General features: G+C 60.7%; 107 protein-coding genes, 4 tRNA genes, 2 pseudogenes and 1 riboswitch (1 of these 114 only partly in view). Of the genes and pseudogenes, 67 read left to right on the top strand and 46 right to left on the bottom strand.

The genetic code is table 11. From position 1 onward, the window contains the following. Positions 1-170 precede the first annotated feature (170 nt). Positions 171-1,961 (top strand): aspartate--tRNA ligase, encoded by a 1,791-nt coding sequence (aspS, locus tag RCCGE510_RS01115; RefSeq protein WP_007626331.1) that lies wholly within the window; start codon positions 171-173, stop codon positions 1,959-1,961. A gap of 107 nt (positions 1,962-2,068) precedes the next feature. On the opposite strand, the gene RCCGE510_RS01110 is transcribed toward aspS, so the two are convergent. After that, positions 2,069-3,238: a serine hydrolase domain-containing protein gene (locus tag RCCGE510_RS01110; RefSeq protein WP_007626330.1), complete on the bottom strand. Its 1,170-nt coding sequence runs from the start codon at positions 3,236-3,238 to the stop codon at positions 2,069-2,071. A 66-nt stretch (positions 3,239-3,304) separates the two neighbouring features. Between RCCGE510_RS01110 and RCCGE510_RS01105 the strand changes: the two genes are divergently transcribed. Then, on the top strand, positions 3,305-3,946 hold the full coding sequence (locus RCCGE510_RS01105) for a TetR/AcrR family transcriptional regulator (protein WP_007626329.1): 642 nt from the start codon (positions 3,305-3,307) through the stop codon (positions 3,944-3,946). 58 nt (positions 3,947-4,004) lie between these two features. Here the strand turns inward: RCCGE510_RS01105 and RCCGE510_RS01100 are convergent, their stop codons facing one another. Next, the gene (locus RCCGE510_RS01100) at positions 4,005-5,192 is read right to left on the bottom strand and encodes a hypothetical protein (RefSeq protein ID WP_007626328.1); all 1,188 of its coding nucleotides are present in this window, start codon (positions 5,190-5,192) and stop codon (positions 4,005-4,007) included. Positions 5,193-5,427: 235 nt separating this feature from the next. Between RCCGE510_RS01100 and parC the strand changes: the two genes are divergently transcribed. Together parC and RCCGE510_RS01090 are read left to right on the top strand one after the other, a co-directional pair. Beyond that, on the top strand, positions 5,428-7,683 hold the full coding sequence (parC, locus tag RCCGE510_RS01095; protein ID WP_007626327.1) for a DNA topoisomerase IV subunit A: 2,256 nt from the start codon (positions 5,428-5,430) through the stop codon (positions 7,681-7,683). Positions 7,684-7,892: 209 nt separating this feature from the next. After that, a complete protein-coding gene (locus RCCGE510_RS01090; protein ID WP_007626325.1) occupies positions 7,893-8,351 on the top strand; it encodes an SRPBCC domain-containing protein in 459 nt (152 codons plus the stop codon). Here RCCGE510_RS01090 and RCCGE510_RS01085 read toward each other — a convergent pair. Genes RCCGE510_RS01085 through RCCGE510_RS01075 form a run of 3 tightly spaced genes read right to left on the bottom strand, consistent with a single transcriptional unit; the run spans position 8,341 to position 9,896 of the window. After that, positions 8,341-8,730 carry a type II toxin-antitoxin system death-on-curing family toxin gene (locus RCCGE510_RS01085; protein ID WP_007626324.1) on the bottom strand — a complete coding sequence of 130 codons (390 nt, stop codon included), beginning with the start codon at positions 8,728-8,730 and terminating at the stop codon, positions 8,341-8,343. The two genes, RCCGE510_RS01090 and RCCGE510_RS01085, sit on opposite strands and share 11 nt — an antisense overlap. Beyond that, positions 8,730-8,951 carry an AbrB/MazE/SpoVT family DNA-binding domain-containing protein gene (locus RCCGE510_RS01080; protein ID WP_007626323.1) on the bottom strand — a complete coding sequence of 74 codons (222 nt, stop codon included), beginning with the start codon at positions 8,949-8,951 and terminating at the stop codon, positions 8,730-8,732. The genes RCCGE510_RS01085 and RCCGE510_RS01080 overlap by 1 nt, the downstream gene beginning before the upstream one ends. Positions 8,952-9,011: 60 nt before the next feature. After that, positions 9,012-9,896 (bottom strand): DMT family transporter, encoded by an 885-nt coding sequence (locus RCCGE510_RS01075; RefSeq protein WP_007626322.1) that lies wholly within the window; start codon positions 9,894-9,896, stop codon positions 9,012-9,014. 53 nt (positions 9,897-9,949) lie between these two features. Here RCCGE510_RS01075 and RCCGE510_RS36045 point away from each other — a divergent pair, with 53 nt between their 5' ends. Then, positions 9,950-10,156, top strand: a complete 207-nt coding sequence (locus RCCGE510_RS36045; RefSeq protein WP_007626321.1) for a hypothetical protein — start codon at positions 9,950-9,952, stop codon at positions 10,154-10,156. Positions 10,157-10,168: 12 nt separating this feature from the next. Here the strand turns inward: RCCGE510_RS36045 and RCCGE510_RS01065 are convergent, their stop codons facing one another. From RCCGE510_RS01065 to hemB, 3 genes are all read right to left on the bottom strand, one after another. Next, complete coding sequence (locus tag RCCGE510_RS01065) at positions 10,169-10,945, bottom strand: arginyltransferase (protein WP_007626320.1); 777 nt, start codon at positions 10,943-10,945, stop codon at positions 10,169-10,171. 205 nt (positions 10,946-11,150) lie between these two features. Further along, complete coding sequence (locus tag RCCGE510_RS01060; RefSeq protein ID WP_007626319.1) at positions 11,151-11,609, bottom strand: RDD family protein; 459 nt, start codon at positions 11,607-11,609, stop codon at positions 11,151-11,153. Between the two features lie 181 nt (positions 11,610-11,790). Then, a complete protein-coding gene (gene hemB, locus RCCGE510_RS01055) occupies positions 11,791-12,804 on the bottom strand; it encodes a porphobilinogen synthase (protein ID WP_007626318.1) in 1,014 nt (337 codons plus the stop codon). A gap of 228 nt (positions 12,805-13,032) precedes the next feature. Here hemB and RCCGE510_RS01050 point away from each other — a divergent pair, with 228 nt between their 5' ends. The 7 genes from RCCGE510_RS01050 (at position 13,033) to RCCGE510_RS01020 (ending at position 19,773) form a co-directional block, all read left to right on the top strand. Further along, positions 13,033-13,470 carry a DUF6163 family protein gene (locus RCCGE510_RS01050; RefSeq protein ID WP_037077477.1) on the top strand — a complete coding sequence of 146 codons (438 nt, stop codon included), beginning with the start codon at positions 13,033-13,035 and terminating at the stop codon, positions 13,468-13,470. A gap of 128 nt (positions 13,471-13,598) precedes the next feature. Then, complete coding sequence (locus tag RCCGE510_RS01045) at positions 13,599-14,114, top strand: MarR family winged helix-turn-helix transcriptional regulator (RefSeq protein ID WP_007626316.1); 516 nt, start codon at positions 13,599-13,601, stop codon at positions 14,112-14,114. Positions 14,115-14,555: 441 nt separating this feature from the next. Beyond that, the gene (locus RCCGE510_RS01040; protein ID WP_007626315.1) at positions 14,556-15,857 is read left to right on the top strand and encodes a L,D-transpeptidase family protein; all 1,302 of its coding nucleotides are present in this window, start codon (positions 14,556-14,558) and stop codon (positions 15,855-15,857) included. A gap of 215 nt (positions 15,858-16,072) precedes the next feature. Continuing rightward, positions 16,073-17,371, top strand: coding sequence for a serine hydroxymethyltransferase (glyA, locus tag RCCGE510_RS01035; protein WP_007626314.1), 1,299 nt, complete (start codon positions 16,073-16,075; stop codon positions 17,369-17,371). A 9-nt stretch (positions 17,372-17,380) separates the two neighbouring features. Further along, positions 17,381-17,857, top strand: coding sequence for a transcriptional regulator NrdR (nrdR, locus tag RCCGE510_RS01030; protein WP_003547190.1), 477 nt, complete (start codon positions 17,381-17,383; stop codon positions 17,855-17,857). A 3-nt stretch (positions 17,858-17,860) separates the two neighbouring features. Continuing rightward, complete coding sequence (gene ribD, locus RCCGE510_RS01025) at positions 17,861-19,162, top strand: bifunctional diaminohydroxyphosphoribosylaminopyrimidine deaminase/5-amino-6-(5-phosphoribosylamino)uracil reductase RibD (protein WP_007626307.1); 1,302 nt, start codon at positions 17,861-17,863, stop codon at positions 19,160-19,162. Further along, the gene (locus RCCGE510_RS01020; protein WP_007626305.1) at positions 19,162-19,773 is read left to right on the top strand and encodes a riboflavin synthase; all 612 of its coding nucleotides are present in this window, start codon (positions 19,162-19,164) and stop codon (positions 19,771-19,773) included. The genes ribD and RCCGE510_RS01020 overlap by 1 nt, the downstream gene beginning before the upstream one ends. 46 nt (positions 19,774-19,819) lie before the next feature. Here RCCGE510_RS01020 and rfbA read toward each other — a convergent pair whose 3' ends face one another. From rfbA to RCCGE510_RS00995, 5 genes and pseudogenes are all read right to left on the bottom strand, one after another. Beyond that, on the bottom strand, positions 19,820-20,689 hold the full coding sequence (rfbA, locus tag RCCGE510_RS01015) for a glucose-1-phosphate thymidylyltransferase RfbA (protein WP_007626303.1): 870 nt from the start codon (positions 20,687-20,689) through the stop codon (positions 19,820-19,822). A 10-nt stretch (positions 20,690-20,699) separates the two neighbouring features. Continuing rightward, positions 20,700-21,587, bottom strand: a complete 888-nt coding sequence (gene rfbD, locus RCCGE510_RS01010) for a dTDP-4-dehydrorhamnose reductase (RefSeq protein WP_007626301.1) — start codon at positions 21,585-21,587, stop codon at positions 20,700-20,702. A 2-nt stretch (positions 21,588-21,589) separates the two neighbouring features. Then, a complete protein-coding gene (rfbB, locus tag RCCGE510_RS01005) occupies positions 21,590-22,645 on the bottom strand; it encodes a dTDP-glucose 4,6-dehydratase (RefSeq protein ID WP_007626298.1) in 1,056 nt (351 codons plus the stop codon). Between the two features lie 6 nt (positions 22,646-22,651). Beyond that, complete coding sequence (rfbC, locus tag RCCGE510_RS01000) at positions 22,652-23,230, bottom strand: dTDP-4-dehydrorhamnose 3,5-epimerase (RefSeq protein ID WP_007626296.1); 579 nt, start codon at positions 23,228-23,230, stop codon at positions 22,652-22,654. After that, a pseudogene (locus RCCGE510_RS00995) lies at positions 23,220-25,231 on the bottom strand (glycosyltransferase family 1 protein). Before RCCGE510_RS00995 ends, rfbC begins: the two are co-directional and overlap by 11 nt. Positions 25,232-25,428: 197 nt before the next feature. Between RCCGE510_RS00995 and RCCGE510_RS00990 the strand changes: the two are divergent. Continuing rightward, positions 25,429-26,538 carry a DegT/DnrJ/EryC1/StrS family aminotransferase gene (locus tag RCCGE510_RS00990; RefSeq protein WP_007626291.1) on the top strand — a complete coding sequence of 370 codons (1,110 nt, stop codon included), beginning with the start codon at positions 25,429-25,431 and terminating at the stop codon, positions 26,536-26,538. Positions 26,539-26,721: 183 nt separating this feature from the next. Here the strand turns inward: RCCGE510_RS00990 and RCCGE510_RS00985 are convergent, their stop codons facing one another. The 3 genes from RCCGE510_RS00985 to RCCGE510_RS00975 all read right to left on the bottom strand — a co-directional run bounded on the left by RCCGE510_RS00985 (position 26,722) and on the right by RCCGE510_RS00975 (position 28,288). After that, positions 26,722-27,237, bottom strand: a complete 516-nt coding sequence (locus RCCGE510_RS00985) for a GNAT family N-acetyltransferase (RefSeq protein WP_007626289.1) — start codon at positions 27,235-27,237, stop codon at positions 26,722-26,724. A 9-nt stretch (positions 27,238-27,246) separates the two neighbouring features. After that, the gene (locus tag RCCGE510_RS00980) at positions 27,247-27,765 is read right to left on the bottom strand and encodes a cupin domain-containing protein (RefSeq protein ID WP_007626287.1); all 519 of its coding nucleotides are present in this window, start codon (positions 27,763-27,765) and stop codon (positions 27,247-27,249) included. Between the two features lie 163 nt (positions 27,766-27,928). Beyond that, entirely contained in the window at positions 27,929-28,288 is a 360-nt protein-coding gene (locus RCCGE510_RS00975) for a hypothetical protein (protein ID WP_007626285.1), read from the bottom strand. 133 nt (positions 28,289-28,421) lie between these two features. Between RCCGE510_RS00975 and RCCGE510_RS34620 the strand changes: the two genes are divergently transcribed. From RCCGE510_RS34620 to RCCGE510_RS00960, 4 genes are all read left to right on the top strand, one after another. Beyond that, a complete protein-coding gene (locus RCCGE510_RS34620) occupies positions 28,422-28,631 on the top strand; it encodes a hypothetical protein (RefSeq protein WP_157179858.1) in 210 nt (69 codons plus the stop codon). Between the two features lie 3 nt (positions 28,632-28,634). Continuing rightward, positions 28,635-29,090: a 6,7-dimethyl-8-ribityllumazine synthase gene (gene ribH, locus RCCGE510_RS00970; protein ID WP_007626283.1), complete on the top strand. Its 456-nt coding sequence runs from the start codon at positions 28,635-28,637 to the stop codon at positions 29,088-29,090. 3 nt (positions 29,091-29,093) lie between these two features. Next, entirely contained in the window at positions 29,094-29,576 is a 483-nt protein-coding gene (nusB, locus tag RCCGE510_RS00965; RefSeq protein WP_007626281.1) for a transcription antitermination factor NusB, read from the top strand. Between the two features lie 199 nt (positions 29,577-29,775). Beyond that, positions 29,776-31,914 (top strand): sodium-translocating pyrophosphatase, encoded by a 2,139-nt coding sequence (locus RCCGE510_RS00960; RefSeq protein ID WP_037077433.1) that lies wholly within the window; start codon positions 29,776-29,778, stop codon positions 31,912-31,914. Positions 31,915-32,042: 128 nt separating this feature from the next. Here the strand turns inward: RCCGE510_RS00960 and RCCGE510_RS00955 are convergent, their stop codons facing one another. Beyond that, positions 32,043-32,576 (bottom strand): outer membrane protein assembly factor BamE, encoded by a 534-nt coding sequence (locus RCCGE510_RS00955; protein WP_007626276.1) that lies wholly within the window; start codon positions 32,574-32,576, stop codon positions 32,043-32,045. 189 nt (positions 32,577-32,765) lie between these two features. Here RCCGE510_RS00955 and RCCGE510_RS00950 point away from each other — a divergent pair, with 189 nt between their 5' ends. The 6 genes from RCCGE510_RS00950 (at position 32,766) to RCCGE510_RS00925 (ending at position 37,192) form a co-directional block, all read left to right on the top strand. After that, positions 32,766-33,356 (top strand): ubiquinol-cytochrome C chaperone family protein, encoded by a 591-nt coding sequence (locus RCCGE510_RS00950; RefSeq protein WP_081525663.1) that lies wholly within the window; start codon positions 32,766-32,768, stop codon positions 33,354-33,356. An 11-nt stretch (positions 33,357-33,367) separates the two neighbouring features. Then, complete coding sequence (locus RCCGE510_RS00945) at positions 33,368-33,922, top strand: DUF177 domain-containing protein (protein ID WP_007626274.1); 555 nt, start codon at positions 33,368-33,370, stop codon at positions 33,920-33,922. Positions 33,923-34,020: 98 nt separating this feature from the next. Next, the gene (gene plsX, locus RCCGE510_RS00940) at positions 34,021-35,067 is read left to right on the top strand and encodes a phosphate acyltransferase PlsX (RefSeq protein WP_007626273.1); all 1,047 of its coding nucleotides are present in this window, start codon (positions 34,021-34,023) and stop codon (positions 35,065-35,067) included. Positions 35,068-35,087: 20 nt separating this feature from the next. Next, the gene (locus tag RCCGE510_RS00935; protein ID WP_007626271.1) at positions 35,088-36,059 is read left to right on the top strand and encodes a beta-ketoacyl-ACP synthase III; all 972 of its coding nucleotides are present in this window, start codon (positions 35,088-35,090) and stop codon (positions 36,057-36,059) included. Positions 36,060-36,164: 105 nt separating this feature from the next. Beyond that, on the top strand, positions 36,165-36,503 hold the full coding sequence (locus RCCGE510_RS00930) for an integration host factor subunit alpha (RefSeq protein ID WP_003574027.1): 339 nt from the start codon (positions 36,165-36,167) through the stop codon (positions 36,501-36,503). Positions 36,504-36,652: 149 nt separating this feature from the next. Further along, complete coding sequence (locus tag RCCGE510_RS00925) at positions 36,653-37,192, top strand: MerR family transcriptional regulator (RefSeq protein ID WP_037077431.1); 540 nt, start codon at positions 36,653-36,655, stop codon at positions 37,190-37,192. A 157-nt stretch (positions 37,193-37,349) separates the two neighbouring features. Here the strand turns inward: RCCGE510_RS00925 and RCCGE510_RS00920 are convergent, their stop codons facing one another. Next, on the bottom strand, positions 37,350-37,697 hold the full coding sequence (locus tag RCCGE510_RS00920; protein WP_007626268.1) for a response regulator: 348 nt from the start codon (positions 37,695-37,697) through the stop codon (positions 37,350-37,352). 268 nt (positions 37,698-37,965) lie between these two features. Between RCCGE510_RS00920 and RCCGE510_RS00915 the strand changes: the two genes are divergently transcribed. Beyond that, complete coding sequence (locus RCCGE510_RS00915) at positions 37,966-39,609, top strand: response regulator (protein ID WP_007626267.1); 1,644 nt, start codon at positions 37,966-37,968, stop codon at positions 39,607-39,609. 151 nt (positions 39,610-39,760) lie between these two features. Here RCCGE510_RS00915 and RCCGE510_RS00910 read toward each other — a convergent pair whose 3' ends face one another. Continuing rightward, positions 39,761-40,075: a DUF1236 domain-containing protein gene (locus RCCGE510_RS00910; protein ID WP_007626266.1), complete on the bottom strand. Its 315-nt coding sequence runs from the start codon at positions 40,073-40,075 to the stop codon at positions 39,761-39,763. A gap of 322 nt (positions 40,076-40,397) precedes the next feature. Here RCCGE510_RS00910 and bcsN point away from each other — a divergent pair, with 322 nt between their 5' ends. From bcsN to RCCGE510_RS00875, 7 genes are all read left to right on the top strand, one after another. Then, complete coding sequence (bcsN, locus tag RCCGE510_RS00905; protein WP_007626265.1) at positions 40,398-41,387, top strand: cellulose biosynthesis protein BcsN; 990 nt, start codon at positions 40,398-40,400, stop codon at positions 41,385-41,387. Positions 41,388-41,553: 166 nt separating this feature from the next. Then, positions 41,554-43,746: a UDP-forming cellulose synthase catalytic subunit gene (gene bcsA, locus RCCGE510_RS00900; protein ID WP_007626264.1), complete on the top strand. Its 2,193-nt coding sequence runs from the start codon at positions 41,554-41,556 to the stop codon at positions 43,744-43,746. After that, positions 43,743-46,220: a cellulose biosynthesis cyclic di-GMP-binding regulatory protein BcsB gene (locus RCCGE510_RS00895; protein ID WP_007626263.1), complete on the top strand. Its 2,478-nt coding sequence runs from the start codon at positions 43,743-43,745 to the stop codon at positions 46,218-46,220. The genes bcsA and RCCGE510_RS00895 overlap by 4 nt, the downstream gene beginning before the upstream one ends. Continuing rightward, complete coding sequence (locus RCCGE510_RS00890; RefSeq protein WP_007626261.1) at positions 46,217-47,260, top strand: glycosyl hydrolase family 8; 1,044 nt, start codon at positions 46,217-46,219, stop codon at positions 47,258-47,260. Before RCCGE510_RS00895 ends, RCCGE510_RS00890 begins: the two co-directional genes overlap by 4 nt. Then, complete coding sequence (locus tag RCCGE510_RS00885) at positions 47,257-49,665, top strand: cellulose synthase (protein ID WP_037077428.1); 2,409 nt, start codon at positions 47,257-47,259, stop codon at positions 49,663-49,665. Before RCCGE510_RS00890 ends, RCCGE510_RS00885 begins: the two co-directional genes overlap by 4 nt. Positions 49,666-49,742: 77 nt before the next feature. Further along, positions 49,743-50,411 carry an HAD family hydrolase gene (locus RCCGE510_RS00880; protein ID WP_037077475.1) on the top strand — a complete coding sequence of 223 codons (669 nt, stop codon included), beginning with the start codon at positions 49,743-49,745 and terminating at the stop codon, positions 50,409-50,411. 98 nt (positions 50,412-50,509) lie between these two features. Continuing rightward, positions 50,510-50,586: transfer RNA gene (locus RCCGE510_RS00875), tRNA-Pro, on the top strand. Positions 50,587-50,771: 185 nt separating this feature from the next. On the opposite strand, the gene RCCGE510_RS00870 is transcribed toward RCCGE510_RS00875, so the two are convergent. After that, complete coding sequence (locus tag RCCGE510_RS00870) at positions 50,772-51,404, bottom strand: methyltransferase domain-containing protein (protein ID WP_007626255.1); 633 nt, start codon at positions 51,402-51,404, stop codon at positions 50,772-50,774. Positions 51,405-51,962: 558 nt separating this feature from the next. Here RCCGE510_RS00870 and RCCGE510_RS00865 point away from each other — a divergent pair. Then, complete coding sequence (locus RCCGE510_RS00865; RefSeq protein ID WP_037077425.1) at positions 51,963-52,181, top strand: hypothetical protein; 219 nt, start codon at positions 51,963-51,965, stop codon at positions 52,179-52,181. 2 nt (positions 52,182-52,183) lie between these two features. Here RCCGE510_RS00865 and RCCGE510_RS00860 read toward each other — a convergent pair whose 3' ends face one another. Further along, the gene (locus tag RCCGE510_RS00860) at positions 52,184-52,417 is read right to left on the bottom strand and encodes a DUF982 domain-containing protein (protein ID WP_007626253.1); all 234 of its coding nucleotides are present in this window, start codon (positions 52,415-52,417) and stop codon (positions 52,184-52,186) included. Positions 52,418-52,641: 224 nt separating this feature from the next. Here RCCGE510_RS00860 and RCCGE510_RS00855 point away from each other — a divergent pair, with 224 nt between their 5' ends. Next, positions 52,642-52,854, top strand: a complete 213-nt coding sequence (locus RCCGE510_RS00855) for a hypothetical protein (protein WP_007626252.1) — start codon at positions 52,642-52,644, stop codon at positions 52,852-52,854. A 3-nt stretch (positions 52,855-52,857) separates the two neighbouring features. Here the strand turns inward: RCCGE510_RS00855 and RCCGE510_RS35060 are convergent, their stop codons facing one another. The 3 genes from RCCGE510_RS35060 to RCCGE510_RS00840 form a co-directional block, all read right to left on the bottom strand. Further along, the gene (locus tag RCCGE510_RS35060; RefSeq protein WP_007626251.1) at positions 52,858-53,007 is read right to left on the bottom strand and encodes a hypothetical protein; all 150 of its coding nucleotides are present in this window, start codon (positions 53,005-53,007) and stop codon (positions 52,858-52,860) included. A 170-nt stretch (positions 53,008-53,177) separates the two neighbouring features. Further along, entirely contained in the window at positions 53,178-53,471 is a 294-nt protein-coding gene (locus RCCGE510_RS00845) for a helix-turn-helix domain-containing protein (RefSeq protein WP_007626248.1), read from the bottom strand. 58 nt (positions 53,472-53,529) lie between these two features. Next, on the bottom strand, positions 53,530-54,702 hold the full coding sequence (locus RCCGE510_RS00840) for an ROK family transcriptional regulator (protein WP_037077474.1): 1,173 nt from the start codon (positions 54,700-54,702) through the stop codon (positions 53,530-53,532). 197 nt (positions 54,703-54,899) lie between these two features. On the opposite strand from RCCGE510_RS00840, the gene RCCGE510_RS35055 reads away from it, so the two are divergent. After that, positions 54,900-56,657 carry a hypothetical protein gene (locus RCCGE510_RS35055; protein WP_007626246.1) on the top strand — a complete coding sequence of 586 codons (1,758 nt, stop codon included), beginning with the start codon at positions 54,900-54,902 and terminating at the stop codon, positions 56,655-56,657. A gap of 20 nt (positions 56,658-56,677) precedes the next feature. On the opposite strand, the gene RCCGE510_RS00830 is transcribed toward RCCGE510_RS35055, so the two are convergent. Continuing rightward, positions 56,678-57,292, bottom strand: coding sequence for a GNAT family N-acetyltransferase (locus RCCGE510_RS00830; RefSeq protein WP_007626245.1), 615 nt, complete (start codon positions 57,290-57,292; stop codon positions 56,678-56,680). A gap of 174 nt (positions 57,293-57,466) precedes the next feature. Between RCCGE510_RS00830 and RCCGE510_RS00825 the strand changes: the two genes are divergently transcribed. The 3 genes from RCCGE510_RS00825 to RCCGE510_RS00815 all read left to right on the top strand — a co-directional run bounded on the left by RCCGE510_RS00825 (position 57,467) and on the right by RCCGE510_RS00815 (position 60,678). Beyond that, entirely contained in the window at positions 57,467-58,801 is a 1,335-nt protein-coding gene (locus RCCGE510_RS00825) for an extracellular solute-binding protein (protein ID WP_007626243.1), read from the top strand. A 153-nt stretch (positions 58,802-58,954) separates the two neighbouring features. Further along, positions 58,955-59,848, top strand: coding sequence for a sugar ABC transporter permease (locus RCCGE510_RS00820; protein ID WP_007626241.1), 894 nt, complete (start codon positions 58,955-58,957; stop codon positions 59,846-59,848). After that, a complete protein-coding gene (locus tag RCCGE510_RS00815) occupies positions 59,848-60,678 on the top strand; it encodes a carbohydrate ABC transporter permease (RefSeq protein ID WP_007626239.1) in 831 nt (276 codons plus the stop codon). Before RCCGE510_RS00820 ends, RCCGE510_RS00815 begins: the two co-directional genes overlap by 1 nt. Positions 60,679-60,696: 18 nt before the next feature. Here the strand turns inward: RCCGE510_RS00815 and RCCGE510_RS00810 are convergent, their stop codons facing one another. Genes RCCGE510_RS00810 through RCCGE510_RS00795 form a run of 4 tightly spaced genes read right to left on the bottom strand, consistent with a single transcriptional unit; the run spans position 60,697 to position 65,296 of the window. Continuing rightward, positions 60,697-61,929: an O-antigen ligase family protein gene (locus RCCGE510_RS00810; RefSeq protein ID WP_007626237.1), complete on the bottom strand. Its 1,233-nt coding sequence runs from the start codon at positions 61,927-61,929 to the stop codon at positions 60,697-60,699. After that, complete coding sequence (locus tag RCCGE510_RS00805) at positions 61,926-63,491, bottom strand: undecaprenyl-phosphate glucose phosphotransferase (protein ID WP_007626235.1); 1,566 nt, start codon at positions 63,489-63,491, stop codon at positions 61,926-61,928. Before RCCGE510_RS00805 ends, RCCGE510_RS00810 begins: the two co-directional genes overlap by 4 nt. Positions 63,492-63,547: 56 nt before the next feature. Beyond that, positions 63,548-64,717 (bottom strand): glycosyltransferase family 4 protein, encoded by a 1,170-nt coding sequence (locus RCCGE510_RS00800; RefSeq protein ID WP_007626234.1) that lies wholly within the window; start codon positions 64,715-64,717, stop codon positions 63,548-63,550. Between the two features lie 3 nt (positions 64,718-64,720). Further along, entirely contained in the window at positions 64,721-65,296 is a 576-nt protein-coding gene (locus RCCGE510_RS00795; RefSeq protein WP_007626233.1) for a polysaccharide biosynthesis/export family protein, read from the bottom strand. Between the two features lie 190 nt (positions 65,297-65,486). Between RCCGE510_RS00795 and RCCGE510_RS00790 the strand changes: the two genes are divergently transcribed. Next, on the top strand, positions 65,487-67,652 hold the full coding sequence (locus tag RCCGE510_RS00790; RefSeq protein WP_007626232.1) for a Wzz/FepE/Etk N-terminal domain-containing protein: 2,166 nt from the start codon (positions 65,487-65,489) through the stop codon (positions 67,650-67,652). 166 nt (positions 67,653-67,818) lie between these two features. On the opposite strand, the gene RCCGE510_RS00785 is transcribed toward RCCGE510_RS00790, so the two are convergent. Both RCCGE510_RS00785 and RCCGE510_RS00780 read right to left on the bottom strand, forming a co-directional pair. Then, positions 67,819-69,060 carry a GNAT family N-acetyltransferase gene (locus tag RCCGE510_RS00785; protein ID WP_007626231.1) on the bottom strand — a complete coding sequence of 414 codons (1,242 nt, stop codon included), beginning with the start codon at positions 69,058-69,060 and terminating at the stop codon, positions 67,819-67,821. Between the two features lie 118 nt (positions 69,061-69,178). Further along, positions 69,179-69,388, bottom strand: coding sequence for a DUF2842 domain-containing protein (locus RCCGE510_RS00780; RefSeq protein ID WP_003578517.1), 210 nt, complete (start codon positions 69,386-69,388; stop codon positions 69,179-69,181). 116 nt (positions 69,389-69,504) lie between these two features. Between RCCGE510_RS00780 and RCCGE510_RS00775 the strand changes: the two genes are divergently transcribed. Further along, a complete protein-coding gene (locus RCCGE510_RS00775; RefSeq protein WP_007626230.1) occupies positions 69,505-70,608 on the top strand; it encodes a COX15/CtaA family protein in 1,104 nt (367 codons plus the stop codon). 44 nt (positions 70,609-70,652) lie between these two features. Here the strand turns inward: RCCGE510_RS00775 and RCCGE510_RS00770 are convergent, their stop codons facing one another. The 4 genes from RCCGE510_RS00770 to cml form a co-directional block, all read right to left on the bottom strand. Then, complete coding sequence (locus RCCGE510_RS00770; protein WP_007626228.1) at positions 70,653-71,444, bottom strand: sulfite exporter TauE/SafE family protein; 792 nt, start codon at positions 71,442-71,444, stop codon at positions 70,653-70,655. Positions 71,445-71,448: 4 nt separating this feature from the next. Beyond that, complete coding sequence (gene argC, locus RCCGE510_RS00765; RefSeq protein WP_007626227.1) at positions 71,449-72,381, bottom strand: N-acetyl-gamma-glutamyl-phosphate reductase; 933 nt, start codon at positions 72,379-72,381, stop codon at positions 71,449-71,451. Between the two features lie 58 nt (positions 72,382-72,439). Next, positions 72,440-73,402: an agmatinase gene (gene speB / locus RCCGE510_RS00760; RefSeq protein WP_007626226.1), complete on the bottom strand. Its 963-nt coding sequence runs from the start codon at positions 73,400-73,402 to the stop codon at positions 72,440-72,442. Positions 73,403-73,630: 228 nt separating this feature from the next. Then, complete coding sequence (gene cml / locus RCCGE510_RS00755; RefSeq protein ID WP_007626225.1) at positions 73,631-74,815, bottom strand: CmlA/FloR family chloramphenicol efflux MFS transporter; 1,185 nt, start codon at positions 74,813-74,815, stop codon at positions 73,631-73,633. Between the two features lie 381 nt (positions 74,816-75,196). On the opposite strand from cml, the gene RCCGE510_RS00750 reads away from it, so the two are divergent. After that, positions 75,197-77,167, top strand: a complete 1,971-nt coding sequence (locus RCCGE510_RS00750) for an acyltransferase family protein (protein WP_007626223.1) — start codon at positions 75,197-75,199, stop codon at positions 77,165-77,167. 223 nt (positions 77,168-77,390) lie between these two features. Here RCCGE510_RS00750 and rpsI read toward each other — a convergent pair whose 3' ends face one another. The 3 genes from rpsI to RCCGE510_RS00735 all read right to left on the bottom strand — a co-directional run bounded on the left by rpsI (position 77,391) and on the right by RCCGE510_RS00735 (position 79,516). Next, entirely contained in the window at positions 77,391-77,858 is a 468-nt protein-coding gene (gene rpsI / locus RCCGE510_RS00745) for a 30S ribosomal protein S9 (RefSeq protein ID WP_007626222.1), read from the bottom strand. A gap of 2 nt (positions 77,859-77,860) precedes the next feature. Beyond that, the gene (gene rplM / locus RCCGE510_RS00740; protein WP_003573970.1) at positions 77,861-78,325 is read right to left on the bottom strand and encodes a 50S ribosomal protein L13; all 465 of its coding nucleotides are present in this window, start codon (positions 78,323-78,325) and stop codon (positions 77,861-77,863) included. Between the two features lie 291 nt (positions 78,326-78,616). Then, entirely contained in the window at positions 78,617-79,516 is a 900-nt protein-coding gene (locus RCCGE510_RS00735; RefSeq protein ID WP_007626221.1) for a LysR family transcriptional regulator, read from the bottom strand. Between the two features lie 73 nt (positions 79,517-79,589). On the opposite strand from RCCGE510_RS00735, the gene RCCGE510_RS00730 reads away from it, so the two are divergent. Both RCCGE510_RS00730 and RCCGE510_RS00725 read left to right on the top strand, forming a co-directional pair. Beyond that, positions 79,590-79,820 carry a DUF1127 domain-containing protein gene (locus tag RCCGE510_RS00730; protein WP_007626220.1) on the top strand — a complete coding sequence of 77 codons (231 nt, stop codon included), beginning with the start codon at positions 79,590-79,592 and terminating at the stop codon, positions 79,818-79,820. Between the two features lie 97 nt (positions 79,821-79,917). Further along, positions 79,918-80,742 carry an enoyl-CoA hydratase gene (locus RCCGE510_RS00725; protein WP_007626219.1) on the top strand — a complete coding sequence of 275 codons (825 nt, stop codon included), beginning with the start codon at positions 79,918-79,920 and terminating at the stop codon, positions 80,740-80,742. Here the strand turns inward: RCCGE510_RS00725 and RCCGE510_RS00720 are convergent, their stop codons facing one another. Both RCCGE510_RS00720 and RCCGE510_RS00715 read right to left on the bottom strand, forming a co-directional pair. Continuing rightward, positions 80,743-81,579, bottom strand: a complete 837-nt coding sequence (locus tag RCCGE510_RS00720) for an EamA family transporter (RefSeq protein WP_007626218.1) — start codon at positions 81,577-81,579, stop codon at positions 80,743-80,745. Positions 81,580-82,053: 474 nt separating this feature from the next. After that, complete coding sequence (locus RCCGE510_RS00715; protein WP_007626217.1) at positions 82,054-82,377, bottom strand: hypothetical protein; 324 nt, start codon at positions 82,375-82,377, stop codon at positions 82,054-82,056. 179 nt (positions 82,378-82,556) lie between these two features. Here RCCGE510_RS00715 and RCCGE510_RS00710 point away from each other — a divergent pair, with 179 nt between their 5' ends. The 5 genes and pseudogenes from RCCGE510_RS00710 to RCCGE510_RS00690 form a co-directional block, all read left to right on the top strand. Continuing rightward, positions 82,557-82,985: a CoA-binding protein gene (locus tag RCCGE510_RS00710; RefSeq protein WP_007626216.1), complete on the top strand. Its 429-nt coding sequence runs from the start codon at positions 82,557-82,559 to the stop codon at positions 82,983-82,985. Positions 82,986-83,103: 118 nt separating this feature from the next. Then, a complete protein-coding gene (locus RCCGE510_RS00705) occupies positions 83,104-84,387 on the top strand; it encodes an O-acetylhomoserine aminocarboxypropyltransferase (RefSeq protein WP_007626215.1) in 1,284 nt (427 codons plus the stop codon). Positions 84,388-84,409: 22 nt separating this feature from the next. Then, positions 84,410-84,754, top strand: a complete 345-nt coding sequence (locus RCCGE510_RS00700; RefSeq protein WP_007626214.1) for a cupin domain-containing protein — start codon at positions 84,410-84,412, stop codon at positions 84,752-84,754. Positions 84,755-84,990: 236 nt separating this feature from the next. Beyond that, the gene (locus RCCGE510_RS00695) at positions 84,991-87,120 is read left to right on the top strand and encodes a bifunctional diguanylate cyclase/phosphodiesterase (protein ID WP_007626213.1); all 2,130 of its coding nucleotides are present in this window, start codon (positions 84,991-84,993) and stop codon (positions 87,118-87,120) included. A 20-nt stretch (positions 87,121-87,140) separates the two neighbouring features. Then, a pseudogene (locus RCCGE510_RS00690) lies at positions 87,141-87,323 on the top strand (phosphate ABC transporter ATP-binding protein); the annotation flags it as partial. Positions 87,324-87,443: 120 nt separating this feature from the next. On the opposite strand, the gene RCCGE510_RS00685 reads toward RCCGE510_RS00690, so the two are convergent. Continuing rightward, on the bottom strand, positions 87,444-88,688 hold the full coding sequence (locus RCCGE510_RS00685) for a cytochrome P450 (protein WP_007626211.1): 1,245 nt from the start codon (positions 88,686-88,688) through the stop codon (positions 87,444-87,446). Between the two features lie 149 nt (positions 88,689-88,837). Further along, positions 88,838-90,091: a GGDEF domain-containing protein gene (locus RCCGE510_RS00680; RefSeq protein WP_007626210.1), complete on the bottom strand. Its 1,254-nt coding sequence runs from the start codon at positions 90,089-90,091 to the stop codon at positions 88,838-88,840. 404 nt (positions 90,092-90,495) lie between these two features. Between RCCGE510_RS00680 and clpP the strand changes: the two genes are divergently transcribed. The 5 genes from clpP to RCCGE510_RS00655 all read left to right on the top strand — a co-directional run bounded on the left by clpP (position 90,496) and on the right by RCCGE510_RS00655 (position 97,423). Next, complete coding sequence (gene clpP, locus RCCGE510_RS00675) at positions 90,496-91,125, top strand: ATP-dependent Clp endopeptidase proteolytic subunit ClpP (RefSeq protein ID WP_007626207.1); 630 nt, start codon at positions 90,496-90,498, stop codon at positions 91,123-91,125. A gap of 302 nt (positions 91,126-91,427) precedes the next feature. After that, positions 91,428-92,705: an ATP-dependent Clp protease ATP-binding subunit ClpX gene (gene clpX / locus RCCGE510_RS00670; RefSeq protein ID WP_007626206.1), complete on the top strand. Its 1,278-nt coding sequence runs from the start codon at positions 91,428-91,430 to the stop codon at positions 92,703-92,705. A 419-nt stretch (positions 92,706-93,124) separates the two neighbouring features. Then, a complete protein-coding gene (gene lon / locus RCCGE510_RS00665; protein ID WP_007626205.1) occupies positions 93,125-95,542 on the top strand; it encodes an endopeptidase La in 2,418 nt (805 codons plus the stop codon). Positions 95,543-95,747: 205 nt separating this feature from the next. Continuing rightward, positions 95,748-96,023 carry a DNA-binding protein HupB gene (gene hupB / locus RCCGE510_RS00660; RefSeq protein ID WP_003573937.1) on the top strand — a complete coding sequence of 92 codons (276 nt, stop codon included), beginning with the start codon at positions 95,748-95,750 and terminating at the stop codon, positions 96,021-96,023. A 151-nt stretch (positions 96,024-96,174) separates the two neighbouring features. Then, positions 96,175-96,327: riboswitch (FMN riboswitch) on the top strand. A 196-nt stretch (positions 96,328-96,523) separates the two neighbouring features. Next, positions 96,524-97,423, top strand: a complete 900-nt coding sequence (locus tag RCCGE510_RS00655) for a DMT family transporter (protein WP_007626204.1) — start codon at positions 96,524-96,526, stop codon at positions 97,421-97,423. A 26-nt stretch (positions 97,424-97,449) separates the two neighbouring features. On the opposite strand, the gene RCCGE510_RS00650 is transcribed toward RCCGE510_RS00655, so the two are convergent. Next, positions 97,450-98,436, bottom strand: a complete 987-nt coding sequence (locus tag RCCGE510_RS00650; protein WP_007626203.1) for an aldo/keto reductase — start codon at positions 98,434-98,436, stop codon at positions 97,450-97,452. A 229-nt stretch (positions 98,437-98,665) separates the two neighbouring features. Between RCCGE510_RS00650 and RCCGE510_RS00645 the strand changes: the two genes are divergently transcribed. After that, complete coding sequence (locus tag RCCGE510_RS00645; RefSeq protein ID WP_081525662.1) at positions 98,666-99,088, top strand: cupin domain-containing protein; 423 nt, start codon at positions 98,666-98,668, stop codon at positions 99,086-99,088. Between the two features lie 6 nt (positions 99,089-99,094). On the opposite strand, the gene RCCGE510_RS00640 is transcribed toward RCCGE510_RS00645, so the two are convergent. Next, a complete protein-coding gene (locus RCCGE510_RS00640) occupies positions 99,095-99,700 on the bottom strand; it encodes a class I SAM-dependent methyltransferase (RefSeq protein WP_007626200.1) in 606 nt (201 codons plus the stop codon). Between the two features lie 163 nt (positions 99,701-99,863). On the opposite strand from RCCGE510_RS00640, the gene RCCGE510_RS00635 reads away from it, so the two are divergent. Together RCCGE510_RS00635 and RCCGE510_RS00630 are read left to right on the top strand one after the other, a co-directional pair. Then, on the top strand, positions 99,864-100,223 hold the full coding sequence (locus RCCGE510_RS00635) for a hypothetical protein (protein WP_007626198.1): 360 nt from the start codon (positions 99,864-99,866) through the stop codon (positions 100,221-100,223). Positions 100,224-100,441: 218 nt separating this feature from the next. Then, complete coding sequence (locus RCCGE510_RS00630) at positions 100,442-100,990, top strand: glutathione peroxidase (protein WP_007626196.1); 549 nt, start codon at positions 100,442-100,444, stop codon at positions 100,988-100,990. Positions 100,991-101,390: 400 nt separating this feature from the next. On the opposite strand, the gene RCCGE510_RS36040 is transcribed toward RCCGE510_RS00630, so the two are convergent. Beyond that, positions 101,391-101,603: a hypothetical protein gene (locus RCCGE510_RS36040; protein ID WP_081525661.1), complete on the bottom strand. Its 213-nt coding sequence runs from the start codon at positions 101,601-101,603 to the stop codon at positions 101,391-101,393. A 293-nt stretch (positions 101,604-101,896) separates the two neighbouring features. Further along, a tRNA-Val gene (locus RCCGE510_RS00625) sits at positions 101,897-101,972 on the bottom strand. Between the two features lie 402 nt (positions 101,973-102,374). Between RCCGE510_RS00625 and RCCGE510_RS00620 the strand changes: the two genes are divergently transcribed. From RCCGE510_RS00620 to nuoG, 12 genes are all read left to right on the top strand, one after another. After that, positions 102,375-102,451 (top strand) — tRNA-Asp (locus RCCGE510_RS00620). A gap of 83 nt (positions 102,452-102,534) precedes the next feature. Continuing rightward, positions 102,535-102,611 (top strand) — tRNA-Asp (locus RCCGE510_RS00615). A gap of 247 nt (positions 102,612-102,858) precedes the next feature. Continuing rightward, on the top strand, positions 102,859-103,224 hold the full coding sequence (locus RCCGE510_RS00610; RefSeq protein WP_007626195.1) for an NADH-quinone oxidoreductase subunit A: 366 nt from the start codon (positions 102,859-102,861) through the stop codon (positions 103,222-103,224). Continuing rightward, complete coding sequence (locus RCCGE510_RS00605) at positions 103,215-103,799, top strand: NADH-quinone oxidoreductase subunit B (RefSeq protein ID WP_003578567.1); 585 nt, start codon at positions 103,215-103,217, stop codon at positions 103,797-103,799. Before RCCGE510_RS00610 ends, RCCGE510_RS00605 begins: the two co-directional genes overlap by 10 nt. Positions 103,800-103,818: 19 nt before the next feature. Then, complete coding sequence (locus RCCGE510_RS00600) at positions 103,819-104,421, top strand: NADH-quinone oxidoreductase subunit C (RefSeq protein ID WP_007626194.1); 603 nt, start codon at positions 103,819-103,821, stop codon at positions 104,419-104,421. A gap of 27 nt (positions 104,422-104,448) precedes the next feature. Next, positions 104,449-104,832 carry a four helix bundle protein gene (locus RCCGE510_RS00595; RefSeq protein ID WP_346426499.1) on the top strand — a complete coding sequence of 128 codons (384 nt, stop codon included), beginning with the start codon at positions 104,449-104,451 and terminating at the stop codon, positions 104,830-104,832. 76 nt (positions 104,833-104,908) lie between these two features. Further along, positions 104,909-106,099, top strand: coding sequence for an NADH-quinone oxidoreductase subunit D (locus tag RCCGE510_RS00590; protein ID WP_007626192.1), 1,191 nt, complete (start codon positions 104,909-104,911; stop codon positions 106,097-106,099). Then, positions 106,099-106,371, top strand: coding sequence for a hypothetical protein (locus tag RCCGE510_RS00585; RefSeq protein WP_007626190.1), 273 nt, complete (start codon positions 106,099-106,101; stop codon positions 106,369-106,371). The genes RCCGE510_RS00590 and RCCGE510_RS00585 overlap by 1 nt, the downstream gene beginning before the upstream one ends. Positions 106,372-106,387: 16 nt before the next feature. Beyond that, positions 106,388-107,557, top strand: a complete 1,170-nt coding sequence (locus tag RCCGE510_RS00580; protein WP_007626189.1) for an NADH-quinone oxidoreductase subunit E — start codon at positions 106,388-106,390, stop codon at positions 107,555-107,557. Between the two features lie 11 nt (positions 107,558-107,568). Beyond that, the gene (nuoF, locus tag RCCGE510_RS00575; protein WP_007626188.1) at positions 107,569-108,873 is read left to right on the top strand and encodes an NADH-quinone oxidoreductase subunit NuoF; all 1,305 of its coding nucleotides are present in this window, start codon (positions 107,569-107,571) and stop codon (positions 108,871-108,873) included. Between the two features lie 2 nt (positions 108,874-108,875). Further along, positions 108,876-109,589 carry a 5' DNA nuclease gene (locus tag RCCGE510_RS00570; protein ID WP_007626187.1) on the top strand — a complete coding sequence of 238 codons (714 nt, stop codon included), beginning with the start codon at positions 108,876-108,878 and terminating at the stop codon, positions 109,587-109,589. Positions 109,590-109,812: 223 nt separating this feature from the next. Next, a protein-coding gene (gene nuoG, locus RCCGE510_RS00565) for an NADH-quinone oxidoreductase subunit NuoG (protein ID WP_007626186.1) crosses the window boundary here: on the top strand, positions 109,813-111,624 show its 5' portion. The gene runs 270 nt beyond the window's last position; the window shows 1,812 of its 2,082 coding nt (coding positions 1-1,812); it begins with the start codon at positions 109,813-109,815; its stop codon lies beyond the right edge, outside the window.

The following is a 111,624-nucleotide window of genomic DNA, read 5'->3' as shown; positions in this document are numbered from 1 at the left end:
CATACGGGTCGCGTCCTCGCCATAAACGCGTGCCAAACGCGCGGGTGGCACGCGCCAAGCCTTGACAAATCGGAGCGTCCATGCGCTTTTCCGCCCGATTTTCTTGTCGGCGCTTGAGGGGTCTTGGAGCCCTTGCTGCCGTCTTAAGCCACATGCCAGGAATTGAGATCATGCATCGCTATCGCAGCCACACATGCGCCGCCCTCCGCAAGACAGATGTCGGCTCGACCGTCCGCATCTCCGGCTGGGTCCACCGCGTTCGCGACCATGGCGGCGTCCTGTTCATCGACCTTCGCGACCATTACGGCATCACCCAGGTTGTCGCCGATCCTGATAGCCCGGCCTTCAAAATGGCGGAGACCGTGCGCGGCGAGTGGGTGATCCGCATCGACGGCCTCGTCAAGGCCCGCACCGACGACACCGTCAACAAAACAATGGCGACCGGCGAGATTGAGCTTTACGCCCAGGAGATCGAAGTGCTCTCCGCCGCCAAGGAACTGCCGCTGCCAGTCTTCGGCGAGCCGGATTATCCCGAAGACGTCCGCCTCAAGTACCGCTTTCTCGATCTTCGCCGCGAAACGCTGCATAAGAACATCGTCAAGCGCACCCAGGTCATTTCGGCGATGCGCCGAGAAATGGGCAATGTCGGCTTCACAGAATATACGACGCCGATCTTGACGGCCTCCTCGCCGGAAGGCGCACGCGACTTCCTCGTGCCCTCGCGCATCCATCCCGGCACCTTCTACGCCCTGCCGCAGGCGCCGCAGCAGTATAAGCAACTGCTGATGGTGGCGGGCTTCGACCGTTACTTCCAGATCGCACCCTGCTTCCGCGACGAAGACCCGCGTGCCGACCGCCTGCCGGGCGAATTCTACCAGCTCGACCTCGAAATGAGCTTCGTCACCCAGGAGGACGTCTGGGACACGATGGGTCCGCTGATGACCAGCGTCTTCGAGGAGTTCGCGGAAGGCAAGCCGGTCACCAAGGAATGGCCGCGCATCCCCTATGGCGAGGCGATCCGCAAATATGGTTCGGACAAGCCGGACCTGCGCAACCCGATCGTCATGGAAGCCGTGACCGAGCATTTCGCCGGCTCCGGCTTCAAGGTTTTCGCCGGCATGATTGCCTCGAACCCAAAGGTTCAGATCTGGGCGATCCCGGCCAAGACAGGCGGCTCGCGCGCCTTCTGCGACCGCATGAACGCCTGGGCGCAGAGCCAGGGCCAGCCTGGCCTCGGATATATCTTCTGGCGCAGCGAGAACGACAAGCTCGAAGGTGCCGGCCCGCTTGCCAAGAATATCGGCGAGGAGCGGACCGACGCGATCCGCACCCAGCTCGGTCTCGGCGATGGCGACGCCTGCTTCTTCGTCGCCGGCGAACCGGAAAAATTCTACAAGTTTGCCGGCGAGGCGCGCACCAAGGCCGGCGAAGAACTGAACCTCGTCGACCGTGACCGCTTCGAACTGTGCTGGATCGTCGACTTCCCCTTCTTCGAGTGGAGCGAGGAAGACAAGAAGGTCGATTTCGCCCACAACCCGTTCTCGATGCCGCAGGGCGGTCTCGAAGCACTGCAGAACCAGGATCCGTTGACGATCAAGGCTTTCCAGTATGACGCCGTCTGCAACGGCTTCGAAATCGCCTCGGGCTCGATTCGTAACCAGTCGCCGGAAACCATGGTCGCTGCCTTCGAGAAAGTCGGTCTTAGCCAGCAGGATGTCGAAGATCGTTTCGGCGGCCTCTACCGCGCCTTCCAGTACGGCGCGCCGCCGCATGGTGGTGCTGCCTTCGGTATCGACCGCGTTGTCATGCTGCTCGTTGGCGCGAAGAACCTGCGCGAGATCTCGCTGTTCCCGATGAACCAGCAGGCCCAGGATCTGCTGATGGGCGCGCCGAGCCCGGCAGCGCCGACACAGCTGCGTGAACTCGCGATCCGGCCGATCCCCCCGGTCAAGAAGGACTGAGGATCGTCTGATCCCCAATGCAAAGGCCCGGCGACCGCTGAACTGCCCCGAAGGTTGCTGTCCAACTTTCGAGGGGCAGTTCAAATCGTCGGGCTTTTTGCTGTCGTTCACAATGCGGCGTAGATCGCCTCGCGTAGATCGACCGTGAACTTGCCCCACATGCCCTCCAGCGTCGTGTTCGTCAGCGCAACGACGGTCAGGCCGTTGACCGGGTCGATGAACCAGCTATGACCATAGACGCCGCCCCATTTCAGCGTGCCCTTGGGGAAGGGCACGCCCGCCTCGGCCGGATCGGTGATGACAGACCAGCCGAAGCCAAAGCCGGAGCCGGGTTCGTGGTGCTGGCGGTACCCGCCGGCCTGATCCGTCATCATCATCCGCACGGTTTCGTTAGAGAGCAGCGGTCCACCACCCCTGCGGATGGTTTCGAGCACGGCAAGGACGTCAGCCGCCGTTCCCGCCATGCCCCCGCCGCCGGAATGATAGGAGGAGGGGTCGAAAATACGGTTCGGCGCGAAACGGATGGGACCCATCTGCGACATCACCAGCGCATTCTCGCCCATCAGCGCCGGTTCCGGTGACGCGTCCATATACGCGGCCGCCAGCCGGCTGCGGTCACGAACCGAAAAAGCGGTATCGGCGAGTCCAAGCGGTCTCGTCACCAGTTCGGCAACGGCCTCCTCCAACGCCACGCCGGTTTCCGCCTCGATGACGCCGCCGAGAACATCCATGGCAAGGGAATATTGCCAGTCGCTGCCTGGCGTAAAACGCAGCGGCACGCTGGCGATCCGCCGCAGATTTTCGGCGAGTGGCAGTCCCGGTTGATCGAGGCCGTCGGAAATGCCGGCGCTGATATAGGGACCACCATCCTCTTCGGAGAAGCTATAGCCGAGACCGGATGTATGGGTCAGCAGGTGGCGGAGGCGAATGGTGGCTTCGCTGCCGTCGGGCAACTTTGGCCGGAACTCCGGCAGCCATCGGGTCACCGGGTCGTCGAGCCCGATTCTCGCCTGCTCGACGAGCCGCATCGCGGCGATGGTGACGATCGGCTTGGTGATGGAGGCAAGCCTGAAAATCATGTCCTCGCGCATCGCCAGACGGTTTTCGCGATCGGCGAGGCCGGCTGCGCGGCGATGAATGATCTCTCCGTCGCGGGCGACGAGCACGACTGTCCCGACCAGCCGCTTTTCGTCGAGCGCGCTGGCTATTGCCGTATCGACGGCTGCGCCGAGGGATGAACGCCTGTTGGCTTCTGCTTTTTCGAGGGGAAGACTCATCAGATTAAACCTTCTATAATCACAATGACCGTTCCTGAATATAGCACGCCGCCCCGAATTTCTAGAGTGATCATTGTGAAAAATAATGCCGACGTCAAAAATCCTCCCGCCCGCCGCCGCGGCCGCCCGCCGGCTTTCGACCGAGAGACAGTTCTATCGGCCGCCCGAGAGACCTTCTGGGCGCGCGGATACGAGGGCGCCTCGATCGCCGATCTCACTGCCGCCATGGGCATTACGCCGCAAAGCCTTTATGCCGCCTTCAGCTCGAAGGCCGATCTCTATCGCGAGGCGTTGCAGCAGTACCGAGGGCTGGGCGCCAACACTTTTTCGGCGCTTGCCGAGCCGATCGACACCGTCTCCGCCTTCGAGCGCATATTGCGAGGCTCGGCCGCGATTTTTTCGGCGCCGGAGCATCCGAAAGGCTGCATGATTTCGACGGCGGTACTGAACTGCGCCAGCGAGAACGACGCCGTTGCCAATCATGTTGCGGCACTGCGCCGGCAGTCGCTGAATGGCTTCGCCGCCAGGATCGAGCGCGGCATCCGTGAGGGCGATATCAAGGCCGGGACCAACGCCGGCGCTCTGGCGCGATTCCTAGCTGCTATCGTCCAGGGGATGTCGGTGCAGGCGAGGGACGGAGCGTCCCATGAGGAATTACTCGATATCGCAGCCCTCGCTATCGCCGAGGTCGCCCGCCACCGTGCCTGAAAATGAAAAAGGCCCGGCAGCGGAAACTGCCGGGCCCTTCAACAATGAAACCAGTCGATCAGTCGTTGGCCGAAACCTTGACGCCGAGCACTTGCGGCAGCGTGTTCGGAGCGCCCATGGCAGCACCGACGATCGTCGGGAACGGCACCGGCTTTTCCGGAGCGGCCTTGACGGTCAAGCTCTTCGGATCGTCGAGGAAGGTGTTGACCGCTGCCGAAACGGCATTCTGCAATTCCGGGATGTTGAGCTGCGCCAGCATGATCGGCGTCATCGCCTTCAGCGAATCCGCCATCTGCTTGCCCGACATGTTCTGCTGCGAGCCAGCATAATCCAGCGCGCGCTTGGTGATCGAGGCGTCTTCGAAACGCACCTGCGCGGCTTCGAAGGACAGCTGCTGCATCAGGCCGAGCATGGCGAGGCCCAGCGCCTGCTGCGACTGGTCCTTGTCCGCACCAGCTTCGGATTCCTTCATCGCATCCTGCATCGATTTCATGAAGGCCATCGTGTAGCCCGAGATCTTGAAGCCGAGGTTCAGCTTGCCGACGTTGGTGAAGTCGAAGGCGAATTCCGAGACGTCGATCGTGCCGGGGCCGAGTTCCCAGGCGCCCTTCATGGTGATGTCGCCCTGGACGTGCTGCAGGGCGAGCTTCTCGATCGCGTCCTTGCTCTGCGCATCCTCGGTTTTGGTGAGATCGGCCTTCATGCTTTTGAAGGCGCCGTCGAAATCGAAGCCGGATTCGTCTTCGCGCAGCGTCAGGTTCATGTTGGTTTCGAGCAGCGAGAACACTTCCGCCCCGTCCTTGACCACCTTCACGGGGCCGGTATGGGCGGTTTCATAGAGCATCATCGTGTCGAGCGTGTCGCCGCCCGGCGTTGCCGGCACGGAGATGCCGCCGAGCGTCAGCTCCTGCGCCGTGACGGTCACGCCGTCTTGCGTTTTGTTGATATCGGGGAAGGCCGCTTCTTCGATGTAATAGCCGCCATCTTCGTCTTCTTCGACGCCGGAAAGGGTGATTTCGCCGATCGGCAGGCTTTCGCCGCCGGTCGGCTTGACGGTGACATTCTTCAACGTCACGGTCGTGCCGTCGATATCGACGGCCTCAGCCGCAATCGTCCCGCCCTGGGCGGCATAGGCGGCATTGATCTTCTTCAAGAGATCGGTGCCATCGAGAGCGAATGCCGAGCCGGCGAGCGAGAAAATGGCGGCGCCCGACAGCATCAGCCGCGTTGTCCGGTAAAAGTTCATGGGGTGATTCCTCTGGTGGCGTGATGGCGGTTGGAAATCTGCAGTTACGCTACTACGGATTGGGCCTGCTTTATATTTGCGGACTTCTAAATTTCCGTTGAAAGGAACGGCAAACGAAGTTCAAATTGCGGCGGAACGTTTGTCTCATCCTTTGATGTCGGTGCCAAGACTTCATCCACAGCTGCTATGCCCCGGATTCCTTGCCCGCCAGCCTCTTCTGGGCTAGTCAGGACCTATGGGACAAGAGATTTTACCGCCTTCCGGCGGAGACGACGATCACATCCAACCGGTCGACCTCAAGGCGGCGCTCGAGCAGCGTTATCTCGCCTATGCGCTGTCGACCATCATGCACCGCGCTTTGCCTGACGTGCGCGACGGGCTGAAGCCCGTTCACCGCCGCATCGTCTATGCGATGAACGAGATGGGGCTCAGGCCGACTTCGGCCTTCAGGAAATGCGCCAAGATCGTCGGCGAGGTGATGGGTAACTACCATCCGCACGGCGACCAGTCGATCTACGACGCGCTTGCCCGTCTCGCCCAGGATTTCTCGCAGCGCTACACGCTGGTCAACGGCCAGGGCAATTTCGGCAATATCGATGGCGACAGCCCCGCCGCCATGCGTTACACCGAATCGAAGATGACGGCGGTTTCCGAACTGCTGCTCGAAGGCATCGATCAGGATGCCGTCGATTTCCGCGACACCTATGATGAGTCGAATTCCGAGCCGGTCGTCCTGCCCGGCGCCTTCCCGAACCTGCTCGCCAACGGCTCCTCCGGCATCGCCGTCGGCATGGCGACCTCGATCCCGTCGCACAATGCCCACGAGCTTTGCGACGCCGCCCTGCATCTGATCAAACATCCCGATGCGACCGTCGAAAAGCTCGTCGAATTCATTCCCGGCCCGGATTTCCCCACAGGCGGCATCATCATCGACAGCCGCGACAGCATCATCGAGAGCTATCGCACCGGCCGCGGCGGTTTCCGCGTGCGGGCAAAATGGCAGACTGAAGATCTCGGCCGTGGCGGCTACCAGATCATCATCACCGAAATTCCCTTCCAGGTGCAGAAATCGCGGCTGATCGAGAAGATCGCCGAGCTGCTGATCGCCCGCAAGCTGCCGCTGCTGGAAGATATCCGCGACGAATCGGCCGAGGACATCCGCGTTGTCCTGGTGCCGAAGACCCGTAGCGTCGATCCGACGATCCTGATGGAATCGATGTTCAAGCTGACCGAGCTCGAAAACCGCTTCCCACTCAACATGAACGTGCTGTCCATGGGCCGCATCCCGCGGGTCATGGCGCTGAACGAAGTGCTGAAGGAGTGGCTGGATCACCGCCGCGAGGTCCTGCAGCGCCGCTCGCGCTTCCGCCTGGCGGCGATCGAAAGGCGCCTGGAAATCCTCAGCGGCCTTCTGATCGCCTATCTCAACATCGACGAGGTGATCAAGATCATCCGCGAGGAGGATGAGCCGAAGCCGGTGATGATGGCGCGCTGGGATCTCAGCGAGATTCAGGTCGAAGCGATCCTCAACATGCGGCTGCGCGCCTTGCGCAAGCTCGAAGAGTTCGAAATCCGCAAGGAATTCGACGAACTCACCAAGGAAAAAGGTGAGATCGAGGCGCTGCTCGCCTCCGACGACAAGCAATGGCAGACGGTCGCCTGGGAAATCGGCGAAGTGAAGAAGAAATTTGCCAAGGCGACCGAGGTCGGTCGCCGCCGCACCCAGTTTGCCGATGCGCCCGAAGCCGACGAGGAAGCAATCCAGCAGGCGATGATCGAGAAGGAACCGATTACCGTCGTCATTTCCGAAAAGGGCTGGATCCGCGCGCTGAAGGGCCATATCGCCGATACGGCGACGCTGACCTTCAAGGAGGGCGACGGCTTGAAGCTGGCCTTCCCGGCGCAGACGACGGACAAGATCCTGATCGTCACCACAGGCGGCAAGGCCTTTACGCTCGGCGGCGACAAGCTGCCTGGCGGTCGCGGTCACGGCGAGCCGCTGCGCATCATCATCGACATGGACAACGACCAGGCGGTGCTGACGGCTTTCGTCCACGATCCCTCGCGCAAACAGCTGATCGTCTCGACGGCCGGCAACGGCTTCATCGTTCCGGAGGCCGAACTGGTCGCCAATACCCGCAAGGGCAAGCAGATCATGAATGTCGCGCTGCCCGAGGAAACCCAGCTGCTCGTGCCCGTTGGTGGCGATCATGTCGCCGTCGTCGGCGAAAACCGCAAGCTGCTGGTCTTCCCCTTGGCGCAGGTGCCGGAAATGTCGCGCGGCAAGGGCGTGCGTCTGCAGCGCTACAAGGATGGCGGCATTTCCGACGTCCGCTGCTTTGCGATCGCAAACGGTCTCGTCTGGGAAGACAGCGCCGGCCGCACCTTCACGAAGAACAAGGATGAGCTTGCCGAGTGGCTGTCCGACCGCGCCACCGCCGGCCGCACTGTGCCGAAGGGTTTTCCGCGCAGCGGTAAATTTGCCGGCTGAGGCGAGACGCCTTGCCGTAACGCTTTGATTTACTGTCTAATTCTTTAGATCGGTACCGATTAGAGGAATTATATTTCTGTGCCTTGCTCTTGGCGGGCGTGGCAAATCCTCTATCTAATTCCTGTCAGCAAAAATAGGATAAGGCCGGTTTTCGCAGGCGGGCGAAATGGCACTGGAGAAGTGCGCGCGCCCTTACCGGAGGAAAATCGATGCCCGCCAGCACCATCAAAGTGCATGTGAGCCACACCTACAGGGTGCCGCCCTCTGTGGTGTACGACGCCTGGCTCAACCCTGAAATCGCCCGCCGCTTCCTGTTTGCCACCGACGACGGTCATGTCATCCGCGCCGATATCGATCCGCATGTCGGCGGTCGTTTCTTCGTCGTCGACCGCCGCCCCACAGGCGACGCCTTTCACCAGGGCGTCTTCCTGGAGCTGAAGCGTCCACAACGCATGGTCTTCAGCTTCTCCGTCGAAGAGCATGATCATAATTGCGACCGCGTCGAAATCAACATCGAGCCTCTCGGCGGCGGCAGCCGTCTGACGCTGACCCACGAAATGTGCGCCGAATGGGCCGAACACGAGGAGAAGACCCGGCGCGGCTGGGCACACGTGGTCGCAGGGCTTGGCAGGGAGCTGGAACAGCAGCAGATGAAGGCTACGGGTTGAGCGGGACGCTGAAGTCGCGAAGGAAGCGCGTCGCCCCTTCTTCATCGATCTCGCCGGCGGCGACGGCAAGCACGAAGGCGTAGAGATTGGCATCGGTCGTTTCGATCTCGTAGCCGTTTTCGAGCAGGAAAACACCTGCGGTTACGATCGCGATCCGCTTGTTGCCGTCGACGAAGGCGTGGTTACGGGCAAGGCCGAAAAGATTGGCGGCGGCGAGTTCGATGACGTCGTCGCAGCCATAATGCGCCTTGTGCATCGGCCGGCCGAGAGCAGACTCCAGCGCGCCTTCGTCACGCAATCCAGCAAGTCCGCCAAAGCGATCGATCTGCATTTTCTGCAGGCTCTCCACCAAGGGCCTCGTCAGGAATTTGAAGGCCATTATTCGGCGAGTTTTTTCAAAGCGACCTTATACTTGTCCATGAAGTATCGTGCGGTCTCGAGCTGACGCGACAAATCCTCGTCAGTCGGCTTCAAAGTGATGCCGCCGTTTTCAACCTGCATTTCCAGTGAATCACCGGTTTTCAATCCAAGCCGGTCGAGGACCTCCTTGGAGATGATAATTCCCTCGGAATTGCCGATCTTCCGGATTGTCACGTTCATTTCTTCATCCTCTGGTGTGGTAACGGAGTTATAACATGAGGGATGGGCAGGCGACAACGCCTATTCCGCCAACCGCCTGATGCTTCTTCCCCACACCATCCAGGAACAATGCCCGGCGATAGCCGACGTCAGGATGCCGCCACCGACGAGTGTCATCGTCGCCGGCGTTTCCGAAAAGATCAGCCAGACCCAGATCGGGGCGAGCACGGTTTCGAGCAGGTAGAACATGCCGACTTCAGGGGCGGAGAGGTAGCGCGGCCCGGTCGCAAGGCACCAGAAGGCGACGGGCATCACGATGGCGCCATTGAAGAGGATCCAGCCGGGATGGGCGATGGAAAGCCCTGAGGGCAGAGCTTGCGCGAGACCGAGCGCAGCCGGCAGGATGGCGGCAAGCAGTGGCACGAAGCCCATTTCCCGGCGCGAGGCCCGGCCGATTGTGATGGCTGCGGCAAGAATAAGCGCGCTGAGAAGCGCCATGGCGTCGCCGAAAAAATGGCCGCTGGAAAGCCCTTCATGCACGATCAGCCCGACGCCGAAGATCATGAACAGCATGGCGATCAGCGTTGCGGCTTGCGGCTTCTCCTTGAGGAAAGACCAGGAAAGAAGCGCCCCGAACATCGGGTTGAAGGCGACGATGAAGACGACATTGGCTGTGGTCGTGTTGAAGATGGCGAGCACGAAAGTGTGGGACGAAAGGCCGTAGAGCAGACCGGCGAGCAGGCCGGCTCGCCCCGGAACGAGGACCGGCCAATTGCCCGAGGCAACACGGATTGCGCCAAGGATGACGAGCGTGGCGAGAACCGTGGCCGCGCTTCGCGTTCCCAGGACCGACCAAATGTCGCCATCGCCAAGGCGGACGAGCGGAATATCCATGGAAAGCGCCAGACCGCCGATCGCCGTCAGCAGCAGGCCGTTCCGATGATCGGAAAGAGCGGTGGGGAACATCTAGAGCCTTTCCTGGTCAGATTGAATCATTCTGTTGGCTTAAACGGAGTCGGATGGTCGACCGGCTGGCGCGCGTCGTAGCCAAGCGCTACGGCCAAGCCGGCCGGTCGATCAGACGGCCCGTTTCAGCCAACCCGAAGGGCCGGGACATCTTTCCGCCAGGATCAGAGGCGATCGGCTCGGACGTACCAAGGGGTATGCCCATCGCCAATCGCCTCTGCCCTGACGAAAACCTGCTCCGGCAGAATGCTTCAATCTAACCAGGAAAGGCTCTAGTCGTGGGTGCTCTCGGGCATGGATGCGGGATCGAAACGTTCCCAGCCGCGCGGCGTCAGATGTTCCTGCGGCTGGAAGCGTGTCTTGTAGTCCATTTTTCGCGATCCTTGAACCCAATAGCCGAGATAGACATGCGGCAGGCCGAGCGCCTTCGTGCGCCGGACGTGGTCGAGAATCATGAAGGTGCCGAGCGACCGCCGCTCGAGATCGGGATTGAAATAGGAATAGACCATCGATAGCCCGTCGCTCATCGTGTCGGTCAGCGCGGCGCCAAGCAGCTCGCCCTTCGGCCGCTGCTCCAGTCCGGAGCCTTCTTCACGCCGGCGATATTCGACGATTCGCGTGTTCACATGCGTGTCCTCGACCATTATCGCATAGTCGAGCACGGTCATGTCGGACATGCCGCCCTGCTGGTGGCGATAATCGAGATAGCGCCGGAAAAGCGAATATTGCTCGCTGGAAGGCTGGGCGCTAAATTCGGTGGCGATGACGTCGGAGTTGGCGGCAAGCACCCGCTTCATCGATTTCGTCGGCTCGAATTCCTGGGCGAGAATGCGCACGGAAACGCAGGCGCGACAGGATTCGCAGGCTGGGCGGTAGGCGATGTTCTGCGAGCGGCGGAAACCGCCCTGCGTCAGGATGTCGTTCATCTCGGCGGCGCGCGGGCCGACCAGATGGGTGAACACTTTACGCTCCATCTCATGCGGCAGATACGGACACGCAGCCGGAGCCGTCAGATAAAACTGCGGGGATGGCGTTGTCTGCGTATTCATCTGTCGCGGAAATTTCCTTGTCGAGGCCGTACCGTTTCTTGACAGCATGACCTAAGAATAAAAAACGTCAACAGCGGGACGGTTCTCGCCGTCCATATCGGTCTTCTAATTTTAGATATGGAGCGTTGGCGCCCCCGGGCAAAGAGAAAGCGGAGACTTTATTTCGTCTCCGCTTAATGGTTCGGCCGTGATCTCGGTCCAAGGCTCAGGCGGTGCGGACCGTTGCCGTGCCGACCAGCAGGTCGTGGATGAGACGGCTGCGTTCAGTAAACAGGCCGGCAAGCAGGATGAGCGGCGTCAGCACCGAGTTGAGGATCCAGAACAGCGCCAGATGCACGATTGCCGTCAGGAAATCCATTGGCCGACCGTCGACGCGCACGATGGCTATCCCCATCGCGCGCATACCGAGCGAGGCCTGGCTCCGCCCGCCGACAGTCAGGCCGAAGTAGATGCCGGCGACGATGACGAAGAGGGCAGGGTAGAGCAGGAAGCCGAGCCCGAGCGTCACGATCGACAGGAAGAACAGCACGATCGCTGCGGGGATGCACAGTAGCAGCACGATCAGATAGTCGAGGATGAAGGCGAAGACACGGCGGCTCAACACGCCGCTATAGGCGCGCCAGTCCTCCGGTGCGGCATAAAGCGGATTGGGGTTGTAGCTCATCTCAATCTCCTGCGGAAAACCGATGCCGCAGATATGGTGTCAGCCGGGCGAAATACAATATTTTCTGCCTAGATGCGGATGTTTCAGGCCGGTCCGGCCTGAAACATCCGCATCTAAATCGAAGAAATAGAGCATGATGTCGCCCGAAAACCGCATACACTTTTCGGCATCATGCTCGCAATCACCGTTTGCTGAGGATTTTCGCCACCTCGACCGCGAAATAGGTGAGAATGCCGTCGCATCCGGCCCGCTTGAACGACAGCAGCGTTTCGAGCATCGCCCGCTCGCCATCGATCCAGCCGTTCATCGCCGCCGCCTTGATCTGGCTATACTCGCCAGAGACCTGGTAGGCGAAGGTCGGCAGGCCGAAGGCCTCCTTCATCCGCCAGCAGATGTCGAGATAGGGCAGGCCGGGCTTGACCATCAGCATGTCGGCGCCTTCCTCGACGTCGAGGGCCGCGTCGCGGATCGCCTCGGTGCCGTTGGCCGGGTCGATATAATAGGTCTTCTTGTCGCCTTTCAGCAGCCCGCCCGTCGAGATCGCCTCGCGATAGGGGCCGTAGAAGGCGGAGGCGAATTTCGTTGCATAGCTCATGATCCCGACGCTCTGGTGGCCGGCGGCATCGAGCGCCATGCGGATTGCGCCGATACGTCCGTCCATCATCTCCGATGGCGCAATAATGTCGGCCCCGGCATCCGCCTGCATCACCGCGGCCCGCGCCACCTGATCGACCGTCTCGTCGTTGACGATCTCGCCGTCTCTCAAGATTCCGTCATGGCCATGGCTGGTGAAGGGGTCGAGCGCGACGTCGGTGATGACGCCGATATTGGGCACCGCCTTCTTGATCGCCGCCGTCGCCTGATTGATCAGATTGTTGGCTTCGAGGCTGTTCGAGCCGGTCTCGTCGCGCAGTTCCATTTCGATATTCGGAAAGGTGGCGAGCGCCGGAATGCCGAGGCCGGCCGCTTCGCGCGCCGCTTCGACGGCTTTGTCGATGCTCATGCGGTTGACGCCCGGCATGGCCGCGATCGGATCGACGATGCCGGAACCCGGCACGATGAAGATCGGCCAGATCAGGTCGTCGACCGTCAGCCGGTTTTCCTGCACCAGCCGGCGCGTCCAGTCTGCCTTGCGGTTGCGCCGCATGCGGCGATGGCCGGTGATGTCGTCGACGAGATGCGTCCTGTCCTGCATGATATCTGCCCCCTGGGCCATTCCATTTATCGGAGCGCTCATTATCATGGCGCCTTGAAAATCCAAACCGGGCGATTGGCCGCGGCGGAAAAACCTTGGCGCATAATGCCGAAATCAAAGTCGATTTTCGGCATTACGCGCGCACTCGATATGATAGAGCGTCGTTTGCGCGTCGTCAGACGCGTGGCGTTCTTTAAGAAGATGCAACCCCAAACCGATGTCTGCGCTATGGAAACCGATTCCCCGACGATACCGAAACGCACACTGGCGGATATCCTCTTCATTCTCTTCCTGAGACTGGTTGCCGTATCCTGCTTCTGGTTCGGCCTGCAATATTGGGCGATGCTCGTCGGCTATTCGCTGGTCGGCGCCGGCCGCTTCGATCTTTTGAGCCTGCCATGGAAGGTGGCGAGCACCAGTCTGGCCGTACTTTTTCCCGTCGCCTCCCTCGGCCTCTGGCTCACCGTCTCCTGGGGGCCGGTCATCTGGGTGCTGGCCGCCGGCGGGCAAATCCTGATGTATGGCCTGCTGCCGGATATTTTCGGCCCCAACAAGCTGATCATCCTGCTGCATGTCATTGTCGCCGTGGTTTACTGGATTTTCCGCCTGCTGCTCTGGCTGGAAAAGCGCCGCTATCGCCGCGAGGTAAGTGTTGATTTACCCTGAGACAACGTGGGGTTACCGGTAAGGCTCCGTTAAGCCTGCGGTTTAAGTCGAATTTTATATGTATTCGATAGGGTCTCACTCAAGGCGGGAAGAAAACACACCGCCAACCAAACAGTGAGGCAGTTAATATGAACACGAAAATCAAGCCGCAGGCGGTATCGAACTTCCGTGACCAGCAGGACCAGGGCATCCGTGATCTTTACATGGAATCCCTTCATCTTGTTGAACGTCTTCACCGCCGTCTTCTCGACGTCATCAAGGACGAGTTCGACCGTCAGGGTCGCAGCGACGTCAACGCCATCCAGGCGCTGCTCCTTTTCAACATCGGCAATTCCGAGCTGACCGCCGGCGAGCTGCGCTCGCGTGGCTACTATCTCGGCTCCAACGTTTCCTACAACGTCAAGAAGCTGGTCGACCTCGGTTTCATCAACCACCAGCGCTCGCGCATCGACCGTCGCTCGGTCCGCATCAGCCTGACCGAAACCGGCCAGGACATCGCCGAAACGGTGGGCAAGCTCTACGAACGCCACATCACCTCGATTGACAAGGTCGGCGGCATCGGCACCGACGAGTTCACCCAGATGAACAAGCTGCTCCAGCGTCTGGACCGCTTCTGGAACGACAGCATCATGTATCGCCTCTAAGACCCCTGACCTCCTTCAGGGTTGCAGAAAACCGGACGTGTCCCTGCGCGTCCGGTTTTGCCGTTTGCTCTCGCGTGGCATCTTTGCAACGCAAAGGCGGGCAGGCATTATCGCGGTATTCAAGCCGTCTTTTAGCCGTTATTAACCGGCACGGTTTAGCCCGTCATATGGTTCGTTATGTCGAGTTTCCGGTAGCCGGATTGTCGGTCTTCCGGCCCGTCAACACGAATTGGCCATATTGGTGTGGCAGCGGAAGGCTTAACAACCGGCGCTTTCAATGGACCAATCAGACGTTCAGGCTGTCGCATCGCAATCTTGTGATGGGCAAGCGGAAAGTTTTGATGTGCCGGGACAACAAATGCACGGAGATCTGCGTTAAAGCGCAGTGATATCTCAAAGAGCCGCGGCTTCTCTTTATCGCCGCATTCAGTGGTTGGGACTATGTCGAAGAAAAACGGAATTGAAGCTCTCTCGCGCCGCGCTTTCCTGGCGTCCGCGGCAACGATTGGCGCCGGCGCGATTGCCGCGCCGGCCTTCGCGCAATCGGCGCTTGATACGCTGATCAATGCACCGCGCCGCGGCAACTGGGACGACCAGTTCGACGCCAAGGCGGCTTCGCGCACCGCAAGCGCCGTCGTTTCCAATACGCCGATCCTCGGCCCCCAATCGGTCGCCAGCGCCCAGCAGGCGGTCATGCAGTATCAGCAGATCGCCGCTGCCGGCGGCTGGCCGGAGGTCAATCCCGGTGACCAGAAGCTGCAGCTCGGCGTCAGCCATCCCGCAGTCCAGGCGCTGCGTCAGCGCCTGGCGATCACCGGCGACCTGCCACGCGAGGCCGGCATGTCGAGTGCCTTCGACTCCTATGTCGACGGCGCCGTCAAGCGCTTCCAGGCCCGCCACGGCCTGCCGTCCGATGGTGTGCTCGGCGAATTCACGCTGAAGGCGATGAACATCCCTGCCGATGTCCGCCTGCAGCAGCTGAACACCAACATCATCCGCTTGCAGACGTTCCCCGAGGATCTCGGCCGCCGCCACGTGATGGTCAACATCCCGGCTGCCTATGTCGAGGCAGTCGAAGACGGCAGTGTCGCGACGCGCCACACCGCGGTTGTCGGACGTCTCAGCCGTCCGACGCATCTCGTCAATTCGAAGATCTACGAGGTCATCCTCAACCCCTACTGGACCTCGCCGCGCTCGATCGTCGAGAAGGACATCATGCCGCTGATGCGCAAGGATCCGACCTATCTCGAAAAGAACGCCATCCGCCTGATCGACGGCAAGGGCAACGAAGTTGCCCCCGAGACCATCGACTGGAACGGCGAGGCGCCGAACCTGATGTTCCGCCAGGACCCCGGCAAGACCAACGCTATGGCCTCGACGAAGATCAATTTCTACAACAAGAACGGCGAGTACATGCACGACACGCCGCAGCAGGGCCTATTCAACAAGCTGATGCGCTTCGAATCCTCTGGCTGCGTCCGCGTCCAGAACGTGCGCGACTTGTCGAACTGGCTCTTGCGCGAGACCCCCGGCTGGAACCGCCAGCAGATGGAGCAGGTGATCGCAACCGGCGTCAACACGCCGGTCAAACTCGCCACGGAAGTTCCGGTCTATTTCGTCTATATCTCCGCCTGGGGCATGCCCGACGGCGTCGTCCAGTTCCGCGACGACATCTACCAGATGGACGGCAACGCCGAGCTGGCGCTCGATACGACGGCCGGCATGGAGCAGCCGGTCCAGTAAGCGGCCGCCGCTTTATTGGGTTTTCAAACCGCGCCTCCCGGCGCGGTTTTTTTATGCCGAGCCGGGCGGTCCATAGCGCGGTCGCCAGGCGTCCGCAAAGAGCGGTCACAAAAAGGCCGGAGCGCGCGGTTTGCTCAGCAAATGTCGTTCTTCGTATTGCCCTTGCCACAGCGGAAGGCTAATACCTCAGCGCATTCCAGTTGAGGAGCCCGCCGATGACCAATGCTTCCACCGAATCCTTCTTCAATCGCTCGCTTGCGGACGTCGATCCCGAGATTTTCGGTGCGATCGGAAAGGAACTCGGTCGCCAACGGCACGAGATTGAACTGATCGCTTCCGAGAACATCGTCTCCCGCGCCGTGCTGGAAGCTCAGGGCTCCATCATGACCAACAAATATGCCGAGGGTTATCCCGGCAAGCGTTATTACGGCGGCTGCCAGTTCGTCGATATCGCCGAGGAGCTGGCGATCGAGCGCGCCAAGAAGCTGTTCGGCGTCAATTTCGCCAACGTCCAGCCGAATTCCGGCTCGCAGATGAACCAGGCCGTGTTCCTGGCGCTGCTCCAGCCTGGCGATACGTTTATGGGTCTCGACCTGAATTCGGGCGGCCACCTCACCCATGGTTCGCCGGTCAATATGTCCGGCAAGTGGTTCAACGTCGTCTCGTACGGCGTGCGCGAAGGTGACAACCTGCTCGACATGGATGAAGTCGAGCGCAAGGCCAAGGAAACCAAGCCGAAGCTGATCATCGCCGGCGGCACCGCCTATTCCCGCATCTGGGACTGGAAGCGTTTCCGCGAGATCGCCGACTCGGTCGGCGCCTATCTGATGGTCGACATGGCCCACATCGCCGGCCTCGTTGCCGGCGGCCAGCATCCGTCGCCGTTCCCGCATTGCCACGTCGCCACGACGACGACCCACAAGTCGCTGCGCGGCCCGCGCGGCGGCGTGATCCTCACCAATGAAGAGGATCTGGCCAAGAAGTTCAATTCGGCCGTCTTCCCCGGTCTGCAGGGTGGTCCGCTGATGCACATCATCGCCGCCAAGGCCGTCGCCTTCGGCGAAGCGCTGCAGCCGGAGTTCAAGGACTACGCCGCCCAGGTCGTCAAGAACGCCAAGGCGCTGGCTGAAACGCTGATCGCGGGTGGTCTCGACGTCGTCTCCGGCGGCACCGACAACCATTTGATGCTGGTCGACCTGCGCAAGAAGAACGCCACCGGCAAACGCGCCGAGGCAGCTCTCGGCCGCGCCTACGTCACCTGCAACAAGAACGGCATTCCCTTCGACCCGGAAAAGCCCTTCGTCACCTCGGGCGTGCGCCTCGGCGCCCCGGCCGGCACGACGCGCGGGTTCAAGGAAGCCGAATTCCGCGAAATCGGCAATCTGATCGTCGAGGTTCTCGACGGCCTGAAGGTCGCCAATTCCGATGAAGGCAATGCCGCCGTCGAAGCAGCCGTGCGCGGCAAGGTGGTCAACCTCACAGACCGCTTCCCAATGTATGATTACATGGGATAAGGAGTAGCGATGCGCTGCCCCTATTGCGGTTCGGAAGATACCCAGGTCAAGGATTCGCGCCCGGCGGAGGACAACACGTCCATCCGCCGGCGGCGTATCTGTCCGGATTGCGGCGGCCGCTTCACCACCTTCGAGCGCGTGCAACTGCGCGAGCTGATGGTCATCAAGAAGACCGGCCGCAAAGTACCCTTCGACCGCGACAAGCTGGTGCGCTCCTTCGAAGTGGCGCTGCGCAAGCGCCCCGTCGAGCGCGATCGCATCGAGCGGGCCGTTTCCGGCATCGTCCGCCGGCTGGAAAGCTCCGGCGAGACCGAGATCTCCTCCGAGCAGATCGGCCTGCAGGTGCTTGAAGCCATGAAGAGCCTCGACGATGTCGGCTTCGTGCGCTACGCCTCGGTCTATCGGGATTTCTCTCTTGCCGAGGATTTCGAAAAGGTCATTTCCGAAATCAACGCCAAGATCGCCCGCGACCCGCTGGACAGGTGAGCCATGAGCGTCACGCCGAATGACGAAGGTTTCATGGCGGCGGCGATCCGCCTGTCGCGCCGGCATCTCGGCCGCACCGCCACCAACCCCTCCGTCGGCTGCCTGATCGTCAGGGACGGCGTCGTCGTCGGCCAGGCGGTTACCGCTGTCGGCGGCCGTCCGCATGCCGAGACGCAGGCGCTCGCCGAGGCTGGCGCGCTCGCTCGCGGCGCCACCGCCTATGTGACGCTCGAACCCTGCTCGCATCACGGCAAGACGCCGCCCTGTGCCGAGGCGCTGATTTCCTATGGCGTTGTTCGCGTCGTCATCAGCGTCACCGATCCCGATCCGCGTGTCTCCGGCCGGGGCATTGCCATGCTGCGCGAAGCGGGCATTGAGGTGGATGCCGGCGTGCTGGAGGCCGAGGGCCAACGTTCGCTGGCCGGTTATCTCACGCGCCAGACGAAGAACCGGCCTTATGTGACTCTCAAGCTTGCCGTTTCCGCTGACGGCATGATCGGCCGTCAGGGGGCGGGGCAGGTGGCGATCACCGGCCCGGAAGCCCGCGCTGAGGTGCAGGCGCTGCGCGCCGAAATCGACGCGATCCTCGTCGGCATCGGAACTGCGCTATCGGATGATCCGCTGCTGACGGTGCGGACACCAGGCCTTGAAGCGCAGTCCCCCATCCGCATCGTGCTCGATCCGTCGCTGGTCTTGCCGCTGACGAGCAAGCTGGTTGCGACCGCGCGGGAGGTGCCGGTGATCGTGGTGGCGAGCGAGGAAGTGTCGCCTTTAGCGGCGGATGCCGAGGGATTACCCCCCTCTGTCCTGCCGGACATCTCCCCCACAAGGGGGGAGATCGGCCAGAGGCGGGATCCGAATTCCCAAGATGACTCGTCGTCACGATTAACGGCAGATGGAGGGCAGGGAGCTAGCCGCCAGCCGATCTCCCCACCTGGGGGGGAGATGCCCGGCAAGGCAGAGGGGGGTAACTTGCTCGCCCACGCTGAATCTCGGCGCACCGCACTCGAAGCCGCCGGCGTCGAAATCCTCTACTGCAATCCTTATCATCCGGAAATCCTGCTGCCGGCTTTGGCAGCACGCGGTATTTCCTCGCTTCTGGTCGAGGGCGGTGCCAAGACGGCGCGACTTTTTCTCGAAGCCGGCCTCGTCGACCGCATCCAGCTTTACCAGGCGCCTGTCGTCATCGGCGAGGGTGGTATTGAATCGCCGCTTGAAGCAACCGACATACCATCGGGTTTTGCCCATGCGGGCACGCAGATGTTCGGCGCAGATCGCCTGGACGAATACGAAAGAGGGCTTTGATGTTTACCGGAATAGTCACCGATGTCGGCACGGTCGAATCCGTTTCCCCGTTGAGGGAAGGCATCCGGCTGCGGGTCGCGACCGCCTATGATCCGACGACGATCGACATGGGCGCCTCGATCTCCCATGCCGGCATCTGCTTGACCGTTACCGCACTTCCGGCCGAGGGCAGCAACGGCCGCTGGTTCGAGGTCGAAGCCTGGGAAGAGGCGCTGCGGCTGACGACAATCGGCACCTGGCGGGAAGGCAGCCGCATCAATCTCGAACGGTCGCTGAAGATCGGCGATGAACTCGGCGGCCACATCGTTTCCGGCCATGTCGACGGCAAGGCGGAAATCCTCTCGGTGACATCGGAGGGCGACGCCACCCGTTATCGCCTGCGGGCGCCCGAACATCTGGCGAAATTCGTCGCCCCCAAGGGCTCGATCGCCCTCGACGGCACCTCGCTGACCGTCAATGCGGTCGACGGCACCGATTTTGACGTCCTGCTCATCCGCCACACGCTCGAAGTGACGACGTGGGGCGAGCGCAAGGCCGGCGATTTCGTCAATTTCGAAGTCGACACCATGGCCCGTTACGCAGCCAGGCTGGCTGAATTCCCGAGCGCCTGAATCGAAAATCTGTACCGGTTTCGTGGGTGCGCACCGGCCGGAGTGCTCACCAATCCGGGGACAGCTTCCTCAGATACTGGCCGTAGGCGCTCTTGCCGAGCGTCTCCGCGAGCTTGGCGAGGTCGTCCTGCGATATGTAACCCATGCGCCAGGCGACTTCTTCGGGGCAGGCGATCTTGAAGCCCTGGCGTTTCTCCAGCGTGCTGACGAAAGCTGCTGCATCGTGCAGACTATCAGGCGTGCCGGTGTCGAGCCAGGCATAGCCCCGGCCCATCAGCTCCACAAAAAGCTGGCCACGCTCGAGATAGGTGCGGTTGAGATCGGTAATCTCCAATTCGCCGCGCGGTGACGGCTTCAGGTTGGCGGCGATATCGACCACCTGCTGATCGTAGAAATAGAGGCCGGTCACCGCCCAGTTCGATTTCGGGGCCTTCGGTTTCTCCTCGATCGATAGCGCATTCATTTTTTCGTCAAAGCCGACAACGCCATAGCGTTCCGGATCGGTGACGTGATAGGCGAAGACCGTCGCGCCTTCCCGCCGACTCGTCCCGGATTTCATGATTTCCGGTAGTCCGTGCCCGTAGAAGATGTTGTCGCCGAGAACGAGTGCCGAGCTGTCGCCGTGCACGAAGTCGGCGCCGATGATGAAGGCCTGGGCGAGGCCGTCCGGACTCGCCTGTACGGCATAGGTCAGCGAAATTCCCCATTGCGAGCCGTCGCCGAGAAGGCGCTTGAAGGCTTCGACGTCGTGAGGCGTGGTGATGATCAGCAACTCCCTGATGCCGGCAAGCATGAGCGTCGTAAGCGGATAGTAGATCATCGGCTTGTCGTAGACCGGCATCAACTGTTTCGAGACGGCCTGCGTAATCGGATGCAGACGCGTGCCTGTGCCGCCGGCGAGAATAATGCCCTTCATGCCCATCTCCTTAAAGACCCCTATTCAAAAGGTCTTGCATGACAATCGTCATAGACTGCTTCCATTCCGGGAGCCGGATTCCATATGTCCTGGCTAGCTTGTCGCCATTGAGACGTGAATTGGCGGGACGCCTCGCCGGTGTCGGATAGTCCGCCGTCGGGATGCGCTCGACGCCGACGGTTCTCCCGCCGGATTTGGAAAGCTTCGCGAATATCTCTTCCGCGAAATCAGCCCAGCTTGCTTCGCCGCTGCCGGTCAGGTGAAAAGTACCGCGGAGCGATGGCGCAGGGTCTGCTACGATACGGGTTGCGATTGCAAGAATCGCGTCGGCTATGTCGAGTGCCGAAGTCGGGCATCCTGTCTGATCGGCGACAACGCGAAGATGATCGCGCGTCTCGGACAGCCGCAGCATCGTTTTCAGGAAATTGGTGCCAAAGGGCGAATAGACCCAGGCGGTGCGCAAGATGACGTGGTTCGGGTTCGCCGCCGCGACGGCCGTCTCCCCCGCGAGCTTCGAACGCCCATAGACGGAGACCGGCGCCGTCGCATCCTCTTCGGAATACGCGGAGGCCTTGTCGCCGCTGAAGACGTAGTCGGTCGAAATGTGGATGACCGGCACCCCGATCCGCGCGCAAGCCTCGGCAACCGCCCCGGCACCTGCCGCGTTAACGGAAAAAGCAAGCTCGGCGTCGCTCTCGGCCTTGTCGACCGCCGTATAGGCGGCGGCCGAGACGATGACATCCGGGCGCAGAGCTGAGAAGGCGGCTACGATACTTTCGGGATTCGCGAGGTCCATTTCCGGGCGCCCAACCGCGCTGATTTCGACGCCGGTTTCGGCGCCACGTCTCAGCAGCGACTGAACGACTTGACCCTGTTTGCCGGTGACGGCGATGCGCATCTCTATCGTTCCTTGAAAACGCCGAGGCGTTCGCCGGAGTAGACGTTTTCGCTCAGCGGCCTCCACCACCATTCGTTTTCCAAGTACCAGTGCACGGTCTTCTCGATGCCGGTTTCGAAGGTCTCTTGCGCCTTCCAGCCGAGTTCGCTTTCGAGTTTCGAGGCATCGATCGCATAGCGTGCGTCGTGCCCGGGGCGGTCCGTGACGTTGGTGATCAGACGTGCATGCGGTGCCTTGTCACCGCAGACGCCGTCAAGAATAGCACAGATGCGATGAACGACATCGATGTTCCTGCGCTCATTGCGGCCGCCCACATTGTATTTTTCGCCGGGGCGCCCTCTGGATGCGATCGTGAAGAGCGCGCGGGCGTGGTCTTCGACATACAGCCAGTCGCGGACATTCGCGCCATTGCCGTAAACCGGGAGAGGCTTGCCCTCCAGTGCGTTCAGGATCATCAGCGGTATGAGTTTTTCGGGGAAATGGAACGGGCCGTAATTGTTGGAGCAGTTGGATACGACGACGGGCAGGCCGTAGGTGCGGTGCCAGGCGATCGCCAGATGGTCGCTCGCCGCCTTGGAGGCGGAGTAGGGCGAGGACGGATCGTAAGGCGTCGTCTCCTCGAAGAGACCCTCGTCGCCAAGCGAGCCGTAGACCTCGTCCGTTGAGACATGCAGAAAGCGGAAGGCACTCTTGCGGCGAGCGTCAAGCCCATCCCAATAGTGCCGTGCGGCATCCAGCAGGCTGAATGTGCCGACGATATTGGTCTGAATGAAATCGGCCGCGCCCGAGATCGAGCGGTCGACATGGCTCTCTGCCGCCAGATGCATGACGAGATCAGGGCGGAAGGACGCAAATGCTTCCTGCATCCTGGTGTGGTCGCAGATGTCGGCGCGCAGGAATTGATAGTTGGGCGCCGATTCGACGGATTTCAGCGACGCCAGATTGCCGGCGTAGGTCAGCGTGTCGACATTCAGCACCTCGGCGCCAATCTCGCTGACGAGATGGCGCACCAATGCCGATCCGATAAAGCCCGCTCCGCCCGTGACCAGTATGCGCATCGTAAATCAATCCTGGGGTTGCTGTGCTGAATAGGAAAAATGACTTGGCAGATCGGCGAGCCGCGGCAGCGTCTTGTCTTTGTCGGACGATACCATGCCTCCCTCATCGAAAGGCCAGCGAATGCCGATCGCCGGATCGTTCCACGCGATGCCCCGATCATGTTGCGGGCTGTAGGGTGCGGTCACCTTGTAGCTGATGACGCTGTTCGGCTCAATCGTTGCGAATCCGTGTGCGAAACCGGCCGGTATCCAGAGCTGCTTGCCGGTGTCCGGCGAGAGCTCTTGAGAGAGCCATTTGCCGAAGCTCGGTGATCCCTTGCGGATATCGACGACCACATCCATGATCCGGCCGGCAAGGCACCGTACCAGCTTGCCCTGCGCGAACGGCGGGATCTGGAAATGCAGCCCCCGGACAGTGCCGGCCTGCGCCGAAAGCGACTCATTGTCCTGGATGAACGTGACGTCGGCCACATTTTCCCGGAACCAGGCATCCTTGAATACCTCGGAAAAGTAGCCGCGGTGATCGCCGAAGCGTGGCGGTGTGATTGCAACGATGCCCTCGATGGCCGCGGTCTCAATGCGCATGGCTTACCTTTTCTGCGGCCTTCATCAGGCGCCAGCCTTCATGACGCTCATCAGCATCTCCGCCTGCGAGCGGCTCCGCATGGCATCAAGGCCTGCCGCAGCAATGGCATCGCGCTCGTCGGCATCTGCGATCAGCTTGTAGCAGCGCTCGATCATGTCTTCATAGGGCTCAATCGCCAAGCCGCCGATGAAGGGCTGGAGGTCCGGATCGCGGCTGTCGCCTTCCGTCAGCACGCAGACGCGATTGGCGAGCAGATAGGAAATGCGCACGATCTCGAAGACGCCGCTCGCATAATGATGGATGTTGATGATGATCTTGGCGCGGGCAATCGCTGCATCGCGTTCCGCACCATAGATGTTGAACAGATGCGCGACCTTCAGTCCGCCGTCCTTTAGCGTCTTCAGGATATGGTGGCGGCGTTCGTTCATCGAGCCGTAGAAGAGCACGTCGATATCCTTGACGGGGGCGTGCTGAATCTGGCTCAGGCAACGGCTGTAACCGATCTCGAGCACACCGGCGTGATCAATCCCCTTGGCGGCGAGGTTTGCACGGTTGCGCGGGCTGTAGTCGAGCACCGGCATCGCTCTCAGGATCGACACATAGCGTGAATTGATCCAGGTGCTTTCTTCAGACACCTGCTCGAGGTTGATCAGAACGCTGTCCTTCGGCAGATGACCGAGGACTTCGGGGGCCAGAAGATTGCCGCCGTAGATGATCGGCGCGCGGTCGGCAAATGCGTTCATGTCGCGGACGATCAGGGCCGAGCCGCCGAGTTCCTCGAAGGCGCCCTGCAGGCCGAGCGCGACTTCGTCGAAGGCGTGGCTGTGATTGTAGTTTTCGGGAGTCACGATCCAGATGCAATGACGGTCCTTGTGTGCCTGCCATCCGCCGGCAAAGGGCTGCAATGCGCTGCGGAGCGGCTGCTCGATTTTCGGCGCAGCTGGTAGAGCGGGCCTTTCTGTCCATACCGGCTGCTGCGGTACCGGCGAGGCGCCTGAAGCCTGCGGAGCATAAGCGCGCATCAATTCGCGATCGCCGATAAATTGGCCGCGCGGCATCCAGCCGGGCGGATCATCAGCTCCCCAGATCAGATGCGGCTGCTTGATGAGCGGCTGGCGGCCTTGCTGCCATGAGTTCAGGAGAGCCTCGTCACGGCTCCGCAGAAAGGCTTCCTTGGCGGCGAAGAGGCCATGCAGCATTCGGCCCAGGCGGACGCCGAACTTCCATTCGAAATCGGTAAGGGTCGGCACGAAGGCGGCGATCTTCAATCCGGAGGCGGTAGCCTGCTGGACATAAAGCCCGAGCAGACGCTCGATCACGAAGGGGCGCATCTTGGCGTTGGCATCGCGTGAATAGTGAGCCGTGCCGGCATAGGCGGTGCCCGCCGCCGTGCCGGCGCGCGCTTGGTTTTCCAGCGATTCGAGAATGCGTTCGCAAAAGGCGAAATACCCGGACCAGAATTTCCGGTTGCCGCAGAAATAGTTGCAGAACATGAAGGCAGTCTTGTCCTGCGGCGGCGCGATCGGATAGCCGAGCTCCTGGATATGCAGAAAGATGGGCTCCATGCCGGGGTGACCGCCAAGCAGCGAATGTTCCCAGACGTTGCTGTAGATAGCCGCGTGGCCGATCAACGGATTGTAAAGATAGGCGTCCGCACCTTCCGCCCGGGCCTTTGCCGCTTCCGTGACAAAGGAGGGAAAGCTCGTCACCGACTTCATCTCGAATTTGCTCGAAAGCAGTCCCCAGAACACGTCGTCGCCGAGGCCGATCGCCTCGTGATGCTGATGCAGGGTGCGGAAGAGCTCATATTCGCGGGTCGTCGCCTGCGTATTGAACGAGATGTCGAACGGCATGGCCGCCGCGTCGAGCTGGCTGCGCTGCGACGGATCGAGATAAGGCTGATAGATAATGACGGATCCAGTGCCGGCAGCCTTCTCCGTGAGAAGCGCCAGATCAGGAAGGTCGGCCGGTAGAGCGGAAATGGGCTGATTGATCGTCAAGGTATCGTCCTTCGCGGATGGCTGCCGTCTTCGTGATTCACGAAATGGCATTCGGGCCGGTTTGGGCGTCGACTATTGGACGTGAAGCTTGCGCCACACTGTTGGCAAGAATTTCGCTGGTCAGCCTGGGAACAGATTAAGCCGTGATGTTCGCACCAGGCCCAACTGCGTGATAGTGCCCAACTCTGGACGGCGTCATGAAAAACGAAAAGATCTATGTAACGAAGCCCAGCCTGCCGCCGCTCGAGGAATTCATTCCTTCGCTGGAAGCGATCTGGAACAATCGCATCCTGACCAATGGCGGGCCATTCCACGAGCAACTGGAGCAGGAACTCTGCAACCATCTCGGCGTGAAGCACATCAGCCTCTTTTCAAACGCCACCGTTGCGCTGCTCACGGCGCTTCAGGCGCTCCGCGTCACGGGCGAAGTCATCACCACGCCCTATTCCTTCGTGGCCACTTCACATTCGCTTCTCTGGAACGGCTTGAAGCCCGTCTTCGTCGACATCGACCCGGTGACGCTCAATCTCGATCCAGCGAAAATCGAGGCGGCGATCACGCAGCAGACGACGGCGATCATGCCGGTGCATTGCTACGGCCACCCTTGCGACGTCGATGCGATCCAGAAGATCGCCGATCTCTACAATCTCAAGGTCATCTATGATGCCGCCCATGCCTTCGGCGTGGAAGACGAACGGGGAAGCGTTCTCAATCACGGCGACCTTTCCATCCTGAGCTTCCATGCGACGAAGGTTTTCAACACATTCGAAGGCGGGGCCATCATCTGCCCGGACGTCAAGACGAAGACCCGCATCGACCAGCTGAAGAACTTCGGTTACGTCGATGAAGTGACCGTGGTGGCGCCAGGCACCAACGGCAAGATGAGCGAGTTCAACGCTGCGCTCGGCCTGTTGCAGCTGAAATATATCAACTTCGCACTCGAAAGGCGTGAGCTCATCGACGCTGCATACCGCGAGCGGCTCCACGGCGTTGCGGGCATAGAATGCCTGGACCGTTCCCGCGAGACCGTCTCCAACTTCTCTTATTTCCCGATCCTCGTACGCCCTGGCTATCCCATTTCACGCGATGGGCTCTATGAGCTGCTGAAGGAAAACAGCATTCATCCGCGCCGCTATTTCTATCCGCTGATTTCAAGCTTCTCGATGTACCGCAGCCTGCCTTCCTCGCAGCCCTCGAATCTGCCGGTCGCAACCGAAGCCGCACTACAGGTGCTCTGCCTTCCCATCTATCCGGACATGGAGCTGGAGATCGTCGACAAGGTCTGCGCTCTGATCGAGTCGGCGTAAAAATAACGGTATTCCGACTGTCATTTCGTACCGCAGATCGAAAGTATCTGCGGTGTGAGATCGTGTACCAATAGGCCGGCTAGAGCATGATGCCGAAGAGTGTAAGCGGTTTTCGGGCGACATCCTGTTCTAGATCGCTTCATTTGTCAGCATGGTGCGCCACGCTGCCCCTTGACGGATTCCCTACCGCGAAAACTGAATGATCTCGCCGTTATACTGCGTGCGCGTGGTCTCGCGAAAACCGAGTTTGGTCGCCACCCTGAGCGAAGCCTGGTTCTCGGGACTGATAATACAGCTCATCGGTTTTCCGGGGAAATAACTCTCCGCCCAGCCGATCAGCGCGGTCAGCGCCTCGGTGGCATAACCGCGGCCATGCGCCGAGGGCATCAGCGCCCAGCCGATCTCCATCGTCCCCTCGATCGACGGCGTCATCTCCCGGCGCGATTCCATGAAGCCCGCTTCGCCGATGAACCGGCCGCTCGCCTTTTCGATGATTGCAAGGAAGCCGAAGCCCATATGGTGCCACATGCCGGCGAGGCGCAGCATGCGGCTCCAGCTCTGCTCGCGCGTCGACGGCACAGCGCTGATAAAACGAACGACGTCTTCGTCCGCCCATAGTGCTGCATGCGCCTCGAAATCGTCGAGGCGGTGAGGGCGGAGCGTCAGTCGCTCCGTTTCGAGGGTCGGAATGTCGGTCATATCGGTCTTTCAAGCGCCGGGTTCGCCGTCCCAATAGTCGAGATCGCCTTCCGGCCGTCCGATATAACGGAAGCGCCCGGGTTTGCAATCGTCGCTGATGGTCTTGGCCCTGTTCGTCTTGGCAAGAAACTTTCCGGAATCGGGATATTCGACGATCTCGGTCTTTGCCATCGTCGAAATGCCGAGATAGACGAGTGGTGCCGTGCCGGTGTTGATGATCTGGTGCGCCGTCTCCGGCCCACCGGCCGGCGCGCCGAGCACGTCGCCCGCCTTGATCGCATGGCGCTCGCCGCCGAAACGGTATTCGCCGGCGCCTGCGATCACATAAAAAAGCTCGTCTTCGACATGATGATTGTGAAATGGGCAGCCCGATTTGCCCGGCGGCACTTCGTTGTAGCTGACGCCGAGACCGGCCAAGCCGAGAAGCGTGCCGAACGAGGTATCGACGCTTTCATAGAGCTCGCCCTGTTTCCAATGGTCGAGCTTGAGATCGGCGGTATTGATCACCACCTTCGATTCCCTAGTCATGATGTCCTCCTGTTGCAGGGAGAGAAGCCATCATCGCAGCGAAAAATTCAATGCCTATCTGGGCCTATCTGGCCTATCTGGGAAATCCCCGGCATGGGCGGAGAGGAGACCGCCGCCCATGCTTTGCGCGCCGCGCACCGATGGGACGCGATGCGCTGAACCGTCAGCGGACGTAGAAGGTCAAGCTTCCGTCGGCTGCCTGTTCGGCATTGACGATGTTGCGGACATCGACGCCTTCATTGTTAAGTCGATGGGCAAGCGACCTGTTGGCGTCGATCGAGGCCTGGATGCCGTGAACGGCCTGGCCGGAACGTTCCGGCGCTGAGCGCGGACCGGTGGTTTCGTCGTCGAGGTTGCGCCAGTTACGGACTTGCTCGACGTTGAAATCATTGCCGTGGAAGGTCCTGAGTGTCTGCTCGATACCCTGGGCGGTGTTCATCCCAAGGCTTTCGGCCCGGCTGACGCCGGCAAATGCGAGGGAGGAGAGGGCGGCGGCGATGGTGATGGTGACAACGCGGTTCATGGTAGTATCCTTTTCATCTGCTTTGACGGTCGACTGTCGTTGCAGGGGATCGTCTGCATCACGACATGGAATTGGCGTTGTCCCCTTCGCGATTCAATGGGTTAACTCACTGAAAATCCATTAAGAATTGTTCATGAACACGGCCTTTGAAATGCCGTTTTCCAGGCATCCGGAAAAGCTGGTTTCAACGGCTTGCCCAGCTATGCAGGCATGGCGCGGCTATCCCTTTGCTGATATTTCAATTTTGGCGTTGCGGCATCGGGCGAAATTGCTTGCCATTCCGGCAAAGGCATGTTTTGACCGCGGCCTGCCGAGTGGAAAACGACCCACAAAACGAAGGTGAACCATGCCGAGAGACACCGCTACCCATATTTTGATCGTTGAAGCCCGCTTTTACGACGACATGGCCGATGCCCTGCTCGAGGGCGCCACCTTCGCATTGGAGCAGGCCGGCGCGACCTTCGAGGTCGTCACGGTTCCCGGCGCACTGGAAATTCCAGCGGCGATTGCCATGTCGCTCGATGGAGACGACAATGGTGGAACGCATTATGACGGCTATGTCGCGCTTGGCATGGTCATCCGCGGCGAGACCTATCACTTCGATATCGTGTCGAATGAATCCTCGCGCGCTTTGATGGATCTGACGGTTAGCGAGTCCCTTGCCATCGGCAATGGCATTCTGACCGTCGAAAACGACGAACAGGCATGGGCGCGCGCGCGCCGCTCGGATAAAGACAAGGGCGGATTTGCCGCTCGCGCAGCTCTGACCATGATCGAGCTGAAGCAGAAACTGGGTGCATAACGAATGAACGACGACAAGACGGAACGGCCGGTCAAGACTGCAAATCAGCGGGGCGCTGCCCGCCTTGCTGCCGTTCAGGCGCTTTACCAGATGGATGTCGGCGGCACCGGCGTCCTGGAAATCGTCGCCGAATACGAGGCGCACCGTCTCGGCCAGGAAATCGACGGCGCGACCTATCTGAAGGCCGATGCCGGCTGGTTCCGTTCGATCGTCTCCGGCGTCGTGCGCGATCAGACCCGTCTTGATCCGCTGATTGCTGCAGCCCTGCAGGATGATTGGGCGTTGTCGCGCCTCGACAGCACCGTGCGCGCCATCCTGCGCGCCGGCGTCTTCGAGATCACCGACCGCAAGGACGTTCCGGTGGCGGTCATCGTCACCGAATATGTCGAGATCGCCCAGGCCTTCTTCGATGACGACGAGCCGAAGCTCGTCAACGCCGTGCTCGACCGCATCGCAAAGCAGGTCCGCGGCGAGGCGAAGAAATAACCCGTTAGCCGCCAAACAATCTCCCGCGTCTTTCTTTGAACTGCAACGGTTTTTCGCCTGTTGCGGTCTTGACGCCACGTGATCGACCAAGCAATCTCCGCACCGCTTAGCTGTGGCATTTCTGTGGAGAGGAAAGGCGATTCGGCGGCGTTTTTGCCGGAGAAGGAGTGATCTCCGGCCTATGGGAGGAAAGAGCGAAATGACCATTCTTTTATGCGTAATTGCATGCGGTCTGCTCTCGGTGGTCTATGCCGCCTGGGCAACCCGGTCGGTGCTTGCCGCCGATCAGGGCAACAGCCGTATGCAGGAGATCGCGGGCTATATCCGCGAAGGCGCTCAAGCCTATCTGACGCGCCAATACAGAACCATTGCCCTTGTTGGCGTTGTCGTTTTCATCGCAGCCTGGCTGCTTCTTTCCGCTGCGGCCGCCATCGGCTTCCTGATCGGCGCTGTGCTTTCCGGGGCTGCCGGCTTCATCGGCATGCACGTCTCCGTCCGCGCCAATGTGCGCACCGCCCAGGCCGCTTCCGCGAGCCTTTCGGCCGGCCTTGACATCGCCTTCAAGTCGGGTGCGATCACCGGCATGCTGGTGGCTGGCCTCGCACTGCTCGGCGTCTCCATCTACTATACCATTTTGACCTTCGGCCTCGGCCATGAGAGCGGCTCGCGCGAAGTCGTCGATGCGCTGGTGGCGCTCGGCTTCGGAGCTTCGTTGATCTCGATCTTCGCCCGTCTCGGTGGCGGCATCTTCACCAAGGGCGCCGATGTCGGCGGCGACCTCGTCGGCAAGGTGGAAGCCGGCATTCCCGAAGACGATCCGCGCAACCCGGCAACGATTGCCGATAACGTCGGCGACAACGTCGGCGACTGCGCCGGCATGGCCGCCGACCTTTTCGAGACCTATGCGGTTTCCGTCGTCGCCACCATGGTCCTCGCTTCGATCTTCTTTGCCGGAGCGCCGATCCTCCAGTCTGCGATGATCTATCCGCTGGCGATCTGCGGTGCTTGCATCATCACCTCGATCATCGGCACCTTCTTCGTCAAGCTCGGCTCGAACGGCTCGATCATGGGCGCTCTTTACAAGGGTCTCATCGTCACCGGCCTGCTGTCGATCGTCGGTCTCGGCGCCGCCACCTCGCTGACGGTCGGCTGGGGCTCGCTCGGCACGGTCGGCGGTGTCGACATTTCAGGCGCGCACCTCTTCTTCTGCGGCATCGTCGGCCTCGTCGTCACCGCGTTGATCGTGGTGATCACCGAGTATTATACCGGCACCGGCAAGCGTCCTGTCGTCTCTATCGCCCAGGCCTCGGTCACCGGTCACGGCACCAATGTCATCCAGGGCCTGGCAGTCTCGCTGGAATCGACGGCACTGCCGGCGATTGTCATCGTTGGCGGCATTCTCGCCACCTACCAGCTCGGCGGCCTTTTCGGCACCGGCATTGCGGTCACCGCGATGCTGGGCATTGCCGGGATGATCGTCGCCCTCGACGCGTTCGGACCGGTGACGGACAATGCCGGCGGTATCGCCGAAATGGCGCATCTGCCGCCGGAAGTGCGCAAATCCACGGATGCGCTCGATGCTGTCGGCAATACGACCAAAGCCGTCACTAAGGGTTACGCCATCGGTTCCGCCGGTCTCGGCGCACTGGTTCTCTTCGCAGCCTACTCCTACGACCTCAAATATTTTGCGGCGAATGGCGACAAGTTCCCTTATTTCGCCGGCATAGGCGAAATTTCCTTCGATCTTTCCAACCCCTATGTGGTGGCGGGATTGATCTTCGGCGGTCTCGTTCCCTACCTCTTCGGCGGCATCGCAATGACCGCCGTCGGCCGTGCGGCCGGCGCGATCGTCGAGGAAGTCCGCCGTCAGTTCAAGGAAAAGCCGGGCATCATGCAGGGCACGGAAAAGCCGGATTACGGCAGGGCCGTCGACCTTCTGACCAAGGCCGCCATCCGCGAGATGATCGTGCCGTCGCTGTTGCCGGTGCTGGCGCCGATCGTCGTCTATTTCGGCGTTCTTCTGATCTCCGGCTCCAAGGCCTCGGCCTTTGCTGCGCTCGGCGCATCGCTGCTTGGCGTCATTATCAACGGCCTCTTCGTTGCCATCTCGATGACATCGGGCGGCGGCGCCTGGGACAATGCCAAGAAGAGCTTCGAGGATGGTTTCGTCGACAAGGACGGCGTGCGTCACATGAAGGGCTCGGATGCGCACAAGGCCTCGGTCACTGGCGATACCGTCGGCGATCCCTACAAGGATACCGCCGGCCCGGCCGTCAACCCGGCGATCAAGATCACCAACATCGTCGCGCTGCTGCTGCTCGCCGTTCTCGCCGGTTGAGCCATCACGCCCAGGCACCGCGGTTCTCCGCGGCGCCTGCCACGTGGAAACACGCTGTAACACCTTGAATATGCAGTAAAAAACCCGCCGGAGCTGCTCCGGCGGGTTTTCGTATCAGGCGTATTCGATCAGCGCAGGCTGCTTGGGTTCTGCGGCGTGCCGCCGGCGCCGCCGCCGAACAAGCTGCGGGCCGCGCTCGCGGCGCTGCCGCCGGAGAGCATCTGCTGCAGGAAGGTGAGTTCCTTGCCGCCGGTCGGCGTGACGCGTCCGATCGTGTCGAACACCTTGCCGTCCTGCAGGGCATAGTTGGCGCGGCGGCTGACGACGCCGTCCTTGTCGAAATAGACCGCCAGAACGCTCTGATCGACGACCTTCAGCTTCTGGAAGGCGACCGCACGCGTGCGGCGCTGCGAAATGTAATAGAAGACTTCGCCGTCGAAGGTTGCCGTCGTCGACGGGGTGCCGAGCGAAAGCAGCACCTGCTCGCGGCTCGAGCCTTCCGGAACGAGGTTCAGCGACTGCTGATCGGCGACGTATCCGCCATTGAGCACGGTGCTGGTCTGGCAACCGGAAAGAGCGGTGGTGGAGGCGATTATGAAGGCAATGGCCGCACTGCTGAAGAATTTCACGTCAGACTTGAAATACCGTTTCTTCAACGACATCTACTCCCTTGAGTATCGATAGCAGCCATTTTGGGCCTTGCACGCTTTACCTCCTGCAAAACCATTGTGGCCATTCCGGGTCAAATGTCCCGAATTCGCTTCGGCTGACGCATCGAAGGCATCGTCCCGAAACTGGCCACGATCGGCATTGCAATTCGCGCCTGCTTCGGTAAACCAGCTTTCGAAATCATGCAACAAGGCCAGAGGCCAGCCGGCGTGAAGAATGAGGCATTTCCGGAAAAAACAATGATCTTCGGGCTCTTCCGTAGGAAAAACAACAATCAGGCAATCGTCGACAGGCAATATGCGACGCTGACGGCGGCCGCGCGCATGCCTGAGATTTATCAGTGGCTCAATGTGCCGGACACGGTCATGGGCCGTTTCGAGATGCTGTCGATCGCGATGATTCTGTTTTTTCGTCGCACGCGTGCTTCAGCCACCAGCGGCCAGGAGATCGCCCAGGAGATCGTCGACGCTTTCTTCCAGGATATCGACTATTCGATCCGCGAACTCGGTATCGGCGACAACAGCGTGCCGAAGCGCATGAAGAAGCTCGCCGGCATGTTTTATGGCCGCCTCGAAGCCTATTCGAAGGCGATGGACACAGGCAATGCCGAGGCGCTCGCTGTCGCACTCACGCGCAATATATATCCGGAAAGCTCGGCGCCGGCCGATATGTCCGGCCTCGCCGGGTGGATGATCGCCGCGGAAGCACATTTGTCCGCCGTTGCCGAAGAGGAGATCGCCACCGGTTCAGCAACGCTCCCACCGGTCGCTTGAAGGAGGAAACGATGAAGAACAATCGGGACGATGTTCCCTTCTCCTATCACGTCAAGGTCGGCCATATCTCGGCCAACCCCGTCGAAGTCCACGTCGAAGCAGACGCCAACGAACTGAAGGCGCTTGCCGAGACCTGGAACATCGTCTCGGTCGACAATCTCAGCGCCGATCTGCAGATTGCCCGCTGGAAGCGCGACGGCGTGCGCATCAAGGGCCGTGTGAAGGCCAAGCTCGTCCAGTCCTGCGTCGTAACGCTTGAACCGGTCGAATCCGCCCTCGACGAGAGCTTCGATCAGATCTTCGTGCCGGAGGGCTCCAAGCTTGCCCGCCAGGCCGGTAATGACGCCGGCGAGATGTTGCTCGATCCGGACGGCCCTGATCTGCCCGAGACCTTTGTCGGCGATACGATCGATGCCGGCGAGGTGGTTGCCGAATTCGCAGCTCTGGCGATCGATCCCTATCCGCGCAAGAAGGACGTCGAATTCGACGGCCATATCGAGGATAGCGGCGAGGACGACAAAAAGCCCTCGGCTTTCGCTGCCCTCAAGGATTGGAAAAAGGACTGAAGCGTCTCTGGCATTTGACATAATTCAGTTGTAAGCGACGCCAAAACCGGTATTTTGGCCGAAATTTCGCCCTCGGCGAAAAGAAGGATCAGGGACGCGTGATCAGAATATCTCTCGACCTCATGGGTGGCGACTTTGGTCCCCAGGTTGTCATCCCCGGCGCCGCCAAGGCGTTGGATCGGCATCCGGATATTTCCTTCGTTTTCTACGGTCTCAAGGAACAATGCGATCCGGTTCTCGCCAAGTTTCCGAAGCTTAAGGAAAAGTCGCTTTTTCACGATTGCGAGCTTGCCGTCAGCATGGAGGAGAAGCCGAGCCAGGCGCTGCGCCGCGGCCGCTATATCTCCACCATGTGGCGCTCGATCGAGGCGGTGAAGACGGGGGAGGCCGATGTTGCGGTCTCAGCCGGCAATACCGGGGCGCTGATGGCGATGGCGAAGTTCTGTCTGCGCACCATGGCCAATATCGAGCGCCCGGCGATTGCCGCAATCTGGCCGACGCTTAAAGGTGAGAGCATCGTGCTCGATGTCGGTGCGACGATCGGCGCCGATGCCCAGCAGTTGATGGATTTTGCCCTGATGGGCGGCGCCATGGCGCGTGCGCTCTTCGAGGTCGAACGTCCGACGGTCGGCCTTCTGAACGTCGGCGTCGAGGAGATGAAAGGCCAGGAAGAGGTCAAGGAAGCCGGTCGGCTGCTGCGCGAGGCGAACATCGATTCGCTTGAATATTCCGGCTTCGTCGAGGGCAACGACCTTGGCAAGGGCACGGTCGACGTCGTCGTCACCGAAGGGTTTTCCGGCAATATCGCTTTGAAGACCGCCGAAGGCACCGCCAAGCAGATCGGTGAATATCTGCGTGCCGCCATGTCGCGCACGCTGCTCGCCCGCATTGGCTACCTCTTCGCCAAAAGCGCCTTCGACATGCTCCGCGAGAAGCTCGATCCGAGCAAGGTCAATGGCGGCGTGTTTCTCGGCCTGAACGGCATAGTCATCAAGAGCCATGGCGGGGCGAATGCCGAAGGCATCGCAGCCGCCATCGAAGTCGGCTACGACATGGCCAAGAACGGCCTCAATCAGAAAATAGAAAACGATCTTAAGAAATATCATGCCAAGCGGCTGCCCCCCATGGGCCCGGAAGCTGCATGAGCAATGGGGTTCAATCGACGATGATCCGTTCAGTGGTTCGCGGGTTCGGAGCCGCACTTCCGAAGCGCGTGATGACCAATGGTGACATGGAGGCGATCGTCGACACATCCGACGAATGGATCGTCCAGCGTACCGGCATCCGGCAGCGTTATCTCGCCGGCGATGACGAGACGACTGCGTCGCTCGGTGAGGCCGCGGCGCGTGCAGCCCTTGCCAATGGCGGCCTGACGCCGGATGATATCGATCTCATCATCTGTGCCACCTCGACGCCGGATAACACCTTTCCGGCAACCTCGGTCAACATCCAGAACCGCCTCGGCATGAGCCACGGCTTCGCCTTCGACGTCCAGGCGGTCTGCACCGGTTTCGTCTATGCGGTCACCACAGCGGATGCTTATATCCGCGGCGGGCTGGCAAAGCGTGTTCTCGTCATCGGCGCCGAAACCTTTTCGCGCATTCTCGACTGGAACGACCGCACCACCTGCGTGCTGTTCGGCGACGGTGCCGGCGCGATCGTGCTCGAAGCGACCGAGGGCGAGGGCACTATTGCCGATCGCGGCGTGCTGACCGCGCATCTGCGCTCGGACGGCTCGCACAAGGAAAAGCTGTATGTCGATGGCGGACCTTCGACGACGGGCACCGTCGGCAAGCTGCGCATGGAAGGCCGCGAGGTCTTCAAATATGCCGTCGGCATGATCACCGATGTCATTCAGGCGGCTTTCGATTCGACCGGAACGACCGCCGAGGACCTCGACTGGCTGGTGCCGCACCAGGCCAATCGGCGCATCATCGACGGTTCGGCCAAGAAGCTGAATATCGATGCGGCGAAGGTCGTCATCACGGTCGATCTGCACGGCAATACCTCGGCGGCCTCGATCCCGCTCGCACTTGCGACCGCTGCCGGCGACGGCCGCATCAAGAAGGGCGACCTGGTGATGCTCGAGGCGATGGGCGGCGGCTTCACTTGGGGTGCCGTTCTGCTGCGCTGGTAGGCATGAATCCTAAAAAACTGGCGGCGAACAAGAGCTTGACCGTAAGGCGCAAGACAAATACTCTTCATGCGATTTCACAAAATATTTGTAGTGGGCGGGGAAACCATGACCGGAAAAACAGTGACGCGAGCAGACCTGGCGGAATCCGTTTTCCGAAAGGTCGGGCTTTCCCGGACCGAATCTGCGGAACTTGTGGAAACTGTCATCGACGAAGTTTGCAACGCCATCGTGCGTGGTGAAACCGTCAAGCTTTCCTCCTTCGCCACCTTCCAGGTGCGCGACAAGAACGAGCGGATCGGCCGCAACCCGAAGACTGGCGAGGAGGTTCCGATTTCCCCGCGTCGGGTGATGACCTTCAAGGCGTCGAACGTGCTGAAGACGCGCATCCTCAAGGCGCATGTGTCTCGCAAGGTCAAGCTGAAGCCGCAGAATCCGGCCTCCTGATCATCTGCTTCCCGTTTTAAAACAGCATTTTTTCTCTCCGCACTGTCCTGCGTTGTGCGCAACGTCGACACATGACTTGAATTGTCGGCGCCAAACCGTTGAAATATGATGAGTCGCCGTAGGATCGAGCCGCGAGGTCGCGTAGCAGTATGACGTTGGACAAGAGCCCCGATGCCTTTCGCACCATCAGCGAAGTCGCAGACGATCTTGATCTGCCGCAGCATGTGCTGCGCTTCTGGGAGACGCGTTTTCCCCAGATAAAGCCGATGAAGCGCGGCGGTGGCCGTCGTTACTACCGGCCCGAGGATGTGGATCTCCTCAAGGGCATCCGGCATTTGCTCTATGATCATGGCTATACGATCAAGGGCGTGCAGAAGCTTTTGAAGACCAACGGCAACAAGTTCGTCATTTCAGTCGGCCACGGCGATCTCGCCAGCGTCGAGGCGCTTGCGTCGGGCGTGCAGGAGGCGAGTGCCGGCGAACCGCGCGTCGGCATGGCCGACGAAGACCAGATTGTCGGCCGCGCCAAGGCGCCGATTACCCGTCGGTTCTTCAATTTTGTGGCGGGCGACGACGAGCAGGAAGTCTCGATCGGCAAATCGAGCATCGGCAAGGAAGACAGGGCATTGCTGCAGGAGGCGCTTTACGACCTGCTGGAATGCAAGCGCCTGCTCGATCAGGTACGCTGACCAGAAAAGAACTTTCTGTTTTTATGCATGTCTTTATCCCGGACTACCGCCCACGGGCGACATGCATTCGAGCATGTCTCCGCGGTTTTGCGATAAGACATGCGCAAAAACAACGACCTAAAGCGTGATAAGCGAATCTGAAAGATCGCGACACGCTTCAGGCTTCGGTAAGCCGCTTCATCGCCTGTTCGAGTTCGCTGAGCTGGAAGGGTTTTTGCAGCACGGGCAATGTGCTTGGGCTGCTGCCAGCAGGGGCGGTGCCATACCCCGTCGCGTAGACATAGGGTTTGCCGCGTTCGTCGAGCAGTTTTGCAACCGGCAGCGAACTCTGCCCCGCGAGCGAGACATCGAGAATTGCAGCGTCGAACTCCGTCTCCCTGGCTGTTGCCAGCGCCCGTTCCAGATCGGGCGCGCTGGCGCAAACCCGGTAGCCGAGATCGGCGAGCATATCCTCAAGCAGCATGGCAATCAGCGCGTCGTCTTCGACGATAAATATGTCTTTCATGTTCCCATCCACCCATTCCCCTTGCTGGGCATGGAAATATGTGGACCCCTTGCACGGCTCGTCAAGGTGTCATGCCCGGCAGTGCGAGAAACAACATATTGCCGGGTGAAATTCGATGTGTAAAAGCTGGGATGCCGTTTGCGCAACGGCTCCTGCATAATTCCTTAAATCCGAATCGATTCAAAGATAAAATCATGCAGAAAATGAAAGAGTTAGAGCCTCCGTTGCGCATCTGAGTGACGCGCGGCGCTGTAAGAAGGGATCTGGAATGGATTTGCTGAGTGCCACGGATTGGCTGCGTCATAGGCCGGGTTATACATATCCGCTGGCCGTTGCCTTCGTTGGCCTGACGTTTCTTCTGAGGCTTGTCGCCAGCGACTATCTCTCTGGCTTCCCCTTCTTGAGCTTCCTCCCGGCGATATTGCTGGCGAGTTTCATCGGCGGTGCCGGGCCGGGCTTCGTCGCGGCCATTCTCGCCGCTTTCATCGTCCAGCAGTTTTTCGTCGAACCGCACGATATCTTCTGGCCGGTCAGCGCCGGCCAATGGGTCGGTCTCTCAACCTATCTCGTCAATGCGGCGATCATCGTCGGCCTGATGGAGATGATCATCGTCGCGCATGGCCGGCAGAGCCACCTCCGCAGTGAACTCAACAGTTTCAACACACGCCTCGAACACACGGTGGTCCAGCGTACCGCCGAACTCAGGCACGAGATGGAAGAGAACGCCGCCGCTCAGGCGCAGGTGCGTCAGTTGCAGAAGATGGAGACGATCGGTCAACTGACAGGCGGGGTCGCCCATGATTTTAACAACATGCTGGCGATCATCATCGGCAATCTCGATCTCGCCCAGCGGCGTTTGACCGGACATGAGGATCCCCGCCTGCTGAATTCCATCCAGAATGCCAAAGATGGCGCCCAGAGGGCGGCGGTACTGACGGCGCGGCTTCTTGCGTTCTCGCGCCAGCAGCCGCTCGCCCCTGAAGTAATCGACCTCAACAAGCTGGTGGGCGGCATGTCGGAACTGCTGCGGCGTACACTCGGCGAGCAGATCCGGATCGAGACCGTGCTTGCCGGCGGCCTCTGGCCGAGTTTTGCCGATCTGAGTCAGCTTGAGAACGCTATCCTGAACCTTGCCGTCAACGGTCGCGACGCCATGCCTGGCGGCGGACATCTGACGATCGAGACCGCCAATACCGAACTCGACGAGCGATATTCCCGCATGCATTCGGAGGTCGAGGCTGGCCAATATGTGATGATCAGCATGACCGACACCGGGACTGGCATGTCGCCTGATGTGATCGAGCGGGCATTCGACCCGTTCTACACCACCAAGGGACCCGGCAAGGGCACCGGTCTCGGCCTCAGTCAGGTTTACGGCTATATCAAGCAGAGCGGCGGCCACATCAAGATCTATTCGGAGATAGACAGGGGCACGACGGTGAAGATCTATCTTCCGCGTCATGTCGGGGCGACTGACGCGCGGTTGAGTGCGGCCGGCGCCCAGCCTATCCCCCAGGGCAGCGTCAACGATACGATCCTGGTGGTGGAGGATGATGAGAACGTCCGCACCATGACCGCGGAAAGCCTGCATGAACTCGGTTACACCGTGTTGCAGGCGGCAAGCGGGATGGAAGCGCTTCTAGTTCTGGAAGAAAATCGGGAAGTCGATCTGGTTTTTACCGATATCGTCATGCCGCAAATGACCGGACGCCAGCTCGCCGATATCGTGCAGGAAAAATGGCCGGCGATTCGCATCCTCTACACGACGGGCTATACCCGCAATGCCATCGTCCACAACGGGGTGCTCGATCACGGCGTCTCCCTGCTCGCCAAGCCATTCAGCCTCGAGCAACTCGCCCACAAGATCCGCGAACTCTTGAATGCGCCGGCAAGGGAAGACGGTCGGACGTGAGGCCGTTAGAGCATGATGCCGAAGAGTGAGAGCGGTTTCTCATGACGTCATGCTCTAACTCTTCGATTTGGAACAGGATATGGATTTTAGGCCGATCAGGCCTAAAATCATCTTGTTCTCGGCGGCCGCCCGTCCACTATTTCCAGATCGTTTATTCGAGGACCTGGATCACGCGGTGCGTCTTCGGCTCGACGATGACGCGCCGCTCATTGACGACGGTATAGCCGTAGCCGTCCATATCCGGCACGGTGTGTACCTCGACGGTATCGGGCAGCGTCGCGCCGACGGCGATATCGCCTTCATAGACGACGGATGGCGTGTTTTGCTCCATCACATAGGTGCGCACCTCGCCGGGCAACACGACGGAGCCGGTCGGGGCGGGATCGGTGACGATGACGGTGCTCTGCGCGAAGGCGGCGGAGCTGATGGTCAGCATGGCGGCCGCGGCCAGCATGATCTTGCGCATGGGATGTTCTCCTTGTTCAACCTGAGACATCAACGCAACGCCGGCCATGCGGCATAGTTCCCGTCCGGCCCTCGCCAGTGCGTAAGACAGAATCTCGGCAATTCAGTTGTTGCTAAATCAATTTATGCACCATACGGTTGAGCTGTTCGAATCACGTTCAGCGCGAGTTCGTTCTGTGGCACCGGCGGCGGGTTCTTTACTCTTCGTTAACCATGTTGGCGATTTATACCCTGTGAACGGCCGGTTGGTCGTTGATTCGAAGGTCCGTCGCGTTTCGGTTTGCGAATGGATATCTGGAAAGACGATTGCGGCGGCTCGAGACATGCGTTTGTGGAAGACGATATCGCTGGTGGCTGTGACGGGCATAATGGCCGGCTGCACGTCGACGGGCGGTGTGCGCCAGCCCTCTGGACCGGAGACCGTGGCGCCTGAAAAGGCGCTGGTCCTGCCGCCGCCGGGCGGCCCATCGATCGTCAGCGTCGTCGAGCGCAAGCGTGGCAACGGCGTCGAGCAGACGATCTCGCTGTTTACCTCATCCTCCGTGCCTGGGCAGAACTTCCTGAAGGTCCAGTTTTTCGGCGCTTCCGGGGTCAACCCGGGCACCGGCAATGCCGGCTTCAGCATGATCAACGAGAGCGGCATCAGCCGCGAGGTGGCCCGCTCGGCCCCCGGCGTGCCGATGGCGACGTCGGCGACCTTCCTGCAGAACGCCTATGGCCCATTCGGTTATGCCTCCGGCAGCAGCCGCAGCGGCGACAGTTGCATCTATGCCTGGCAGCAGATCCGCTCGAGCGCGGCCGCCAATACCCAGGCCCGCAATTTTGGCATGATCCAGCTGCGCCTCCGTCTCTGCGATGCCAACGCCAGTGAACGCCAGCTGCTCGGCATCGTCTACGGCTACACCATCTCAGGCACGTTCGACGGGGTGATCTGGAATCCTTACGGCAATCCACCGCCGGCCGATGTTGCGCTCGGACGCACCGGCGCGCCGATTTATCCCGACGAGGGCGGCTATCGCGCCAGCCCGATGCCGATCGGCTACGAACCGGCGCCTGCCATTGTCAGCCGGCCGCGTGCAGGTCCGGCCCGCAGAGCTTCCGCCCCGCAACCGGTACAGGGTGCGGCACCGGTGCCTGCGCCCATCGGCCCGCGCGTGCCGCTGCCCGGCGATGCGCCGCAGGCGGGCATAACGCCGGATGCGGCAGCCGCGCCGGTCGAACAAGCTGGACAATCTGTAAGGGCGATCGGCGTCACCGTGCCTTCGCCCGATTGCATAGGCGACGCGGCCATGACGGCCGCCTGCCGGAGATAGATCATGATGCCGAAAAGTGTGAGCGGTTTTCGGACGACATCATGCTCTAACGTTTTAATTTAGAACAGGATTCAGATTTTAGGCCAGACCTAAAATCATCCTGTTCCAGGGAGCATGCCCGGGGCGCCGGAGGGCGCGTCGGTTGAGCAGTTTCGAAGGAACGTCGATGCGCAAAGCCCGCAGTGTCATCATATGGGCCGTGGTTTCCCTCTGCATGATCGTGCTGATCACGCTGCCGGTCAACTTGCAGACCCAGCTGATCACCAGCATCACTGTCGTGACGGTCATGGCGCTGATCAAGATTTTGAAGGGTGAGGGGACCTGGCGCCTGGTGGCGCTCGCCTTTGGCACGTCGATCGTGCTGCGCTATGTCTACTGGCGCACCACCAATACGCTGCCGCCTGTCAATCAGCCTGCGAATTTCATTCCCGGCCTGCTGCTCTATCTTGCCGAAATGTACAGCGTCGCCATGCTGGCGCTCAGCCTGTTCATCGTCGCGACGCCGCTGCCGCCGCGCCCCTCGCGTGCCGCCAATCCCGGGCGTTTGCCGCATGTCGATGTCTTCGTGCCGTCCTACAACGAGGATGCCGGGCTTCTCGGAAACACGCTGGCTGCCGCCAAGGCCATGGATTATCCGGCCGAGAAGCTGCATGTCTGGCTGCTCGACGACGGCGGCACCCTGCAGAAGCGCAATTCCGGCAAGCTGCTCGAAGCACAGGCTGCAGCTGCCCGCCATATCGAGCTGAAGAAGCTCTGCGAGGACCTCGACGTCAGCTATCTCACGCGCGACCGAAACGAACACGCCAAGGCCGGCAATCTCAATAACGGCATGAAACACTCGACCGGCGAACTCATCGCCGTCTTCGATGCCGACCACGCGCCGGCCCGCGATTTCCTGCTCGAGACCGTCGGCTACTTCGAAGACGATCCGAAGCTCTTCCTCGTCCAGACCCCGCACTTCTTCATCAATCCCGATCCGCTGGAGCGTAACCTGCGCACCTTCGACAAGATGCCGAGCGAGAACGAAATGTTCTACGGCATCATCCAGCGCGGCCTCGATAAATGGAACGCCGCCTTCTTCTGCGGCTCGGCCGCGGTTCTGAGCCGCAGGGCGCTCGACTCTCAGAATGGCTTTTCCGGCATCAGCATCACCGAAGATTGCGAGACGGCCTTAGCGCTCCACGGCGCCGGCTGGAACAGCATCTATGTCGACAAGCCGCTGATCGCCGGTCTGCAGCCGGCCACCTTCGCAAGCTTCATCGGCCAGCGCAGCCGCTGGGCGCAGGGCATGATGCAGATCCTGCGCTTCCGCTTCCCGTTGCTGAAGCGCGGCCTGTCGATCCCGCAACGCCTCTGCTACATGTCCTCCACGCTTTTCTGGCTCTTCCCGTTCCCGCGGACGATCTTCCTGTTTGCGCCGCTCTTCTACCTGTTCTTCGATCTGGAAATCTTCACCGCCTCCGGCGGCGAGTTCCTAGCCTATACGCTTGCCTATATGCTCGTGAATCTGATGATGCAGAACTACCTCTACGGGTCGTTCCGCTGGCCATGGATTTCGGAGCTCTACGAATACGTCCAGACCGTGCATCTGCTGCCGGCCGTCATCTCCGTCATGCTCAATCCGAGGAAGCCGACCTTCAAGGTCACCGCCAAGGACGAATCGATCGCCGTCAGCCGCCTGTCGGAGATCAGCCGTCCGTTCTTCGTCATCTTTGCGGTGCAGATCGTCGCGCTCATCATTACCGTCTACAGGATCTATGCCGAGCCCTATAAGGCCGACGTCACGCTCGTCGTCGGCGGCTGGAACGTCATCAACCTGATCATGGCCGGCTGCGCGCTCGGTGTCGTGTCGGAGCGCGGCGAGCGCGCCCTATCCCGCCGCGTCCGCGTCAACCGTCGCTGCGAATTCGGCGCCAACGGCAAATGGTATACCGCCTCGATCGAGGACGTCTCCGTCCACGGCGCAAGGCTTCATATCTTCAACAAGAATCTCGACGAGATGCTGGTCGGTGCCGTCGGCGAAATCCGCTTCCGGCCCTATAGCGGCGCGGATCTGGAGACCCTGCCGCTGATCGTCCGCAATATCGAGCCGTCGGGTGACATCAGCAATGTCGGCTGCCAGTACGTGCCGAAAAGCGCCCTCGATCATCGCCTGATCGCCGACCTGATGTTTGCCAATTCCGGCCAGTGGACCGAGTTTCAGGCCTCGCGCCGCCGCAATCCGGGCCTGATCCGCGGCACCATCTGGTTCCTCGGCCTGTCGTTCTACCAGACGAGCCGCGGCCTCGTTTATTTCTTCCGCAGCATGCGGCCGGAGCGGGAAGCCCAGCAGCAGGCGGCAAAGGTCAACGCAGGATGAGAAGGATCGTCGCCGCCTCGCTTTTCCTGCTGAATGCCTCCGCCTTCGCCCAGGCGCAGACGGCACCCTTCGACATGTCCGGCGAGCGGCCGCCCGGTGCCTCCGTTACCCCGAGATTGACACCCCCGACCCAGCCGACAACGACCCAGCCGGCAATGACCGCGCCGGTTCCCGTCACGCCCACGGTTTCCGTACCACCAGCACCCGCAACCCAGGCTGCTCCTGCGCCTGCACCCGTTCCTCCGGCGATCTCCGTTCCGTCGCAGCCGACGGTGCCGGCGCCCCAGCCGGCCGCGGCGGGAAATGCCGCTTCGTCTCCGCGTTCCGGCGATGTCCGTCGCTATGTCGTACCCTTTTCGAAACTCGGCCTCGGCGGCGAATACGACCGGCGGTCGTGGACCGTCTATCTGACGCCGGAACAGGCGGCCGCCAAGGCGAGCTTCAGCTTCGCCTACCAGAATTCGATCGTCGTTGCCCCTGAGGCCTCGGCGCTGACGATCTATCTCAACAACCGCCCGATCGGCCAGCAGCGCATCGGTTCGGCGGACGGCTCGTCGACCGTCACTTTCGAGGTTCCGCCAGGTCTGCTGCAGCCGGGCGCCAATCTCGTCACTTTCGAAGCCGCTCAGCGTCACCGCACCGATTGCAGCATCCAGTCCACCTATGAATTGTGGTCGAATATCGATCCGGCCGGAACCTATCTGAGCTTTGCCCGCAGCGATGCTGCAGAGCCGGCGAGCGCCGACGCGATCCGCGCAATCGGTGTCGATGGCGCCGGCAAGACCGAGTTCGACATCGTCGTCCCGGCTTTGGAGCAGCCGGGAACCACCAAGCCGCTGCTGCGGCTGGCGCAGGGCCTCTCGGTGTTGAGCAGCATGCCGAACCAGATCTTTGCCTTCAGCACCGCTTCGCTTCCTGCCGGCAGGCCCGGCAAGCTCAGCGTGCTCGTCGGCACCGCGGCGGAACTGCGGCCGCTCTTTCCCGGCCTGCCGCCCGGCGCCGAAAGTGCGGCACTCGCTGCCTTCGTCACCGATCCTCGCAGCGGCTCGCCGGTGCTTCTGATCAGCGGTCCATCCTGGCAGGCAGTCTCCTCGGCGATCGATACCATCGTCTCGCCGACGGACAGGTCCGCGGATGTCCGCCGCGACGCGCTGACCACCGAGCGCTGGAGCGCTCCGAACGCGCCGCTGGTTTTTTCCGATACGAACATTGCCTTGTCTCAGCTCGGCGTGAAGACCACCGAATTCTCCGGCCGGCGGTTGCGGACCAGCTTCAATATCGCTGTGCCGGCTGACTTTTATGCCAATGCCTATGGCGAGGCGAAGGTGCTGCTCGACGCCGCCTATACCGATAACGTGCTGCCCGGCAGCCACATCGATATCTACGTCAATGACAACATCGCCTCCACCGTGCCGATCACCACGACCACCGGCGGCATTCTGCGTCATCTACCGATCCGCGTGACGATGCGGCACTTCAAGCCCGGTCTCAATTCGGTGGCGATCGAGGCGATTCTGATGACCAAGGACGATGCGGCTTGCGCGCCGGGCGCCACCGCTGCTGCAAATCCCCGCTTTGCCCTGTTCGATACCTCCGAGCTGCACATTCCGGATTTTGCCCGCGTCGGGCAGCGGCCGAATCTGGCCGCCATGGCCGGCACCGCCTATCCCTATGGCCGGGCTACGGAGCCGACGCCGCTGTTTATCGACCGCATCGATGCCGACACGCTTTCGGCCGCCGCTACCCTGCTTGGCCAGATGGCGATCACCGCCGGCCATCCGATCCCTGTCGAAAACGTCGCCTCACCGAATACGATCGGCGATCGCGATGCCATCTTCATCGGCTCCATCTCGCAGATGCCGGCAACCGCGCTGTCGCAGACCAATATCGCAACGGCTAGCCAAGCTTCCTGGCGTCCCGTGACGGACGCGCAGACGGGCGTCGTCGACACCGGTACTGCCTTCGAGGAGTGGAATTCCAAGGTCAGCGGCGGTCTCCTGCACAACCAAATTACGGCCTTTCGCGAGTGGCTGTCGCGCAATTTTGACATCTCCCGCAATTCGCTGCAGTTCGTGCCCGGCGCCGAGGAGACCTTTACGCCGCCAAACGTCGCGACGCTGCTGGTTGCGCAAGGCTCCAGCCCCGCGGGAGCGGGCTCTTGGACCGTGGTGACGGCGCCGTCGGCGAAAGATTTGCGCGAGGGGCTCGAGGTTCTGACCGCGCAGCTGAACTGGCCGCAGATATCGGGCCACATCACCACCTATTCGAACAAGACGGGTAAGATCGACGCGCTGCCCGTCACCCGTTTCGATTTCGTGCCGTCCATGCCCTGGTCGATCGCTAACTACCGCCTGATCGCCGCCAACTGGTTATCGACGAATATCCTCTCCTACGCCTTCCTGCTGGTCGTCTTCCTGCTGTTGATCGGCCTCACGACGTCGACGATGCTCAAAAGATTGGGTCGGTCGAAATGAGGCGATGGCGCGCGCTCCTGCTGGCAGCAACCGTCGCGCTCGCACCGAGCCCGCCCGTCGTCGCGCAGCAGGCGATGATCAATGCCGGCGCATGGTCGGCCTACAAGGCGAAGTTTCTCGATCCGACCGGCCGCATCGTCGATAACGGCAATGGCAATATCAGCCACAGCGAAGGGCAGGGCTATGGCCTGCTGCTCGCTTACCTTTCGGCAAATCCCGCCGATTTCGAGCAGATCTGGTATTTTACCCGCACCGAGCTGCTGCTGCGCGACGATGGCCTTGCCGTCTGGAAATGGGATCCGAACGTCAAGCCGCACGTGTCCGACACCAACAATGCCACGGACGGCGACATGCTGATCGCTTATGCGCTGGCGCTGGCCGGCACGGCGTGGAAACGCAACGACTATATTCTCGCTGCCTCCCGCATGGCACAGGCGCTGCTTGCTGAAACCGTCGCCAGCTCGGACGGCCGCATCTTGTTGCTGCCAGGGACCGAAGGTTTTACTGGCAGCGACCGTGAGGACGGTCCCGTCGTCAACCCGTCCTACTGGATTTACGAGGCAATCCCGGTGATGGCGGCACTCGCTCCGTCGGATGCCTGGAAAAAACTGTCAGACGACGGCGTGGCATTGTTGAACAGAATGCAGTTCGGCCCGCGCAAACTTCCCGCCGAATGGGTGAGTCTGCACGATAAGCCGCGGCCGGCAGAGGGGTTCGACGCCGAATTCTCATATAACGCCATCCGCATTCCGCTCTATCTCGCGCGTGGCGGCATCACTGACAAGGCTCTGCTCACCCGCCTGCAAGAGGGGATGTCGCAAGACGGCATTCCCGCCACGATCGATCTGACCACCGGCCGGCCGAAGACCGTGTTGTCTGACCCCGGTTATCGAATTGTTAACGATGTTGTGGCCTGTGTTGTCGATGGGACCAAGCTGCCGGGTTCGGCGCTGCAGTTTGCGCCCGCACTCTATTATCCGTCCACCCTTCAACTTCTGGGGTTGGCCTATATCGGGGAGAAGCATCCGGAGTGTCTGTGAAGTCTTCTCTCGTAGCGGTCTCAGCGGCGGTGATGGTGGCGACCGTCGTCACCGGGCTGAAGGACCGTGCCGCTCTGCAGGAAAGGTTCGGCCTTGGTTCTGCCGGCAGGCCGACGCCGGAGCTGATGATGATGGGCCACATCAAGCCGACCGAGGTTGCCGGCAATTCCGAATTCAACGCGCAGCTCGTTGCCGACAAGATCGAGGCGATCACGTCCTCGCCGCCATCGGCACCGGATACTTCAGATCCGAATGCCGTCGCGCAGCAGCCTGCAGCAACGCCGCCTGCGGCGCCCCAACCTGCCACGCCTCAACCTGCTGCGACCCAAGCTGTCAAGCCGGAGCCGGCCGCTGAGCTCGCACCGGTCGCGCCCGCCATCGTGTCGGAGCCGCCGGCGCCGCAGCAGGCCGCCGCGCCATCGCAGCCTGCCGTCGATGAAAGTGCGCTTCGTTATTTCGCCAGCCGCGGCGACAAGCTGCGCCTGCAGGCTGAGATCTCCCGCCTTCAGGCGCTCTATCCGAACTGGGTTCCGCCGGCCGATCCGCTTGCCGTGCCGCAAAACGGCGACAAACAGCTCGAAACCATGTGGCAGCTCTATTCCGATGGCCGCTATGCCGAGCTGCGCAAGGCTGTCGCCGACCGTCAGGCCACCAATGCCGGATGGCAGCCGCCGGCCGATCTGCTCGAGCGGCTCGACGTCGCCGAGGCCCGCGCCCGCCTCGTCAACGCTTCCGACCTCAAGCAATATGCGACCGTGGTCGATATCGCTGCGGCAACCCCGAGCCTGCTCACCTGCAGCGAGGTCGACGTCCTCTGGCGTGTCGCCGAAGCCTTCGTCCAGACGGAGAGGGTTCAGCGCGGCCAGGACGCCTACACCTACATCTTGAAGAGCTGCGCCAGCCCGGCCGAACGGCTGGCAACAGTCGAAAAGGCGTCGACATTGCTTGGGTACCAGCCGATGCAGGCGCTGCTCGCCCTCGAGAGGCCTGCGAGCGACGGCAGCCGGGAATTCGACGCGATCCGCGACAATCTCGCCCGCCGCTTCGTGGCCGAAGGTAACGACGATCCGAAAATCGCCGTCGCGCCCGATTACGTCGCCCGTCTCGAAAAACTCGTCGGGACCGAGGGACTTGCCTCGGATGCGCTGCTGCTCGGCTGGCACCAGCTTCGCCGTAACAACGATGCCGATGCAGAGAAGTGGTTCCGCGCCGCCCGCGCCAAGGAGGATACGGCCGCCGCTTCGCAGGGGCTGGCGCTGGCGCTGATCGCCCGCAAGGCTCCTCAGGAGGCCGAGGACGTGATGTTCCGCTGGCGTGGCGATTCCGATGATGCGAGCGCCACCTATCTCGCTGCCACCGCCAACTTGATGGCGCTGCAGCCGCCGGCCGATCTTGCCGAAGACGTGCTGCATCGCATCGCCGCCGAGGTCATTGCCCGCAAATACGTGCCGACGGCGCAGCAGTTCGGCTGGTACGCCCGCTCGCTCAACCAGTTCCAGACCGCCGCACGCTGGTTCGAGACCGCACTTGCCTGGAAACCCGATGACGAGCCCTCAGCCTATGGCCTTGTCGTCACCCGCGACCAGCTGAACGACCGCAAGGGCGTGCTCGACATCCAGCATGCCTGGGCCGGCCGGTCGACCCGGATCATCAATCTCGAAGACACCTCCTCCCTGACCCCGAATGTCGGCACGCAGCCCGAGCAGGCAAAGCTTGCCCCGCAGCAGCCGGTTCAGCCGACGCAGCCACCGCAACGTCCGGCTGCGGCCGAGCCGCTTCCGGCCGAGCGCCGGGCGGCACAGCAGCCCGGTCCGGAGGTCGCCGTTCGCGCGGGGAGGCCGGCGATGCAGACGGTGACCGTTGAGCGCGGTGCGCGCCAACCACGCGGCTGCTCGACGACTGTAGATGCGGGGCAACTCAGCCCGGCAAACGCGCTGTCGCGCGGCTGGTGCCTGATGGACATCAACCGGCCGATGGAGGCGATCTCCGCCTTCGAGGCCGCATTGCAGAGCCCGATCCGCAAGGACCGTGAAGACGCAGCCTATGGCCAGAGCCTTGCCTATCTGCGTGCCGGCCTCTCCAGCAATGCCGCCGTTGCCGCCACCAAGGCGCCGCAGAACCGCCAGCGCGCCGCCGAGCTTCAGGTGGCGATCCTCGCCGACCGTGCGCTTTCGGCCTTCGATGCCGGGCGTTATCGCGAAACCCTCATCTACCTCGATCAGCGCGCGCAGCTCCAGCAGGAGCGCATCGACCTGATGGTTCTGCGCGGCTACAGCTATTTCAATTTGAAAATGTATGGCGACGCGACCCGTATCTTCGAAGCCGCAGCCGCGACCGGCAACCGCGACGCCACCCGTGGTCTGGCCGACGTCCGCAGCGTCACCCATCCCGAAGTCAACGACTGACGTTGACGCGGCCGCCGCTCTTCGCTACTCGCCTGCTTGACGGCCGCCCCGGCCTCCCGCGCCCCAAGGAAACGCCCGTGCCCGCTCTCCATGACATCCTCGACAGGTCTTATGACGCCTTCCTCTTCGACATGGACGGAACGCTGCTGAATTCGATCGCCGTCGTCGAACGGGTCTGGAGCGACTGGGCAAGACGCTACGGCTTCGAACCGGAGGTTTTCCTGAAGACGATTCACGGCATCCGCGCCTCCGATGTTATCCGCGGGCTCGGCCTTCCCGGCGTCGACCCGGCTCATGAGGCGGACGTGCTGCTCGCCGAGGAGATGGAAGACGTTTCGGGCATCGTCGAGATCCCCGGCGCCATCCGCTTCCTCTCCGCCATTGCCGATGGCAGATGGGCAATCGTCACCTCGGCGCCGATCGAACTCGCCAAGCGGCGAATGGTGGCCGCCGGCATTCCGATGCCGAGGGTCATCGTCAGCGGCCAGGAAGTTAAATCAGGCAAGCCCAGCCCCGAAGGTTATCTGCTTGGTGCCAGCCGTCTCGGCGTCGATCCCGCAAAATGCCTGGTCTTCGAAGATGCCATCGCCGGCATCCTCGCCGGCGAGGCCGCCGGCGCCGACGTCACCGTCATCACGCAAACACACGCCACACCCTTCGAAACACCACATTTCTCGATCGCCAACTACCAGGCATGGCAGCCCCGCCAAACTGTCGAAGGCCGGCTGAAGCTCGCCGCGATCTGACCATTGCGACAAACCGCCTCCTTTTTGTTGGAGGCAAGGTTTTTCCGCTTGCATTGCACGCGCTGAAAAACTAAACGAAACAAGCCGTTTCGGCAGGTCGGGGCGTAGCGCAGCCCGGTAGCGCACTTGACTGGGGGTCAAGGGGTCGCAGGTTCAAGTCCTGTCGCCCCGACCATTTATCCCCTTGAAATCCCAGTCACAATGTCAATTTTCGTTGTCTCGCTAGAGGCGGATACGGAAGGTGGCGTTGGCAGAATTGCTGAAACGGGAACCGAAAATCCCGAAAAGTCCCCAAGGAAAATGTCATTTTGTTCATGCTGCTTGCCGGCCCTACAAAAGGCGTCGGCCTTCGACGGGCCTTCAGTGCGGTTTTTGAGCGATCGCAATCATCGATTTCGCCAGGAGCGGAATCCTCCCGACATATTCGAAGTCGACGTCTTCGAAACCTGTTTCATGCAGGAGGGTGCTCAGCGTTTCCGGAGACCAGAATTTGATATGGCCGTGATTTTTGAGAGGCATGAAATGGTCATCCATCTTGCCGCTCACGGCCAAGGCCAGATTTTTCCAGTAACCGTGAAACGGCGTCGACATGACCGCGATGCCGCCCGGCTTCACCAGATCGTACATAGTGGCCGAGAAAGCCTTAGGATCATAAAGGTGCTCCACGACCTCGAGGCTTATCACTGCATCGAAGGTTCCATACCGGCTGGAAAGATCTTCGTAACCGGAGCCGATTTCCAGCGGAAGATCGGGGTGGGCCATTCTCGCTTTCGCGATTCCGTCCTCGGACGGATCGACACCGGTGACATCATAGCCCTTTCCCGCAAGCACGGCTGCAGCACCGCCGGCGCCACAACCGAGGTCGAAGATCGACGTTTCGTTCGCCTGCTGGAAGCTGTTCTCGAGAACATCGACAACGGCCGGCAAAATGTAAGAATGGGCGGTCGCCGGCTTGGCGTGTACATAGGTCGTCGCGTCTAGTTCGATAGACATTTTAACTCCTGAAGATGTGAGCCCGCCAACTCAATAATACCCAACGCAATCCTACGGCGGACTTTGACGGCAGTGTGGTGTCGTTGTGGTATTAACGTGATTAGCGCCGGAGGCGCTCTTGGCGGCTGGCACCGCCGGTCGATTGGCGGTGCCGATCATGCAGCAGATCGCCAGTTGTTGAGTGGCCGTAAAAAACAAGGTCGCCTTCGTCTCAGGGACGGTTGATGGAAAGGGTTGCAAGGAAATGCAGAGAACGTGCCGCAATTCAAATTCTCGCATCGCAGGTCAAAATAATCGCTAATTCGATAGGGTTTCGTAACTATTTAAAGTAATTAATGCAAAAAGTACCCTTAACGGGTGTGATTATGAAATAAATAAGTCAGTTGTTTTAAAGATCACTCAGTTGAATTGGTCTTATATTTTATGTTGTGCTAAGATTATACACAATTTAAATTGGAATTATCCAATTTGAATTTAAAAAACGCGAAAGCTCTTCGCATTCGTGCAAATACGTGTAGATTAACAGCGTCCCTGTCACAACGAGCCTAATGCGAGCGCATGGCGGATATGAAGCAGAATCTAACTTGCAGACAAGCCCTTGCCAGCGCGTTCCAGGCCCTGTCGGACGAGGCTGTGAAAGCCGGCTGGTCGGAGGGCGATGTCGCGCTTGCGCTTGCGGAACTCGCCGAGGAGCGTGTGATCGAAATAACCGCGAAGGTGATCATGGAAGGCTCCATTCACCCCCAGTTCGCCGCCGCTGGCCGCCACACCGGCTGATATCACAGCAACAATCCCGCCGTCTTCACCGCCGTGATGAAAGAAGCTTGTGCTGCACGCGGGCTGCGCAGCCCGTCGAGTGCATCCAAGCAATGCTGGCGTGCAATGCGATAGTGGCTCCCACGTTTGCTCGGCCATTGTTTGAGATATTCGACGGCTTCCCAGACCGTGGAAACGATCAGACTGCTGCCTGGAGAAAGCACCCGGATGGGGGAGGGAAAGCGTACTTCACTCAATGTCTGCACTCACTGATTTCTGCGACTGGAGCATGATCCGACAATCATCGTGTTCCAGACGCGGCCCAAACGCGCGGGGCAAACATTTGTTCCCTGATTTTGTTCCGTAGAAATTGCGTAGTTGCTAAAGTTCAAGCCGTCGCGCATAATCATTTTTGCCGGTTGCGGAGGGCGGCCGGCAATGCAAGCGTGGATGCGTTTGCCCTCGGAGGAAATGCGGCGTGATGTTACGATCATCAATCCATCCGCATGATTTGCCGTTGTTTTCGGAAGATCTCGATCTGCTATCGCAGGTGCTCGACAAGGTCTGCGAAGAGCGCGGATTGGTCAGGACGACGCCGGAAGCCGAGCGGATCGGTGCGGTTATCATTCAGCTCTACAGGCAGGGCGTCAAGGACGGCGGCAAGCTCGCCGATCTGGCTAAGACATATCTCTGACGCTCAGTTCTGCTCGATCGAGACACCGTCCTTGCCGATGCTCATCTCGATTCCCTGTGGCTTGCTTTCTTCGCGGTAGATATAAGCGCCGAGGCCGATTACGGCGATGACGAGAACGCCGATGATGACGTAAAGACCATTGCTGCGGTTCAAGTGATTGCCCCTAAGTATCCGATAGGACAGCGGAAACGGCCGAATGCCTGTTTGGTTCCATTCGAATAGCGTGATTTTAAGCCGCGTCGGCTTAATTCTGAAAGCCCATTCCATATTGAGGCGTCAGAGGACGACGCTGTCCGAAAACCGCGCAGTTTCGGCGCCATGCGCTAATCGTCATTAGCGGCGTTGAGGTTCTCCGGCCGGATGCCGTCGTCGCTGGACGTACGTGCGCGCAACCGAATGCCCGGGCCGCCTTCATCCTGGTTGCCGCTTGACAGGAAGATGATGCCCTGCGCCTCGAGCGTGCTGCGAACATCAAACAGCGCGTGCGGCTCGCCCGCAAATTGGCCATTTTCCAGCGCCGATACCGTCTCGACCGGCAAGCCACTTGCGGCGGCGAGCTCTTCGATACTCATTCCGATCATCGCCCGCGCGCCGCGTATCTGTGTTGCTGTTATCATGCCGCAAAATCTAGCGCATTCACCGCAGTTCTCAAGTGGCGCGCGCCGATCATGCGTCCTACAATTTTACACCAAATAGATCGTCGTGCATGCGCTCGACCGCAACCCCCATTCCTCCCACCAGGGCGGCGCGGTTCCCAAAGCGGCTGATCTCGATGCGCGGCGGATAAGGCGTGCAACGCGGCAGAAAATCGCGGATCGCATTCACAAGTTCTGGTCTTGCGCCGATGCTGCCGCCGGTGATCACCAGTTCAGGATCAAGCGTTGCTCCGATGGCCGCAATGGCGACCGCGACCAGCCTTGCCGTCTCTTCGATTGCGGCCACGGCGCTTGTCTCTCCTGCATTGAACGCGGCGAAGAGCTCGGCTACGGTGGATGCGTTGCGCCCGCCGAAACCGGTATACCGACGAAGCATCGCGACGCTGCCGACCGCGCTCTCAAATGTTCCAAGCGTAAACCCGCCAGGATCGAAAGCGTCTCCGCCGATCGGAAGATAGGCGATTTCGCCGGCCGCACCACGCGCGCCGCGCAACAGAGCGCCATTGGCGATAATGCCCATGCCGACGCCCGTTCCGAGGGCGATGAAAGCAAAATTGCCGGTCTCCACACCGTGTCCCCGCCATCGCTCCCCTTGCGCCGCCAGGTTGACGTCGTTTTCGACGATCACCGGAACGCCCATTTTGTCGCTGAAGACCTGCCGCAGATTGATGGCGTCGATGCCGGGAATGTTCGGTGCGACATTGATATGGCCAGTGGCAGGATCGAGCACGCCGGGACTGCCCAGAACGACGAGACGGAGCTTGTCGGCGGTGGTTCCGGCAGTAAGCGCGAGTTCAACGATCACATCGCTGAACTGATTGACGAGATGAATTCCGCCCCGCGGGTCGGTGGCCACTTTGGTTTCGGCGACGACATTGCCCAACAGATCGCAGATCGCCGCAGCAATCTTCGTGCCGCCGAGATCGATGGAGACGGCCAGTCCCGCCCGGGCATTGATTTCATAGATGATCGCATTCCGGCCCGGGCGACCATCGGTCTGTCCGATCGGTTTCAGCCATCCATCATCCTCAAGGTCGCGTACGACATCGGAAATCGTCTGTTTTGACAAGCCGGTCAGCTTGGCAATATCGGCGCGGGAGATCGAGCCGTTCGCCAACACCGTTCGGATTACGGCATTGGTTGAAATTTTTCGTGCGATTGGAGTCTGTACGACAGAAGAGGTCATTGCTATCCGGCCAGCTCGTTGCATTAGTTCGGAGCGCATACTTAATTGGCACGATATTGGCTTTCCAATATCGCGAAAGGCGAAATCTGAAGCTCTGTCTGATCATCTCTACCGGCTTTCAGTACACTGCGGCCATGCTTTTGTCTATGTCCTTGACAAACGGAAGGCCGCCTGTAGGCTGAAACCAATTGCGGGGATTGCCGATGATAAAGCCCTCGACCGATGGACAGCTTTCCGCCGAAGAGGGTGTTTTGCTGCCTGTAATGGCGCCACGCCTTCAGGCGGATGTTCATCCGGACGGATACGCTGATCTCGCTCTCTGGGGCGCCGGCAGTCTGGGGCGTGTGAGATTTTCTGCCGTCGGGGGGCCTTATACCTATGCCCCGAACCGTATGATTTCCGAACATGGCGGCGTATTCGTCGCGCAGTCGCTGCCAGTGATGTTGATCAGAGGCGTGCGCCTTCAGGGCGTATATCCGGCACGCCGTTGCGCCTGGTGGCATGAGCCGGATGAACTAGGCGCAAGCGCGAGGCTCACGCGGACCGATCATCGGCGGACTTTCGAAATGGGCTGGGGTGTTCTCATCGTGGACGCTCTCGGCTCGGATCTTCGGATCGCCGTCGGCGCCTCGAGAGGCGAAGCCGAGAAAGCTCTCAGCCTCACCAGCCAGGCTATCATTGCTGAAGCCGCTGAATATGTTGCGCGTTGTGATCTAGCGCCCGACGCCGACGCGCTGATGCGCAGCATGGTCTGCCAGGGGATACACGCCGCCCTTTCCAGCATCAGGCGTGATGAACACGGTGCCTTCGCGGGTCTTGCCGCAGGGCAGGCCTATAGTGCTCCGGCGCGGACCTATTACCGCGATGGCTATTGGACGATGCAGCCTCTTCTGACGCTTGCGCCGGAGGCGGTGCGTGACGAGATCCGGTTGCTTGCCAAGGCGGTGCAGCCGGATGGAGAAGCTCCAAGCGGCGTAATCTTGACCGGGCCTGCGCAATCGGAGGCTTGGCAGCGCTTTGTCGCCGACAGCAAGGCCAATCCCAAAACCCACAAGAGGGCGGTTCCGGAGTACCACAACCGTCCGCAAGATTGGTGGAGCGACCATTTCGACAGCCCGCTCTTCTTTATTCTTTTCATTGACGACTATGTCAGCGCAACGAAAGACAGAGCAGAGGTGCAACGGCACTGGCCGATCGTCAAGGCAATCGTGGAGCGCTATCTCAGTCTGGCTGGTCCCGGCAGCGTTCTGCCGCTGAAGCCGCGCAACGACCGGGACTGGGCCGACAACGTCTATCGTGAGGGCCTGGTCTCTTACGATCTGGGTCTTTTCGTCGGCGCCATGGACGCGGTGGCAAGGTTTGGCGACAGTCTCGATCCGACGCTTGCTGAACGCGCACGCACGACCGCAAGTCTTGCCCGCGAAGAAATCGAGGCCAAGCTCTTTGTGCCGACAACAGGAGGATATGTCGACTATGGAACGCCTGGCGCTTTTGTCGAGGATCATCTGGCTCTCGACAGCCTGACCTTGTCGCGATTTGGCGCGATTTCCGGGCAGAAGGCGGTCGGCTTGCTGAGAGCGTTTGAAACCCGATTGGAAACGCGCAACAATCAGGAACAGCCCTATGGCAGTTGGGGTATGATGTGCGCCTATCCGCCATTCAAGCGGCAAAGTGATCTACGGTCCAAGACCGCTTTTCCCTACCGCTACCATAATGGCTCGGACTGGCCCTATTGGGATGGCGCCTATGCCGAAGAACGCCTTCGCCACGGACTTGGCGGTGCGCGCTATGCACTGACACGCTGGTGGGAAACCTGCCTCGAGAATGGCTGGATCGGTGCGGTGGAATATTTCTCGCCGCCTTACGGGCGCGGCTCCCTGCTTCAGGGCTGGAGTGCCATGCCGGCGGCGGTTGTTTTAAAATACGGGCTTGACGCCGCAAATGCGGAGCCAATCTCATGAACATGATGGCACCGTCGGTTCTAGCCGGATACTTCATCGATCCGCATGGCAAAAGCGACGGAGCCGTCCCGTTCGAGTTCGGAAAAACCAAGATGACGGTAGAAGCCTCTGGCCCGTTCGTTGTTTGGATCGACCCCGAGATGCACAGCCTTGACCCCGTGATTGCGAAGCGCCTGAAGCTCGGTGCTGATCATCCTGCGGCCCCAGCCGCCTGCCTGAAGTCCGGGAAGAATGTTGATGTGAAGATGCGCGGGATAATCGTCTTGAAGCCACGTCGTTCCGCTGCGCGGATTTTGAATTCGTTCGATCACGTCGGCGTCGCGCGGATGGCTGGGTGTCAGTCCGGCGATCTCTCGGCGGACGAACGGCCACCAGTGTGTCGCCAAGTCTTTGTCGAAGCGGCTGGTATCGGACACCCCGACGACATAGCCGACCGGCCGGTCGCCCTGAACGAGAACAAAAGCAAGGTCTCGGGCAAACTTGAGGTAGGGTACGGACCAGATGTAACCGGGCAGATGCGGGTCGCTAAAAAGCGCGCTGGCATCCTCGCCGCCATTGGCGGTTTTAAGGCAGATGTCGAAAAGAGCGTCGACATCCGCTTCAATCGCCGGGCGGATGAAGCAGTTATTGTCCATCGCTTTGCCACCTCCTGCGTGGCGCTTTGTCATTCTGGATCGCGAGAGAGACTCGTGCATTGACGATTACCTCAGATTCGCAGGCCCGGCAAAGGTCTGGAAGGAAACGTTCGGCCGGTGCCCGGCGCAAGGCTCGGATGGGGAGTGGAGAATAAACCAAATGAGGTGGAGCAGATGAATAGAAACGTGAAATCGATCAGCATACTGCCGGCATACCGATTGAAAGCAGCTGTCGCGCTTGCAGGCGCGGCGCTTATGAGTTTCGGCCTTTCCGCGGCCCGCGCCGACGATCTGGCTGTATGGGATGACCAAACCTTCGAAGGCCAGAGCGCAGTCATCGAGCAACTGAACAAGGAGTTCGAAGCCGCCCATCCCGGCGTTACAATCAAACGTACCGCCCGCACCTTCGATGACATGAAGCTGACGCTGAAGCTTGCGGTTTCGGCAGGGGATGGCCCTGTCATCACCAAGGTCAACCAGGGCGCCGGCGACATGGGCGCGATGATCAAGGAAGGTTTGCTCCTGCCGGTTGACGAGTACATCAAGAAATATGGCTGGGATAAGCGGCAGTCGGATTCCGTGCTTGCTCGAGACCGCTGGGATGGGCCAAAATTCGGGGTCGGCAAGACCTACGGCATATCGGGTCTCGGCGAGATCGTTGGCCTCTATTACAACAAGAAGATCCTCGACGACGCAGGCGTTAAACTGCCGCAGACCTTCGAGGAGCTTTTGGCTGATCTTGACAAGCTGAAGGAAAAAGGCGTCGCGCCATTCATGATGGGCTCGGCAAAGCAGCATCTCGCCCTGCACATGATCGGTGCCATCGATCAAGCACATATCGACGCGGCCAATCGCGGCGAACTTGATGACCTCATTTACGGCAAGGGCGGTTCCTGGAACACCAAGGGCAATATCGAATCCGCCAAACTCGTGCAGAGTTGGGCACAGGGCGGCTATTTCTATCCCGGTTACGAGGGCATCTCCGGTGACGACGCCGTCCAGCTGTTCATATCAGGGCAGGGCGCGTTCCTGATCTCCGGGACCTGGTATTTCGGCGACATGCAAAACAATCCGGATATCGGCTTCATGGCCATTCCCGCTCCGAAGGGCATTTCCAAGCCCATGAGTGTCGGCGGCGTGGATCTTGCCTGGGCGATAACGAGCCTTGCCAAAGACAAGGCAAAGCAGGACCTGGCCGGCGAGTATATCGACTACATGGTTTCGGAAAAGGCCGCTGAAAGCTGGGCCAATGCCGGCTACCTCCCTGCAACATCGCTCCCGGCGGATGCAAAGCCTAAGCTTACGCCGCTCCTGACCTCGGGAATCGAGATGTGGAAAACACTCAACGCCAACGATGCACTCGGGCACTATCCCGATTGGTCGAGCGCGACGATGCTGAAGACGATAGACGACAACACACCACTTCTCTTGTCCGGCAAGATCACGCCCGAAGCCTTCGTCGACGCGATGGACAAGGATTATCAGGGGTATTTGAAGGATAAGAAATAAGGAATGCGGACGCTGGTCGTGACCTTCGGCTCGGTGGTCACGACCGCCTGGCTCGGCGGTCCAACCGGCGTCCCGTTCGCCACGTTCAAATGAGCGCTGCGAGCTCACGCCTTGCTGCGCGATGACCAGAGCTTTGGCCTCAGGGAGTACTGGATGAAACGCTCCGCACTTGATGGAACGCAACAGACCAATTTCATCTATTTATTGCCTGGATTGCTGCTTTACGCGGCGTTTGTCTTTGGACCGATTGTCGCTGCTTTGGGATTGAGCCTGACCAGCTGGGACGGCTTGAGCATGCCGAGATGGGTTGGCTTGGGCAATTATGCCGACCTCCTTTCCGACAGTCGTTTCTATATTGCCCTGCGTAACAACGCCGAGCTCATGATCTTCTACTGCGTCCTGCCGCTCGTGCTCGGGATAACGCTTGCTGGCTGCGTCTGGAATCTGAAGCAGCGCGAACAACTCGCGCTCAGAACGTTCCTGTTCCTGCCCTATATCATGCCGACTGCCGTGTTGGGCATCATCTGGGCATGGCTCTACAATCCCGCATTCGGACCGTTCAATCAGTTTCTCAGAGCGATAGGATTGGGCAGGTTCGCATTACCTTGGCTCGGAGATTTCAATTTTGTGCTTCCCGCAGTGGGGATCGTTGCCACATGGTATTTCTTTGGTTTCTGCATGGTCATCTTCCTCACCGGAATTCAGCGCATCGACCCGTCGCTGTTTGATGCTGCCAAGGTCGATGGCGCTTCGGCGCGAAAGACCTTTTTCTGGATAACGCTGCCGCTTCTCCTGCCTGAGATAAGGGTGGTTTTGCTTCTGACGGTGATAGCGTCGATCAAAAGCTTCGACCTGATTTTTACAATGACCCGCGGCGGACCGGCGAACGCGACGCTCGTGCCGAATATCTACATGTACCAGCTCGGCTTTGAGCTCAATCGGTTCGGCGCTGCGGCGGCCATCGCCATTGTCGGCGCGTTGCTGACATTCGCAATCAACTATGCAATTCACCGGCTGGTCGGCTCTAGAAGTAAAGGAGTGGCTTGATGAGCCGTTCGTCCAACATCCCTGCCGCGCTCTTCCTTCGCCTTCTCCTCTGGCTTCTTGCTTTCGTAACGATCACCCCGTTCCTGCTTCTGCTGCTGACGTCGATAAAGAGCAAGGCTGACGTTCTCAGGGGTGCTTTCGCATTGCCGGCCTACCCGCATTTCGAAAACTACGTCGATGCCTGGAATGCCGGACATTTCAACATCTACTTCTGGAATTCGATCATCGTTGTCATACCCGTCGTTGCAGTAAGCGTCTTTCTAGGCCTGCTGACCGGTTTTGCCTTCGCCTACCTGTCATTCCCGTTTCGGCGGACGCTGTTTGCGATTCTGACGCTCGGCATGATGGTGCCGGCCGAGGCCTTCATCATCCCGCTTTATTATGAAATGCGATATCTTGGGCTGATCAATACCTATGCGGCGCTTATTATCCCGCAGATCGCCATGTCGATACCGTTCTCAACGATCTTCCTCGCCAGTGCGATGCAACAATTGCCGGAGGAAGTTCTCGAAGCGGCGGTCCTCGACGGCGCCGGACGCTTTCATATCCTTCGCAAGATCGTTATCCCGCTGATGATACCGGCAATGTCGACACTGGCGCTGTTCCTGTTCATCTGGACCTGGAACGAGTTTCTCATTCCGTTCATTCTGGTCAACGACGACGCCTATCGGACGCTGCCCCTCGGCATGCTGTTTTTCCAAGGACGTTACACTGTGAACACGCCGGTTCTGACCGCCGGCGCGGTGATCGTGATTTTCCCGCTCATTCTGACGTATCTGGTTTTCCAGCGGCGGTTTATCGCCGGCTTGACGGCAGGTGCGACGAAATAGACCGCGATGCTCTCGGAGCTATGGCCTCAGGCCGCGCTTGCGGCGCACTTCCAGCGCCGCACAGCCCCAGACGGTGCCGAGCAGCAGATAGACATGGCGCCAGTGGTCGATATCGATGACGTTGCCGATCGTCGCATGGCCGAGAATCGAGATCCAGGCGATCATCAGGAAGGGCTGCCACGGCCGGTCGAGCAGCAGGTATCGAAAGCCGAGCGCGAGCGTCCAGACAAGCATGCCGACATAGCTGACGAAGCCGAGCCAGCCATAGGTGGTGAGCGATTTCAGCCAGATATTGTGCTCGTCCTCGGGAAACATCGTGCCGAACACCAGCGGGCCGATGCCGAGTGGGCGCTCCATCATCATGGTGAAGCCGATCCGGTGGCGCTCGAAACGGCCGAGATGCTCGCCGTCATATTGCTGCACCAACTGGGCGCGCGCCGAAAACAGTTCGGCGACTTTTGGGATCTGCAGCGCCACCAACAGCGAGGCGACCAACATGATGATCGCCGCCAGCGACAGCACCAGCACCCTGAGGCGAAAGGCGCCGCTGCGCTCCTTGAGCAGCATGATGAAGATCAGCAGTCCTGCGCCGAGCGCGAACAGACCCCAGGCGGCGCGGGAAAAGGACAGGAAGATGCCGAGCGCAAGCACGAGCAGGGCGGCAGCCTTCAACGGCGATTTCTTCAAGTCGCCGACGAGGATGCCGTGGATGAGATAGAGTGATGGCGGCACCAGGAAGGGGCCGAAGACGTTCGGGTCCTGGAAGGCGCCCTTGGCGCGATCATAGAGGGTGAAGATCTCCGCGCCCGGAAAGGCATGGAAATAGCCGAGTATGCCGAGCGCGGAGGTGGCGACGGCGGCGAAGGTCCAGGCGTTGAAGATCAGCGGCAGCCGCTTGTGGCTGTCCTCGATAATCGCTGCGTAGAAGACCGCCGTCAGCGCCAGGAAGGTCGACACCGCAATATACATCGGCCCCGTCGCCAGATCCTTCATCTGCGTCAGCGACAGCATGCCGCCGATATTGAAGGTGAGCAGCAGGGCAAGCAGCGGCGCGACGCCGCGCGAAATCCTCAGGCCCAGGATGAACCAGAGGCCGATCAGCCCTGCCATCCAGAGTTCGTAGGGCGCTGGCTCGTCGATCACGAAACCGGAGAGGAAGACGCCGAAGGCGACGAAGGCCGAGCCGATCAGGCGCAGCGTCATCCGCTGCGGTTGGGCGACACGGGGATATGTCGCCTCGATCGCGGTCAATAGGCGTTTTCCGTGTTGAGCAGCCGGATCGGAGTCAGGAGCAAGATCTTGAGATCGAACCAGAGCGACCAGTTCTCGATGTAATAGAGGTCGTAGGCCGTACGGAACTTGATCTTCTCGTCATTGTCCACTTCTCCGCGCCAGCCGTTGATCTGCGCCCAGCCGGTGACGCCGGGCTTGACGCGGTGGCGGGCGAAATAACCCTCGACGACATCACCGAAGGCGCGGTCGCGGGCCTGGGCAAGAACGGCGTGCGGGCGTGGGCCGACGAGCGAGAGCTCGCCCCTCAGCACGTTGAAAAGCTGCGGCAATTCGTCGATCGAGGTCTTGCGGATGAAGCGGCCGACGCGGGTGACGCGCGGATCGCCCTTGGTCACCGCGGCCTTGCCCGTGGGGTCGGCCATGTTGGTGTACATCGAGCGGAATTTGAAGACGTTGATGATTTCATTGTTGAAGCCATGGCGCTTCTGCATGAAGAAAACCGGCCCTTCGGAGGTCGCCTTGATGGCGATTGCGGTCGCGACCATCAGCGGCCAGAGCAGTGCAAGGGCGACCACGGTGAAGAAGATGTCGAAACCGTGCTTGGCAACGGAATCCCAGTCGCGGATCGGCTTCTTGAAAATGTCGAGCATCGGCACCGAGCCGACATGCGAATAGGCGCGCGGCCTGAAGCGCAGCCGGTTGGCATGCGCGGCAAGGCGGATATCGACCGGCAGAACCCAGAGCTTCTTCAACAGGTCGTAGATCCGCGCCTCGGCCGAAAGCGGCAGAGCGATGATCAGCATGTCGATGCGCGTCAGCCGCACGAACTCGACAAGTTCGGCCACGGTGCCGAGCTTCGGATAGCCGGCGACCATGATCGGCGAGCGCTTTTCGCTACGATCGTCGAAGATGCCGCAGATGCGGATGTCGTTGTCATCTTGCTGTTCGAGGATGCGGATCAGGTCCTTGGCCGGCTCGCCGCCGCCGACGATGACGGCGCGGCGCTCCATGATGCCATTGCGCGCCCAATTGCGGATGCCGTAGGCGACGAGGAAACGCTCGGCTGCAAGGAAGAGCGCGCCGGCTGCAAACCAGGGCATATAGGCGTCGACGACCGTCGCCCATGTGCTACCGCGAACCAGAGCAAACAGGCCGACGGTCAGGAGAAGCGCGATCGTCCACGACGCCAGAATGCGCGGGATCAGCCGCAGCTTGGCCCGAAGTGCCGGGATGGTGTAGGTGTCGGCAAGCTGGAGGCCGATGACGGTCAAGGCCGAAGCGATCGCCGCCATGCCCGCCCGCATCCAGGAGGAATCATGGCCGTCGCCGGGCCAGAAAGTGTGGACGATCAGGGCGATTGCGAAGAGCGCCAGGAATTCCAGCAGCCGCAATTGCCCGATGATGATGACAGGCGAATTGGTCCCATCGCGGAACTGTTCAGCGATCTGCCGGGCATAGGGGTTGATTTCGGTCGGATCGGAAGGTTTTTCCTGACCCGCGTCGCCGCGCACCTCGATGTCGGAGACCTGCTTGCGCAGTGCTTCCACGTCGAATTGATCGCCTTTTTCCAGCTTGTTCATGGGGCTTTTCGCTCGTTGTCCAGCAAGCGAAGTACCAGAAAGCCCCTAAGAAATATTTACGAGGCGGCGGGCACTGCTTGACGGTCAGCGGCACCGACGAGTTCATGGTACAATTTCAGGACATCACGTGCCATGACGGCGGAGGAAAACACCGCCTTCACCGCCTCGGGCTTGGGCATCGTCTTGGCGTGCCAGCCGGGTGTGCTCAGCGTTTCCGCCATGACGCGGGCGAGATCGTCTGAATTCCCTGCCTCCACAAGGGCTGCGCTGTCGGCGCCGAGCACCTCGGGAATGCCGCCGACACGGCTTGCGATGATCGTCTTGCCGGCGCCGAGCCCCTCGAGCACGATATAGGGCATGGCTTCGGCGCGCGAGGGAACGACGAGGTTCTGCGCCATGGAGAAGGCTTCGTGGACCCGCATCGCCGGCAGCATGCCGATGCGCTTGCCAAGGCCGCGCTCGACCATCATTTCGCGGTAGCGATCGCGATCCGGCCCGTCGCCGATCATCAGCGCCGACAACGGCCTGCCGAGCAGCCGTTCGGTCTTTGCGAAGGCATCGACAAACAGATCGGGACCCTTGAGGTCCCGGAGCATTCCCACATAGATGAAATGCACGGCATCCGAGCGGGTCGGGATCGGCTCGAAATCGCGCTCGGCGATGCCGTTGTAGATCAGTCTGGTCTTCGTCCGCGGTTTACCCACCTTGCGCGCATAAGTGTCGCGCTCGTATTCGCAGATGAAGACCAGCGCATCGGTGAAATATTCCTGCAGGCGCTCCATCCTGAGGACGAACTGTCCACTGAACGATGAACGCGAATAATGCAGGCTTCCACCATGCGCGGTGTAGAGGCGGGCAACGCGATACCTGTTCACCCGCAACGCTGAGCCGGCAAGTCGCGCGAGCACGCCGCCCTTGGCGCCGTGTCCGTGCAGCACATCCGGCCGCAAACTTTTAATTTTCTTGTATGTATCCCACATCGTCGCAATATCTGACGGGCTGATCGAGCGCCGGATCGGCACGCGTGTCAGGCCGAGAGAGAGATAGGGACGGATATCGTCGAATAGGCTGTCCTCGTATTCGCCGCCGGTCGAGCTGTCGCAGAGGATGCCGATTTCATGACCGGCCTTGCTGTGCTCCTCGACGAGATCGCGGACATGGCGGAAAATTCCGCCGATCGGCGACCTGAAGCAATGGAGGATGCGGAGCGGCTTCTGTTCTGCCATCGTTCAGAAGAGCCGTTCGCGAACGTAGATCGTGTCGCCGGCGATAATCGGCCCCGATATATTGATGCGGCCGGTCAACACCCGTCCGTTGATCTTGCGGGTGACGTCGACCATGCTCTGGTTGGCGCGGCTGGTAAAGCCGCCGGCGACCGCGATAGCGTTCTGCACCGTCATGCCGGGGACATAGGCATACTGGCCGGGTTGGCCGACTTCGCCCATCAGGAAGATCGAACGGTAGCGATCGACATCGATGGTGACGTCGGGATCGCGAAGATAGCCCTGCTGCAGTTTCTGGGCGATTTGCCCCGAGAGTTGCTGCAGTGTTCGGCCGCGGGCAGGGACCTGGCCGATGAGAGGGAAGGCGATATAGCCGGCCTGATCCACCGTATAGGTGTTGGTCAGGCTCTGCTGGTCGAAAACCGTAACCCGCAACCGATCGCCGCTGTCCAGCGTATAGGGCTGGATGGTCGCCTCGTTGAAGGCCTTCGGAGCCGGCTTGTACGTCGTGCAGCCGCCTAATGCCGCCGTCATGGCTGCAAGGCTCAGGGCCAAAAGGATCTTGGGCTGGACGACAGACATCCGTTTGTGCTCACAGAAAATGAACTCGGTAGAGCCGTTATCGATCCGTTAGGGTTAATGCCCGGTAAAGGCCGCTTGCAATTTTCCGCTTCCTTCACTTGCCCTTGCTCATTACTCGGCAAGATTGCCATTAACCGTTGAGTTACCATGGTCGTTTACGCTTGCGGCACCTTTGTTGTGGAGTAAGAGCATGTCCGGCGTAGCGCGTGATCAGGATGTGGACATCGACCTCGGCCAGTTGGTCCGCGCCGTCTGGGCGCGCCGTTTGCGGATTCTGGCGATTACCCTCGTGGGGGCGGGCGTCGCCTTTGCCGGCGCCAAGATCATGTCGCCGCAATTTCGCAGCGAAACACGCATTCTCATCGAACCCCGCGCGCCGGCATTCGCCAGCACCCAACAGGCCAACGATGCCAGCGCCGGTCCGCTGATGGATGAGCTGAATATCGCCAGCCAGGTGCAACTGCTGCAATCGGCCGATCTTCTCAAAAAGGTCATCAACGACCTGAAGCTTTATAACCTGCCGGAATTCGACGATGCCGCCAACGGCTCGGCGATGAGCGGCATCCTGGTGAAGCTGCATTTGAAGAAGAACCCGCTGGAGAATCCGCCGGAAGAGCGCGTGATCGACGCCTTCGTCGAACGCCTTCAAGTGTACCAGGTGCCGGGTTCACGCGTCATCGGCATCAGTTTTACTTCGAAGGACCCGAAGCTCGCAGCCGCCATTCCGAACGCCATGGCCAATGTCTATCTTTCGACGCAGAGCGGCGCCAAGCTCGATTCCAATTCGGAAGCGACGCGCTGGCTGGAGCCGGAGATCGAGGGGCTGCGTGGCAAGGTCAGCGAGGCCGAAAGGAAGGTCGCCGAATACCGCACCTCCCACGGGCTGCTGCAGACCAACGGCACGACCACCTTTCCGGCCCAGCAGCTGAACGATATCTCCGCCGAGCTGACCCGCGTGCGCGGCGACAAGGCCAATGCCGAGGCGAGGGCGCAGGCGGTGCGCAATGCGCTGTCTTCGGGCGAGGCCTCCGACACGCTGCCTGACATCATGTCGTCCCAGGCGATCCAGCGGCTGAAAGCGACGGAATCCGGCCTGCAGTCGCAAATATCCGATCTGCAGACCAGCCTTCTCAACAATCATCCGCGGCTGAAAAGCCTGCGCGCCCAGCTCTCCGATATCCGGACTCAGATCCGCCAGGAGACGCAGAAGATTCTGGCGAGCATCGACAATGAGTCCAAGGTCGCCGATCTGAGGGCGAGCGAGCTTGAGCGCCAGTCGGACACGGTGCAGGCCAACAGCGCCCGCGCCGGTGAAGACGAGGTCGGTCTCAATGCGCTGGAGCGCGAGGCCACCGCCCAGCGCCAGCTGCTCGAAACCTATCTGGTGCGCTACCGCGAGGCCGCCTCCCGCGCCGACAGCAATTCGAGCCCAGCCGACGCCCGTATCGTTTCCAGGGCCATCGAGCCGGTCGATCCCTATTTTCCGAAGGTGATGCCGATCGTCGTCGTCGCGACCGTCGCGATTTTGATCCTGAGCGCCATCGTCACCATGCTGGCCGAACTTTTCAGCGGCCGGGCGCTGCGTGTCGTCGATGCGTCTCGTGAGACCATCGAGGCAGAAACACTCGAGGAGAGGGATACCCCGCAGGCCACGCCTGTTGTCGCTGTCGTCAGAAAGCCTGTCCAGCCAAGTATGCTTGCCGTGGTCGCGGACGAAGAGAATATCGTCGAGGAGGTGGAGCCCACCGAGGTGGCGCCGGAGGACGACAACGAATTCTCCATCGCCTCCGTTGCGGATTATCTCACGGGCAGTCGGGCGCCGCTGGCAATCGCAATATCTCCGACCGGTGATAATGGCTCGGCGGCAACGGTTTTGCTGACCCGCATGCTGGCAGACGCCGGCCGCCGCGTGATCCTGATCGATATGACCGGTTCCGGTTACCCTACGGAACTGATGGCTGAAGACCAGGCCGCGCTCGGCGTCACCGATCTGCTGTGTGGCGAGGCCGCCTTCGGCGACACCATCCACGGCGACCATCTTTCCGATGCCCATCTCATTCCCCAGGGCCAGAGTGACGTTCGCCGCGCCATGCGCGGTGTCGACCGGCTGTCGCTTCTGCTCGATGCGCTTGCCGCCGCTTATGACCTCGTCGTGGTCGAATGCGGCTCGGCCGACGTCGCCGGTGTCTCGCGGCTGACGCGCAGCCGGGACGTCGAGATCATTCTCTCCCTGCCGGAAGTCGAGGAGACGATCTTCGTTGCCCTGATGACGGAATTCCAGGCTGCGGGCTACGAGCGCGTCGTGTTGATGTCGGGTGGTGAAGAAGCGGAGCAGAGGCTCGGCCAGGCCGCCTAACGCATGTCGCGCAAAAGTGCCCCGCGGTTTTGCGATAACGACATGCGTAAAACAAAGACCGCATGTCGCGCAAAAGTGCGCCGCGGTTTTGCGATAACGACATGCGTAAAACAAAGACCGCATGTCGCGCAAAGTGCGCCGCGGTTTTGTGGCACGCTTTAAACATTTAGCCGATGCGTGCTCGGACGCCTTGGGCGAATTTATAGAGCTTAGGGCGCGCCTTGATATGGGCCTTGCCGCGGGTGACGATCCGGTGCGCGGCGCCGGCGAGAACGCCGAACGGCGAGACCGGCAGCACCACGTCGTAATGCGCGGTCTCGACCGGCGCCCAGGAGCGTTTATACGTCTGGTCGCCGAGGCCGAAATCGAACAGCGCCACGCCCTTGCCATGCAACCCGGAGATGATCTGCCAATAGAGGAATTCGCCGGGGCTCGTATCCGGAACGAGGTCTTCGTCGATCGCCCCGAATTGGCAGATGATGTGGTCGCCCTTTCGCGAAATGCCTGAAATTGCGGCGATGCGGCCCTCATTCTCACCCTTGAGCCGCAGCACATGCATCTGCAGGCCGAAATACGGCTTGTCGTCATCCCGCTTGTCGATGAGACCGTGCAGGAAGGCCTGCGTTTCTCCCTCGGCGAAGACGTCGGGCAGGCCGAGGCTGGCGAAGCGGGCGCTCTTCAGGCGGAAGAAGATATCGAGCAGACGGTGCTGTTCTTCCGATGTCTCGGGAACAAGGTATTCGACGCCGCCGGCAGCCTCGAGACGTTTCGATTGAACACGGAATTTCTTGCGTCGGTTCTTGGCGTTGAGCTGCTTCAGCGTTTCTTCGAAAGTGGGAAAGAACGGTAGCTGATAGGCGTGATTCTGGTTCTGTACCATCGGCAGCCCCGCAAGCGGAGTTTGTCGCCCGCGCCATTCGACCGGGATGTTCTGCAGCAGCAGCAGATCGGCTCGACCCTTGAGCGCCTGTTGAAGCTGGCTGGCGAACTTACCGGGATCGATGGTCCCGCCGGCTTCTGCAAAGCTCTCGGAGAACAGGCCGGTATTGATATTGCTGTGATCGGCGGCAATGAACTTCGCGGTCGAAAGCCCTCGGGACTTGACGATTTCGACCGGCAGAATGAATGCCGTCTGACCCGCATAGCTGCCTTTGAGGATCGCCAGTGGCCGCTGAAAGGCGCTCACCCAGGCGGCGCACCAGTCATAGCTCTGATGGAGTGACTGGAGATTGTCGCGCTCCAGCGCCCGCCAGTCGTCCTCCAACGGCTGCATCGTGTCGAAGACTTCGATGTCGATCTCAGCCATGGCGAGTTTCATGCTCAGCTGGCGCAGGCGCGAAATGGCCGCGTCGGCCAGCGCCACGTCCTCTGACGACCGTTCATGGACATCAAGCTTTTGCGACTGCACGGTTTTCTCCGGTCAAGAATGCTGAACGGGAGGGTAGGTACGGCAGACGTATATTTGGTTTAACTGCACGCGTCGGGCGAGGTTTTCCGCCGATCACGGTTATTCGGCCGTTAATGGCCTATTGCTGTCGCGGTCCGGCCATCCACTTGATGATCACCATCGCCGGCAATACCCAGAGCAGGCCGGTGAGCAGGAAATAGAGCAGGTGTCCCCACCAGGGCGCGTTGCCGAGCGTTGCCACCGCGATCGTGTTCGCCACCAGCGCATAGACCAGCACGAGCACGATGATGAGGATCGTGCCGATGAATTTGCGGAGGCGGATGGGCATCAATTATCTCTCGGCATGGACAGGTCGAAACCGGCGCGACGGCATGCCGCAAAGGTTCGGGGCTTGTTTTGCATGAGCCGGTGGGGCAAATCAACTGCCGGATAGAAGGAGACATCATGGCTGTCGCAAACCCCACCACGGAACAGGCGATCCTGAGCGAAGTGCGCAAACAGGACCGCGACCGCCGCGCCTTGCGCTTCTGGCTTGGTTTCGTGCTTTTGGCGCTCTTCTGTCTCGTGCTCGTCGGCGGCGCCACGCGGCTGACCAATTCCGGCCTGTCGATCACCGAGTGGAAGCCGATCCACGGCGTCATCCCGCCGCTGTCGGCTGCCGAATGGGAGGAGGAATTTCGCCTCTATCAGCGCATTCCTGAGTTTCAGCAATTGAACAGCTCGATGACCGTCGACGAGTTCAAGGGCATTTTCTGGTGGGAATGGGCGCACCGGCTGATCGCCCGCGGCATCGGTGTGATCTTCGCGCTGCCGCTCATCTTTTTCTGGCTGACGGGACGGATCGAAAGGCGCCTGCGCTGGCCGCTCGTCGGCATCCTGGCGCTTGGCGGCCTGCAAGGGTTTATCGGCTGGTGGATGGTGTCGTCTGGCCTGTCCGTCCGCACCGATGTCAGCCAGTACCGGCTGGCGACGCATCTGGTGATGGCCTGCCTGATCTTTGCCGGCTGCATGTGGATCATGCGCGGGCTTTCCAGGCATTCCAGCGATCCGGCGCCGGCGCGAAGCTCGCGTGGTCTTGCCGCCGCGATCGCCGTTTTCGCACTGTTCCAGATTTATCTCGGCGCCCTGGTGGCGGGGCTCGACGCCGGTTTTTCCTACAATACCTGGCCGTTGATGGATGGCGCCGTCATCCCGTCGGATCTCCTGATCCAGCAGCCCTTCTGGATCAATGCCTTCGAGAACCCGAAGACGGTGCAGTTCATCCACCGCATCGGCGCCTATACGCTCTTCGCATTGACCTTGATCAACATGGTGATCGCGCTGCGCGCCGCACCATGGACCACCCATGCACGCCGCGCCGTCGTGCTCTTCGCGCTGGTGACATTGCAGGCCGCGATCGGCATCGCCACGCTGCTGATGCAGGTGCCGCTTCACTGGGGCCTGCTGCATCAGGCCGGCGCCCTGGTGGTTTTCGGTTTCGCGGTGGCCAACTGGCGCGGTTTTTACGGCGAGTACCCACACGAGACGATGATCGCAGAGCAAGGTTGAAGCGGGTGGCGGCTGCCTGGCGCAGGCCGACCTGACATAGATGTCTAACGAAGCACGCCATCGAGCAACGGCATGCCGATGATCGCGGCGCCGGCGATCAGGACATAGCAGGCGATGCGGAAGGTCCGTTCCTCGGCGAGCCCGAACAGTTTCGAACCGCCGTAGAGCCCGACCGCATAACTCGGCAAGGTGACGACGGTGAGCGCGAAGACGGCAGGCACGAACAGTCCGCCGATATAGTAGCTGATGACGCTTAAAACGGTCGAGATCGAGAAATAGAGCACGACATTCGCCCTGACGCGGGTAAAGTCGCTCTTGCCGCCGAGCCAGTAGGCGACAACTGGCGGTCCGCCGAGCTGCGCGGCGCCGCTGAATAACCCGGCGATCAAGCCGATGCCGCTGGTCAGCGGCGCGGATGGCTCACCTTGGTAGCGCCATCCCGATACGAGGAGCGCGAGCAAGCTGATCGCGATAATCGTAATGCTCCAGCGCAGGACCAGCGGGTCGAGCAACGCCAGCATCGCCGTGCCGGCCGGGATGCCGAGGGCGGCACCCGCCGCCATGACGAAGACCTCGCGCCGGTTGGCGCCGCGCCAGGCGGGCGGGATCATCCCGAGTGAGGCAATGCCATCGATGACGATCAGAATCGGCGAGATCAGCTTCGGTCCGACGATCGCGCCGCCGAGCGGAACGAAGATCAGCGCGGCACCGAAGCCCGAAAAGCCGCGGGCAAGCCCTGCGATGAAAGCAAAGGCCATCAGCGCATAGATGCCATGGGCGGGCAGTGTGGTGGCAAACCATGCGTGCACGCCGGCGATAAGTGCATCCAGCGTCAAGAGGTCAGGAGGCAAGCATCAGGTCCATGTTCTGCACGGCAGCACCCGACGCGCCCTTGCCGAGATTGTCGAGCAGCGCCACCAGATTGACCTGCGAGCCGCCCGCCGTGCCGAAGACGTAGAGCTTCATCGTGTCCTTGCCCTCGAGCTCGACGGCATTGATGCGGGGCAGGGCCTTGCTTTCGGCGAGCGGCACGACGGTGACGATATCCTGGCCGGCATAATGGGCGACGAGGGCGGCATGAATGCTCTCCATCGTCGTGCCTTCGGCGAGGTTGCCGAGGTGCAGCGGCACTTGCACGATCATGCCCTGTGCGAACTTGCCGACCGACGGCGAGAAGATCGGCGCGCGGTCGAGCAGGCCGTGCACGGTCATTTCGGGCACATGTTTGTGGGTGAGTGGCAAGCCGTAGAGGAAATGCGGCGCGGTGATCGCATCCGGATGATCCGCATTTTCCATCTGCGCGATCATCTGCTTGCCGCCGCCGGTATAGCCGGAGACCGCGTTGACCGTCACCGGATAACCGTCCGGCAGAAGGCCGGCGGCGCGCAGCGGCCGGATCAGGCCGATCGCGCCCGTAGGGTAGCAGCCGGGATTGGCGACGAAACGGGCGGCCTTGATCCTGTCGGCCTGCGCGCCGTCCATTTCGGCAAAGCCATAGGCCCAGCCCGAATTGATGCGGAAGGCAGTCGAGGTGTCGATGACGCGGACATTGTTGTTGGCCGAAACCATCTGCACCGCTTCCTTCGACGCGTCGTCGGGCAGGCAGAGAATGGCGATGTCGGCGCTGTTCAGCATGTCCTCGCGCATGGCGGCGTTGCGCCGCTCGGCCTCGGGAATGGACAGAAGCTCGACATCGCGGCGGCCAGCCATGCGCGTGCGGATCTGCAGACCCGTCGTGCCGTGTTCGCCGTCGATGAAGATTTTCGGTGCCATGTTAACCTGCGCTTTCAATGGGTTCAGAAGGTTTCCGGATTCACTTTAGGATGATAGGTCAGCCTTGTGACACGGCGATGGCGCGTCGCTCGGCATGAAGCCCCAGCATATACATCGCCACCGTTGCCCCCGCAATGGCGGTGATATCGGCATGGTCATAGGGCGGCGATACCTCGACGATATCGGCGCCGCGGATATCGAGCTGGTGCAGGCGCTGCAGCACCGAGAGGATCTTGGCGCTCGACGGCCCTCCGGCAACCGGCGTGCCGGTGCCCGGCGCAAAGGCCGGATCGAGGCAATCGATATCGAAGGTGAGATAAGCGGGCGCTCCGCGCGTATGCGAGATGATCGCCGAGGCGATGTCGCCGGCGTTCATCTCCTCGACTTGATGACCGTAAAGAATATTGACGCCGCAATCCTCCGGCGCATGGGTGCGGATGCCGATCTGGATCGAGCGGTCGGGATCGATGATGCCCTCGCGGACGGCGCGTGCGACGAAGGAACCGTGGTCGATGCGCCGCTCTTCATCGAACCAGGTGTCTTGGTGCGCGTCGAACTGGACGAGCGCGAGCGGCCCATGTTTTGCCGCATGGGCTTTCAGCAGCGGCCAGGTGACGTAATGATCGCCGCCGAGCGTCAGCAGGAAGGCGCCGCTGTCGAGGATGACGTTGGCCTGGCGTTCGATGGCGCCAGGCGTATCCTGATGATTGCCATAGTCGAGCAGGCAATCGCCGTAGTCGATGACGGCCATATCAGTGAAGAGATCGCGGTTGAAAGGGTATTGCGGATCATTGTCGAAGATCGCCGAGGCGCGCCGGATCGCCTGCGGCCCGAAGCGCGTGCCCGGCCTGTTCGAGGTTGCCGCATCGAAGGGAATACCCCAGACGGCGACATCGGCACCGGCGAGCTCCTTGGTGAAGCGGCGGCGCATGAAGGACAGTGCCCCGGCAAAAGTCGGGTCGCCGGCTGCGGAATTCAGGCTGGTCGCCGTGAAGGCGTGGTCAATCGATCTGTTCGCCAAGTCGTGCTCCTTTTTCGGTCGCAGAACCATTGTCGCGTTCGATGTGGACGCAACACCACAGGGCCGCCATTCGAAGCCGGAGCGTCGGGCGGGGGGATCTCTCGCGAGGAGATCGGTCCATCCCCTGCGCGAGAAAAGGGGTAGGCGAGGTGCCGGCAGATTTCAAGCAATCGTTCGGATGACGGCCGCTCGTTATTATCGAGCGGCCGACCTTTGCCCGTCTGTTTCTCAGGTCGGCTCGGGCAGGAGCGACAATCCAGCCAAGGTCGTCAGCGCGGTCACGCAGACATAGCCCACGAGCGGCCAGGCGCTGTCGCCGCCGAGCAGAACCACGAACAAGGTTCCGGCAACGCCGACGATGATGCTCTCGGCGCAGAAATAGAATGCGACCGCGGTTCCCGCCGTGTCACCAAAGGCGTCGAGCGCGCCGTTGGCGGTGACCGCCGTCGCAAAGACAATGCCGATCGCGATGATCCACATCGGCACGACGAAGCTGGTGAAGGAGGGCTGCAGAAACAATTCTCCAATGGCAAGCAGCACGGCGCCGACAAGCAGCGTTGCCATGCCTCTGGCAAGGCTGCCTGCAACGCCCCAGCGCATGGTGAAGCGTTTGGCGAACCGCGCCGTCACGATCATCACCAGCGCCACCGTGGCAAAGACGAAGCTGAAGCCAATGCCGGAGAAACCGGCTTTATCGATCAGGATACGGGGTGCCGTCGAGAAGAAGACGAAGAAGCCGCCCATCGCCGCACTGAAGCCCGCTGTATAGACCCAGAAGGGAAAGCTGGTGAGGATTGGGCGCAGAGCGATCTTCGCGGTTACGGCAGGGCGGGTTTCCGGCCACCGCATACTGGCGCTGCAAAGCGCGGCAACCGACAGCAGGCCGATGACGAGGAAAATGGCGCGCCAGCCGAAGTGGGCGGCGATCACGGCCCCGGTGATCGGCCCCAAAGCAGGCACGAAGGAAAGGATGGAGCCGAGAAGACTATAGATCGTGGTGCTTTCAGGACGCCCGGCGTAAACGTCACGCACGGTTGCGAAGGTCGCGACCATGGTCGCGGACGCGCCAATGGCCTGCAGCAACCTCAAGGCCACGAAGAGCGGAGCCGAGGAGGAAGCGGCAAGCAGCAAGGAGGAAGCGGTAAAGAGTGCCGCGCCTGCAAGCAGGACGGGCCGTCGTCCGACAAGATCGGAAATCGGCCCGAAGGCGATCTGCCCGGCGCCGAGCACGAGCATGTAGAGGCTGAGGGTCAGTTGAATGACGGCCGGCGAGGTGTCGAGCGCCGCCGGCATGACCGGCACAATCGGCAGATAGATGTCCATGGCAAGCGAGGCCAGGAGGTCGAAAGGCGCCATCAGCAGCAAGGCTGTCGGCACGGAATAGGTCCACTGCTGGATTTTGGGATAAGACATGGGAAAGAACCCGCTCAAATGATTTCATTCGGCGGCGATCTGTCTCTTCATCAGTATCAGGATTGGCCGGACAGACGCCGCAACAACAGGGCAGAGTTGTTGCGGCCTATTTGTCTGCGGACTTGGTTGCTCCCATCATGCGCCCCTGGCTGCGGCTCCGCTCGCTTGCGAAGCCATTTGCCCCTTGTCTAGCAGTGTAGCCGGGGCTCGGCAACGGAACACTCTTTCTCCTGCACCGCCGATAGCGATAAAAGCGGTGGTTTAGTCAAATTTTTTATAAAATTCATACTTGCAGGAAAAATGCCGATTGCCTATGCAAGGCCGGGTTGTAGATTCGGTCCCGCATCGTTGGCAAGTACATTATATCTCAGGAATATTTAAGTGATTTACCGAAGAGAGATCGACGGCCTGCGGACGGCCGCGGTGATGCCTGTCATTCTGTTTCATGCGGGCTTCAGTGTCTTCAGCGGCGGCTTCATCGGTGTCGACGTTTTCTTCGTGATCAGCGGCTTTTTGATCACCTCGATTATCCTTGAGGAGATGCGTAACGGCTCATTCTCGCTGGCGGCATTTTATGAGCGCCGCGCCCGCCGGCTGCTGCCGGCGCTGTTTCTCGTCGTCCTGTGCTGTCTGCCCTTTGCCTGGCTCTGGGTCATGCCGGAGGAGTTTCGCGCCTTCTCAGATAGCCTGATTGCTACCAGTCTTTCCGGCGCCAATTTCCTGTTCTGGTTCAAGAGCGGCTATTTCGCGCCGGAGGCAGGAGAGGTGCCGCTGCTCCACCTCTGGAGCCTCGCCGTCGAAGAACAGTATTACATGTTCTTTCCGCTGCTCATCCTATTCATGTGGAAACGCAAGCCGAGCTGGCTGTTTGCGGTCCTGGTTGCGATCGCGTGTGCCAGCCTTGCCTACAGCGAGTGGGCCTCGCGAGTCTTTCCCTCGGCCAATTTCTATTTCCTGCCCTCGCGGGCCTGGGAGTTTCTGGCCGGATCGATCTGCAGCTTGGTGCAGTTGAAGGGGCAAAAGCGCGGCAGCGATCCGTTGTCGCTCCTCGGGTTCGGCATGATTGCCTTCTCCGTCTTCTATTTCGACGAAACCTCGCCCATTCCCTCCACGCTCGCTTTGGTTCCTGTGGTCGGCACGATGCTCGTGCTGCTCCATGCGCGACAGGGAACCTGGGTGGCGGCACTGCTTTCGACCCGTGCCTTCACCATGATCGGACAGATCAGCTACAGCGCCTATCTCTGGCACCAGCCGCTTTTTGCCTTCGCGCGGATCCGCAGTATCGATCCGCCCCCGCTGACCGTGATGGGCGCTCTCGCCTGCCTTTCTCTTGTGCTCGCCTATGTCTCCTGGCGTTTTGTCGAGCAGCCGTTCCGCAGGGGCGAGCGTCGATTGCTGCCGTCCAGCCGCAGCCTGGTCGCATCTGTATCCCTGATCCTTGCAGCCTTCATCGCCTTCGGCATTTACGGCCATGACACGCGCGGCATTCCATGGCGGCTGCCGACGCCGATCAAGGAATTCATGGCGGACAATGATTGGAGCAAGACCTGCCTTTTCGAGGGCTCGTCGGGCTGGGATGCAATGCCGATTGAGGACTGCATATTCAACGGCAGCCACGCCCAGACATACGCCATCCTCGGAGATTCCCTCGCATCGTCGCTGACGCCGGCGCTGGCCAAGCGCCTGGACGGCATGAATATCGGCCTGCAGCAGATCACACACAGCTTTTGTGCGCCGGTCGCCGACGTCTCGATGGTCCCCCACCAGGCGCGCGATTGCGGCGCTTTCAACGCCGCGGCGATCGATTACCTCGTCAAGAGCCAGGTGAAAACGGTTTTCCTCGCCGCGTCCTGGAAGATCTTTTTCGAGCAATCCCGATACATCTTCAACGGCGAAGAGATCGCGACATCAGACGTGGGGCAGAGGTTGAGGGATGCTTTCGACAAAACCGTCGGCGCGCTGACATCGGCCGGCATCCGCGTCGTCATCGTCTATCCGCATCCGCGCGGTGACACGGAGATCGCAGCCAAGGTTGCGAAACTGATGCACAAGGGCACGCCGGCGCCGACGATCACGATCGCCCGGGATGAATTTCTCCAGCAATCGTCGCCTTCCTACGCCTATCTCGACGGCCCCAAAGACAGGCATGTCCTGCGCGTCGATCCGGCGAGGATTTTCTGCGGGAGAGAGGCGGGCCGATGCGATCTGGCGCGGGACGGCAAGACGTTCATCTCCGACAAGGTGCATTTCACCTCGGCGGGTGCGGAAGCCGTCGCCGACGAAATCCTGGCCGCTCTCAGGCAAGACGACATGGTGGATGGGAACGGCGTGGCCGCCCTTTCTTCCGACTGATGCACGTCGCCAGGAAGAACCAAAGCACGTCACTATCTTTCAGACGCGCTCTTTCTGCTTTTGTTTGACCCATGCCGTTACCAAAGAATCGCCGCACGGTTTTGCGCGTTGGGGTCCTGAACGACGCGCAGCGCGGTAGTGGTCTGCCCTTTATCAGAAGCCGATTGCACAACAAAAAAGGCCGGGTTGCCCCGGCCTTCGTAATTCCGTCTGTCCGAAGCGATTAACGCTTGGAGAACTGGAACGAGCGGCGGGCCTTTGCCTTGCCGTACTTCTTGCGTTCGACGACGCGGCTGTCGCGGGTCAGGAAGCCGCCCTTCTTCAGCACCGAGCGAAGGCCCGGTTCGAAGTAGGTGAGCGCCTTGGACAGGCCGTGGCGAACGGCACCGGCCTGTCCGGACAGACCGCCGCCGGCAACGGTTGCGATGATGTCGAACTGGCCGTCACGGGCAGCTGCAACGATCGGCTGGCGCAGAATCATCTGCAGCACCGGACGCGCGAAATATTCCGCAAATTCCTTGCCGTTGACGATGATCTTGCCGGAGCCCGGCTTGAGCCAGACGCGAGCGACGGCGTTCTTGCGCTTGCCGGTCGCGTAAGAGCGGCCGAGCGAGTCGACCTTGCGGACGTGGGCCGGAGCAGCAGATTCGGAAATCGTGCCGAGATCCTTCAGGGAGGAGAGGTCAGCCATGATCAGGCGCTCCTTACATTCTTTTTGTTGAGCACGGCAACGTCGAGGGCGACCGGCTGCTGGGCTTCATGGGGATGGTTAGAGCCGGCGTAAACGCGCAGGTTCTTCATCTGGCGACGGCCGAGCGGGCCACGCGGAACCATGCGTTCGACGGCCTTTTCGAGGACGCGCTCCGGGAAGCGGCCTTCGATGATCTGGCGCGCGGTGCGTTCCTTGATGCCGCCGGCAAAACCGGTGTGCCAGTAGTAAACCTTGTCGGAATACTTCTTGCCGGTGAAAACGACCTTGTCGGCATTGATCACGATGACGTTGTCGCCGTCGTCAACGTGAGGCGTGAAGGTTGCCTTGTGCTTGCCGCGCAGGCGCATAGCGATGATGGAAGCGAGACGGCCAACGACCAGCCCTTCGGCGTCGATGATCACCCACTTCTTCTCCACCTCTGCAGGCTTCTGGGAGAAGGTTGCCATAGTGAATACTCTCTTTTGAGACCCTTGGCCCGAAGGCTTGAAGGGCGTTTCTTGTTGCTTGGATTGGCAGGCTCGCGCCATGCCAAAAAGAAAGCAGCCCGGACAGGCTGCGTTCTGCACGGTGTATAAAGGGAATGTGATATTGGGTCAATATCGGTCGTTTCGGCGCGCTGAAAAATATCAAAGCGAAAACAATGGGTTATGCGTGAGGTATTATGACACCACACATTGATCGAACGGCGGACTGCGATGCCCTGACGTTTTCCATGCCCGCCGGGTGCGAAAATGGCCTTAACCTTTGAACTCGCGCAGGCACTTCATGATGTCGCGAAGCCCGCGTGTCAGGTGTTTGTCGCGGCGCAGAACCATGCCGAGACGGCGCGTGAGCTTCGGTTTTAGCGATGATGTCGTCACGAGGCTGGCCCGGTCGCGCCTCAGCGCCAGTCCCGGCAGGATCGACCAGCCGAGCCCGACAGCCACCAGTTCCTTGATCGCCTCGATGCTGCCGAACTCCATCGCCGGTCGGACACTGGTATCCGGTTCGGAGAGCCACGCATCGATTGCCCGTCGCGTATTGCCGCCTTCATAAAGCAACAGTGTCTTGTCGCGCATGAAGGCGGCGTCCGGTCCGCCGTCGGGCATGAGGCTGCCGGCGGGCGCGACGGCCAGCAATTCCTCCTCGTAGAATGGTTCGATCTCGAAGTTGCGCCCCGAAGCCGGCAAGGCAACGACGGCGATGTCGAGGCTGTTGGCCTCCAGGTCGCGCAAAATGTCGTCGGCATCGCCGATGCGCACGATAATTTCGAGGCCGGGCATAGATTTTCTAACGGCGGCAATGGCGCGAGGAAGCAGGTGGATCGACGCCGTGCCGCCGCTGCCGATGCGCACGCGGCCGCTGGCCCCATCCCTGTAGGGCGTCATCGCTTCTTCAGCTGCACCCGCGTCCTGGAGCAGGCGTCTTGCATGCACGAGCAGGTCGAGGCCTGCGGCGGTCGGCTGCGCCCGCCGTCCGACACGCTCGATCAGCCGGACGCCGAGCCGCTGCTCGAGCCCTTTCACCTGCAGGCTGACGGCCGGTTGGGTCAGTCCCTCCTTGTCGGCGGCGGCCGTAAAGCTTCCGAGATCGGCGACGTTGACGAAGGTCGCGAGCTGATCGAGGTTGAGCGCCATACAAAAGAAATCCTTATGCATCTCATAATATCCATAAGCTTCCTTCGCTGCATTATCCAGCGCATCTTTTATCCGTCGAAAAAGGGAAAATGAGATGGCCTTGGAGATTAGCGAGATCCTTGCGACATCGCACCATATCGTTCAGTCGAGACTTCGCGGAAGGGCGCGCTGGGGCCGGTGGCTGCTGGCCGTCGTCGCGCATCGCCTTGAAAAGCGCCGCAGCCGCCGCACGCTGTCGGAACTCACCGACAACGAGCTTTGCGATATCGGTCTGACCCGTGCACAGGCAAAGGCGGAGACCGCAAAATCCTGGTTCTGGTGCTGACCGCGGCGACCTGTGCGGAAAACGCGGATCCTGCTCGAAATTACAGGCGCCTTGTGGCAATACGTCCGTCTGGCAATCGAACGCAGGGAGCAGCATCATGGCCGAAATCGTATCCTTCCCGGACGCAGACAGGGCGGATGGATTGCTGGTCCGCTCACTGCGCGACGGCGTGTTGCGCCTCGTGCTCAACAACCCGCCGGCCAATGTGCTCTCGATCGCACTACTCAAGAGATTGATGACCGAACTTGATACGGCCGCGTCGGATTCGGATGTGCGGGTCGTCGTCATCGCCTCGACCGGCAATGTCTTCTCCGCCGGGCATGATCTCAAAGAAATGAGCGCCCATCGCGCTGATGACGATCAGGGGGCTGGTTTCTTCGAGAGGGCCTTCCGGCTCTGCGCCGATCTGATGCTGAAGATCGCGCACCTGCCGAAGCCCGTCATCGCCGAGGTCGACGGGCTTGCAACGGCGGCCGGCTGCCAGCTCGTCGCCTCCTGCGATCTGGCGATCTGCACGGATAGTTCGACCTTCTGCACTCCGGGCGTCAATATCGGCCTGTTCTGTTCGACGCCGATGGTGGCCGTTTCCCGTGCCGCCCACCGCAAGCAGGCGATGGAGATGCTTTTGACCGGCGAGACGATCGATGCCTCGACCGCCAAGGATTTCGGCCTCGTCAATCGCATCGTGCCGAAGCAGTATCTGGCGCAGGTGGTTTCCAAATATACGGCTGTCATCGCCAGCAAATCGCCGCTGACGCTGAAGATCGGCAAGGAAGCGTTCAACCGCCAGCTCGGACTGCCGGTGGAGGCGGCCTATGATTATACCACCAAAGTGATGGTCGACAGCATGCTGACGCAGGATGCGCAGGAAGGGATCGGCGCCTTTCTCCGCAAGCGCACGCCGGAATGGAAGGGCGAGTAATTACGCCAGTTTCAGAACCAGCCCGCCGATCGCGATGACGACGCCGGCGACGTAGCGCCAGGCGCTGGCTTTTTCCTTGAAGACGGTAATCGAGATCACCAACGCAAAGAGGATCGCGGTTTCACGCAGCGCTGCGACGGTTGCGACCGGGGCTTTCGTCATCGCCCAGAGGGCCAGCCCGTAGGACGCGATCGAGCCGGCGCCGCCGAGGAGGCCGCGCCACCAGTTGCGACGAACATGACGCGCCACGGCCACGGTGCCGCGTTGCGAAACCGCCCAGGAAAACAGCAGGACGGGTGGCAGCAGCGACATCCACAAGGTGTAGGAAATCGCATTCCCGGAAAGGCGCGCGCCGATGCCGTCGACATAGGTGTAGCTGGCGATGACGCAGGCGTTGACAAGCGAGAGCATGACGGCGCGGCTACTGCCGCGCCGCGCCTCCAGAGCGAGCGTCAGCACGCCGGCGCAGATCGTCATCGTGCCGGCAAGAGCGCCGCCGGAAAGATCTTCCTTGAGGATGAAACCGCTTGTCGCAGCGATCAGCAGTGGTGCGCAGCCACGCATCAGCGGATAGACCAGGCCGATATCGCCAGCCCGGTAGGCGGCGGCCACCAACTGGAAATAGACGAACTGCAGGATGGCCGAGGCGCCGATGAACGGCCAGGCCGAGGCTTGCGGCAACGGCAGGAATGCCAAGAACGGCAGTGCCGAAACCGCGCCCCCGGCAGAGATCAACGCCGCATCGAGGGATTTATCGCTTCCCGCCTTGACGATGGCGTTCCATGTCGCGTGCAGCAGTGCGCCGAAGAGAACGAGCAGAATGACGTCGAGCGGCAAGAGAGTGAGTCCGGGAAAGATGATGGAAGCGGAAACGCCTCGCCTTCGGCGTTTCAATTTACTGAAAGGACAACTGGGATTTGCACGAAATGCACAGGCAGCGGTCGCGGACACGTGCATATGTCGAATAGCATTCTTTCATTATGGAAACAATCGCGGCTCGTTCGGGCAATTTTTACGTGCGCGCGACATGCGTTCAATCCACGCGATCGTTTCAACTATGAGATGTTTCTAATGGACGGGGGAACGGAGCGCGGCGTTATCACGAACGAAAAGGGAATATATCTGCGAGAAATGGGCAACCAATTATTCTATGCCGCTGAAATGTAGATATTATTCTATAACTTTGACACACGGGAAATCTAAAACTTTTGATTGTGCATTCTTTGAAAAGTCGCAGCGCGGGATTGAGCCCGGAACTTGCGTAAACGCGAAAGACGCACCATCTCTGCGACCGTTAGGATGGCAAAACCATCAGAGTTGATAATGCGGAACGAACAGCATCCCGTCAAGGTTGTGGATGTTCTGGCAGTTCAGTACCTGGCAGCGGGGATTGTCTTTCGAGGGGATATGCGTCCACTCCGCATATTCGGTCGCATCACAATAATTGCTGTTGCGAACATAGCGATCGTAAAGCGGTAAGCCACGCGGGGACTGGTAGCGGAAGATGACGGCGCCCTGATTGTGGATGGCGGCACGCACGTTGGCGCAGCTCATGGCGAGCGGATTGTAGCGCGAGATCGCGAGCGCCGGCGATGCGGCGAGCACGAGCATGAGGGCAAGAGCGATTTTTTTCATCGGATTATCCTCCGGGAGCACTCAATTCATATATACGGAAAAGACACGCAGCCGGTTTCACGGCAACGCAAAAAACTGCGGGCCGATGTAAATCAAGAATTTTGAGGCCTGATGCCGTCCGAAAACCGCCTACACCTTTCGGCATCATGCTCTTGGGCTTTCGGGAGTGGAGAAGCAACATGAACCACGACGCCTATACGGATGATTATCTCGCCGGAATTCTGCATTCGGTAAAGACCATCGCGCTGACCGGCGCTTCGCCCAATCCGGCCCGGCCGAGCAATGGCGTCATGGGTTACCTGCTGTCGCGCGGCTACGAGGTCATTCCGGTCAACCCGGGGCAGGCGGGCAAACAGATCCAGGGCCGCACCGTCTATGCCAGGCTCGCTGACATTCCAGTGCCTATCGACATGGTCGACGTGTTTCGTGCCGCCGAATATCTGGATGGGGTGATCGAGGAGGCGCTGGCGCTGAAGCCGTTGCCGCAGATCATCTGGGCTCAGCTTGATGTCCGCGACGATGCGGCCGCGGCAAAGGCGGAGGCTGCGGGCGTCAAGGTGGTGATGAACCGTTGCCCGGCGATAGAATATCCCCGTCTCATTGCCTGACCTGCCGGAAGAGGAGACGGATTTTCCACCGAACGCATGCGGGTTAAAACGGATCGATATTAACTTTCGTCCGTGAGCGACTATGATCCCGCCGGTTCAACACGAACGGGAGGACAACATGGCCAAGAACGATCCGGGATTCAACACGCTGGCGATCCACGCGGGTGCGCAGCCCGACCCGACCACGGGCGCGCGGATAACGCCGATCTATCAGACCACCGCTTTCGTCTTCAATGATTCCGATCATGCCGCCGCTCTCTTCGGCCTGCAGGCTTTCGGCAATATCTATACCCGTATCATGAACCCGACCCAGGCCGTGCTTGAGGAACGCGTCGCAGCGCTCGAAGGCGGCACGGCAGCACTTGCCGTCGCCTCCGGCCATGCGGCGCAGGTGATCGTCTTCCACAACCTCTTGCGTCCCGGTGAGAATTTCATCGCTGCCCGTCAGCTCTATGGCGGCTCGGTCAACCAGTTCGGCCATGCCTTCGAGAATTTCGGCTGGCAGGTGCGCTGGGCCGATGCCGCCGATCCGGCAAGCTTCGAAAGTCAGATCGACGACAAGACGCGCGGCATCTTTATCGAAAGCCTGGCCAATCCGGGCGGCACCTTCGTCGATATCGCCGCCATTGCCGAGGTCGCGCATCGCAACGGCCTGCCGCTGATCGTCGACAATACGATGGCGACACCCTATCTCATCCGCCCGATCGAGCACGGCGCCGATATCGTCGTGCATTCGCTGACCAAGTTTCTCGGCGGCCACGGCAATTCCATGGGTGGCCTCATCGTCGACGGCGGCACTTTCGACTGGTCGAAATCCGGCAACTACCCGATGCTGTCGAGCCCGCGGCCGGAATATAACGGCATGGTTCTGCACGCGACCTTCGGCAATTTCGCCTTTGCGATTGCTGCCCGCGTGCTCGGCCTGCGCGATCTTGGCCCGGCGATCTCGCCCTTCAACGCCTTCCTGATCCTGACCGGCATCGAGACGCTGCCGCTGCGCATGCAGCGCCACAGCGACAATGCAATCGCCGTCGCAAAATGGCTGAAGGCGCACAGCAAGATCGCCTGGGTGAATTATGCCGGCCTCGACGACGACCCGAACCACGCCCTGCAGCAGCGTTATTCGCAAAAGGGCGCAGGCTCTGTATTCACCTTTGGCGTCAAGGGCGGCTATGAGGCGGGCAAGACGCTGGTCGAGGGGCTGGAGCTCTTCTCCCATCTTGCCAATATCGGCGACACCCGTTCGCTCGTCATCCATCCTGCCTCGACGACGCACCGGCAGTTGAGCGACGAGCAGAAGATCGCCGCCGGCGCCGGGCCCGATGTGGTCCGCCTTTCCGTCGGCATCGAGGACGTCAAGGACATCATAGCCGATCTCGAACAGGCGCTTTCGAAGATCTGATATCGGAGAGGTCCTGACGACGATGACAAATTTCATCACCTTCGGCATCGACGGCGTCGAACCGGAATTCGGCGCCCCGGAGCCCGGCCGGATCATTTCAGGCGATCCGCATTTCCGCAGCTGGAACCTGGAGGAAGCCGAAGGCGGCCTCTATTCCGGCATCTGGGAGGCGACGCCGGGCAAGTGGCGGATCGTCTATGAGGAGTGGGAATATTTCAGCCTGCTGTCTGGCTATTCGATCGTGACGGAGGAGGGCGGTGAGCCGGTTCATCTAAAGACGGGCGACCGGATGATCTTGAGACCCGGCTTCAAGGGGACGTGGGAAGTCGTTGAAACGACTCGCAAGGATTATGTGATCAAGGTTTAAGCAGCGCCGGCAAACCGGCGCTGACCAATGGCGGGCCTGTACCGATTTGCGGCGATGACGGCCCGTCTTTCTGCCAATGGCCGCGCCTCTATTCCCGGATAGAACGCTTTTAACCAATCCCATTAATCGGGCCTACATCGTCAAAATGCTATATCCCGTCTGCAGCGCATAGCGGACATGATGTCTCCTGCAGTCCCCACAGACATGGCCTTGCAATCATCTTTTGCGGAATATGCATGTCGTCGAATCTTGCGAGTAGGCACGTTCGCACCCAGACCTCTTCCATCGTTGCGACAACGGTCTGTTTCCTTGTCGTCGCCCTCATTCTGACCGGCCTGATGGCACATGTCGTCGTCAAGATGACCCGGTCGGCAAATGAGATCGACGATGCGCGGGCCACGCGCGCTGCCCGTGCGGCGATCTCAGCCTTTGTGGCGCGCCTGAGCGGGACGACGACGGATAATGCCATATGGGACGATGCCTATAGTGCAGCCTCGTCTCCGACCGCCGCCGATTGGGCTTTTGAAAATTGGGGAAAGACCAGTGAGGATTACGCGCTCTATGACGGCGCGGTCGTTATCGGTCCCGACCGGTCGTCGATCGTCTCCGCATATGCCAAGGGCAAGCCCTTCGAGCCGAGCGCCTTTTTCGGCGAAGGCTTTTTTCGGCAGACCAACGCGGCTGCCGATCCCGAACGGGCGCCGCTGGTCAATTTCATTAAGACCGAAAATGGCATCGCTCTGCTCGCATCGCAGGCGATCCAGCCATTCGAGACCGCCGGCGAGCTTCCGAAGCTCAGCACTCTGAGCTTCTACAAGGAATTTACGTCCGAAGTTCTCGACACGCTCTCGGACGAACACGAACTCGAAGGCCTGCATCTTGAGACGAAGCCCCGGCCGGAATTTCTGAACACGCCGATCACCGACATGAAAGGCGCCGTCATCGGCTATCTCGTCTGGCCGAGCAAAGCCCCTGGAAGCACTGTGTTTCATCAAGTCACGCCCTATGTCGCGGCCGCTGTCGCCATCCTTGCGCTGTTCCTGATCGGCGTGCTGATGGTCGGCGCTTCCGAGGCGCGACGCCTGCGCCAATTGGCGCAAGCAGCGCTGTTCGAAGCGGGCCATGACAGCCTGAGCGGCCTGTTGAACAGACATGGACTTCTTAGCCTGCTGGAAGAGTTGGAGAGTTCGGGCGCTTCGCCACTACGGCTCTATCTGGTCGATCTTGATGGCTTCAAGGCCGTCAACGATGCCTGGGGGCATGCGGTCGGCGACGATTTGATCCGACTGGTCTCGAACGCCCTGCTGGTCTGCCATCCCGAGGTCGTTGCCGCGGCCAGGCTGGGGGGCGACGAATTTGCGCTGGTGCATGTTGGAGATGCCACCTGCGACGATATGGAAAAGACCATTCTGGCGCAGTTTGCCGAACCCTTCAAAATCGGCGGACGAACGATCGAAGTCGGAGCAAGCATCGGAGCTGCCGCACGCGACGGAGACATCGAGCCCTTGGAGCTTCTCCGCAGAGCGGACATGGCTCTCTATCGTGCCAAGGCGAATGGTAGAGGCCAGGCGATCGAATACGACCCGGAGCTGGACCAGGAGCGCCAACGGGTCGCCGAACTGGAAGGTCAGTTGAAACAAGCCATCAGCAGCGGTGCGATCGAGGCCGTTTTCCAGCCGCTCGTCTCTGCCACGACAGGCGCTGTCACCGGTCTTGAAGCGCTGGCGCGCTGGCGAACGTCAACGGGAAACATCAGCCCGGAGATTTTCATCCCTCTCGCCGAGAGGTGCGGCCTCATCGACGCGCTCGGCGTCCACATGCTGAGAACATCGATCGAGCATGCCACGAACTGGCCCGATCTGGCATTGTCGGTCAACGTCTCGCCGATCCAGCTTTGCAATCCCGAATTTGCCGCGGAAGTGATTTCAGTGCTGCAGGAACTCGATTTCAATCCAAAGCGGCTGACCTTGGAGATCACCGAAGGCGTCCTGATGACAAATCCGGATCAGGCCCGGCGGTCGATTGATCAGCTCAAGCGCGTCGGGATAAAATTCGCGCTTGATGATTTTGGCTGCGGCTACGCCAGCATTGGCGCATTGCGGCAGTTCGGGTTCGATCGCATGAAGATCGATCGCTCGCTTGTATCCGCTCTCGATGAAGGCGCCAACGGCGCCGATGTCCTTCGGGCGACCATTTCCCTGGCGACCGCCCTGCAGATTCCCGTGACCGCTGAAGGTATCGAGAACAGCCGCCAGGCGGCGATCTTGCGAGAGGCCGGCTGCGATCAGCTTCAAGGTTATCTGATGGGCAGGCCTATGTCGGCGCATGACATATCCGGCAGGCTGCAGGAAGATTCGGCCGCATGATGCGCGATTGAAGGGTCGCGCAGTTGAAGGGCGAGTTCACGATCGTCATCGTCACCCACAACATGCAGCAGGCAAGCCGCATCTCCGACAACACCGCCTTCATGTATCTCGGCGAGCTGATCGAATACGGCCCGACCGCCGAGATTTTCCAGTCGCCGAAGGTCAAGCGCACGGAAGACTACATCACAGGACGTTACGGCTAAAGCCCGTCAGATGTAACTTGATTCATTCGACTCGCTTTAGCTCTTTGTTTTTATGCATGTCGTTGTCCGGGAACCGCTGCACACTTCCCGGCGACATGCATTAATCTGCGAGCGGGTTGATCACCACTGCAGATCCAGCCGGTCCAACCCGTGGAAGTGATAGACATCCTTGACTTCAGGCGTCTTCGCCAGCTTGAGACCGGCAAGTCTTGCGAACAGGATCGGCAACACGACGTTGAGCTCCAGCCGCGCCAGCGGTGCACCGATGCAGAAATGAATGCCGGCGCCGAAGGAGAGGTTGGCCGCCTCGTTGCGGTCCGGCCGGAAGGCCAGCGGTTCGGAGAATTTCGCCGGGTCGAGATTGGCGGCGGCGAGAATGAGGCTGACCTTGTCGCCGCGCTGGAAGGAGACACCGTCGATTTCGACAGGCTCCAGCGCCCAGCGCTGGAAGATGTGGACCGGCGCACAGATGCGTAGCGTCTCCTCGACGGTGCGCTCCGTTGTCGCCTCGTCGCGGAAGAGTTCCGCCGGATCTGAGCCGCTGTCGAGGATGATGCGCACCGAATTGCCGATCTGGTGCACCGTCGCCTCGTGCCCGGCATTGAGCAGCACGATCGTCGTCGAGATCAGTTCCTCCTCTGTGAGATACTGGCCCTTGTGCTCGGTGTGGATCATGTGGGTGAGCAGGTCGTCGCGTGGCTCGGCGCGGCGTTCAGCGATCACCGTCCGGACATAGTCGGAAAATTCCTTCGCCGCCCGTTCGGCCTCGTCTTCCTGGGTGCGCGTGCGGCCGAACATGTACATGCGGACATAGGCGTGCGACCAGGCAAGCAGCTGCGGCCCCATCTCCTCGGGAATGCCGATCATCCGGGCGATCATCGTCACCGGGATGATGTCGGCAAAGGCCGAGAGCAGTTCGACCTCGCCCTTTTGCGCGAAGCCGTCGATCAGCCGGTTGGCGAGTTCGGCAAGTTCCGGCTTCATCTTCTCGACATGGCGGGAGACGAAGGCGCGGTTGACCAGCGTGCGCAGCCGTGAGTGCTCCGGCGGTTCGAGTTCGAGCAGCGAATAACGTTCAGAGAGATCGAAACTGGCAAGATGCGGCATCGGCTCGGCAAGCCCGAGCTCGTCGCGGCTGGCGATATGCAGGATCTGCCGGCCGAAGCGGCGATCGCGCAGCAGCCCGTTCACATGGTCGTAGCCGGTGAAGAACCACTGCTTCTGCTCGCTCCAGTAAAACGTCGGGCAATGCGCATGAAGGGCGGCATAGACGGCATTCGGATTGCTGTAGAAAGCGGGGTTGCGGGCGTCCAGCGACACATGGCGGCGGGCCGGATCGATCGAGAGAAAGGGCGGTATCATCATGCCCGAAGGCTTAGCGGATTTGCTCGACCTCGGAAAGATGCTGGGTGAGGGCGAGCCGCCCTGAAGCGATACGCGCCCGTCCGGGCGCGCCAATCACTTTAAAAGCTGTGCCTAACCCTGAGGATTGATTCCGGTTTTCACCGTTACCGCTAGCCGGTCCGCGACAGCGTGCCCATGCGCCGCAGGGCCTCGACCTGGTCATCGACCGTCGGCACCAGTTCGCCGGCAGTGTGGCTCGGCGTGGCCGGCGCCGGCGCTGCCGCCTCTGCTTCGCCGAAGGTGACCGTGCAGTTGCGGCCTGCGCCCTTCGCCGCATAGAGCGCGCGGTCGGCGGCCGAGATCAGCTTGTCGATATTGGCTTCGATCGATGAGGCAAGGGCGATGCCGATGCTGACGGTGACCGGTACGATCGCTTCGCCGGTGCTGACGGGAAGCCGGCAGAATTCTGTGCGGATCGCTTCGGCGATGGCCTCGGCTTCCGTCTGGTCCGTGACCGCGGCAAAGGCTGCGAATTCTTCGCCGCCCATGCGGCCGAAGATGTGGTTCGGAATATACTGGCGGGCCATGCGGGCGAATTCGGTCAGAACCGCATCGCCGGATTGATGGCCGAAACGGTCGTTGACACGCTTGAAATGGTCGAGATCGAAGAGCATCACTGCGACCTGGCGCTGGTCATGATGGGCATTTTCCTGGATGGCGTCGAAATAACCGAGCAGGCCGCGGCGGTTGAGCACGCCGGTCAGCGAATCGGTCAGGGTGAGGGCGCGCAGGTGCCGTTCGGAGCGCTCCATGATCAGGCGGCAGGTAAACGCGAAGGCGATGGTGAGCAGGAAGGCGCTTGCCATGGCGGAGGCGCCACCGAGATTGGTTGCGTCGATATCGCTGGGCAGCGTCAGCGCCATCGTCAGCGCCGAGCCGAAGCATAGGCAACCCTGGACGACGAACACGCCCATCAGCTTGACGCGGCTACGCTCGCGGCGCATGTCACCAGCGGCGACCGCCATGGCAAGCGCCGTCGCACCCGTCGCCGAAGCGAGGTTATAGAGCACCACCCGGTTTGAATAGTCGCTGTTGACCCAGGGCAGGAAGACCCCGGCGAGCCAGATTGCCGGCGGCAGCAGTGCCCACCATTCGATTTTCTTGCGGTCGAGTGCCAGAAAACCCGCTACCCAGGCGCTCTGGCCGAGCAACGCAATGGCATTGCCTGCCTCGATGGAAAGCACGCTCGGGATTTCGCTGCGCAGCGCTACCATCGCAAAGCCGATTCCGGTCAGAAGGAAGCCGAGGCCCCAATAGAGATAGGCCTCGTTCCTGACATTGTGGCGCCAGGCGACGAACAGCACCAAAGCGAGCGTCATGGCTTCGGAACACCAGATCGCGAGACCTGTAGCAATATTGAACACGTCAGCAACCCCTTGCCCGTTGGCCTTATCTGTCGGCCGCTATTTGTCGGCCTTTATCCTTGCCGAGGAAGCTCGCCACTTCCTTAATGCCGCTGCACTGCGGCATGGTTTTGGGCTGATATCTGCCGGTAGGCTTTCTGTCGGGTAAACGTGTATGAGCGCTCTCGAATGAAGTAAGCATTCCTTCATCCTGTCGTGGAGAAAAGCCGGGGGCGATGGCGCCAGGGGCTCGCCGTTAACAGGCGTTTGGGAGAAAGAGGCTACCAGCTAAGGTCGCCTTGCCCCGCCATCTTAACGTTATCCTCATGCGTGTCTTGAAGAGGAGGGCAGGGACACTCTATGTAGGGATAGACATTTTCTTTGATTCCCGGCGCCGGCCGGCGAGACGTTGACAAAGGACGCACATGAGAAACCCAGTCGATACCGCAATGGCCCTCGTGCCGATGGTCGTGGAACAGACCAACCGCGGTGAACGCTCCTACGACATCTATTCCCGCCTGTTGAAGGAACGCATCATCTTCCTGACGGGTGCCGTCGAAGACCATATGGCGACGCTCGTCTGCGCCCAGCTTCTCTTCCTCGAGGCCGAAAACCCGAAGAAAGAAATCGCCCTCTACATCAATTCGCCTGGTGGCGTCGTCACCGCCGGCATGGCGATCTACGACACGATGCAGTTCATCAAGCCCGCGGTTTCGACGCTCTGCATCGGCCAGGCCGCATCCATGGGCTCGCTGCTGCTGGCCGCCGGCCACAAGGACATGCGCTTCGCCACGCCGAATTCCCGCATCATGGTGCATCAGCCCTCGGGCGGCTTCCAGGGACAGGCTTCGGACATCGAGCGCCACGCTCGCGACATCCTCAAGATGAAGCGCCGCCTGAACGAGGTCTATGTCAAGCACACTGGCCGCACCTATGAGGAAGTTGAAAAGACGCTTGATCGTGACCATTTCATGGATGCGGACGAGGCCCAGACTTGGGGCGTGATCGACAAGGTTCTGACGTCGCGCATCGAAATGGAAGGCGAGCAGGCCTAGTAATTAATAGGGATGGTGTTTTCGTCGCCACAGTTCTATCCCATTTGTGATTGAACAAGGGCTTTCAACAGGCGACGAAGACGCTAATAGTAACTATTAATGCTATGTTGAATTTTTATGACATAGCATTTGGCATTCGAAGGGGATTCGTTGCCGCCGGGACCCGAACATGATTGATTGGGCCCGGTTCGTAGCCCCTGAAGCCCTTCTCGGCAAAGGCTCCGGAAACGGAGTGCCGCCAGGAGCTGATAGAGTGGACCGCGATTTCGCCTTGAAATGCGGCGTGCTGGAAGGAAAGTGAAATGAGCAAGGTCAGCGGCAGCAACGGCGGCGACTCCAAGAACACACTCTATTGTTCGTTCTGCGGAAAGAGCCAGCACGAAGTCCGGAAACTGATTGCCGGACCGACCGTCTTCATCTGCGATGAATGCGTCGAACTGTGCATGGACATCATCCGCGAGGAGAACAAGTCCTCGATGGTCAAGTCCCGCGACGGCGTTCCGACGCCCCAGGACATCATCAAGGTCCTCGACGAATACGTTATCGGCCAGCGGCAGGCGAAGAAAATCCTGTCGGTCGCCGTTCACAACCATTACAAGCGCCTGGCGCACGCCTCCAAGAACGGCGAAGTCGAGCTGGCGAAGTCGAACATCATGCTCGTCGGCCCGACCGGCTGCGGCAAGACCTATCTTGCCCAGACGCTCGCCCGCATCATCGACGTTCCCTTCACTATGGCCGATGCGACGACGCTGACCGAGGCCGGTTATGTCGGCGAGGATGTCGAGAACATCATCCTGAAGCTGTTGCAGTCGGCCGACTACAATGTCGAGCGTGCGCAGCGCGGCATCGTCTACATCGACGAAGTCGACAAGATTTCGCGCAAGTCCGACAACCCGTCGATCACCCGCGACGTCTCGGGTGAGGGCGTGCAGCAGGCGCTGCTGAAGATCATGGAAGGCACGGTCGCTTCCGTTCCGCCGCAGGGTGGCCGCAAGCACCCGCAGCAGGAATTCCTGCAGGTCGACACGACGAACATCCTGTTCATCTGCGGCGGCGCTTTCGCCGGCCTCGACAAGATCATCTCCGCCCGCGGCGAGAAGACCTCGATCGGCTTCGGCGCCACCGTTAAGGCTCAGGACGACCGCCGCGTCGGCGAAGTCCTGCGCGAACTGGAGCCGGAAGACCTGGTCAAGTTCGGCCTCATCCCCGAGTTCATCGGCCGTCTGCCGGTTCTGGCGACCCTCGAGGACCTCGATGAAGATGCGCTGATCCAGATCCTGTCCGAGCCGAAGAACGCGCTGATCAAGCAATATCAGCGCCTGTTCGAGATGGAAGACGTGGAACTGACCTTCCACGAGGATGCTCTGCGTGAAACCGCCCGCAAGGCGATCGTCCGCAAGACCGGCGCCCGCGGCCTTCGCTCGATCATGGAGAAGATCCTGCTCGACACGATGTTCGAACTGCCAACGCTGGAAGGCGTGCGCGAGGTCGTCATCTCTGAGGAAGTGGTTCGCGGTTCGGCCCGTCCGCTATACATCTATGCCGATCGTCAGGAAGAAAAGGCCAACGCTTCGGCGTAACCTTTGCGCTTTCGCACGATTATTTTGGGGGCTTGCCATCGGCAGGCCCCTTTCTATTTGAAAAACCATCCGAGGCACTGTTAGTATTTTGTCGGTGGGAACCGGAATTGACTTCGATGTTGCGCAAGGGGCCGATGTTGCGCAAGGAAGAGTGCTTGGCAATGATGCCGTGATTCCGTAAGCCTATTGTCGGCGTTTGTATTTTAGCCGGGTCGGAAGTGGTAAGCGCCGGTCCAGCCACGCGCTTCATAGTGTTGGCGTTTCGTTGTAATGAAGCTGTCACATCCGGGGAACGCGGGCGTTAGCGTGGCTTGAAAAGCTTAGTCAGAACCTCCACTTGTAGAACCAAGTGAGAGTGCCGGCCGGTCCCAAGCGGCCGCGCAGAGAGCCCGGTAACGGGACGATGGAAAGGACTTAAAATGACGAAGAAAACGTCTGTAGCGAGCAGTACTGCCTACCCTGTTCTGCCCCTGCGCGACATCGTGGTTTTCCCGCATATGATCGTGCCGCTGTTCGTCGGACGGGAAAAGTCGATCCGTGCGCTCGAAGAGGTCATGGGTTCCGACAAGCAGATCATGCTGGTGACGCAGATCAACGCCAGCGACGACGATCCGGATCCGTCCGCGATCCACAAGGTCGGCACCGTGGCCAACGTGTTGCAGCTGTTGAAGCTGCCCGACGGCACCGTCAAGGTTCTGGTCGAAGGCCGCGCCCGCGCCGAGATCGACACCTATACCAGCCGCGAGGATTTCTATGAGGCGCTCGGCCATGTGCTCGAGGAGCCGCACGACGATCCGGTCGAACTGGAAGCCTTGTCGCGTTCGGTCGTCTCCGAATTCGAGAGCTATGTGAAGCTCAACAAGAAGATTTCGCCCGAAGTGGTCGGCGCCGCCAGCCAGATCGACGACTATTCCAAGCTCGCCGATACGGTCGCCTCGCATCTGTCGATCAAGATCACCGAGAAGCAGGAGATGCTGGAGACCACCAGCGTCAAGGCTCGCCTCGAAAAAGCCCTCGGCTTCATGGAAGGCGAGATTTCGGTCCTGCAGGTCGAAAAGCGCATCCGCTCGCGCGTCAAGCGCCAGATGGAGAAGACCCAGCGCGAATACTACCTGAACGAACAGATGAAGGCGATCCAGAAGGAGCTCGGCGACGGTGAGGAAGGCCGCGACGAGATGAGCGAGCTGGAAGAGCGCATCTCCAAGACCAAGCTGTCGAAAGAGGCCCGTGAAAAGGCCGATGCAGAGCTGAAGAAGCTGCGCCAGATGAGCCCGATGTCGGCCGAAGCCACCGTCGTGCGCAATTATCTGGACTGGCTGCTCGGCATTCCGTGGGGCAAGAAGTCGAAGATCAAGGCCGATCTCAATAATGCCGAGAAGATTCTCGAAGCCGATCACTTCGGTCTCGACAAGGTCAAGGAGCGCATTGTCGAATATCTGGCCGTGCAGGCTCGCGCCACCAAGATCAAGGGCCCGATCCTCTGCCTCGTCGGCCCTCCGGGTGTCGGCAAGACCTCGCTCGCTCAGTCGATCGCCAAGGCGACCGGCCGTGAGTATGTCCGCATGGCGCTTGGCGGCGTTCGCGACGAAGCCGAAATCCGTGGTCACCGCCGCACCTATATCGGCTCGATGCCCGGCAAGGTCATCCAGTCGATGAAGAAGGCCAAGAAGTCGAACCCGCTCTTCCTGCTCGACGAGATCGACAAGCTCGGCCAGGACTATCGCGGCGATCCGTCTTCGGCCCTGCTCGAGGTGCTCGATCCGGCACAGAACTCGACCTTCATGGACCATTATCTGGAGGTCGAATACGACCTGTCGGATGTGATGTTCATCACGACGGCGAATACGCTGAACATCCCGGCTCCGCTGATGGACCGCATGGAGATCATCCGTATCGCCGGCTACACCGAAGATGAAAAGCGCGAGATCGCCAAGCGGCATCTGCTGCCGAAGGCCATCAAGGAACATGCGTTGCAGCCGGAAGAGTTCTCGGTCAACGACGACGCCCTGATGTCCATCAGCCAGCACTACACCCGTGAAGCCGGCGTCCGCAGCTTCGAACGCGAACTGATGAAGCTCGCCCGCAAGGCGGTGACCGAGATCATCAAGGGCAAGACGAAGTCCGTCCATGTGACGGCTGCCAACATCTCTGATTATCTGGGCGTCCCGCGCTTCCGCCATGGCGAAGCCGAGGGCGAGGATCAGGTCGGGGTTGTCACAGGTCTTGCCTGGACGGAAGTCGGCGGCGAGCTGCTGACCATCGAAGGCGTGATGATGCCGGGCAAGGGCCGTATGACGGTCACCGGCAATCTGAAAGAAGTGATGAAGGAATCGATCTCGGCGGCGGCCTCTTATGTCCGTTCGCGCGCTGTCGATTTCGGCATCGAGCCGCCGCGCTTCGACAAGAGCGACATCCACGTGCACGTGCCGGAAGGTGCGACGCCGAAGGACGGCCCCTCGGCCGGCGTCGCCATGGCGACCGCGATCGTCTCGATCATGACCGGTATCCCGGTGAACAGGCACGTGGCCATGACCGGTGAAATCACCCTTCGCGGCCGTGTGCTGCCGATCGGCGGTCTCAAGGAAAAGCTGCTCGCAGCGCTTCGCGGCGGCATCAAGAAGGTGCTGATTCCGGAGGAAAACGCCAAGGATCTGGCGGAGATTCCGGATAACGTGAAGAACAGCATGGAGATCATCCCGGTGTCCCGCATGGGCGAGGTGATCAAGCATGCGCTGATCCGCCGGCCGGAGCCGATTGAATGGGACGGCACGGTGGAAACGCCGGTCATCGCAACGGTCGAAGGCCTCGACGAGACGGGCGCGACCATAGCGCATTGAGTGGCCTCGGCCACATTTATGCCCCATTGGCTGAAAACTCGGAAAAAGGCTGGCGGAAACGCCAGCCTTTTTTGTGAAAACGTCATGTAGACGCTTGCTTTTCCTTGATTTGCAGGGCTTTTGGGTTCCCGGCGGGCCTGATGATACCTATTCGGCGCCTAGCTTATATTGAGTCGTTTCGTACCATTTAGAAAGGGGTGGAAACATGAACAAGAATGAACTCGTGTCCGCAGTCGCCGAAAAGGCAGGACTGACGAAGTCTGACGCGGCTTCCGCTGTTGACGCGGTTTTCGACGTTGTCCAGGGTGAACTCAAGAACAAGGGCGACATCCGCCTTGCAGGGTTCGGCAGCTTCACCGTTTCTCATCGTGCCGCATCGAAGGGCCGCAACCCTTCGACGGGCGCTGAAGTCGACATTCCGGCTCGCAACGTGCCGAAGTTCACGCCTGGCAAGGGCCTGAAAGACGCCGTCAACGGCTGATCTGAGATTATCCGCCAGCCGTAAACGAGACCGGCTGTGCAGGATTTGGAAAGGGGTTCGGCTTTGCCGGACCCCTTTTGCTTGGCCCTTTGCTTTGTCGGGCCCTTTGCTTTGTAGCTCTTGCCGCGATGCGGGCTTTGATTTACGACATCTCTGTTCTCAGGGCGGGGTGAAACTCCCCACCGGCGGTAAGGGTCTCGGCCTGAGCCCGCGAGCGCTTTCCCGAGCTGTCGCTTGGGAAAGGTCAGCAGATCCGGTGCGATTCCGGAGCCGACGGTTAAAGTCCGGATGGAAGAGAATGAGTGTCGGCCGTGCGAGGGGCGGGGATCTGCCGTGTCGTTCTAAGCCCGGCCTCATGCGTCCTGATTTATGTTGGTCCCTGCATAATTCCTTAAATCGGAATCGATCTAAGGATTAAGATTATGCAGTAACTTAAAGTTCTACAGCGACCTTTGCGCGTCTGAAAAGACGCGCGGCGCTGTAGTTTTTGGATGAAAGACATGAGTCAGAATTCTCTTGCGGTCGAGCCGTCCCGCGCCATTGTCGGTGCACTCTGGATGGTCCTTGCCGGCATCGCCTTTTCGCTTCTCAACGTCGTCACCCAATGGCTGACGATGAAGCTTGCCTTTCCCTCGGCCTCGGCAGCCTTCTGGCAATATGGCTTCGCCTTCCTGTTTTCGCTGCCGTTCCTTCGCAGGCTCGGCCTGGCGGCGATGCGCACACACTATCCCTGGCGTCACCTGGCGCGCGTCGTGCTTGCGGCGCTCGGGGTCGAGGCTTGGGTCGCCGGCCTTGCCGCGGTGCCGATCTGGCAGGCGATCGCACTGGTAATGACCTCGCCCTTCTTCATCATTCTCGGCGCCCGGCTTTTCCTGGGAGAGCGCGTCGGTCCGGCCCGCTGGGCCGCGACCGCAGCCGGTTTCACCGGCGCGATGATCATCCTGCAGCCATGGTCTGATGGTTTTGGCTGGGCGGCACTCTTGCCGGTGCTCTCGGCGCTGCTCTGGGGCGCCTCGTCGCTGATCACCAAGAGCCTGACGGGCATCGAGCGACCGGAGACGATCACCGTCTGGCTGCTCGTTCTGCTGACGCCGATAAACGGCGGGCTGGCGCTTGCGGCAGGCTTTGCAGTGCCGACGGGTGCAACTCTTGCTTTGTTCCTGCTGGCCGGGCTGCTGACCGCCGCAGCGCAGTATTTCCTGACGCTTGCCTATGCCGCAGCCGATGCCGCCTACGTCCAACCTTTCGACGATCTGAAGCTGCCGCTGAACGTGCTGGCCGGTTGGTTGTTTTTCGGCTATGCGCCGGCGGGCTACCTCTGGCTCGGAGCAGCGCTTATCCTTTCCGCCTCGCTCTTCATCATGCGAAACGAGATGCGCAGAGAGCGGAAACCTGCCTGAGGTGCCAAAAAAGCGATGCTCCGCCTCTACCAGCGCTGATGCACATGCGGCGCGATCAGCCGCTCGTAGATCTCGCGCGTCGCCGCCATGACATCGGCCGACAGCGGTGCAAGATCGGCGGCGGCCGCATTGGCTTTCGCCTGTTCGCCATTGCGGGCGCCGGGGATGACGACGGTGACGGCTTCCGCCATCAGGATCCAGCGGAGCGCAAAGGCCGCCATGGTTGCGCCCTGAGGTACAAGCTTGCGCACCTCTTCCACCGCCTGCAGGCCGACTTCGAAGGGAACGCCGGCAAAGGTTTCGCCGACGTCGAAGGCTTCGCCGTGGCGGTTGAAATTGCGGTGGTCGTCGCTGGCAAAGTGGGTCTCCCGGGTAATCTTGCCGGAGAGCAGGCCGCTTGCCAGCGGCACGCGGGCAATGATCGCAACATTCCTGCGGCGCGCTTCCTGGAAGAACAGGTGGTCGGGACGTTGGCGGAAGATGTTGTAGATGATCTGGATGCTGACGACGCCGGGATACTCGATCGCCTTCAGTCCGTCCTCGACCTTTTCGACGCTGACGCCGTAACCTTTGATCTTGCCGGCTGTCTGCAGCGCGTTCAGGTCCTCGAAGACCTCAGGCTGGTAAAGCACCTCACGCGGCGGGCAGTGGAGCTGCAAGAGGTCGAGGCTGTCGACGGCAAGATTCTCAAGGCTGCGGTCGATGAAGCCTTCGAGGTTGACCTTCGAATAGCCTTCGGCGACATGCGGGTTGAGGCGACGGCCCGCCTTGGTGGCGACCATCGGCCGCTGGCCGCCGCGCGCCTTCAGGACGTCGGCGATGATCTTTTCCGAGCGGCCGTCGCCATAGACGTCAGCCGTATCGATGAAGGTCATGCCGGCATCGAGTGCGGCGTTGAGCGCGGCGCGCCCATCAGCCTCGCTGATATCGCCCCATGAGCCGCCGATCTGCCAGGCGCCGAAGCCGACATTGGTGACGGTGAAGGGCATGCGGCCGAAAGCATGGTGTTTCATGAAAAATTCTCCCAATGCATGTTGCCCGGAAGTGTGCAGCGGTTCCGGGACAACGACATGCATAAAAACAAAGGGCTAAAGCGCGTCGCATGAATCAAGTTTCAATGCGACGTGCTTTAAGTGATGAAAGATATCGGCCTATCAGTCGGGCGAGGATGCGGCAATTGCCGATCCGGCTTTGATTGGTCGCCTCGATGAAATATCGTTCCGCTACAAAGCTTCAACCGCAATGAATGGAAAAGGAAAGATCATGGAGATCAAACCCGCCGGCTCTCGCCCCTCGATGAAGCCGCCAGCCGATTATTTCACCGGCGCCGTTCGCCAGGATCCGCTGATGGAAACGCCAGAACCGGCCCGGATGCGGGCAACCTCCGTCACTTTCGAACCCGGCGCCCGCACCGCCTGGCACACGCATCCACTCGGCCAGACGCTGATCGTGACCTCAGGCAGGGGCCTCGTCCAGAGCTGGGGCGGTGGGATAAGCGAGATCCGCGCCGGCGACACGGTATGGTTTTCGCCGGGCGAAAAACATTGGCACGGTGCCGCCGCGGACACGGCGATGACACACATCGCCATTCACGAGGCGCTGGACGGCAAGCATGTCGACTGGATGGAGCATGTCAGCGACGCGCAATATTCCGGCAAGGTGTAGGACCGGTTAGAGCCGCTTCAGGCAATAGGAAAAATGCGCATGTGATTCGACTGTCAGGAACTCGAATTGCCAGCCGCAGTCCTTGCAGAATTTGGTGACCGCCTCGACGACGCCATAGACGATCGGCTTGACCGTATTGCCGGTGCAGAAATCATGCCCGGCAATGCGCCCCGTCCGCTTCACCTTCTTTTCACAGAGCAGCAGTTCCTGCCAGGTGAGCTCGAAGGAATGGTCGGTATCGATATAGGCCCAGTCGAGGAAATCGTCCTCGAATTCTGCGAGCTTTTCCAGCGATGTGCCCTGCATCAGATGCAGCCGGCCGGCCTCGATCTCGGCCGAAAACGTCGTGTGGATGGTGTCGAGGCCGGAGCTGTAACGATCCATCGACCAGGGATCAATCAGGTAAAGCTGCGCCGGGCGATTCTTTTCCAGGATCTCCGCCGTATAGTCGCCGAAGGCTGCACCCACTTCGACGCCGATGCCGCCGTTGGGGATCCGGTAGAGCAACTCGCCGCGATCCGGCAGCAGGCGGGCGTTTTCCATATGATGGGCGCTGAGCGGAGTGCGCGGCATGCTCGCCCGGAGCGCCTGCCTGTCTTCACGTGTCTTCATCTCTGATCTCGGGATTACGGGCGACTGACGGCCCTGATTTGGTATGCGGCGAACGTAGGAGCAGCCGAAGCCGATGACAACCACATGACGGGAATTTGCTTCTTTCGAACAAATCGCTAAGTTTCATCTGTGGACTGACGAGAGCCTCGGGAGGAGCGATTTCATGAGACGCATGTGGCCTGAAGAGTTCAACGCCATCATCAAAGGGGCCGAGGAGGTGATGTTGGAATCACCGGCAGAGGCCGGCGAAGCACCGCTGCACCGCAAGGCGCTGAAGGCACGCATCAGCATGGAGGATTACGAGCGGATCTGGCCGTTTGCCGAGATGCGCTTCCGGCTTGGTGAGGAAGCCCTGGAAGGCAAGGCCATCACGCTGATCACCACCAACCCGCATTACCACGCCTGGCACCCGAAGGACGGCGGCAGCGTCGAATCCGTGTCGGACAGCGGCCGCCATTTCAAGACGGATTATATCGTCGTGCACTTCCTGCTCGACGACGTGAAGGAAACATCCCCCGCCTGAGAGGTCTAAGCCCGGCACAGGCCGCTGAAGCGCATCGCGTCGAACTTGATTCGCGCGACGCGCTTTAGTTCTTCGTCCCGGAACCTCTGCACGCGTCCTGATGCCATGCATTGGGCCACACCAGTGTCTCCTGACGCGGAATTGATTTCGACGCTGATGACAACCGCGGCGATATCGCTAAGTTTGGCGAATATGTTCCCATGAAATTGGAGGTTCCCGTGACGGCGAACGTGTTGGATATTCCTGTCAAAACAGTGGATGGTCGTGAAACCGCGCTCAACGAATACACGGGCCGCGTGCTCCTGGTCGTCAATGTCGCCTCGAAATGCGGGCTGACCGTTCAATATGAGGGGCTCGAAAAGCTCTATGGCGAAAAGCGCGAACGCGGCTTCGTTATCGCCGCTTTCCCCGCCAACGACTTCAAGGGCCAGGAGCCCGGCACCGACGCCGAGATTCTCGATTTCTGCACCAGCACCTACGATGTCACCTTCCCAATCTTTTCGAAGATCTCCGTCAAAGGCGAAGCCCAGCACCCGCTCTACCGGCAGCTGACGAAGTCTGGCGTGAAGACGACAGGTGAGGGCCCGATGCGCGAACGGCTGAAATCCCACGGCATGTCAGGTGGCGACGAGGACGACATTCTCTGGAACTTCGAAAAATTCCTGATCGGCCGCGACGGCAAAGTCGCCGCCCGCTTCGCGCCGGATGTGACGGCCGATGATTCGCGGCTGGTTTCGGCGGTGGATAAAGAACTGGCGAAGGGATGAATGGTGGGCGATGAGCCCCGACTGTCACGATTCTAAAGCGCGTCGCGATCTTTCCGATTCGCTTCTCGCGCTTTAGCTCCTTGTTTTGCGCATGTCGTTGCTGCAAAACCGCTGCACACTTTTACGCGACATGCTTTAGAACGCCACTTCGGAATCCCGAAATTCCCCGCTTCGGGATTCCGAAATCCGCGGCGCTTCCCGAGGTGTCGACAGAAAAAAACATGCAATGATTTCAATCCCACAACCAATTTCGGGATTCCGAAGTGCTATATAGAGTCTGGTGGGGAGTCAGAGCGACGGCGCTCGACCGCGATCAGAGACGCTGTCACAGTCAAAAAGCCATGGATGCCGTCGGGCTAGCAAGCGCGCATGGACCACGATGATTCGCTGAGAACGATCGTCAGATCCCAAGTACGGTTACAAGCGGGGGCGTAAAGTCCTTGAAGCCCACTCTCGGCCAGTCGCACCGCCTGTCAAACCGCGTCTTTGGTTCGTGGCGCTGGCATTGCGGATTCGTCTTGAAGGCGTATCCGGGCAGCCTGACATATCTGGCGCCTGGCGTATAAAGGGCGACCGCGATGCACAGCGTCAATGCGGAGCAGAGAGACCTCATGGCACACCTCCAGGCATTGTGAGCCTTCAAGCGCGGAGATTTCCGGGCGACGAATTCTCCCACTTTTGCTGGCCCTCATCCATTCGCCCAATAGGGGGTGGCTGCAGCGGCCGGGAGTAGTCCGTTTTGGTGGAGCGTTGGCTTCAGACGGCGCCCCCGCATCTGGCCCTGCTGAGCGCTTTCACCGGATCAGTGGCCGATTGGAGCCCCGGATAGGTGGTGAAGCAATGCGGGCGTCTGCCTGCGAAGCCTCAACATCATCCAGCTATTAATACTTTATGGGAGGAAAAGAATGGTGGGCGATGACGGACTCGAACCGCCGACATCCTCGGTGTAAACGAGGCGCTCTACCAACTGAGCTAATCGCCCATCGCAAACGAAGCCGGATCGGCCTGCCGCGTTGGTGGCCGTGATCTATGCGGATCGCGGCAAAACCGCAAGAGCGTTTGTGAAGATTTTTTGATTTTTTTGGCGGCGGCCCCGTTCCTTCCGATACCCGTCGGGTGCGGCCGGCTGTGGATAAAGGGGAGGGGGCATGTCGGCTTCGACCGTGCCGGCGGCTTCGACCCGGCCTCGGTGCTGCAGCGGGAAACGGATTTGCCGCCTTTTCCTTCATTCCGTGCGGCCTTGCCAAAACAATTCAACGGCTGTCATGGTTTTGTCTCCAAACCTGCTTGACACTAAAAGGCGAACCCCGTAGTTAGCCGCTCATCGAAACGGGCAGCCGTTTTGGTGAGGGTGCGAAAGCATCCGGACTGCTTGAAATGAATTGCGGGTGTAGCTCAGTTGGTTAGAGTGCCGGCCTGTCACGCCGGAGGTCGCGGGTTCGAGCCCCGTCACTCGCGCCATTTCAAGTCTTGTAAAAACGCAAAGCGATTTGTTGTTTGTCCGGCTTTCTTCACCCTCGCGGCCGCAAATGGCCGATCAATGCGCGGGTGTAGCTCAGTCGGTTAGAGTGCCGGCCTGTCACGCCGGAGGTCGCGGGTTCGAGCCCCGTCACTCGCGCCATTATCTTCACCAAGCCATGCAGTTTCCACTGGTCAGACATGCAGCTTCACACGGCTTGGGCGGATTTGTCGCGACATCGTTGCATCTGCTTGATAATGTCCGCGCGCCACGCGTCGAATTGCCTCTGTAAATCTCTTGCGCCGGGGCTTCGGCTGCGCTAACCACGGCTTGTTGCAACGCACGTTCGCTTGCCGGGCATTTGCCCAAATGTGCCGCCTGGCGCCTCCGGCAAGCAGGGATGAACATGATGACTGAACTGCTCAGTTCCTATATTCCGATCGCTATCTTCATCGCTATCGCGCTCGTTATCGGCCTGGCGCTGCTCATTGCGCCGTTCGCCGTGGCTTTCAAAGCGCCCGATTCGGAAAAGCTCTCGGCTTACGAATGCGGCTTCAACGCGTTCGACGATGCCCGCATGAAGTTCGACATCCGCTTCTACCTTGTATCGATCCTCTTCATCATCTTCGACCTGGAAGTCGCTTTCCTCTTCCCCTGGGCCGTTTCCTTCGGCGCCATCGGCTGGTTCGGCTTCTGGTCCATGATGGTCTTCCTCTTCGTGCTGACCATCGGCTTTATCTATGAATGGAAAAAGGGAGCCCTGGAATGGGAGTAGCCCCTGTGAGCAATCAGCCACTCGTCGCCCAGCAGCCGAAGGGGATCATCGATCCCTCGACCGGCAAGCCGATCGGCAGCAACGACGCATTTTTCGGCGAGATCAACAACGAGCTTGCCGACAAAGGCTTTCTCGTTACCTCGACCGATGAACTGATCAACTGGGCCCGCACCGGTTCGCTGATGTGGATGACCTTCGGCCTTGCCTGCTGCGCCGTCGAAATGATGCAGCTGTCAATGCCGCGTTATGACGTCGAGCGCTTCGGTTTTGCGCCGCGCGCTTCGCCGCGCCAGTCCGACGTCATGATCGTCGCCGGCACACTGACCAACAAGATGGCGCCGGCCCTGCGCAAGGTCTACGACCAGATGCCCGAGCCGCGCTACGTCATCTCGATGGGCTCTTGCGCCAATGGCGGCGGTTATTATCACTATTCCTACTCGGTGGTGCGCGGCTGCGACCGCATCGTGCCGATCGACATCTACGTGCCGGGCTGTCCCCCCACGGCAGAGGCGCTGCTTTACGGCGTGCTTCTGCTGCAGAAGAAGATCCGGCGCACCGGCACGATCGAACGCTAAGGGTTAAGGACAAAGGCATATGAGTGAAGCCCTGACTGAGCTTGCGTCCTACCTTGGCGAAGCGCGCGGTAACCTGATCGCCGCATCGCAGCTGAAGTATGGCGAGCTGACGCTGACGGCGACCGGTGAGAACCTGATCGCGCTTTTGACCTTCCTGCGTGACGACGCCAAATGCGGTTTCGTCAACCTGATTGATATTTGTGGCGTCGACTGGCCGCAGCGCGAGTTGCGTTTTGACGTGGTCTATCACCTGCTGTCGCCGAAGCAGAACCTGCGCATCCGCGTCAAGGTGGCAACCGACGAGGATACGCCGGTTCCATCGGCCTGCGCCGTTCATCCCGGCGCCGACTGGTTCGAGCGCGAAACCTGGGACATGTACGGCGTACTCTTCACCGGCCATCCGGACCTGCGCCGCATCCTCACCGATTACGGCTTCGAAGGCCACCCGCTGCGCAAGGACTTCCCGACCACAGGTTTCGTCGAGGTCCGCTACGACGACGCGGCAAAGCGCGTCGTATACGAGCCGGTCGAGCTCAAACAGGAATTCCGCAACTTCGACTTCATGTCGCCTTGGGAAGGGACGGAGTATGTGTTGCCGGGGGATGAGAAGGCGAAGCCTTGAAGGCGAATAGTGAGTAGCGAATAGCGAATAGTTGGAAAGGGCGGCCAGACGATAAACTCCTACAAGGATATTAAGGTCTGGCAGATGGCGATCGATCTCGCGGTGGATTGCTATCAGTTGACCAAAAAGTTTCCCAAAGAGGAGATTTATGGTCTGACGGCTCAGATACGCAGGGCGGCGAGTTCGATAGCCGCCAATATTGCTGAAGGACACGGACGTGAAGTCACGGGAAGTTTCATTCAGTTTCTGCGCATCTCCCAAGGTTCGCTGAAGGAATTGGAAACGCATATGCTCATCTCTCATCGCATCGGTCTGATCGAGGAGAGTGAGTTCAGGCAGATGACCGAAAAGTGCGACGAAATCGGACGAATGGTTCGAGCGCTGATACGGAGTCTCCAGGAGAAACGATGAGACCGAACGAAACTATTCGCTATTCGCCATTCGCTATTCGCTTGATTGGCAACGCGTTTGGCATGGAGCACCCAGCATGACCGAACATAACGTCCGCAACTTCAACATCAATTTCGGACCGCAGCATCCGGCGGCGCATGGCGTTCTTCGTCTTGTCCTGGAGCTTGACGGCGAAATTGTGGAGCGGGTTGATCCGCATATCGGCTTGCTGCACCGCGGCACCGAGAAGCTGATCGAGACCAAGACCTATCTTCAGGCTGTGCCCTATTTCGATCGTCTCGATTACGTCGCGCCGATGAACCAGGAACATGCCTATGCGATGGCTGTGGAAAAGCTGCTCGGCATCGACATCCCGATCCGCGGCCAGCTGATTCGCGTTCTCTATTCGGAAATCGGCCGCATCCTCTCGCATCTGCTGAACGTCACGACGCAGGCCATGGACGTCGGCGCGCTGACGCCGCCGCTCTGGGGCTTCGAAGAGCGTGAAAAGTTGATGGTGTTTTACGAGCGCGCCAGCGGCTCGCGCATGCATGCCGCCTATGTCCGTCCGGGTGGCGTCCATCAGGACCTGCCGGAACAGCTCGTGCAGGATATCGGCGACTGGTGCGACCCGTTCCTGAAGGCGCTCGACGACATCGACAATCTGTTGACCGGCAACCGCATCTTCAAGCAGCGCAACGTCGATATCGGCGTCGTGTCGCTGGAGGACTGCTGGGCCTGGGGCTTCTCCGGCGTCATGGTGCGCGGTTCGGGCGCTGCCTGGGATCTGCGTCGCGCCCAGCCTTACGAATGTTATTCCGATCTCGAATTCGACATTCCGATCGGCAAGAACGGCGACAACTATGACCGCTACCTGATCCGCATGATCGAGATGCGCGAATCGGTCCGGATCATGAAGCAGTGCGTCAATCGCCTGTTGTCGGATGCCAAGACCGGTCCTTTCTCGTCGATCGACGGCAAGGTCGTGCCGCCGAAGCGCGGTGAGATGAAGCGCTCGATGGAAGCGCTGATCCACCATTTCAAACTCTATACCGAAGGCTACCACGTGCCGGCCGGCGAGGTTTACGCCGCCGTCGAGGCGCCGAAGGGCGAGTTTGGCGTCTATCTGGTTTCCGACGGCTCCAACAAGCCGTATCGCTGCAAGATCCGTGCGCCGGGTTATGCGCATCTGCAGGCGATGGATTTCATGTGCCGCGGCCATCAGCTTGCCGACGTCGCGGCCGTACTCGGCTCGCTCGACATCGTCTTCGGCGAGGTGGACCGTTGATGCAGCGTCTGCCGCTTGCCGTCGCCCTTCTTCTTGCGGCATCCGGGGTTTCGGCCCAGGAGACCGATACGCTCGGCACGCCGCTCGGTCGTAAGGAAGTGACGCCGCCAGCGGCACAAACGTCCATGGGCGATCTTTTGTCCAAGGGCTATCAGATCAAGGCTGCCATTCCGAATGGCGGCAAATTCGTAGTGTTTATGCAGAAAGACCAGTCGGCCTATGCCTGCGAAATGCAGTCTTTGACCGCTTCGCGGTGTGGAACCCTAAACTGACAAGGCGTGAGAAAGAATGTCCGTTCGTCGATTAGCCGAAGATCAATTTCAGCCTGCCGCATTCGCTTTCAGCGATGAAAATGCGGTCTGGGCGGACAAGACGATCCAGAAATACCCCGCCGGCCGCCAGCAATCGGCGGTCATCCCGCTGTTGATGCGGGCGCAGGAGCAGGATGGCTGGGTCACGCGCGCGGCGATCGAAAAGATCGCCGACATGCTCGACATGGCCTATATCCGGGTGCTCGAGGTCGCGACCTTCTATACGCAGTTCCAGCTGCACCCCGTCGGCACCCGCGCCCACGTCCAGGTCTGCGGCACGACGCCCTGCATGCTGCGCGGCTCGGAAGCGCTGATGTCGGTCTGCAAGAGCAAGATCCATGCCCATAGCTTCGAGCGCAATGCCGAAGGAACGCTGTCGTGGGAAGAGGTTGAATGTCTTGGCGCCTGCGTCAACGCCCCGATGGTGATGATCGGCAAGGACACCTATGAAGATCTGACGCCGGCACGTCTCGAAGAAATCATCGATACCTTTGCCGCCGGCAATGGCGCGAGCATCAAGCCCGGCACCCAGATTGACCGAGTGTTTTCGGCGCCGGAAGGCGGCCTGACCTCGCTGACGACGGCAGAGCCGAAGACAAGGACGCGCGCCAAGAAGGCCGATGCCGAAACCGTGTCGGCTCCGGTCGTCGACGCCGCTCCGGTCCCGCCGTCGGAGGCCGCCCGCCCGAAGAGCACAGATGCCGAGACCAATGCCGCGCTGAAGACGCCGGCAACGGCGCCGAAGGCGGCTGCCAGAAATGCCAAGGCAGCCGAGCAGCAGCCGGTTTCCGGCACTGCGGCTGCCGAACCGGCGCCGGCACCCGCCGTCAAAGCGGAAGCCGCCACGGCCGCAAAGCCTGCCTTGACCGACAAGAACCGTCCGGCCGGCATCGAAAAGCCTGCCGCGCCGGATGATCTGAAGATGATCTCCGGCGTCGGCCCGAAGATCGAGGCGACGTTGAACGAGATCGGCATCTTCACCTTCTCGCAGGTAGCCGGCTGGAAAAAGGCCGAACGCGAATGGGTCGACGGCTTCCTGAACTTCCGCGGCCGCATCGAGCGCGACGACTGGGTCAAGCAGGCCAAGGCGCTCGCCAAGGGCGGCGAAGCGGAATATATCAAGGTCTTCGGCAAGAAGCCGCGGTAAAGAGGTGAAGCATGTTACAAGATAAAGACCGCATCTTTACCAACATCTACGGCCTCAAGGACAAGTCCCTGAAGGGCGCGATGAGCCGCGGCCACTGGGACGGCACCAAGCAGATCCTCGAAAAGGGCCGCGACTGGATCATCAACGAGATGAAGGCATCGGGCCTGCGCGGCCGTGGCGGCGCCGGCTTCCCGACTGGCCTCAAATGGTCCTTCATGCCGAAGGAAAGCGACGGCCGCCCGCACTACCTCGTCGTCAATGCCGACGAATCGGAGCCCGGCACCTGCAAAGACCGCGACATCATGCGTCACGATCCGCATACGCTGATCGAAGGCTGCGTCATCGCCAGTTTCGCCATGGGCGCCAATGCGGCCTACATCTATGCGCGCGGCGAATATATTCGCGAGCGCGAAGCGCTGCAGGCGGCGATCGACGAATGTTATGATTATGGCCTGCTCGGCAAGAACAACAAGCTCGGCTGGGACATGGACATCTACGTCCATCACGGCGCCGGCGCCTATATCTGCGGCGAGGAAACAGCCCTGCTCGAAAGCCTGGAAGGCAAGAAGGGCCAGCCGCGCCTGAAGCCGCCTTTCCCGGCCAATATGGGTCTCTACGGCTGCCCGACGACGGTCAACAACGTCGAATCGATCGCCGTTGCGCCGACGATCCTGCGCCGCGGCGCCGGTTGGTTCTCGGCCATCGGCCGCCCGAACAATGTCGGCACCAAGCTGTTCATGCTCTCCGGCCACGTCAACAAGCCGTGCACGGTCGAAGAGGAAATGGGCATCACCTTCCGCGAACTGGTCGACCGCCATGCCGGCGGCATCCGCGGCGGCTGGGACAATCTGCTGGCGGTCATTCCGGGCGGCGCATCCTGCCCGATCGTTCCGGCTAAGGACATCATCGACTGCCCGATGGATTTCGACGGCCTGCGCGGCGTCGGCTCCTCCTTCGGGACAGCCGCCGCGATCGTCATGGACAAGTCCACCGACGTCATCAAGGCGATCGCCCGTATCTCCGCTTTCTTCAAGCACGAGAGCTGCGGCCAGTGCACGCCCTGCCGCGAAGGCACCGGCTGGATGTGGCGGGTGATGGAGCGCATGGCCAAGGGCAATGCCCAGAAGCGCGAAATCGACATGCTGTTCCAGGTGACGAAGCAGATCGAAGGCCACACCATCTGCGCGCTCGGCGACGCCGCCGCATGGCCAGTGCAGGGTCTGATCCGTAACTTCCGCCCCGAGATCGAAAAGCGCATCGACCAGTATACGGCAAGCGCTCTTGATCATGGCGCGGTTCTGGAGGCGGCTGAATAATCATGGCGGACAACGCATCGAAGAGTGGAAAGAAGGAAGACGCCGCCGATTTCGCGGCCGGCTTCGGCCGTCTTGCCGCCGAGATGCTGGAAAATGCACGGGCAATGCCGGTGCATCCGCTGATGGCGCATCCTGCTGCAGCCTTTGCCGCCGCAACCGCGATCGGCTTCGGTTTCTCGACTCAGATGGCGGGCGCCTTCTTCGGCGCCTTCCAGAGCGCGTTGGAAACGACCGGCAAGGTCGCGGCTGCCCTCGATGACACGCCACCGGAAGCGCTGGCGCCGGATGTCGATATCCGGCCGGAAAATATTCGCCCTGCGGTCAAGGTCGTCGCCAAGGCTGTGGTCAAGCCGGCGGCCGCGGACAAGCCGACGGCGGAGAAGCGTGAAGTCGAGAAGAAGGCAAAGCCGAAACTGACTGTGGTAACACCGGTCGGCGAACCGGTACCTGCCAGCCAGCCGAAGCCGGCTGTGAAGGCAAAGCCGACCCCGCGGGCGAAAAAGGCCGACGATCTGAAGCTGATCACCGGCATCGGCCCGAAGCTGGAGCAGGTGATGCGTGACAGGGGCATTCGCAGCTTCGCCGAGATTGCTGCCTGGAGCGTCGAGGACATTGCCCGGCTCGACGCCGAGCTTGGCGTCAACGGCCGCATCGGGCGTGACGACTGGACCGGCCAGGCAAAAGTTCTGGCAGGGCGGGCGCGCCGAAGGAAATAAACTGTCCGGCCGTGCAATCGGCCGGAAAGATGGGCAGATCGGCGGACGGGCGGGGGCCTCACGCTGCGGATGCCGGTGCGGGTTCCGGACCTGGAGCACGCGACAGAGAATTTGGGCGACATCAGATGTCGGCAGGACGAAAGATCCGGCTAGGCAATGAGAGTGTTGCAAAAATAGGTTTGTTTGCCGTCATCAGGCAAACGGGAAACAGGACTGAGCGACGATGGCAAAACTGAAGATTGACGGCAACGAGATCGAGGTTCCGGATCACTACACGCTGTTGCAGGCGTGCGAGGATGCCGGCGCCGAAGTTCCGCGCTTCTGCTTCCATGAGCGGCTGTCGGTTGCCGGCAACTGCCGCATGTGCCTTGTCGAGGTAAAGGGCGGCCCGCCGAAGCCGCAGGCTTCCTGCGCCATGAGCGTGCGCGACATTCGCGGCGGCCCGAATGGCGAACTGGCCGAGGTCTTCACCAACACTCCGATGGTCAAGAAGGCCCGCGAAGGAGTGATGGAATTCCTGCTGATCAACCATCCGCTCGATTGCCCGATCTGCGACCAGGGCGGCGAATGCGACCTGCAGGACCAGGCGATGGCCTTCGGCATCGACACCTCGCGTTACCAGGAAGACAAGCGCGCCGTCGAAGACAAGTATATCGGCCCGCTGGTCAAGACGGTGATGAACCGCTGCATCCACTGCACGCGCTGCGTCCGCTTCACCACCGAGGTCGCCGGCATTTCCGAACTCGGCCTGATCGGCCGCGGCGAGGATGCCGAGATCACCACCTATCTCGAACAGGCGATGACCTCCGAGCTGCAGGGCAACGTCGTTGACCTTTGCCCGGTCGGCGCGCTGACCTCCAAGCCCTTCGCTTTTTCCGCGCGTCCGTGGGAATTGAACAAGACCGAATCGATCGACGTCATGGATGCCGTCGGTTCGGCGATCCGCGTCGATACCCGCGGCCGTGAAGTCATGCGCGTTCTGCCGCGTGTCAACGAGGCGATCAACGAAGAGTGGATCTCCGACAAGAGCCGGTTCATCTGGGATGGCCTGAAGACCCAGCGCCTCGACCGGCCCTATGTCCGCCGCGACGGCCGCCTGCAGGCTGCCAGCTGGGCAGAAGCCTTCGGCGCCATCAAGGCTGCCGCCACCGCCACCTCCGGCGACAAGATCGGCGCAATCGCCGGCGATCTCGCTTCCGTCGAGGAAATGTATGCGCTTTCCGAACTGGTGAAGTCGCTGGGATCGACCAATCTCGACTGTCGCCAGGATGGGGCGGCGCTCGATCCGTCGCTCGGCCGCGCAAGCTACCTTTTCAACCCGACCATCTCGGGCATCGACCAGGCCGACGCGCTGCTGATCATCGGCGCCAATCCGCGCTTCGAGGCGGCAATCCTCAATACCCGCATCCGCAAGCGCTGGCGCCGCGGCAAGTTTCCGATCGGTGTGATCGGCGAGCCGAGCGAGCTGCGCTACAGCTATGATTACCTCGGCGGCGGTCCCGACACGCTGAAGGATCTGGTCGACGGCGGTCACGCCTTTGCCGAAGTTCTGAAGAACGCTGCCAAGCCGATGATCATCATCGGCCAGGGCGCGCTGTCGCGCACCGATGGCGCCGGCGTACTCGCCAGCGCCGCCAAGCTTGCCGGTTCGGTCGGCGCGGTTGTCGAAGGCTGGAACGGCTTTGCCGTCCTCCATACCGCAGCCTCTCGTGTCGGCGGCCTGGACCTCGGTTTCGTGCCGGGTGCCAAGGGCGTCCATGCCGCCGAAATGCTGACGGCGATGGATGTGCTCTTCCTGCTCGGCGCCGACGAACTCAATTTCACCGCCAAGAAGGCCAAGCTCACGGTCTATATCGGCTCGCATGGCGATAACGGCGCGCATCATGCCGACGTCATCCTGCCGGCCGCAGCCTATACCGAAAAGTCCGGCACCTGGGTCAACACCGAGGGCCGCGTCCAGATGGGCAACCGTGCAGGCTTTGCGCCGGGCGATGCCCGCGAGGATTGGGCGATCATCCGCGCCCTTTCCGACGTG

Origin of the sequence: Rhizobium sp. CCGE 510 (assembly GCF_000292525.1) — a bacterium.
GTDB lineage: Bacteria > Pseudomonadota > Alphaproteobacteria > Rhizobiales > Rhizobiaceae > Rhizobium.
Note: the sequence above shows the minus strand (reverse complement) of the source record. Positions and strands in the feature narration are given on the sequence as shown.

What these genes read in the sequence shown, in the direction of transcription:
- RCCGE510_RS36040 (WP_081525661.1), bottom strand. Translation starts at nt 101,603, where the DNA reads ATGAGGTCTCTCTGCTCCGCATTGACGCTGTGCATCGCGGTCGCCCTT.
- RCCGE510_RS00705 (WP_007626215.1), top strand. Translation starts at nt 83,104, where the DNA reads ATGGCCAAGAACGATCCGGGATTCAACACGCTGGCGATCCACGCGGGT.
- RCCGE510_RS00710 (WP_007626216.1), top strand. Translation starts at nt 82,557, where the DNA reads ATGAACCACGACGCCTATACGGATGATTATCTCGCCGGAATTCTGCAT.
- RCCGE510_RS00600 (WP_007626194.1), top strand. Translation starts at nt 103,819, where the DNA reads ATGAGTGAAGCCCTGACTGAGCTTGCGTCCTACCTTGGCGAAGCGCGC.
- RCCGE510_RS01075 (WP_007626322.1), bottom strand. Translation starts at nt 9,896, where the DNA reads ATGTTCCCCACCGCTCTTTCCGATCATCGGAACGGCCTGCTGCTGACG.
- nrdR (WP_003547190.1), top strand. Translation starts at nt 17,381, where the DNA reads ATGCGCTGCCCCTATTGCGGTTCGGAAGATACCCAGGTCAAGGATTCG.
- bcsN (WP_007626265.1), top strand. Translation starts at nt 40,398, where the DNA reads ATGCGTTTGTGGAAGACGATATCGCTGGTGGCTGTGACGGGCATAATG.
- RCCGE510_RS00975 (WP_007626285.1), bottom strand. Translation starts at nt 28,288, where the DNA reads ATGAACCGCGTTGTCACCATCACCATCGCCGCCGCCCTCTCCTCCCTC.
- RCCGE510_RS01045 (WP_007626316.1), top strand. Translation starts at nt 13,599, where the DNA reads ATGAACACGAAAATCAAGCCGCAGGCGGTATCGAACTTCCGTGACCAG.
- RCCGE510_RS00650 (WP_007626203.1), bottom strand. Translation starts at nt 98,436, where the DNA reads ATGAAACACCATGCTTTCGGCCGCATGCCCTTCACCGTCACCAATGTC.
- RCCGE510_RS00865 (WP_037077425.1), top strand. Translation starts at nt 51,963, where the DNA reads ATGGCGGATATGAAGCAGAATCTAACTTGCAGACAAGCCCTTGCCAGC.
- RCCGE510_RS01065 (WP_007626320.1), bottom strand. Translation starts at nt 10,945, where the DNA reads ATGAATACGCAGACAACGCCATCCCCGCAGTTTTATCTGACGGCTCCG.
- RCCGE510_RS00715 (WP_007626217.1), bottom strand. Translation starts at nt 82,377, where the DNA reads ATGAAAAAAATCGCTCTTGCCCTCATGCTCGTGCTCGCCGCATCGCCG.
- rfbB (WP_007626298.1), bottom strand. Translation starts at nt 22,645, where the DNA reads ATGCGCATACTGGTCACGGGCGGAGCGGGCTTTATCGGATCGGCATTG.
- RCCGE510_RS00730 (WP_007626220.1), top strand. Translation starts at nt 79,590, where the DNA reads ATGGCCTTGGAGATTAGCGAGATCCTTGCGACATCGCACCATATCGTT.
- argC (WP_007626227.1), bottom strand. Translation starts at nt 72,381, where the DNA reads ATGGCACCGAAAATCTTCATCGACGGCGAACACGGCACGACGGGTCTG.
- RCCGE510_RS00890 (WP_007626261.1), top strand. Translation starts at nt 46,217, where the DNA reads ATGAGGCGATGGCGCGCGCTCCTGCTGGCAGCAACCGTCGCGCTCGCA.
- rfbA (WP_007626303.1), bottom strand. Translation starts at nt 20,689, where the DNA reads ATGAAGGGCATTATTCTCGCCGGCGGCACAGGCACGCGTCTGCATCCG.
- RCCGE510_RS34620 (WP_157179858.1), top strand. Translation starts at nt 28,422, where the DNA reads ATGAACACGGCCTTTGAAATGCCGTTTTCCAGGCATCCGGAAAAGCTG.
- RCCGE510_RS01110 (WP_007626330.1), bottom strand. Translation starts at nt 3,238, where the DNA reads ATGAGTCTTCCCCTCGAAAAAGCAGAAGCCAACAGGCGTTCATCCCTC.
- RCCGE510_RS01100 (WP_007626328.1), bottom strand. Translation starts at nt 5,192, where the DNA reads ATGAACTTTTACCGGACAACGCGGCTGATGCTGTCGGGCGCCGCCATT.
- RCCGE510_RS00725 (WP_007626219.1), top strand. Translation starts at nt 79,918, where the DNA reads ATGGCCGAAATCGTATCCTTCCCGGACGCAGACAGGGCGGATGGATTG.
- RCCGE510_RS00830 (WP_007626245.1), bottom strand. Translation starts at nt 57,292, where the DNA reads ATGGACAATAACTGCTTCATCCGCCCGGCGATTGAAGCGGATGTCGAC.
- RCCGE510_RS00825 (WP_007626243.1), top strand. Translation starts at nt 57,467, where the DNA reads ATGAATAGAAACGTGAAATCGATCAGCATACTGCCGGCATACCGATTG.
- RCCGE510_RS01080 (WP_007626323.1), bottom strand. Translation starts at nt 8,951, where the DNA reads ATGAACGTGACAATCCGGAAGATCGGCAATTCCGAGGGAATTATCATC.
- RCCGE510_RS00960 (WP_037077433.1), top strand. Translation starts at nt 29,776, where the DNA reads ATGACCATTCTTTTATGCGTAATTGCATGCGGTCTGCTCTCGGTGGTC.
- aspS (WP_007626331.1), top strand. Translation starts at nt 171, where the DNA reads ATGCATCGCTATCGCAGCCACACATGCGCCGCCCTCCGCAAGACAGAT.
- RCCGE510_RS00640 (WP_007626200.1), bottom strand. Translation starts at nt 99,700, where the DNA reads ATGAAGACACGTGAAGACAGGCAGGCGCTCCGGGCGAGCATGCCGCGC.
- clpX (WP_007626206.1), top strand. Translation starts at nt 91,428, where the DNA reads ATGAGCAAGGTCAGCGGCAGCAACGGCGGCGACTCCAAGAACACACTC.
- parC (WP_007626327.1), top strand. Translation starts at nt 5,428, where the DNA reads ATGGGACAAGAGATTTTACCGCCTTCCGGCGGAGACGACGATCACATC.
- RCCGE510_RS00775 (WP_007626230.1), top strand. Translation starts at nt 69,505, where the DNA reads ATGGCTGTCGCAAACCCCACCACGGAACAGGCGATCCTGAGCGAAGTG.
- RCCGE510_RS00820 (WP_007626241.1), top strand. Translation starts at nt 58,955, where the DNA reads ATGAAACGCTCCGCACTTGATGGAACGCAACAGACCAATTTCATCTAT.
- RCCGE510_RS00920 (WP_007626268.1), bottom strand. Translation starts at nt 37,697, where the DNA reads ATGAAAGACATATTTATCGTCGAAGACGACGCGCTGATTGCCATGCTG.
- RCCGE510_RS01050 (WP_037077477.1), top strand. Translation starts at nt 13,033, where the DNA reads ATGGAAACCGATTCCCCGACGATACCGAAACGCACACTGGCGGATATC.
- RCCGE510_RS00580 (WP_007626189.1), top strand. Translation starts at nt 106,388, where the DNA reads ATGTCCGTTCGTCGATTAGCCGAAGATCAATTTCAGCCTGCCGCATTC.
- RCCGE510_RS00910 (WP_007626266.1), bottom strand. Translation starts at nt 40,075, where the DNA reads ATGCGCAAGATCATGCTGGCCGCGGCCGCCATGCTGACCATCAGCTCC.
- RCCGE510_RS00845 (WP_007626248.1), bottom strand. Translation starts at nt 53,471, where the DNA reads ATGATAACAGCAACACAGATACGCGGCGCGCGGGCGATGATCGGAATG.
- RCCGE510_RS00870 (WP_007626255.1), bottom strand. Translation starts at nt 51,404, where the DNA reads ATGTCTATCGAACTAGACGCGACGACCTATGTACACGCCAAGCCGGCG.
- RCCGE510_RS01085 (WP_007626324.1), bottom strand. Translation starts at nt 8,730, where the DNA reads ATGGCCTTCAAATTCCTGACGAGGCCCTTGGTGGAGAGCCTGCAGAAA.
- hemB (WP_007626318.1), bottom strand. Translation starts at nt 12,804, where the DNA reads ATGCAGGACAGGACGCATCTCGTCGACGACATCACCGGCCATCGCCGC.
- RCCGE510_RS00735 (WP_007626221.1), bottom strand. Translation starts at nt 79,516, where the DNA reads ATGCATAAGGATTTCTTTTGTATGGCGCTCAACCTCGATCAGCTCGCG.
- RCCGE510_RS00780 (WP_003578517.1), bottom strand. Translation starts at nt 69,388, where the DNA reads ATGCCCATCCGCCTCCGCAAATTCATCGGCACGATCCTCATCATCGTG.
- RCCGE510_RS00790 (WP_007626232.1), top strand. Translation starts at nt 65,487, where the DNA reads ATGTCCGGCGTAGCGCGTGATCAGGATGTGGACATCGACCTCGGCCAG.
- rplM (WP_003573970.1), bottom strand. Translation starts at nt 78,325, where the DNA reads ATGGCAACCTTCTCCCAGAAGCCTGCAGAGGTGGAGAAGAAGTGGGTG.
- rpsI (WP_007626222.1), bottom strand. Translation starts at nt 77,858, where the DNA reads ATGGCTGACCTCTCCTCCCTGAAGGATCTCGGCACGATTTCCGAATCT.
- glyA (WP_007626314.1), top strand. Translation starts at nt 16,073, where the DNA reads ATGACCAATGCTTCCACCGAATCCTTCTTCAATCGCTCGCTTGCGGAC.
- ribH (WP_007626283.1), top strand. Translation starts at nt 28,635, where the DNA reads ATGCCGAGAGACACCGCTACCCATATTTTGATCGTTGAAGCCCGCTTT.
- RCCGE510_RS00895 (WP_007626263.1), top strand. Translation starts at nt 43,743, where the DNA reads ATGAGAAGGATCGTCGCCGCCTCGCTTTTCCTGCTGAATGCCTCCGCC.
- nuoF (WP_007626188.1), top strand. Translation starts at nt 107,569, where the DNA reads ATGTTACAAGATAAAGACCGCATCTTTACCAACATCTACGGCCTCAAG.
- RCCGE510_RS01020 (WP_007626305.1), top strand. Translation starts at nt 19,162, where the DNA reads ATGTTTACCGGAATAGTCACCGATGTCGGCACGGTCGAATCCGTTTCC.
- RCCGE510_RS01090 (WP_007626325.1), top strand. Translation starts at nt 7,893, where the DNA reads ATGCCCGCCAGCACCATCAAAGTGCATGTGAGCCACACCTACAGGGTG.
- RCCGE510_RS00980 (WP_007626287.1), bottom strand. Translation starts at nt 27,765, where the DNA reads ATGACTAGGGAATCGAAGGTGGTGATCAATACCGCCGATCTCAAGCTC.
- RCCGE510_RS00800 (WP_007626234.1), bottom strand. Translation starts at nt 64,717, where the DNA reads ATGGCAGAACAGAAGCCGCTCCGCATCCTCCATTGCTTCAGGTCGCCG.
- RCCGE510_RS00695 (WP_007626213.1), top strand. Translation starts at nt 84,991, where the DNA reads ATGTCGTCGAATCTTGCGAGTAGGCACGTTCGCACCCAGACCTCTTCC.
- clpP (WP_007626207.1), top strand. Translation starts at nt 90,496, where the DNA reads ATGAGAAACCCAGTCGATACCGCAATGGCCCTCGTGCCGATGGTCGTG.
- RCCGE510_RS00610 (WP_007626195.1), top strand. Translation starts at nt 102,859, where the DNA reads ATGACTGAACTGCTCAGTTCCTATATTCCGATCGCTATCTTCATCGCT.
- RCCGE510_RS00590 (WP_007626192.1), top strand. Translation starts at nt 104,909, where the DNA reads ATGACCGAACATAACGTCCGCAACTTCAACATCAATTTCGGACCGCAG.
- RCCGE510_RS00645 (WP_081525662.1), top strand. Translation starts at nt 98,666, where the DNA reads ATGAATGGAAAAGGAAAGATCATGGAGATCAAACCCGCCGGCTCTCGC.
- hupB (WP_003573937.1), top strand. Translation starts at nt 95,748, where the DNA reads ATGAACAAGAATGAACTCGTGTCCGCAGTCGCCGAAAAGGCAGGACTG.
- RCCGE510_RS00855 (WP_007626252.1), top strand. Translation starts at nt 52,642, where the DNA reads ATGTTACGATCATCAATCCATCCGCATGATTTGCCGTTGTTTTCGGAA.
- RCCGE510_RS00685 (WP_007626211.1), bottom strand. Translation starts at nt 88,688, where the DNA reads ATGATGATACCGCCCTTTCTCTCGATCGATCCGGCCCGCCGCCATGTG.
- RCCGE510_RS36045 (WP_007626321.1), top strand. Translation starts at nt 9,950, where the DNA reads ATGGTCGACCGGCTGGCGCGCGTCGTAGCCAAGCGCTACGGCCAAGCC.
- bcsA (WP_007626264.1), top strand. Translation starts at nt 41,554, where the DNA reads ATGCGCAAAGCCCGCAGTGTCATCATATGGGCCGTGGTTTCCCTCTGC.
- RCCGE510_RS01060 (WP_007626319.1), bottom strand. Translation starts at nt 11,609, where the DNA reads ATGAGCTACAACCCCAATCCGCTTTATGCCGCACCGGAGGACTGGCGC.
- cml (WP_007626225.1), bottom strand. Translation starts at nt 74,815, where the DNA reads ATGTCTTATCCCAAAATCCAGCAGTGGACCTATTCCGTGCCGACAGCC.
- RCCGE510_RS00570 (WP_007626187.1), top strand. Translation starts at nt 108,876, where the DNA reads ATGGCGGACAACGCATCGAAGAGTGGAAAGAAGGAAGACGCCGCCGAT.
- RCCGE510_RS00585 (WP_007626190.1), top strand. Translation starts at nt 106,099, where the DNA reads ATGCAGCGTCTGCCGCTTGCCGTCGCCCTTCTTCTTGCGGCATCCGGG.
- RCCGE510_RS00605 (WP_003578567.1), top strand. Translation starts at nt 103,215, where the DNA reads ATGGGAGTAGCCCCTGTGAGCAATCAGCCACTCGTCGCCCAGCAGCCG.
- RCCGE510_RS00635 (WP_007626198.1), top strand. Translation starts at nt 99,864, where the DNA reads ATGAGACGCATGTGGCCTGAAGAGTTCAACGCCATCATCAAAGGGGCC.
- RCCGE510_RS00985 (WP_007626289.1), bottom strand. Translation starts at nt 27,237, where the DNA reads ATGACCGACATTCCGACCCTCGAAACGGAGCGACTGACGCTCCGCCCT.
- rfbD (WP_007626301.1), bottom strand. Translation starts at nt 21,587, where the DNA reads ATGCGCATCGCCGTCACCGGCAAACAGGGTCAAGTCGTTCAGTCGCTG.
- RCCGE510_RS00990 (WP_007626291.1), top strand. Translation starts at nt 25,429, where the DNA reads ATGAAAAACGAAAAGATCTATGTAACGAAGCCCAGCCTGCCGCCGCTC.
- RCCGE510_RS35055 (WP_007626246.1), top strand. Translation starts at nt 54,900, where the DNA reads ATGATAAAGCCCTCGACCGATGGACAGCTTTCCGCCGAAGAGGGTGTT.
- RCCGE510_RS00950 (WP_081525663.1), top strand. Translation starts at nt 32,766, where the DNA reads ATGCAACAAGGCCAGAGGCCAGCCGGCGTGAAGAATGAGGCATTTCCG.
- RCCGE510_RS00930 (WP_003574027.1), top strand. Translation starts at nt 36,165, where the DNA reads ATGACCGGAAAAACAGTGACGCGAGCAGACCTGGCGGAATCCGTTTTC.
- ribD (WP_007626307.1), top strand. Translation starts at nt 17,861, where the DNA reads ATGAGCGTCACGCCGAATGACGAAGGTTTCATGGCGGCGGCGATCCGC.
- nusB (WP_007626281.1), top strand. Translation starts at nt 29,094, where the DNA reads ATGAACGACGACAAGACGGAACGGCCGGTCAAGACTGCAAATCAGCGG.
- RCCGE510_RS00805 (WP_007626235.1), bottom strand. Translation starts at nt 63,491, where the DNA reads ATGAACAAGCTGGAAAAAGGCGATCAATTCGACGTGGAAGCACTGCGC.
- RCCGE510_RS00915 (WP_007626267.1), top strand. Translation starts at nt 37,966, where the DNA reads ATGGATTTGCTGAGTGCCACGGATTGGCTGCGTCATAGGCCGGGTTAT.
- RCCGE510_RS00945 (WP_007626274.1), top strand. Translation starts at nt 33,368, where the DNA reads ATGAAGAACAATCGGGACGATGTTCCCTTCTCCTATCACGTCAAGGTC.
- rfbC (WP_007626296.1), bottom strand. Translation starts at nt 23,230, where the DNA reads ATGCGCATTGAGACCGCGGCCATCGAGGGCATCGTTGCAATCACACCG.
- RCCGE510_RS00815 (WP_007626239.1), top strand. Translation starts at nt 59,848, where the DNA reads ATGAGCCGTTCGTCCAACATCCCTGCCGCGCTCTTCCTTCGCCTTCTC.
- RCCGE510_RS00655 (WP_007626204.1), top strand. Translation starts at nt 96,524, where the DNA reads ATGAGTCAGAATTCTCTTGCGGTCGAGCCGTCCCGCGCCATTGTCGGT.
- RCCGE510_RS00925 (WP_037077431.1), top strand. Translation starts at nt 36,653, where the DNA reads ATGACGTTGGACAAGAGCCCCGATGCCTTTCGCACCATCAGCGAAGTC.
- RCCGE510_RS00795 (WP_007626233.1), bottom strand. Translation starts at nt 65,296, where the DNA reads ATGTCTGTCGTCCAGCCCAAGATCCTTTTGGCCCTGAGCCTTGCAGCC.
- RCCGE510_RS00700 (WP_007626214.1), top strand. Translation starts at nt 84,410, where the DNA reads ATGACAAATTTCATCACCTTCGGCATCGACGGCGTCGAACCGGAATTC.
- RCCGE510_RS00935 (WP_007626271.1), top strand. Translation starts at nt 35,088, where the DNA reads ATGATCCGTTCAGTGGTTCGCGGGTTCGGAGCCGCACTTCCGAAGCGC.
- RCCGE510_RS01040 (WP_007626315.1), top strand. Translation starts at nt 14,556, where the DNA reads ATGTCGAAGAAAAACGGAATTGAAGCTCTCTCGCGCCGCGCTTTCCTG.
- RCCGE510_RS00955 (WP_007626276.1), bottom strand. Translation starts at nt 32,576, where the DNA reads ATGTCGTTGAAGAAACGGTATTTCAAGTCTGACGTGAAATTCTTCAGC.
- lon (WP_007626205.1), top strand. Translation starts at nt 93,125, where the DNA reads ATGACGAAGAAAACGTCTGTAGCGAGCAGTACTGCCTACCCTGTTCTG.